General features: G+C 68.5%; 114 protein-coding genes, 1 tRNA gene and 4 pseudogenes (2 of these 119 cut by a window edge). 66 read left to right on the top strand and 53 right to left on the bottom strand.

Features of this window, described 5'->3' with window-relative positions; translation table 11 throughout:
* From AC0685_RS23125 to AC0685_RS23115, 3 genes are all read right to left on the bottom strand, one after another.
* Positions 1-466, bottom strand: the 5' portion of a protein-coding gene (locus AC0685_RS23125; protein WP_478227431.1) for an Asp23/Gls24 family envelope stress response protein. The gene continues 101 nt to the left of window position 1, outside the view; the window shows 466 of its 567 coding nt (coding positions 1-466); the start codon lies at positions 464-466; its stop codon lies off the left edge, out of view.
* A complete protein-coding gene (locus AC0685_RS23120) occupies positions 457-1,038 on the bottom strand; it encodes an RNA polymerase sigma factor (RefSeq protein ID WP_340684068.1) in 582 nt (193 codons plus the stop codon). Before AC0685_RS23120 ends, AC0685_RS23125 begins: the two co-directional genes overlap by 10 nt.
* A gap of 127 nt (positions 1,039-1,165) precedes the next feature.
* Positions 1,166-1,939, bottom strand: coding sequence for an ABC transporter permease (locus AC0685_RS23115; protein ID WP_478227430.1), 774 nt, complete (start codon positions 1,937-1,939; stop codon positions 1,166-1,168).
* Between the two features lie 76 nt (positions 1,940-2,015).
* On the opposite strand from AC0685_RS23115, the gene AC0685_RS23110 reads away from it, so the two are divergent.
* A complete protein-coding gene (locus AC0685_RS23110) occupies positions 2,016-2,489 on the top strand; it encodes a MarR family winged helix-turn-helix transcriptional regulator (protein WP_478227429.1) in 474 nt (157 codons plus the stop codon).
* A 1-nt stretch (position 2,490) separates the two neighbouring features.
* Here the strand turns inward: AC0685_RS23110 and AC0685_RS23105 are convergent.
* A pseudogene (locus AC0685_RS23105) lies at positions 2,491-3,579 on the bottom strand (Rossmann-fold NAD(P)-binding domain-containing protein).
* 58 nt (positions 3,580-3,637) lie between these two features.
* Entirely contained in the window at positions 3,638-4,783 is a 1,146-nt protein-coding gene (locus AC0685_RS23100; protein WP_478227428.1) for a CaiB/BaiF CoA transferase family protein, read from the bottom strand.
* 148 nt (positions 4,784-4,931) lie between these two features.
* Here AC0685_RS23100 and AC0685_RS23095 point away from each other — a divergent pair, with 148 nt between their 5' ends.
* Complete coding sequence (locus tag AC0685_RS23095; RefSeq protein ID WP_478227427.1) at positions 4,932-5,780, top strand: NAD(P)H-binding protein; 849 nt, start codon at positions 4,932-4,934, stop codon at positions 5,778-5,780.
* Positions 5,781-6,493: 713 nt separating this feature from the next.
* On the opposite strand, the gene AC0685_RS23090 is transcribed toward AC0685_RS23095, so the two are convergent.
* Together AC0685_RS23090 and AC0685_RS23085 are read right to left on the bottom strand one after the other, a co-directional pair.
* A complete protein-coding gene (locus AC0685_RS23090; protein ID WP_478227426.1) occupies positions 6,494-7,429 on the bottom strand; it encodes a hypothetical protein in 936 nt (311 codons plus the stop codon).
* Positions 7,430-7,486: 57 nt separating this feature from the next.
* Positions 7,487-7,930: a DUF5994 family protein gene (locus AC0685_RS23085; protein ID WP_478227425.1), complete on the bottom strand. Its 444-nt coding sequence runs from the start codon at positions 7,928-7,930 to the stop codon at positions 7,487-7,489.
* 144 nt (positions 7,931-8,074) lie between these two features.
* Between AC0685_RS23085 and AC0685_RS23080 the strand changes: the two genes are divergently transcribed.
* From AC0685_RS23080 to AC0685_RS23045, 8 genes and pseudogenes are all read left to right on the top strand, one after another.
* A complete protein-coding gene (locus AC0685_RS23080; RefSeq protein WP_478227424.1) occupies positions 8,075-9,223 on the top strand; it encodes a N(5)-(carboxyethyl)ornithine synthase in 1,149 nt (382 codons plus the stop codon).
* A gap of 68 nt (positions 9,224-9,291) precedes the next feature.
* A complete protein-coding gene (locus AC0685_RS23075) occupies positions 9,292-9,561 on the top strand; it encodes a hypothetical protein (protein ID WP_478227423.1) in 270 nt (89 codons plus the stop codon).
* Between the two features lie 9 nt (positions 9,562-9,570).
* Positions 9,571-10,962: a sensor histidine kinase gene (locus AC0685_RS23070; protein ID WP_478227422.1), complete on the top strand. Its 1,392-nt coding sequence runs from the start codon at positions 9,571-9,573 to the stop codon at positions 10,960-10,962.
* A pseudogene (locus AC0685_RS23065) lies at positions 10,959-11,614 on the top strand (response regulator transcription factor). The gene AC0685_RS23070 and the pseudogene AC0685_RS23065 overlap by 4 nt, the downstream one beginning before the upstream one ends.
* A 57-nt stretch (positions 11,615-11,671) precedes the next feature.
* The gene (locus AC0685_RS23060; protein WP_478227421.1) at positions 11,672-12,256 is read left to right on the top strand and encodes a DUF4956 domain-containing protein; all 585 of its coding nucleotides are present in this window, start codon (positions 11,672-11,674) and stop codon (positions 12,254-12,256) included.
* Positions 12,253-12,690, top strand: a complete 438-nt coding sequence (locus tag AC0685_RS23055) for a VTC domain-containing protein (protein ID WP_478227420.1) — start codon at positions 12,253-12,255, stop codon at positions 12,688-12,690. The genes AC0685_RS23060 and AC0685_RS23055 overlap by 4 nt, the downstream gene beginning before the upstream one ends.
* The gene (locus tag AC0685_RS23050; RefSeq protein WP_478227483.1) at positions 12,687-12,983 is read left to right on the top strand and encodes a VTC domain-containing protein; all 297 of its coding nucleotides are present in this window, start codon (positions 12,687-12,689) and stop codon (positions 12,981-12,983) included. The genes AC0685_RS23055 and AC0685_RS23050 overlap by 4 nt, the downstream gene beginning before the upstream one ends.
* Before the next feature lie 10 nt (positions 12,984-12,993).
* Positions 12,994-13,377, top strand: coding sequence for a hypothetical protein (locus tag AC0685_RS23045; protein WP_478227419.1), 384 nt, complete (start codon positions 12,994-12,996; stop codon positions 13,375-13,377).
* A 25-nt stretch (positions 13,378-13,402) separates the two neighbouring features.
* Here the strand turns inward: AC0685_RS23045 and AC0685_RS23040 are convergent, their stop codons facing one another.
* Entirely contained in the window at positions 13,403-13,555 is a 153-nt protein-coding gene (locus AC0685_RS23040) for a hypothetical protein (protein ID WP_478227418.1), read from the bottom strand.
* 222 nt (positions 13,556-13,777) lie between these two features.
* Between AC0685_RS23040 and AC0685_RS23035 the strand changes: the two genes are divergently transcribed.
* Positions 13,778-13,854, top strand: a tRNA-Ile gene (locus AC0685_RS23035).
* Between the two features lie 2,323 nt (positions 13,855-16,177).
* Here AC0685_RS23035 and AC0685_RS23030 read toward each other — a convergent pair.
* Complete coding sequence (locus AC0685_RS23030) at positions 16,178-16,447, bottom strand: hypothetical protein (RefSeq protein ID WP_478227417.1); 270 nt, start codon at positions 16,445-16,447, stop codon at positions 16,178-16,180.
* 701 nt (positions 16,448-17,148) lie between these two features.
* Between AC0685_RS23030 and AC0685_RS23025 the strand changes: the two genes are divergently transcribed.
* The 4 genes from AC0685_RS23025 (at position 17,149) to AC0685_RS23010 (ending at position 18,913) form a co-directional block, all read left to right on the top strand.
* A complete protein-coding gene (locus tag AC0685_RS23025; RefSeq protein WP_478227416.1) occupies positions 17,149-17,349 on the top strand; it encodes a hypothetical protein in 201 nt (66 codons plus the stop codon).
* A 94-nt stretch (positions 17,350-17,443) separates the two neighbouring features.
* Entirely contained in the window at positions 17,444-17,869 is a 426-nt protein-coding gene (locus tag AC0685_RS23020; RefSeq protein WP_478227415.1) for a hypothetical protein, read from the top strand.
* Positions 17,870-18,026: 157 nt separating this feature from the next.
* Entirely contained in the window at positions 18,027-18,299 is a 273-nt protein-coding gene (locus AC0685_RS23015) for a hypothetical protein (RefSeq protein WP_478227414.1), read from the top strand.
* A gap of 74 nt (positions 18,300-18,373) precedes the next feature.
* Positions 18,374-18,913, top strand: coding sequence for a GNAT family protein (locus AC0685_RS23010; protein ID WP_478227413.1), 540 nt, complete (start codon positions 18,374-18,376; stop codon positions 18,911-18,913).
* 45 nt (positions 18,914-18,958) lie between these two features.
* On the opposite strand, the gene AC0685_RS23005 is transcribed toward AC0685_RS23010, so the two are convergent.
* Positions 18,959-19,369: an ArsR/SmtB family transcription factor gene (locus AC0685_RS23005; protein WP_478227412.1), complete on the bottom strand. Its 411-nt coding sequence runs from the start codon at positions 19,367-19,369 to the stop codon at positions 18,959-18,961.
* A 128-nt stretch (positions 19,370-19,497) separates the two neighbouring features.
* Here AC0685_RS23005 and AC0685_RS23000 point away from each other — a divergent pair, with 128 nt between their 5' ends.
* Genes AC0685_RS23000 through AC0685_RS22985 form a run of 4 tightly spaced genes read left to right on the top strand, consistent with a single transcriptional unit; the run spans position 19,498 to position 22,754 of the window.
* Complete coding sequence (locus tag AC0685_RS23000) at positions 19,498-20,139, top strand: arsenate reductase ArsC (RefSeq protein ID WP_478227411.1); 642 nt, start codon at positions 19,498-19,500, stop codon at positions 20,137-20,139.
* A gap of 24 nt (positions 20,140-20,163) precedes the next feature.
* A complete protein-coding gene (locus AC0685_RS22995; RefSeq protein ID WP_478227410.1) occupies positions 20,164-20,568 on the top strand; it encodes an arsenate-mycothiol transferase ArsC in 405 nt (134 codons plus the stop codon).
* 39 nt (positions 20,569-20,607) lie between these two features.
* The gene (gene arsB / locus AC0685_RS22990) at positions 20,608-21,699 is read left to right on the top strand and encodes an ACR3 family arsenite efflux transporter (protein ID WP_478227409.1); all 1,092 of its coding nucleotides are present in this window, start codon (positions 20,608-20,610) and stop codon (positions 21,697-21,699) included.
* A complete protein-coding gene (locus tag AC0685_RS22985; RefSeq protein WP_478227408.1) occupies positions 21,696-22,754 on the top strand; it encodes an ArsO family NAD(P)H-dependent flavin-containing monooxygenase in 1,059 nt (352 codons plus the stop codon). The genes arsB and AC0685_RS22985 overlap by 4 nt, the downstream gene beginning before the upstream one ends.
* Here AC0685_RS22985 and AC0685_RS22980 read toward each other — a convergent pair.
* Entirely contained in the window at positions 22,737-23,294 is a 558-nt protein-coding gene (locus AC0685_RS22980; protein ID WP_478227407.1) for a M28 family peptidase, read from the bottom strand. The genes AC0685_RS22985 and AC0685_RS22980 overlap by 18 nt on opposite strands.
* A gap of 243 nt (positions 23,295-23,537) precedes the next feature.
* On the opposite strand from AC0685_RS22980, the gene AC0685_RS22975 reads away from it, so the two are divergent.
* On the top strand, positions 23,538-23,927 hold the full coding sequence (locus AC0685_RS22975; protein WP_478227406.1) for a MerR family transcriptional regulator: 390 nt from the start codon (positions 23,538-23,540) through the stop codon (positions 23,925-23,927).
* A gap of 364 nt (positions 23,928-24,291) precedes the next feature.
* A complete protein-coding gene (locus tag AC0685_RS22970) occupies positions 24,292-25,827 on the top strand; it encodes a SulP family inorganic anion transporter (protein ID WP_478227482.1) in 1,536 nt (511 codons plus the stop codon).
* A gap of 44 nt (positions 25,828-25,871) precedes the next feature.
* On the opposite strand, the gene AC0685_RS22965 is transcribed toward AC0685_RS22970, so the two are convergent.
* The gene (locus AC0685_RS22965) at positions 25,872-26,528 is read right to left on the bottom strand and encodes a TetR/AcrR family transcriptional regulator (RefSeq protein ID WP_478227405.1); all 657 of its coding nucleotides are present in this window, start codon (positions 26,526-26,528) and stop codon (positions 25,872-25,874) included.
* Between the two features lie 78 nt (positions 26,529-26,606).
* Here AC0685_RS22965 and AC0685_RS22960 point away from each other — a divergent pair, with 78 nt between their 5' ends.
* Positions 26,607-28,028: an MFS transporter gene (locus AC0685_RS22960; protein ID WP_478227404.1), complete on the top strand. Its 1,422-nt coding sequence runs from the start codon at positions 26,607-26,609 to the stop codon at positions 28,026-28,028.
* Between the two features lie 84 nt (positions 28,029-28,112).
* Here the strand turns inward: AC0685_RS22960 and AC0685_RS22955 are convergent, their stop codons facing one another.
* The 4 genes from AC0685_RS22955 to AC0685_RS22940 form a co-directional block, all read right to left on the bottom strand.
* Positions 28,113-29,321: a multidrug effflux MFS transporter gene (locus tag AC0685_RS22955; protein ID WP_478227403.1), complete on the bottom strand. Its 1,209-nt coding sequence runs from the start codon at positions 29,319-29,321 to the stop codon at positions 28,113-28,115.
* On the bottom strand, positions 29,318-29,794 hold the full coding sequence (locus AC0685_RS22950; protein WP_478227402.1) for a MarR family transcriptional regulator: 477 nt from the start codon (positions 29,792-29,794) through the stop codon (positions 29,318-29,320). Before AC0685_RS22950 ends, AC0685_RS22955 begins: the two co-directional genes overlap by 4 nt.
* Positions 29,795-30,033: 239 nt before the next feature.
* Entirely contained in the window at positions 30,034-30,432 is a 399-nt protein-coding gene (locus tag AC0685_RS22945) for a hypothetical protein (protein ID WP_478227401.1), read from the bottom strand.
* A gap of 274 nt (positions 30,433-30,706) precedes the next feature.
* Positions 30,707-30,931, bottom strand: a complete 225-nt coding sequence (locus tag AC0685_RS22940; protein WP_478227481.1) for a helix-turn-helix domain-containing protein — start codon at positions 30,929-30,931, stop codon at positions 30,707-30,709.
* A 28-nt stretch (positions 30,932-30,959) separates the two neighbouring features.
* Here AC0685_RS22940 and AC0685_RS22935 point away from each other — a divergent pair, with 28 nt between their 5' ends.
* The 4 genes from AC0685_RS22935 (at position 30,960) to AC0685_RS22920 (ending at position 32,913) form a co-directional block, all read left to right on the top strand.
* Entirely contained in the window at positions 30,960-31,370 is a 411-nt protein-coding gene (locus tag AC0685_RS22935; protein ID WP_478227485.1) for a hypothetical protein, read from the top strand.
* A gap of 4 nt (positions 31,371-31,374) precedes the next feature.
* Positions 31,375-31,746: an SPW repeat domain-containing protein gene (locus tag AC0685_RS22930; protein ID WP_478227400.1), complete on the top strand. Its 372-nt coding sequence runs from the start codon at positions 31,375-31,377 to the stop codon at positions 31,744-31,746.
* A gap of 180 nt (positions 31,747-31,926) precedes the next feature.
* The gene (locus AC0685_RS22925) at positions 31,927-32,373 is read left to right on the top strand and encodes an SRPBCC family protein (protein WP_478227399.1); all 447 of its coding nucleotides are present in this window, start codon (positions 31,927-31,929) and stop codon (positions 32,371-32,373) included.
* Positions 32,374-32,529: 156 nt separating this feature from the next.
* Positions 32,530-32,913, top strand: a complete 384-nt coding sequence (locus AC0685_RS22920) for a hypothetical protein (protein ID WP_478227398.1) — start codon at positions 32,530-32,532, stop codon at positions 32,911-32,913.
* A gap of 162 nt (positions 32,914-33,075) precedes the next feature.
* Here AC0685_RS22920 and AC0685_RS22915 read toward each other — a convergent pair whose 3' ends face one another.
* The 3 genes from AC0685_RS22915 to AC0685_RS22905 form a co-directional block, all read right to left on the bottom strand.
* Positions 33,076-33,291, bottom strand: a complete 216-nt coding sequence (locus AC0685_RS22915; RefSeq protein WP_478227397.1) for a hypothetical protein — start codon at positions 33,289-33,291, stop codon at positions 33,076-33,078.
* 239 nt (positions 33,292-33,530) lie between these two features.
* On the bottom strand, positions 33,531-34,916 hold the full coding sequence (locus AC0685_RS22910; RefSeq protein ID WP_478227396.1) for a sensor histidine kinase: 1,386 nt from the start codon (positions 34,914-34,916) through the stop codon (positions 33,531-33,533).
* The gene (locus AC0685_RS22905; RefSeq protein WP_478227395.1) at positions 34,913-35,593 is read right to left on the bottom strand and encodes a response regulator; all 681 of its coding nucleotides are present in this window, start codon (positions 35,591-35,593) and stop codon (positions 34,913-34,915) included. The genes AC0685_RS22910 and AC0685_RS22905 overlap by 4 nt, the downstream gene beginning before the upstream one ends.
* A 124-nt stretch (positions 35,594-35,717) precedes the next feature.
* On the opposite strand from AC0685_RS22905, the gene AC0685_RS22900 reads away from it, so the two are divergent.
* Positions 35,718-36,197 (top strand): hypothetical protein, encoded by a 480-nt coding sequence (locus AC0685_RS22900; RefSeq protein ID WP_478227394.1) that lies wholly within the window; start codon positions 35,718-35,720, stop codon positions 36,195-36,197.
* A 184-nt stretch (positions 36,198-36,381) separates the two neighbouring features.
* Positions 36,382-36,537 (top strand): hypothetical protein, encoded by a 156-nt coding sequence (locus AC0685_RS22895; protein ID WP_478227393.1) that lies wholly within the window; start codon positions 36,382-36,384, stop codon positions 36,535-36,537.
* Between the two features lie 93 nt (positions 36,538-36,630).
* Here AC0685_RS22895 and AC0685_RS22890 read toward each other — a convergent pair whose 3' ends face one another.
* Entirely contained in the window at positions 36,631-37,923 is a 1,293-nt protein-coding gene (locus tag AC0685_RS22890) for an ArsB/NhaD family transporter (protein WP_478227392.1), read from the bottom strand.
* Between the two features lie 470 nt (positions 37,924-38,393).
* Here AC0685_RS22890 and AC0685_RS22885 point away from each other — a divergent pair, with 470 nt between their 5' ends.
* Positions 38,394-38,840, top strand: a complete 447-nt coding sequence (locus AC0685_RS22885; protein WP_478227391.1) for a CBS domain-containing protein — start codon at positions 38,394-38,396, stop codon at positions 38,838-38,840.
* Here AC0685_RS22885 and AC0685_RS22880 read toward each other — a convergent pair whose 3' ends face one another.
* Positions 38,841-39,332 carry a beta-class carbonic anhydrase gene (locus AC0685_RS22880; RefSeq protein ID WP_478227390.1) on the bottom strand — a complete coding sequence of 164 codons (492 nt, stop codon included), beginning with the start codon at positions 39,330-39,332 and terminating at the stop codon, positions 38,841-38,843.
* On the bottom strand, positions 39,329-40,825 hold the full coding sequence (locus AC0685_RS22875) for a SulP family inorganic anion transporter (protein WP_478227389.1): 1,497 nt from the start codon (positions 40,823-40,825) through the stop codon (positions 39,329-39,331). Before AC0685_RS22875 ends, AC0685_RS22880 begins: the two co-directional genes overlap by 4 nt.
* A 213-nt stretch (positions 40,826-41,038) precedes the next feature.
* Here AC0685_RS22875 and AC0685_RS22870 point away from each other — a divergent pair, with 213 nt between their 5' ends.
* The 4 genes from AC0685_RS22870 to AC0685_RS22855 are packed head-to-tail and all read left to right on the top strand — an operon-like array spanning position 41,039 to position 43,915.
* Positions 41,039-41,485 carry a CBS domain-containing protein gene (locus AC0685_RS22870; protein WP_478227388.1) on the top strand — a complete coding sequence of 149 codons (447 nt, stop codon included), beginning with the start codon at positions 41,039-41,041 and terminating at the stop codon, positions 41,483-41,485.
* Between the two features lie 57 nt (positions 41,486-41,542).
* Positions 41,543-42,154 (top strand): TetR/AcrR family transcriptional regulator, encoded by a 612-nt coding sequence (locus AC0685_RS22865; protein WP_478227387.1) that lies wholly within the window; start codon positions 41,543-41,545, stop codon positions 42,152-42,154.
* Positions 42,151-43,419 carry a glycosyltransferase gene (locus AC0685_RS22860; protein ID WP_478227386.1) on the top strand — a complete coding sequence of 423 codons (1,269 nt, stop codon included), beginning with the start codon at positions 42,151-42,153 and terminating at the stop codon, positions 43,417-43,419. The genes AC0685_RS22865 and AC0685_RS22860 overlap by 4 nt, the downstream gene beginning before the upstream one ends.
* Positions 43,420-43,432: 13 nt before the next feature.
* The gene (locus AC0685_RS22855; RefSeq protein ID WP_478227385.1) at positions 43,433-43,915 is read left to right on the top strand and encodes a DUF6653 family protein; all 483 of its coding nucleotides are present in this window, start codon (positions 43,433-43,435) and stop codon (positions 43,913-43,915) included.
* 6 nt (positions 43,916-43,921) lie between these two features.
* Here the strand turns inward: AC0685_RS22855 and AC0685_RS22850 are convergent, their stop codons facing one another.
* The 4 genes from AC0685_RS22850 to AC0685_RS22835 all read right to left on the bottom strand — a co-directional run bounded on the left by AC0685_RS22850 (position 43,922) and on the right by AC0685_RS22835 (position 49,697).
* Complete coding sequence (locus tag AC0685_RS22850) at positions 43,922-46,363, bottom strand: PEP/pyruvate-binding domain-containing protein (protein ID WP_478227384.1); 2,442 nt, start codon at positions 46,361-46,363, stop codon at positions 43,922-43,924.
* A 27-nt stretch (positions 46,364-46,390) separates the two neighbouring features.
* Positions 46,391-46,885: a helix-turn-helix domain-containing protein gene (locus AC0685_RS22845; RefSeq protein WP_478227383.1), complete on the bottom strand. Its 495-nt coding sequence runs from the start codon at positions 46,883-46,885 to the stop codon at positions 46,391-46,393.
* A 157-nt stretch (positions 46,886-47,042) separates the two neighbouring features.
* On the bottom strand, positions 47,043-49,064 hold the full coding sequence (locus AC0685_RS22840; protein ID WP_478227382.1) for an APC family permease: 2,022 nt from the start codon (positions 49,062-49,064) through the stop codon (positions 47,043-47,045).
* A gap of 12 nt (positions 49,065-49,076) precedes the next feature.
* Positions 49,077-49,697, bottom strand: a complete 621-nt coding sequence (locus tag AC0685_RS22835) for an NAD(P)-binding protein (RefSeq protein WP_478227381.1) — start codon at positions 49,695-49,697, stop codon at positions 49,077-49,079.
* Positions 49,698-49,961: 264 nt separating this feature from the next.
* Between AC0685_RS22835 and AC0685_RS22830 the strand changes: the two genes are divergently transcribed.
* From AC0685_RS22830 to AC0685_RS22815, 4 genes are read left to right on the top strand one after another with little or no spacing between them, the layout of a single operon-like run.
* Positions 49,962-50,984, top strand: a complete 1,023-nt coding sequence (locus AC0685_RS22830) for an ion channel (RefSeq protein ID WP_478227380.1) — start codon at positions 49,962-49,964, stop codon at positions 50,982-50,984.
* Between the two features lie 37 nt (positions 50,985-51,021).
* Positions 51,022-52,383 (top strand): TrkH family potassium uptake protein, encoded by a 1,362-nt coding sequence (locus AC0685_RS22825; protein WP_478227379.1) that lies wholly within the window; start codon positions 51,022-51,024, stop codon positions 52,381-52,383.
* Complete coding sequence (locus tag AC0685_RS22820; RefSeq protein ID WP_478227378.1) at positions 52,373-53,035, top strand: potassium channel family protein; 663 nt, start codon at positions 52,373-52,375, stop codon at positions 53,033-53,035. The genes AC0685_RS22825 and AC0685_RS22820 overlap by 11 nt, the downstream gene beginning before the upstream one ends.
* A gap of 21 nt (positions 53,036-53,056) precedes the next feature.
* Positions 53,057-53,914: an SAM-dependent methyltransferase gene (locus AC0685_RS22815; RefSeq protein WP_478227377.1), complete on the top strand. Its 858-nt coding sequence runs from the start codon at positions 53,057-53,059 to the stop codon at positions 53,912-53,914.
* 4 nt (positions 53,915-53,918) lie between these two features.
* Here the strand turns inward: AC0685_RS22815 and AC0685_RS22810 are convergent, their stop codons facing one another.
* Entirely contained in the window at positions 53,919-54,137 is a 219-nt protein-coding gene (locus tag AC0685_RS22810; RefSeq protein ID WP_478227376.1) for a hypothetical protein, read from the bottom strand.
* 21 nt (positions 54,138-54,158) lie between these two features.
* Positions 54,159-55,370 (bottom strand): cation:proton antiporter, encoded by a 1,212-nt coding sequence (locus AC0685_RS22805; RefSeq protein ID WP_478227375.1) that lies wholly within the window; start codon positions 55,368-55,370, stop codon positions 54,159-54,161.
* Positions 55,371-55,600: 230 nt separating this feature from the next.
* On the opposite strand from AC0685_RS22805, the gene AC0685_RS22800 reads away from it, so the two are divergent.
* On the top strand, positions 55,601-56,161 hold the full coding sequence (locus AC0685_RS22800) for a hypothetical protein (RefSeq protein WP_478227374.1): 561 nt from the start codon (positions 55,601-55,603) through the stop codon (positions 56,159-56,161).
* Between the two features lie 282 nt (positions 56,162-56,443).
* Here the strand turns inward: AC0685_RS22800 and AC0685_RS22795 are convergent, their stop codons facing one another.
* The 5 genes from AC0685_RS22795 to AC0685_RS22775 all read right to left on the bottom strand — a co-directional run bounded on the left by AC0685_RS22795 (position 56,444) and on the right by AC0685_RS22775 (position 60,031).
* Positions 56,444-57,139, bottom strand: coding sequence for a winged helix-turn-helix transcriptional regulator (locus AC0685_RS22795; protein WP_478227373.1), 696 nt, complete (start codon positions 57,137-57,139; stop codon positions 56,444-56,446).
* Positions 57,139-57,354: a hypothetical protein gene (locus tag AC0685_RS22790; protein ID WP_478227372.1), complete on the bottom strand. Its 216-nt coding sequence runs from the start codon at positions 57,352-57,354 to the stop codon at positions 57,139-57,141. The genes AC0685_RS22795 and AC0685_RS22790 overlap by 1 nt, the downstream gene beginning before the upstream one ends.
* Positions 57,355-57,659: 305 nt before the next feature.
* Entirely contained in the window at positions 57,660-57,806 is a 147-nt protein-coding gene (locus tag AC0685_RS22785) for a hypothetical protein (protein WP_478227371.1), read from the bottom strand.
* 65 nt (positions 57,807-57,871) lie between these two features.
* Complete coding sequence (locus AC0685_RS22780; protein WP_478227370.1) at positions 57,872-59,491, bottom strand: TROVE domain-containing protein; 1,620 nt, start codon at positions 59,489-59,491, stop codon at positions 57,872-57,874.
* A gap of 381 nt (positions 59,492-59,872) precedes the next feature.
* The gene (locus AC0685_RS22775) at positions 59,873-60,031 is read right to left on the bottom strand and encodes a DUF3892 domain-containing protein (RefSeq protein WP_478227369.1); all 159 of its coding nucleotides are present in this window, start codon (positions 60,029-60,031) and stop codon (positions 59,873-59,875) included.
* A 428-nt stretch (positions 60,032-60,459) separates the two neighbouring features.
* On the opposite strand from AC0685_RS22775, the gene AC0685_RS22770 reads away from it, so the two are divergent.
* A complete protein-coding gene (locus AC0685_RS22770) occupies positions 60,460-60,882 on the top strand; it encodes a hypothetical protein (RefSeq protein ID WP_478227368.1) in 423 nt (140 codons plus the stop codon).
* Positions 60,883-60,890: 8 nt separating this feature from the next.
* On the opposite strand, the gene AC0685_RS22765 is transcribed toward AC0685_RS22770, so the two are convergent.
* A complete protein-coding gene (locus AC0685_RS22765) occupies positions 60,891-61,283 on the bottom strand; it encodes a MerR family transcriptional regulator (RefSeq protein WP_340684016.1) in 393 nt (130 codons plus the stop codon).
* Positions 61,284-61,341: 58 nt separating this feature from the next.
* On the opposite strand from AC0685_RS22765, the gene AC0685_RS22760 reads away from it, so the two are divergent.
* Positions 61,342-62,715 (top strand): MFS transporter, encoded by a 1,374-nt coding sequence (locus tag AC0685_RS22760; protein ID WP_478227367.1) that lies wholly within the window; start codon positions 61,342-61,344, stop codon positions 62,713-62,715.
* 23 nt (positions 62,716-62,738) lie between these two features.
* Here AC0685_RS22760 and shbA read toward each other — a convergent pair whose 3' ends face one another.
* A complete protein-coding gene (shbA, locus tag AC0685_RS22755; protein ID WP_478227480.1) occupies positions 62,739-63,914 on the bottom strand; it encodes an RNA polymerase sigma factor ShbA in 1,176 nt (391 codons plus the stop codon).
* A gap of 189 nt (positions 63,915-64,103) precedes the next feature.
* Here shbA and AC0685_RS22750 point away from each other — a divergent pair, with 189 nt between their 5' ends.
* Positions 64,104-64,355, top strand: coding sequence for a WhiB family transcriptional regulator (locus tag AC0685_RS22750; protein ID WP_478227366.1), 252 nt, complete (start codon positions 64,104-64,106; stop codon positions 64,353-64,355).
* A 98-nt stretch (positions 64,356-64,453) separates the two neighbouring features.
* On the opposite strand, the gene AC0685_RS22745 is transcribed toward AC0685_RS22750, so the two are convergent.
* Together AC0685_RS22745 and AC0685_RS22740 are read right to left on the bottom strand one after the other, a co-directional pair.
* A complete protein-coding gene (locus AC0685_RS22745; RefSeq protein ID WP_478227479.1) occupies positions 64,454-65,968 on the bottom strand; it encodes an MDR family MFS transporter in 1,515 nt (504 codons plus the stop codon).
* An 87-nt stretch (positions 65,969-66,055) separates the two neighbouring features.
* Complete coding sequence (locus AC0685_RS22740; RefSeq protein WP_478227365.1) at positions 66,056-66,682, bottom strand: TetR/AcrR family transcriptional regulator; 627 nt, start codon at positions 66,680-66,682, stop codon at positions 66,056-66,058.
* Positions 66,683-66,782: 100 nt separating this feature from the next.
* Between AC0685_RS22740 and AC0685_RS22735 the strand changes: the two genes are divergently transcribed.
* Both AC0685_RS22735 and AC0685_RS22730 read left to right on the top strand, forming a co-directional pair.
* Positions 66,783-67,526, top strand: a complete 744-nt coding sequence (locus AC0685_RS22735) for an SDR family NAD(P)-dependent oxidoreductase (RefSeq protein ID WP_478227478.1) — start codon at positions 66,783-66,785, stop codon at positions 67,524-67,526.
* Between the two features lie 174 nt (positions 67,527-67,700).
* Entirely contained in the window at positions 67,701-68,891 is a 1,191-nt protein-coding gene (locus AC0685_RS22730; RefSeq protein WP_478227364.1) for an LCP family protein, read from the top strand.
* 358 nt (positions 68,892-69,249) lie between these two features.
* Here the strand turns inward: AC0685_RS22730 and AC0685_RS22725 are convergent.
* Positions 69,250-70,406 (bottom strand): annotated as a pseudogene (locus tag AC0685_RS22725) (HNH endonuclease signature motif containing protein).
* Between the two features lie 357 nt (positions 70,407-70,763).
* Here AC0685_RS22725 and AC0685_RS22720 point away from each other — a divergent pair.
* Positions 70,764-72,158, top strand: a pseudogene (locus AC0685_RS22720) (neutral zinc metallopeptidase); the annotation flags it as partial.
* A 73-nt stretch (positions 72,159-72,231) separates the two neighbouring features.
* On the opposite strand, the gene AC0685_RS22715 reads toward AC0685_RS22720, so the two are convergent.
* From AC0685_RS22715 to AC0685_RS22670, 10 genes are all read right to left on the bottom strand, one after another.
* A complete protein-coding gene (locus AC0685_RS22715; protein WP_478227363.1) occupies positions 72,232-73,401 on the bottom strand; it encodes an acyl-CoA dehydrogenase family protein in 1,170 nt (389 codons plus the stop codon).
* Position 73,402: 1 nt separating this feature from the next.
* Positions 73,403-74,332 carry a 3-hydroxyacyl-CoA dehydrogenase NAD-binding domain-containing protein gene (locus AC0685_RS22710; protein ID WP_478227362.1) on the bottom strand — a complete coding sequence of 310 codons (930 nt, stop codon included), beginning with the start codon at positions 74,330-74,332 and terminating at the stop codon, positions 73,403-73,405.
* Positions 74,329-75,075, bottom strand: coding sequence for an acetoacetate decarboxylase (locus tag AC0685_RS22705; protein WP_478227361.1), 747 nt, complete (start codon positions 75,073-75,075; stop codon positions 74,329-74,331). Before AC0685_RS22705 ends, AC0685_RS22710 begins: the two co-directional genes overlap by 4 nt.
* 1 nt (position 75,076) lies before the next feature.
* Positions 75,077-75,841, bottom strand: a complete 765-nt coding sequence (locus tag AC0685_RS22700) for a crotonase/enoyl-CoA hydratase family protein (RefSeq protein ID WP_478227360.1) — start codon at positions 75,839-75,841, stop codon at positions 75,077-75,079.
* Between the two features lie 10 nt (positions 75,842-75,851).
* Positions 75,852-77,009, bottom strand: coding sequence for a CaiB/BaiF CoA transferase family protein (locus AC0685_RS22695; RefSeq protein WP_478227359.1), 1,158 nt, complete (start codon positions 77,007-77,009; stop codon positions 75,852-75,854).
* Positions 77,010-77,201: 192 nt separating this feature from the next.
* Positions 77,202-78,110: a LysR family transcriptional regulator gene (locus AC0685_RS22690; RefSeq protein WP_478227358.1), complete on the bottom strand. Its 909-nt coding sequence runs from the start codon at positions 78,108-78,110 to the stop codon at positions 77,202-77,204.
* Between the two features lie 4 nt (positions 78,111-78,114).
* Positions 78,115-79,464, bottom strand: coding sequence for a HAMP domain-containing sensor histidine kinase (locus AC0685_RS22685; RefSeq protein ID WP_478227357.1), 1,350 nt, complete (start codon positions 79,462-79,464; stop codon positions 78,115-78,117).
* Entirely contained in the window at positions 79,461-80,150 is a 690-nt protein-coding gene (locus AC0685_RS22680) for a response regulator (RefSeq protein ID WP_478227356.1), read from the bottom strand. The genes AC0685_RS22685 and AC0685_RS22680 overlap by 4 nt, the downstream gene beginning before the upstream one ends.
* A 12-nt stretch (positions 80,151-80,162) precedes the next feature.
* Complete coding sequence (locus tag AC0685_RS22675; RefSeq protein ID WP_340684001.1) at positions 80,163-80,327, bottom strand: hypothetical protein; 165 nt, start codon at positions 80,325-80,327, stop codon at positions 80,163-80,165.
* On the bottom strand, positions 80,324-80,692 hold the full coding sequence (locus tag AC0685_RS22670) for a hypothetical protein (protein ID WP_478227355.1): 369 nt from the start codon (positions 80,690-80,692) through the stop codon (positions 80,324-80,326). Before AC0685_RS22670 ends, AC0685_RS22675 begins: the two co-directional genes overlap by 4 nt.
* A 73-nt stretch (positions 80,693-80,765) precedes the next feature.
* Here AC0685_RS22670 and AC0685_RS22665 point away from each other — a divergent pair, with 73 nt between their 5' ends.
* Genes AC0685_RS22665 through AC0685_RS22650 form a run of 4 tightly spaced genes read left to right on the top strand, consistent with a single transcriptional unit; the run spans position 80,766 to position 84,058 of the window.
* On the top strand, positions 80,766-82,559 hold the full coding sequence (locus AC0685_RS22665; RefSeq protein WP_478227354.1) for a CocE/NonD family hydrolase: 1,794 nt from the start codon (positions 80,766-80,768) through the stop codon (positions 82,557-82,559).
* A 30-nt stretch (positions 82,560-82,589) separates the two neighbouring features.
* Positions 82,590-83,027: an SRPBCC family protein gene (locus tag AC0685_RS22660; protein ID WP_478227353.1), complete on the top strand. Its 438-nt coding sequence runs from the start codon at positions 82,590-82,592 to the stop codon at positions 83,025-83,027.
* Between the two features lie 51 nt (positions 83,028-83,078).
* Positions 83,079-83,660 (top strand): TetR/AcrR family transcriptional regulator, encoded by a 582-nt coding sequence (locus AC0685_RS22655; protein WP_478227477.1) that lies wholly within the window; start codon positions 83,079-83,081, stop codon positions 83,658-83,660.
* A gap of 35 nt (positions 83,661-83,695) precedes the next feature.
* Positions 83,696-84,058: a winged helix-turn-helix transcriptional regulator gene (locus AC0685_RS22650; protein WP_340683997.1), complete on the top strand. Its 363-nt coding sequence runs from the start codon at positions 83,696-83,698 to the stop codon at positions 84,056-84,058.
* On the opposite strand, the gene AC0685_RS22645 is transcribed toward AC0685_RS22650, so the two are convergent.
* The gene (locus tag AC0685_RS22645; RefSeq protein ID WP_478227352.1) at positions 84,043-84,639 is read right to left on the bottom strand and encodes a TetR/AcrR family transcriptional regulator; all 597 of its coding nucleotides are present in this window, start codon (positions 84,637-84,639) and stop codon (positions 84,043-84,045) included. The two genes, AC0685_RS22650 and AC0685_RS22645, sit on opposite strands and share 16 nt — an antisense overlap.
* 76 nt (positions 84,640-84,715) lie before the next feature.
* On the opposite strand from AC0685_RS22645, the gene AC0685_RS22640 reads away from it, so the two are divergent.
* The 5 genes from AC0685_RS22640 (at position 84,716) to AC0685_RS22620 (ending at position 89,595) form a co-directional block, all read left to right on the top strand.
* Positions 84,716-85,258 (top strand): PH domain-containing protein, encoded by a 543-nt coding sequence (locus AC0685_RS22640; protein ID WP_478227351.1) that lies wholly within the window; start codon positions 84,716-84,718, stop codon positions 85,256-85,258.
* Positions 85,255-86,760 carry a PH domain-containing protein gene (locus tag AC0685_RS22635; RefSeq protein WP_478227350.1) on the top strand — a complete coding sequence of 502 codons (1,506 nt, stop codon included), beginning with the start codon at positions 85,255-85,257 and terminating at the stop codon, positions 86,758-86,760. Before AC0685_RS22640 ends, AC0685_RS22635 begins: the two co-directional genes overlap by 4 nt.
* 334 nt (positions 86,761-87,094) lie before the next feature.
* Positions 87,095-87,856, top strand: a complete 762-nt coding sequence (locus AC0685_RS22630; protein WP_478227349.1) for an isocitrate lyase/PEP mutase family protein — start codon at positions 87,095-87,097, stop codon at positions 87,854-87,856.
* Between the two features lie 10 nt (positions 87,857-87,866).
* On the top strand, positions 87,867-88,886 hold the full coding sequence (locus tag AC0685_RS22625) for an aminotransferase class V-fold PLP-dependent enzyme (protein ID WP_478227348.1): 1,020 nt from the start codon (positions 87,867-87,869) through the stop codon (positions 88,884-88,886).
* A gap of 88 nt (positions 88,887-88,974) precedes the next feature.
* Complete coding sequence (locus AC0685_RS22620) at positions 88,975-89,595, top strand: hypothetical protein (protein WP_478227347.1); 621 nt, start codon at positions 88,975-88,977, stop codon at positions 89,593-89,595.
* 100 nt (positions 89,596-89,695) lie between these two features.
* Here the strand turns inward: AC0685_RS22620 and AC0685_RS22615 are convergent, their stop codons facing one another.
* Complete coding sequence (locus AC0685_RS22615) at positions 89,696-90,622, bottom strand: ferritin-like domain-containing protein (protein ID WP_478227346.1); 927 nt, start codon at positions 90,620-90,622, stop codon at positions 89,696-89,698.
* Between the two features lie 135 nt (positions 90,623-90,757).
* On the opposite strand from AC0685_RS22615, the gene rimP reads away from it, so the two are divergent.
* The 7 genes from rimP to AC0685_RS22580 all read left to right on the top strand — a co-directional run bounded on the left by rimP (position 90,758) and on the right by AC0685_RS22580 (position 97,717).
* Complete coding sequence (gene rimP / locus AC0685_RS22610; protein WP_478227345.1) at positions 90,758-91,297, top strand: ribosome maturation factor RimP; 540 nt, start codon at positions 90,758-90,760, stop codon at positions 91,295-91,297.
* Positions 91,294-92,334 carry a transcription termination factor NusA gene (gene nusA / locus AC0685_RS22605; protein WP_034312226.1) on the top strand — a complete coding sequence of 347 codons (1,041 nt, stop codon included), beginning with the start codon at positions 91,294-91,296 and terminating at the stop codon, positions 92,332-92,334. The genes rimP and nusA overlap by 4 nt, the downstream gene beginning before the upstream one ends.
* A gap of 23 nt (positions 92,335-92,357) precedes the next feature.
* Positions 92,358-92,660 carry a YlxR family protein gene (locus tag AC0685_RS22600; protein ID WP_478227344.1) on the top strand — a complete coding sequence of 101 codons (303 nt, stop codon included), beginning with the start codon at positions 92,358-92,360 and terminating at the stop codon, positions 92,658-92,660.
* A 145-nt stretch (positions 92,661-92,805) separates the two neighbouring features.
* Positions 92,806-95,823 carry a translation initiation factor IF-2 gene (gene infB, locus AC0685_RS22595; protein WP_478227343.1) on the top strand — a complete coding sequence of 1,006 codons (3,018 nt, stop codon included), beginning with the start codon at positions 92,806-92,808 and terminating at the stop codon, positions 95,821-95,823.
* A 73-nt stretch (positions 95,824-95,896) separates the two neighbouring features.
* A complete protein-coding gene (locus tag AC0685_RS22590) occupies positions 95,897-96,190 on the top strand; it encodes a DUF503 domain-containing protein (RefSeq protein WP_034312220.1) in 294 nt (97 codons plus the stop codon).
* A gap of 203 nt (positions 96,191-96,393) precedes the next feature.
* Entirely contained in the window at positions 96,394-96,870 is a 477-nt protein-coding gene (gene rbfA / locus AC0685_RS22585; protein WP_007029396.1) for a 30S ribosome-binding factor RbfA, read from the top strand.
* Positions 96,871-96,886: 16 nt separating this feature from the next.
* A complete protein-coding gene (locus AC0685_RS22580) occupies positions 96,887-97,717 on the top strand; it encodes an alpha/beta hydrolase (protein WP_478227342.1) in 831 nt (276 codons plus the stop codon).
* Between the two features lie 73 nt (positions 97,718-97,790).
* On the opposite strand, the gene AC0685_RS22575 is transcribed toward AC0685_RS22580, so the two are convergent.
* A complete protein-coding gene (locus AC0685_RS22575) occupies positions 97,791-98,834 on the bottom strand; it encodes a TRM11 family SAM-dependent methyltransferase (RefSeq protein WP_478227341.1) in 1,044 nt (347 codons plus the stop codon).
* A 40-nt stretch (positions 98,835-98,874) separates the two neighbouring features.
* Between AC0685_RS22575 and AC0685_RS22570 the strand changes: the two genes are divergently transcribed.
* Together AC0685_RS22570 and AC0685_RS22565 are read left to right on the top strand one after the other, a co-directional pair.
* The gene (locus AC0685_RS22570; RefSeq protein ID WP_478227476.1) at positions 98,875-99,873 is read left to right on the top strand and encodes a DHH family phosphoesterase; all 999 of its coding nucleotides are present in this window, start codon (positions 98,875-98,877) and stop codon (positions 99,871-99,873) included.
* Between the two features lie 46 nt (positions 99,874-99,919).
* Complete coding sequence (locus tag AC0685_RS22565) at positions 99,920-101,089, top strand: preprotein translocase subunit SecY (protein WP_478227340.1); 1,170 nt, start codon at positions 99,920-99,922, stop codon at positions 101,087-101,089.
* A gap of 42 nt (positions 101,090-101,131) precedes the next feature.
* On the opposite strand, the gene AC0685_RS22560 is transcribed toward AC0685_RS22565, so the two are convergent.
* Complete coding sequence (locus tag AC0685_RS22560) at positions 101,132-102,433, bottom strand: FG-GAP repeat domain-containing protein (protein WP_478227339.1); 1,302 nt, start codon at positions 102,431-102,433, stop codon at positions 101,132-101,134.
* A gap of 127 nt (positions 102,434-102,560) precedes the next feature.
* Between AC0685_RS22560 and AC0685_RS22555 the strand changes: the two genes are divergently transcribed.
* A complete protein-coding gene (locus tag AC0685_RS22555; protein WP_478227338.1) occupies positions 102,561-105,581 on the top strand; it encodes an AfsR/SARP family transcriptional regulator in 3,021 nt (1,006 codons plus the stop codon).
* 25 nt (positions 105,582-105,606) lie between these two features.
* Positions 105,607-106,263 (top strand): M15 family metallopeptidase, encoded by a 657-nt coding sequence (locus tag AC0685_RS22550; RefSeq protein ID WP_478227337.1) that lies wholly within the window; start codon positions 105,607-105,609, stop codon positions 106,261-106,263.
* A 10-nt stretch (positions 106,264-106,273) separates the two neighbouring features.
* Here the strand turns inward: AC0685_RS22550 and AC0685_RS22545 are convergent, their stop codons facing one another.
* Positions 106,274-108,883, bottom strand: coding sequence for an ATP-binding protein (locus AC0685_RS22545; RefSeq protein WP_478227336.1), 2,610 nt, complete (start codon positions 108,881-108,883; stop codon positions 106,274-106,276).
* Between the two features lie 105 nt (positions 108,884-108,988).
* On the opposite strand from AC0685_RS22545, the gene AC0685_RS22540 reads away from it, so the two are divergent.
* Together AC0685_RS22540 and AC0685_RS22535 are read left to right on the top strand one after the other, a co-directional pair.
* Entirely contained in the window at positions 108,989-110,062 is a 1,074-nt protein-coding gene (locus AC0685_RS22540) for an alkene reductase (RefSeq protein WP_478227335.1), read from the top strand.
* Positions 110,059-110,897, top strand: the 5' portion of a protein-coding gene (locus AC0685_RS22535) for an MFS transporter (RefSeq protein ID WP_478227334.1). It continues 331 nt past the right edge of the window; only the first 839 of its 1,170 coding nucleotides appear in the window; its start codon is at positions 110,059-110,061; its stop codon lies off the right edge, out of view. The genes AC0685_RS22540 and AC0685_RS22535 overlap by 4 nt, the downstream gene beginning before the upstream one ends.

Here is a 110,897-nt window from a genome sequence, read left to right as displayed (position 1 = left end):
GCGAGTCACCGTCGAAATCATGCGCGATCGCCAGGCTCAGCTCCACGTCCACGGCCAGCGCGTCGGTGTCTTCGCCCGACCGGTGGACCCGGCAACGCCGCGCGCGGACACCGTCCACGGAGTCCGCGGCGAACCGCAGCACCGCCGCGACCGCCTGATCGCTCACCTGCACGTCGCCCGGTTCCGGGCTGGCCAGCGGCACCAGGTCCCGGCGCCGCACCTCGGTGCGGATCGCGGACATGATCCGGCTGGTGAGATCCGGCGAGGGCTCGGCGTCGTCTTCGGCCAGTTCCCTGGTCAGCCCGCGCAGCACCCGGAGGCTCTCGCGGGTCGCCCGGCAGTGCGGGCAGTCGAGTTCGTGCGTGTCCGCCCGGCCGGCGTCGACCTCGTCGAGCCGGTCCCAGATCTGTTCCACATCACGGCCGCACGGCAGCAGGTAGTCCCGGGTCGCGTGGTTCATCGCCATGGCGCCATCACCTCCGCCAACTGTGCTCGTGCTCGCGCGATGCGTCCGCGCACCGCGGTGGTGGTCGCCCCGATCGCCTTCGCGATCTCCTCGTAGGAGCGCCCGTGGACCTCGCGCAACAGCCAGCAGGCCCGTTGCTCGGCGGTCAGCTGGTCCAACGCCCCGGTCAGCGCCGTCATCTGCGCGCTCGTCTCGGCCGCGCGATCCGGCCGCCCCGCCGAACCGGCGGACTCCTGCTGGTCCAGTTCGACGTCGGCCACCGGCTTCCTGGCGCGGATCACGTTCAGGCACCGGTTGGTCGTCATCCGGTAGAGCCAGCCGACGAACGCCGCGTCCTCCTGCAGCTGATCGAGCCGCCGCCAGGCGACGAGGAACACCTCCTGGACGACGTCCTCGGCGTCGCCTTTGTTCCCCAGCATCCGCAGCGCCAGCCGGTACATCGGCCCCTGGAACCGCAGGACGAGCTGCTCGTACGCGCGGATCTCGCCGTCGCGGGCGCGCGCCACCAGCGTCGCGTCGTCCAGCACGGTTTCGCCGGCCGCGAGCGGTTCGGTTCTCTCCGAAGTCGTCATCGAGCGCACCTGTGCAGCGCCGTCATGCCGAAGCTCCCTTCACATCACCATGTAAGACACTGCTTCCCCGGAAACGTCACGCGGGAAACCCAGCCGACCACGGCGCCGCGGATGGCGCACGCCGAAGTCAGGTGATCGCCCGGCGGCGGAACGCCCAGAGACCCGCGGGGGTGAGCACGATCAGCGCCAAGGCCAGCGCGAGCGCGCACGGCCACGCGGGCAGGTGAGCGATCTGCGGCGTCAGCGCGCCACGCAGGCCTTCGCTGACGTAGGTCATCGGGTTCAGCGCGCACAACGCCCGGAACCAGGGGACCGCGGCGAGTTCGGGGAAGGGGAACTGGGCGGAACCGGTGAACAGCAGCGGCGGCATCACGAGCGAGAAGGTGATCCCGATCCGGGCGGGGGAGACGAGTGAGCCGATCGTCACCCCGGCCGCGCCGCCCGCCAGCGCGCCGAGCACGGTGTACCCCAGCGCAGCCGGGAGCCCGGCCGCCCGCCAGGACAGCTCGCCGAGCACAAGCGCGCCGACCGGGACCATGAGAACGGCCGTGACCAGTCCTCGCGACGCCGCCGCGAAGATCCGCTCGACGACGATCCAGGCGAGCGACACGGGCGCCCGCAGCCTGTTCTCGATGGTGCGGGTGGCGAATTCCATGGCGAGCGGGAAGGACGCGTTCTGGGCGGCGGCGAAGAAGGCGTTCAGCGCGACGAGGCCGGGCAGGAGCAACCGCGCGTAGCCGGGCGGGGTGTAGCCGAGCGCGCCGAGGACCTTCCCGAACACCAGCAGCATCAGCAGGGGTTGCATGAGCACCTGCGCCAGCACCCCGCCGAGCTGCTTCCGGGTGATGAGCAGATCGTGTTCCAGCAGTCCCCAGAACACTCGCCACGGACTCGGAGGCATATAGAAAGCGTACGCTTGCTTATCCCCGTATCGGACCTGGGTTTCCTGCAAAAAAGGCAAGTGCTAGCGTTGTATTGTGAGTGCAGCCACGCAGACCGCCGAATCGGTGCGCTGGGCCGTTTCGCGGTTGTCGTCCCGTCTCCGGGCCGAGCAACCCGGCGAAGACCGGAGCCTGAGCAGGCTGGCCGCGTCGGTGCTGGCGAACCTGCGGCACAGCGGGCCGCTGACCGTCAGCGCGCTCGCCGCGATCGAGGGATTGCAGCCGCAGTCGCTGACCAGGGTGCTGAACGCGCTCGAGGCTGAAGGCCGCGTGGCCCGGCGCCCCGACGAGCGCGACCGGCGGGCTCAGCGGATCGTGATCACCGAGGCCGGCCGAGAGGCCCTGCGAGAGCATGTGCGGGACGGCAACCGCTGGCTGGCCCAGGCGCTCGGCGAAGCGCTGACCCCAGCCGAACGGGAGATCGTGCGGGTGGCGGCGGGACTGCTGCTCCAGGTCGCCGAGCACGGAGCCGGGGACGAGCGCGGCCATGGTGCCGCGCCGCCGCTCTGAATCAGCTCTGACGGGCGAGCGCGGGGTACTCGTCGAGGGTGATGTCGGTGGCCAGCTTGTCGGTCACCCACAGCATCGAGCGCAGCAGAAGCCGCCGCCGGAACATCTGGTTGCGCAGCTTGATCCGCAGGTTCGTCGGCGGCGCGAGGAACGGGCCGGCGTTCGCGGTGCGGGCCACCTTGGCGTAGCCGCGGAACTTCTCGTCGTAGCGGCGGAAGGCGAGCTCGTGGTCGCCGTCCGCCGCGGCGAGCTCGCCGGCGATGACGTACGCGGCCACGATCGCGAGCCCGGTGCCGAAGCCACCCAGTGTGTTGCCGTAGGCCGCGTCACCGAGGAGTGCGACGCGTCCGGTGGAGTAGCCGTCCATCGCGACCCGGGCGATCGAGTCCAGGTAGACGTCGTCCGAGCGCTTCACCATCTCCAGCAGTTCGGGCAGCCGCCAGCCGCCGCCTGCGAACGCGGTGGCCAGGATCTCCTTCTGCTGTCCGATGTCGTACCGGTCGTAGCGGAGCTCGGGGGAGGCGAACACGAAGAACGCGCTGGCCTTGGGCCCGCCGGTGGCCGCCATGCGGCCGGGCTCGTTGTACATCACCGCCGGGCCGCCGTCGGTCTCGCCGGTCTCGACCAGGGCGTAGTAGTGGCCGAGGTGTTCCACGTAGTCGGCTTCCGGGCCGAACGCCAGCCGCCGCACGGTGGAGTGGATGCCGTCGGCGCCGAAGCGGTCGAATCGCCGAAGACGTACTCGCAGTCCCGCTCGGACCGTGCGTGGAGGATCCGGGCCAGGTCGCCGCGGCCGATCTCGACGTCGCCGCCGGTGAACTCGCCGGGCAGGACGGCGAGCGGCCGTCCCTCGGCGTCGACGATGGTCTGGTCGAGCCCACCGGTCTGGTGCTCGCGGATCGTCGAGGATGCCCATCCGCTCCAGCACGAAGCGGTGGGTGGCGCCCTTGAAGTCGACCGCCTGGCCGCCGCCGCGGAGTTCCGGCGACCGCTCGACGACGGTGACCGCGTAACCCTGGCGGGAGAGCCAGAAGGCGAGGGCTGGACCGGCGATGCTGGCGCCGGAGATGAGAACTGTCCTGTTCGTCATGGCCGGAGCTTCGCGGGCGGTGTTGACGAAGTTCTGACAGTCCGCTGACGGCTCGCCGTCAGATCCAGCCGGGCAACGGAAGGGTGAGTTGCCCGGGGTCGTCCGGCGGTGCGGTCTCGTAGCGCGGCGGCGTCGCCGACAACCCGATCGGGTTGCGGGTCAGCCGCACCGACGTGCCGTCGGGCCGGGGGAGATCGACCGTCGGGCTCAGGCCGAGCCGTTCGGCCAGCGCGAACGCGCCCGCGATGTCGTTGACCTCCCCGGCGGGCACCCCGGCCGCGCTCAACTCCGCCGCCCACTCGGCCGCCGGACGCTTGCCGAGATGCGTTTCGAGCAGCGCGCGGAGTTCGGCCCGGTGCTCGACCCGCGCCGGATTGGTCGCGAACCGGGTGTCGCCCGCGAGCTCCGGCAGGCCGATGACCTCGCACAACGCCGCGAACTGCCGGTCGTTGCCGACGGCGAGCGCGAGTTCGTGATCGGCGCAGGGGACGAGTTCGTAGGGCGCGATGCTGGGATGCCGGTTGCCCATCCGCGCCGGGACCGTCCCGCCGGAGGTGTAGGCGCTGCCCTGGTTGACCAGCGCCGCGAGCAGGCTGGACAGCAGGTTGATCTCGACCCGCTGCCCCTGCCCGGTCCGGTCGCGATGGCGCAGGGCGGCGAGGATGCCGACACTCGCGAACAGCCCGGCCAGGACGTCGACGAGTGCGACGCCGACCTTCTGCGGCTCGCCCGCCGGGTCGCCGGTGATGCTCATCAGCCCGCCGACGGCCTGGATGAGCAGATCGTAACCGGGCAGCGCGGCGCCGCCGCCGGAGCCGAAACCCGTGATGGAGCAAAGGACGAGGCCGGGATTCGCCGCCAGCAGGACCTCCGGGCCGAGCCCGAGCCGATCCATCACGCCGGGCCGGAAGTTCTCGACCACGACGTCGGCATCCAGCGCGAGCGCGCGGGCCTGGGCGAGATCGCCGGGGTCGCCGAGGTCCAGCGCCACGCTCGTCTTGTTCCGGTTCACCGACTGGAAGTACGTCGCCTGACCGGCGGCGTCGTAGGGCGGTCCCCAGCTGCGGGTGTCGTCGCCGGTGCCCGGCCGCTCGACCTTGATCACCGTCGCGCCGAGGTCGGCCAGCAGCATGGTGGCGAACGGGCCGGCGAGCACCCGCGAGAAGTCGAGGACGAGCAGCGGGCCGAGAGCGGTTTCGGGCATGTGCCCGACCCTAAGCGGCCGTTCGCGTCTTCGAAGTTGTGATCGCGCTCACGAAAGGGCGGTTCTCCCATTACTTTCCTCTAGGTACCTACTATCACCGGGAAGGTAGCTTCGGTCGCGTCAACGAAACGCGAACCGAGGAGTGACCATGATCGTGGTGACCGGAGCGACCGGGAACGTAGGACGGCTGCTGGTGGAAAACCTTGTCGCCGCAGGAGAAGAAGTGACGGCGGTGTCGCGCCGGATCTCGCCGTCGGACGTGCCGGAGGGTGTGCGGACCGTGCGGGCCGATCTCGCCCGTACCGAAGGACTGAAGGAGATATTCGCCGGAGCGGACCGGGTTTTCCTTCTGACGTCGGGAGAATTCCTGGCGGCGGGCGGTGACGTCGCCGAGGTCGTCGCTGCCGCCGGTGAAGCCGAGATCGTGCTCCTGTCCTCCCAAGGGGTCGCGACCGGGCGGCACGCGCCCGCGTTCGAGGAGGCGGTCAAGACGGCGAGTCCGAAGTGGACGGTGCTGCAGCCGGGAGGCTTCGCGTCGAACGCCTTCCAGTGGGCGCCGGCGATCCGGGCCGATCGCGTCGTCGCCGCGCCGTTCGGCGACGTCGCGCTGCCCGTCATCGACCCGGCGGACATCGCCGACGTCGCGGCGGCCGTGCTGCGGGAACCCGGACACCACGGCCGGACCTACGTGCTCACCGGACCCGAACCGATCTCGCCCCGGCGGCAGGCGGCGGATCTCGGCGACGCGCTCGGCGAACCGCTGCGATTCGCCGAACTGGGCGAAGACGAGGCCCGCACCGCGATGTCGGAGTTCATGCCGCCGGTGGTCGTGGAGGCCACGCTTTCGATCCTCGGCAGGCCGACGGAGGAGGAGCAGCGGGTCAGCCCCGACGTCGAGAAGGTGCTCGGACGACCGGGGCGCACCTTCGCCGACTGGGCGGCGCGGAACGCGGCGGCGTTCAAGCGACTACTGAGGGGTAAGGCAAAAGCGACATGATCTAGTCAGCGGCGAGAGTAGGCTCGCCAAGAGGCCCGGGGCGCTCCTGACCGTCCATAAGGTACACCAAACCAGGCGCCGGTATCCATTTTGGATACTTTGAGTGACTTTGCGCGGGGTCGTGAGTGGCAATGAGCGTTCTATTGAGGGGTAAGTCAAATGTGGCGTGATCGGGCCTCTGCGGTGGAGCACCCCTTCGCTGGGGCAACAGCAGAGAGGCGGCCTTCGCGGCATGGTTCCGGACTGGCCGGCAGGAGTCAGCTGCGCTCTGAGTGTCCACAAGGGATGCTTTCCGGCGACGAAATGTCTACTTTGAGGCCATATGACCCGTTTGGTGGTCGTGAGTGGCGTTTCGGGTTGGAACCCGAAACGCCACTCACGACCCCCTGTCCGACCGGAACTGAAGGCTCCTTTCATCGCATCAGACAAGGCGAAGGGAGCCTTCAGCCCACCACCAGTCCTTCTTGCGAACACGACACGTTTGACTTTCTCCTTGATAACCCTCATTGCCACTCAAGACCCCCGCGCCAAACCGTGCATACGAGCACCAATCTGGCATTTTGCCGCACAAAAGTGTCCCTTGTGGACACTCAAGGCACGGCTCCCGTGGTCGATCCGGAACCCCGGCACGAAGACCTTCCGTCTCCCCTTGAATCAGCGAAGAGTGTCTTCATCACAGAGTCTGCACAACGCTACCTTTGCCTTACTCCTCACTACTTGAGTACCAGCGACCGCGTCATCTGCTTGAAGGCGGGAAGCTGGTCGCCGTCCTTGGCCGGGTCGAAATCGCCGCCGACGAGGATGTACCCGGTTTCGGTGAACGTCATGACGGCGTAGGTGGTCTTGCCCTTGCTGTCGTGGCCGACGATCTCGAAACCGGGCATCCCCGCGATCGTCACCTCGGTCACCGTGTCGGCGGACGGCGCCGACGGCATCTTCCCGAACCTGTCGACCGCGTAGCCACGCTTGTCCTCGGGCAGTCGCGGATCGCCCATCGACGGTGAGGCGATGAGTTTGGGGCCGCCTTGCGCGCCACGGGTGAAGCTGAGGCTCGCGGTGGATTCCTTCCGCTGGTAGCCCGCCGCGGGGGTCAGGTCGAAGCCGATGCTTCCCGGCGCGGTTTCGGTGCTCCAGCGGGCGCCGGTGATGGCCTTCTTGAAGTCGTCGACGGTCAGCGGATCTCCCGGTTCGAGGGTGCCGGTGATGATCACCAGCACGTCCCCGGCGGCGAGGAGCGCGTTGACCTTGGCGAAGGTGCCCATCGAGGCCCGCTGGACACCGCTGGTCAGGTAGGCCGGGAACCCGGCGATCGTGGTCTCGACCGGTTTCTCCAGATCGAGCCCCTTCTGCCGGGCCTGTTCGCTGGTGAAGCCGGCCGCTATCTCGGTCATCGCTTCGCGGGCCGGTTTGCCGCTCGTGGGCTGCTCCACGACCACGATGGAGGTCCCGGAGTTCGACCGGCCGAGGCCGGGCAGACTCGGCTCCACGTGCATGCCCTCCGGAACCGGTAGCGAAATCCGGGTGCGCGGGATGGCCTGCTCGGTCCCGGTGGGAGCCGCCGTGGTCGCCGGACTCGACGCCGCGGTGCTCGGCACAGAGACATGGCCGGTTTTCTGCGTGCTTCCGCATCCGGCGACGAACAAGATCAAGACAGCACAGGACACGGAACGAAGACGCACTGATTCCCCCTTGGATTCACGGGGACTTTACGCCATGGGGCCGGTGAGCAGCGTCTCGATTTCGTCGACGCTGTCCCGGTGCGCCGCGGTCATCAGCAGGCGGTGCGCGAGGTCCGGCTCGGTCTCCGGCGGGACGACCAGCAGGGTCAGCCGCCGCCTGCCCGCGGTGCCGATCACCGTCACGGTGCTGGGGTGTTGCGAGCGGAACCCTTCGAGCCGGACCTTTCCGCTCTCGACGACGAGCCGCCGGGGAGTGGACGGCCAGGCCGTGAGGTTGTAGGTCACCCGCTCGACGTGTTCCAGCTGGGCGGCCAGTACCACCAGCAGGAACGGCAGTTCCGCGGCGAGGTCACGGGAGGCGGGCCACCACGCGCCGTCGACGTGACCGGTCGCGGACGCTTTGGGCTTCAGGCGCAGGCGGGCGACATGTTTCGGAGGGGCAACGGTGTTCCTGTGCGAGACCGTCGTCATGGCGGTGCTCCGTCCCGGGCCGAGCGGCCGGATGGGGCCGAGGACGACGCGGACTCGAACGCCTGCGCACGAGATGCTCTCGGATACCCTGAGTCTACGCCACGCCCCTGCGTTTAGACTGAAGGTCTATTTAAGGGGCCCCAAGTGGACCAACTCACTCTCGGCGTAATTTGTCACTCGCGAAAAGAAAACGAGTGGCGGCTTCCGATCCATCCGCGACATCTCGAGCGGATCGACCCTGGTCTCCGAAAGTCGATTTTTCTCGAAAACGGCTACGGTGAACGCTTCGGCATTCCGGACGAGGACCTCGCGCCCCTGGTCGGGGGGACGCGTTCCCGTGAACGACTGATCGCGGACTGCGACGTCATCCTCCTGGCCAAACCCCTCGCCGACGATCTGGCCGATCTACGGCCGGGGCAGATCCTGTGGGGCTGGCCGCACTGCGTCCAGGACGACAAGCTCACGCAGCTGGCCATCGACCGGAAGCTGACCCTCATCGCCTTCGAAGCGATGAACCATTGGCGCCGTGACGGTTCTTTCGGCCTGCACGTCTTCCACAAGAACAACGAATTGGCGGGCTATTGCTCGGTGCTGCACGCGCTTCAGCTGATCGGCTCGACGGGCGACTACGGCCGTCGTCTCCGAGCGGTCGTGATCGGCTTCGGCGCGACGGCGCGCGGTTCGGTGACGGCGTTGAACGCGCACGGGATCCACGACGTGCACGTCCTCACCCATCGCGGCGTCACCGCGGTCGGGTCGCCGATCCACTCGGCGAACATCGTGCATCTCGACCACGATCTGAAGGGCCCGGCGGACCTCCGCCGCAGTCACGCGATCACGGAGGACGGCCGCGTGCCGCTGGCGGAGTTCCTCGCCGGGCACGACGTCGTCGTCAACTGTGTACTGCAGGACCCTAAGGCGCCGTTGACGTTCCTCGTGGAGGAAGACCTCGCCGCATTCCGGCACGGGAGCCTCATCGTCGACGTTTCCTGTGACGAGGCTATGGGTTTCGGCTGGGCCAAGCCGACGACGTTCACGGAGCCGACCTTCCAGGTCCGCGGCGTCACCTACTACGCCGTCGACCACAGCCCGTCCTACCTCTGGGACTCGGCGACCTGGGAGATCAGCGGTGCCCTGCTGCCGCATCTGGAGCGGGTGCTGGCGGGGCGCTCCGCGTGGGCCGCCGACCCGACGCTCGACCGGGCGATCGAGATCAGGGAAGGCACGATCCGGAATCCCGACATCCTGGCCTTCCAGCACCGCTCGCCGGAGTATCCGCACGCGCACCGGTGAGCCCGCCGATGAGAAAGTTCTCATCGAGCCCTCATCGGTGACTCACCCGCGCCGGGCAGCCTGGTGGTATGCGAGTCCGAATGATCGTCCTGGCCGGGGTCGCCGCCGTCGTGGTGGCGGCCACCGGCACGTTCGCCGTCATCGCGGCCACCGCGGCCTCGCCACCCGACCTCGGCCCGGCGGTCGTCGCCCCGGCAGGGCAGGCCGTCACCGGGCCGGGTGAAGCGGGTGCCCCGCCCGCTGTCGTCCCGCCCCGGCTGGCCGGACACGACGACGACCTCGATGATGGCGATGACCATGCCGGTGACGACCATTTCGACTTCGACCTCGACGACTGAGCCGGGCCGATGAGCGCCCGCGCCCGGATCCTCGCGTGGGTCCTGCTGGTCGTGCTGCTCGCGCTCGCCGGATCGCTGCTGGCCACCCGCACCGTCCTGCACAACCAGCTCGACCAGCGCCTCGACAACGAGATCGCGCACGAGACCGGCAAGCTCAGGGCCTTCCTGGCGTCGCCCGATGCCCGTCCGGCAGGGCAGCCCGCCACCGTCGAGGCGGTCCTCGGCCGTCACCTGGAACGGAACCTGCCCGAGAAGTACGAGACGTTCTTCTCGATCAGCGACGGCGCCGCGTCGAGGCGGAGCGCGATCGAGCCGCCGGTCCGGCTCGACACCGACCCGAAGTTCGTCGCGGAACTGTCCCGGGCGACGAGCCCGGCGTACGGCACGGTCACCACCGCGGTCGGATCCGCGCGGTACGGCGTCGTCCCGGTGACCATCGAGGGCACGCCGGGCCGCGGCGCGCTGGTGATCGTCGAGTTCGTCGACCACGCCGCCGGCGAGATCAACGACGTCGTCGGCGTGATGGCCGCGATGTCCGGGGCCGCGCTCGTGCTGGCCGGGCTGATCGGCTGGCTGGTCACCGGCCGCATCCTCGCACCGGTGCGGGAGGTCCGGCTGGCCGCCGAGCAGATCGGCGAGACCGATCTGTCGCGCCGGATCGAGGTCCGCGGCTCGGACGACGTCGCCGCGCTCGGGCGCACCTTCAACACGATGCTGGACCGGCTCGAAAGCGCCTTCGCCGGGCAGCGCGAGTTCATCGACGACGCCGGGCACGAACTGCGCACGCCGATCACCATCGTCCGCGGCCATATCGAACTGATGGGTGAAGATCCCGAGGAGAACGCCGCCACGCGGCATCTGGTCCTCGACGAACTCGGGCGTATGCAACGGATCGTGGACGACCTGCTCGTCCTCGCGAAGTCCGGCGGCCCCGACTTCCTCACGCCCGGTGAGACCGACCTCGCCGATCTCACGGTGGAGACCCTCGCCAAATCCCGTCCGCTGGCCGACCGCGTCTGGCGGCTCGACGCGGTCGCCGAGGTGAAGGTCCGCGCGGACGGCCAGCGGCTCGCGCAGGCGTTGCTGCAACTGGTCTCCAACGCCGTCCGGCACACCTCTCCCGGCCAGGAGATCGCCCTCGGTTCGGAGGTGACCGCGACGACGGCGCGCCTTTGGGTCCGCGACACCGGCGAGGGGGTCCCGCCGGATTCGAGAAGCCGGATCTTCGAACGGTTCAAACGCGGCAGCAACTCGAACGGCGACGACGGCGCCGGGCTCGGCCTGGCGATCGTCGCCGCGATCGCCGAAGCGCACGGTGGCCGTGTCCTGCTCGACACCGTGCCCGGCGAAGGCGCACGGTTCACCATGGAGATCCCCGTCGCGGAAGGTGCGGACCGGTGACCAGTGTGCTCGTGGTGGAGGATTCCGCCCGGATCGGCGCGTTCGTGGAGAAGGGCCTGCGGGCGCAGGGTTTCGCGACCCGCTGGGTCAAGACCGGCTCCGAGGGGCTGACCGAGGCGCTGACCGGCACGCACGGCCTCGTCGTCCTCGACCTCGGGCTCCCGGACCTCGATGGTTCGGATCTGCTGCGGGCCCTGCGGGCGGCGGGCCGGACGGTGCCGGTGATCATCCTGACCGCGCGGGACAGCGTCGTCGACCGCGTGGCCGGGCTGTCCGGCGGCGCCGACGACTATCTGGCCAAACCGTTCGCCTTCGAAGAACTGCTGGCCCGGATCCGCCTGCGGCTACGGGGAAATCCCGAAGCCGAGCCGGCGGTGCTGCGCGCCGGGGAGCTCTCGCTCGACCTGCGCACGCGGTGGCGGGGGAGGAGAAGGACCTCACCGCCCGCGAGTTCGCGCTGCTGGAGACGTTGCTGCGGAATCGTGGCCAGGTACTGTCCCGGGAACAGTTGCTCGGCGGGGTCTGGGGTTTCGACTTCGACCCCGGATCGAACGTGGTGGACGTCTACATCCGTTACCTGCGCGGGAAGATCGGCGCCGAGCGGATCGAAACCGTGCGAGGCATGGGATATCGGCTCGGTGAGTCCGGATGAGACGGTTCTCATCCGGCTCTCACAGCGGTCTCTTCTTCCTCCGCCACAGTGGTTTTCATGACCACGACACTGCTTCATCTCGCTGTCGACCTCGTCGTCGCCGTCATCCTCGCGTACGGCATCTACGCCCGTCGCCACCACCGCGGTGATCTTGCCTGCGCTTATCTCGCGCTGAACGTCGGCGTCTGCGTTTCGGTCGCCGTGCTGCTCTCCGTGTCGACCGCGAGCGCGCTCGGACTCGGCCTGTTCGGCGTGCTGTCGATCATCCGGCTGCGGTCCGATTCGATCAGTCAGCAGGAGGTCGCGTACTACTTCGTCGCGCTGGTGCTGGGGCTGGTGAACGGATTGCCGTCCGCGGACTGGCGGATCGTCGCGGTCTTCAACGTCCTGCTGCTCGCCGTCATGTACGTCGCGGACCACCCGTCGCGCACGCGCGGCCCGCAGCGGCGCACGGTCGTGCTCGACGCCGTGTACCCCGACGAACAGACGATGCTGATGGAACTGCGGGCGCGGCTCGCCGGAACGGTCGTGCGGCACAGTGTGTCCGAAGTGGACTATGTTCGTGAGGTGACCGTCGTCGGCGTCCGGTTCCGCCCGGACGCCTCCGTCGTCGTCCACGGCGCCCCGGCGGGGCAGCGGTGAGCGGACGCGCAACGGCCACCGTCGCGGTGGTGGCGAAAGGGCTTCCGTCGCTGTCGCTGGCCGAAGTCGTCGCCACGAGCGGGCTGATGAGCCGGACGGACCGCAAGTACGTCCTGCCGCTCAACGACTTCCTGGCCGTCACCGAAGTTCTTTCGCTGCGCTGCCTCGAGATCGACGGGCAACGCGTGTTCGGCTACTCGTCGACGTATTTCGACACCCCGGACCTCGCGATCTACCGGGCGCACCGGCAGGACCGGCGGCGCCGGTTCAAGATCCGCACCCGGACCTACACCGACTCGGCCGACACCTACTGCGAGCTCAAGGTCAGCGGGAAGCGCGACGAGACGGTCAAGGTCCGCCGTCCGCACCCGGCCGAGGCGGCGCACGGCCTGACCGCGCCCGCGCTTACGGCCGCCCGGCGCCCCGGCCGCTGACTCCCGCGCTGATCACCGACTACCGGCGGACCACCCTCGTCGCCGATGCGCGGATCATCTGCGACACGTCGCTGGTCTGGCGTTCGGGTTCGCGGAGCCTCGCCGCCGGGGGTGATCTGGTGCTGCTGGAGGTGAAGTCGGCGGCCGAGCGCAACAGCGTCACCGACGCGCTGGCGAAACTGCGGATCCGGGAGCAGTCGGTGAGCAAGTACTGCGCGGGCCTGGTGGTGCTGGGGCTGGCCACCGGCGGGAACCGGTGGCGACCTGCGCTGCGGCGGCTCGGCGTGGCGTAACGATCGCGGCATGGCCGCCGACCCAAGCTGTCGGGCCGTCCGGCCCCCAGTGAGGGAAGACGAACATGAGGACCAGGGAAAGGCCGCGCTCGCCGTGGCGGGGCTGGCCGTCGCCGCGGCCGGAGGCACCGTGTTCGCCGGGACTTCCGGCGCCGTCGGCCCGTCGCCGTCACCGAGCGTGCAGGCCGCGGAGACGTCGTGCGTGACCGACGGAGCCGGGATGTGCACCGTGCGGCACGCGCTGGGCGCGGTCCCGGCGGTGGTGGTCGTCTCGGCGAACACGCCGGGACAGTTCAACGCGTACATGCTGAACACGGTGCAGGGTTCGTACACGGCGACCACGTTCCAGGTGCGGGCGATGTTCACCCAGACCACGCCGAAGGCCGGCGGCTGACCGTCCAAAGAGGACCGGTAATCGACTACCTCGGCGGCGGCTGGTCGTCCAGCTCATCGGAGAGGATCGCGTCGACGCGGAGACCGGCTCGCCGCAGTATCCGGATGCTCGCCCTCAGTAACACCACTACGCCGAGGACGGCCACGACACCGAGCCCGATGGCGACCGGATTCGCCACGAGCGCCTCCCTGCCCGATGGGCCCGGGCGGCGTGCCGCCCGGCGCTGGTCCCTGAAACCTAGACGAGCCGGCTTCGCCCGGCGCCGGAAACCAGCTGATCGGCCTAGGCGATCGTGGCAGGTGAGCGCTGTGATAACTTGGAGCGAACTGGGACTTCTGTGCGTTCGCAAACCCGCTGTTCGGGCTGGGACGGCTCCCGCGGAGGTGTCAGGGCACCGTTGGGGCCGGTAGCTCAGTTGGTTAGAGCAGGGGACTCATAATCCCTTGGCCGTCGGTTCGAGCCCGACCCGGCCCACCACGTCAACATCGTTGCCGACCTGCAGGGATGTTGGTCCTTCGGCGGCAATTCTCCTAGGCGTTAATCGCGGTTGGGCTCCGTTTCGTCTCCGTTTGCTCCGGTGTGCCGTTCCTCGCCCCTGTCGACCGTGGTGACATGATCACGCCAACGGGCGGATGGCGCCGGGGTGGTGGTGCTCGGGTGATGGCCGAAGGTTGCTCATCGGCGGTCGCGGGGAGTACGTAGCGCCGCGAGGGTCAGCATCTCGACGATCGTGAGCGCCGCGGCGCGGTGTGCCGGTTCTCGGGTGGCGGATGGCGACCAGGTTTGCACGGCTACTACCGGCTCTTCCCGAGCTGTATCCGTGGCGACTCGGTGATGCAGCGTGGATCACGCCTTGCCGCCGTCGGCCTTGCTTGCCGATGAACCGGCGCCAGGTTGCGCTCTCGGGCTCCCTTGTGGCTTGGCCCTCGTGGTGTGGCGGCGTAGCGTTCTGGGGGCGGTGTGCCGGTGACCCAGATTCTGCCAGGAGCGGGCTTTTCCGGAGGGATCGCCTGCGTTGCAAATCGTTTCAGCACCATTCAGGTTGGAATACCGGCTGGTAGAGGTTGCGAGTGGTACCGCCGCTCCCGGAGTATCGGCGACGCACCAGCAATCAACAGCATGGCTCGCGGCCTGCTGTGCAGTGCTTGAGGAGGGCGGGAAACCGTGGCGAGCATCTTCGGGAATCACCTCGGATGGGTTCCACAGCCGGCGCCTGCGGTTGCCATGAAATCCGCAGGTGGTACGGGGGGCTTCCTCTTCGTGGGAATGATGGCTCCTGCGGCGCCGATCGGTCAGCTCCTCGCTTGGGTTTCGGTTCTGTCGACGCATGTCCATTTCGGACCGTCCACAGAGGTCGTTCCGAGCCGCACGCTCCGGAAGGCTTTTGAAGATGAAGTCGCGTTGCGCGAAGCCGATGGCACTCGGGCATTGATGAGCATGGGCATGGACTTCGTGCTCTCGTCTGCCTTGTCGCTTGCGGCGGTCGTGCTGGAGCAGGATTTGGGCCCGAATCGCCTGCCCTGGGCGGACCGCTGCTCGCCGCGCCCTGCTCCAGGGCAACCGTCCGCACGGATCGTCAGGGATTCCGCTCTCCGCGGCGCCGGCCTGGGCTCTCGGCCGACGCGGCCACTGCGGCGGCAGGATGCCGGCCTCTCGTGCGGATGCTGGGCAGGGCACTCTCACTACTTCTGCCCCGAGCCAACCGGTGGTGGGATGGCATCGGCGATTGCCAGGCTGGTGGATCCCTCGTATCGAGAGCGGAATCCGCTGACCAAGCCAGCGTGGCTTGACGCCCTCTCTTTCATTTTCGGAGACCGGTACGCACTCGGGATCGTAGGGACAGGCCGAACGGGCAGGCGAAGCTTGGTTGCTGCCGCGGAGAACCAGGATCTCGGCATACACCATGGCCGTACCCCGTTCGGCGACTCCGCGCAACGGTCGTACGCTTCGCCGCTGCCGCTGCCGCTGCCGCTGCCGCCGCTGCCGCCGCTGCACATGTTCGTCAGCCTCTCCGGTCGCGGCAAGAGTCACACGCAGCAGTGGCTTCAGCTGATCCTACGGCTGGAGCGCGACGCAGAACATGCCGATCAGCTCGCCACACTGGTCCATTGCAACCGCCGAGCCGCCCGCATACGCCGCCACGACGAGCACCTGATGGTCATCCCCGGCGCCGAGCCGGGCAGACGGTCCGGCCGGTCGGTGTCCGGGATCGAGAAGTACGAACGGATCGCCGTGCGGAACCCACCGTGCCGTTCACTGGCTGGACAACGACGAGCCAGGCCTTCGGGCCACGATGGGACGCTCGGGGTGACAGGTTCGCATACGGATTTGGTTGCGCGCGATTCCCAGCCTCAGTTTGGAGGCGGAACCAGCGGAATCGTTGTCATCGACGATGGGGTGATCACCGTCGGTCCGCTGGACCTCTTCCGGACCGCGCTGGTGGAGCGGCCGTCGCCCGTGGGTCAGGAATTACGCGCAAGCCTGCTGCTCTCCAATCTCTCAAACAGCGTTGTCACGGTCGCGGGAATCGGAGCCAGACCAGCGGCTGAACTCGACGGAGCACATCGGCTCTGGGGTGGACAACGCCGCCACGGATCGTTGGCCTCGCAGCCCCGCAACGTGGTGGTTGTGCCACCGTTGGCGACGTGCCCCCCAGTCATCGAGGAATGCGAGGACACCGGACTCGAGTTCACTCCTTCGGTTGGCGAGTCAGCCAGCCGCGTCGAAGCGCACGAGCCTGTCTGCTCACGATCCGTTCACTGCGACGGCATCAGCCGTCGCTCCCGGTCGACGACGGGACTCAGTAGGCGTGCGAGCCGACCCGGTCACCTGGGGAACCGGCCGAACCGGGGAGCGGCACGCGGCGATTGGGTCCGGCCGCATGCCGCGCGTGCTGGGACGGCTGGCATGGTGCGGAGGTCCACACCGATGCCGGGAGCCTGCGGCGCGCGACCCGCATCGCCTCTCGCTGCGATGTCGACGTCGGCATCCGCAGGTGACTGGCGGCGGCCGCGGACAGCGCTGGGGCCGGCTGCAGCACCTGCGATGACATGCCCGGTCGAGGGTTCATAACGGAAGTATCGTTGCGAAGTCTGTTGCGGCTGCCACCTTCCGGACGTACCGTGGGAATAGGTAACCCCGACCTCCGCAGGAGTCTCTGACCTGCGCTGATAGAACTCCATAGTCTCCCGTTCAAATCCAATCCGTGGTGCGGTTGAGTTTGCTCGGGGATCAGGAAAGCCTCCGCGTCTCGTCAGCGCAGGGGGCTTTCCCCTTTCAGGGGCAATCGTTTTCCCGCGCGAACCTCGTAACGAGGTGACGGCCATGGCTCTGAATATAGAACGTTCGCAACCGTCGTCACGGTCATGACATTTTGATGCGGTCTTACTATGCGAGCCGCCACGTTATTGGATCAGGATTGATCCAAATTTAGGCTATCTATTTTTCGGCCTGACTCGAATTTGGAGGGCTACTTTCCGGTTGCTAACGTGATGAGAGCCTGAGCATCTGCTCCGGATTTCGCTCGATTATCACTGAAAGTGACATGTGGTTGTCGATGAATAACCGGCCGCCCTTTTCATGGCGTCTCAGAACGTTCCAATTTCCGCTCATCCTGATATCCGGCTAAGAGTTGGGTTGGCTCCGATTGCCGGGCTCGGAGCGATTCATGTATTACTTGGGGTGGCGAGTCGGTTGCTTTGACGGGTGGCCGATGGTCTCGCCGAAAAATCCGCACCACGGACTGGTTTGAATGGGAGGAGGTGATCTTCCATGAACATTCGCATCATCGGTGTCGTCCTGGTACTCGCGACGATGCTGCTCTTCCTCGCGGAAGCGATGGCCTTCGGGCACGACCTGGGTACCGCTGTCGGCTTTGCGGGCGCGGTAGCCCTGGTGGCTGCAGAAGTTGTTCGCCGAGGGCTCGGCGGCGGAGACGGTGACGGGTTCGTCCCGGCCATCTGCCGGCCGTAAGTCCGAGCGAATGCCGTGAGGTGAGAGCGTCCAGACGGACGTGCTCACCTCACGGCGCGGCTACCCATTTTTCAGTCGTACCAGGGAGATCATCATGTCAGACCGCAAGTTCACGCCGGACGTCGGCGAGGTCGTGCAGTTCCTCCGCGACCTCGGCACGATCAAGGTGTACGCCGGCGATCCATCGCTGGCGACGATCAGGAAGCGCGGCAAGGACCTCGCGATGAACGGCCGGAAGGTCACTGAGGTCTCGAACGCGACGCTGAGCCGGATGTTCACAGGGACGGCGTTGCCCAGATGGGAGTCCGTCGAGTTCTTCCTGCGTGCGTGTGGGATCGACGAACGAGAGGTCGAGACGATCTGGCTGCCGCGGTGGGCCCTGCTGAAGGCCGGCCCGGAAGCAGCGGTCCGGCCCGGCGCGGCACCGTCGCGATCGTGCGGGCACGCGTGCGAGACGTGCGAGACGGAGACGTCCAGGAGCACGGCGACCCGCCCGCAGCTGACCGTCGTGACCGCCTAACCGGACGCACTACCAGCAGGGGGCCCCGCCGACGACCCGTCGGCGGGGCCCCCTGCTGGTAGTGCAGCACCGAATCATGAGCCTCCGATGCCCTCGTCCGGTCGAGCGTCCGCATGAAACGGATCTGGGAAGTCCTTGTCACCTCTACCTGCTTTCGATGGCGCGACCGTCTAAGATCTCGCCCTCGACGTCCTTGGGGGTCGGCGCCGGCGGCATCACCTTCCTCGATCTCGAAGACGAAACCGGCATGCTCAACATCGTCGTGACCCAGCGCCTCTTTCACCGGAGTAGGACGGTGTTGCTGGCGAGCAACGCGTTGCTGATCCGCGGAATCGCTCAGGTGACCGAGGGAACCTGCACCGTCGTCGCGGATCAGGTGCGGCCGTTGGATCTGCAGGGTCTGGTGTCGAAGTCGCGTGATTTCCGGTGACCGGGGCGAACCGGGAGTGGCGGACGCTGGAGGTGCCGATCCGGCCAGGGGCGGGCGCCCCGAAGCGGTGACCGTTGGGTCACGACCTGGCGGTCGGCGGGGTACGGCAGGGTTGGTCGCAGGACTATCGGGCGCCGGAGTGGTTGTGCGAGGCCTGCCACGCTCTTGCGGGTGATGGCGGCGTCTGGGCGGTGGTCGACACCGCTGTCGAGCGGCAGGTCATGGAAACCGGTGTGGACGAGTACGGGTTGAGGTTGGTCGTCGTGCCCCCACCTGTTGCGGCGGGCACCGGAGTCATCCAGCTTCGTTTAGGGCACACGGTTTTCGGTGAAGTTCGCCTGTCGTTATGCCCGGTCGATAGGCGGGCGATCTTCGTGCACGTCGAGGTCGAGGAGAAACACCGTCGTCGCGGCGCGGGACGTGTGCTGGTGAACGCCGCCCTGGACCGAGGAGCCCGGTATGACTGGACGATGCTCCCGATCGGGCGGGATCCGGTCGCCGTCGGTTTCTGGGCCCGGGTCGGAGCGGCCGGGCCAGCGAGTCCGCATCCGTGCACGCATCAGATCGAAGCGAAAGTGGTCCCCGCCGAGGCGCGCTGGACGAAGTGGTGGTGACCGGCTTCTGGAGTCATCACTGCAGGATCGCCGCCATGCGAGCGTTCAGCACCTCGTGTCACGTTCCGCGTCGGTGAGGCGGGCGGGCCGGTCGGCGAGCGGGCCGCCTGAGCGGAGCAGGGTTTCCAGGGTTCCCAGCGGTTCAGGGACGACGGTGTACCAGCTCCAGGTTCCGCGGCGTTCCCGTTCGAGGATGCCGGCGGAGACCAGCACACGCAGGTGATGACTGAGTGAGGGCTGGGGCATGTCGAACTCTTCGGCCAGGTCGCAGAAGCACGCTTCGCCGCCCGGCGAGTACCGCACGAGCGAGAGCAGGCGGATCCGGACGGGGTCCGACAACGCTTTGAACAGCTTCGCGGCGGCTTCTGCGTCGCCGGGGTCGACGACAGCGGCGGGTTCGGCCATGAGCAGGGTCACCGCGATCGGTTTGCGGGTACGGCCGGTCTCGCTCGCCACGGGCCCTCCTTCACTCCTGACGTCCCTCGAAGCTCACCATACCCGCTGAATTGACAAAGCTCGATCCAAGCTCTTCAATTGCATCGGCAGACTTCGATCCAGCTAGCCGTGTCTCCGAGGGAGATGTCATGACCTATGCCACCGAGGGCCTGCCTGGCCGTGAGGTGCTGGACCAGCTCGACCGGATCACCGACGAACTCACCGACAAGTTCCATGGCACGTTCGGCCGTGCGACGGTTGAGCGGTTTGTGGAGGAGACCTTCGGGCTGCTGGATCGCTCGGCGACGGTCAAGGTTCATCTTCCGACGCTGACCGCCCGTTTCGCCCGTCAGCGTCTGGTCGACCTCGCCAAGGTTGATGGGCTCACCTTGGTGACCGCGCCGCAGGTGCTGTTCGTGTGCGTGCACAACGTCGGTCGTTCCCAGCTGGCGGCGGCGCTGCTCAACCACCATGCCTTCGGGCATGTGATGGTCCGTTCCGCTGGATCGCAGCCCGCCGGCGTGATTCCGCCGGTCATCACCGAGGCGCTGGCGGAGCTGGACATCCAGCTCGCGGGCGCCTATCCGAAGCCGTTGACCGACGAGGTGGTCCGCGCGGCCGACGTCGTGGTCACGATGGGCTGTGGGGACGCGTGCCCGGTCTATCCGGGCAAGCGGTATCTCGACTGGGACGTGCCCGACCCGATGGGCCAGCCCTTGACCGTGGTCCGCGGGATCCGGGACGACATCGGCCGCCGCGTCCGGCACCTGCTCGACGAACTCACCGACTGACCTCTCCAGAGAAAGGAAACGGGCATGACCCGCACGCCTGAAGTGCTGTTCGTCTGTGTCCACAACGCGGGCCGGTCGCAGATGGCCGCCGCGCTGTTGCAGCACTACTCGCTCGGCCGCATCGCCGTCCGGTCCGCCGGGTCGGAGCCCGCCGAGAAGGTGAACCCGGCCGCCGCCGCGGCGCTCACGGAGTGGGGATTGGACATCACGGCCGAGGTGCCGACCAAGCTGTCCACAGAGGACGTCGAAGCGTCCGACGTGGTGATCACCATGGGATGCGGCGACACCTGCCCGGTGTTCCCCGGAAAGCGCTACCTCGACTGGCCACTGGAAGACCCCGCAGGGCAGGGCGTGGAGGCTGTGCGCCCGATCCGGGATGAGATCGACCGCCGCGTCCGTGGCCTGGTCGCCGAAATCCTCGACGCCTGACCCTCACTTTCCGACTTCCGCACTTCTGGAGACCAGCCCGTGACTCAAACCGCCGACAAGGCCGGTACCCCGGCCGACACCGACGTCCTGCACAAACTGTCCTTTCTGGACCGGTTCCTTCCCGTCTGGATCATCGTCGCGATGGGCGCCGGGCTGCTGCTGGGCAGCGTGATCCCCGGCCTGCAAGGCGTGCTGGACGCGGTGAAGATCGGGCAGGTCTCCTTGCCGATCGCGCTCGGGCTGCTGCTGATGATGTACCCAGTGCTGGCGAAGGTCCGCTACGACAAGCTCGACACCGTGACCAAGGACAAACGCACCATGGTGCTTTCCTTGCTGCTCAACTGGATTCTCGGTCCCGCGCTGATGTTCGCGCTCGCCTGGCTGATGCTGCCCGATCTGCCCGAGTACCGGACCGGGCTGATCATCGTCGGTCTTGCCCGGTGCATCGCCATGGTGATCATCTGGAACGACCTCGCCTGCGGTGACCGCGAGGCCGCGGCGGTGCTGGTCGCGCTGAACTCGGTCTTCCAGGTGATCATGTTCGGCGTGCTCGGCTGGTTCTACCTCGACCTGCTGCCCGGCTGGCTGGGCTTGGACACGACGACGCTGGACTTCTCGCCGTGGGAGATCGCGCTCAGCGTCATCATCTTCCTCGGCATCCCGCTCGCCGCCGGATACCTCTCCCGCCGCATCGGAGAACGCGGCAAGGGACGCGACTGGTACGAGGGGAAGTTCCTGCCCAAGATCGGCCCGATCGCGCTGTACGGCCTGCTGTTCACCATCGTGATCCTGTTCGCCCTGCAAGGCGACAACATCACCTCCCGGCCGCTCGACGTCGCCCGGATCGCGCTGCCGCTGCTGGTCTACTTCGCGATCATGTGGATCGGCGGCTACCTGCTGGGCAAGGCGTCCGGACTGTCGTACGAGCGCACCACGACACTCGCGTTCACCGCCGCGGGCAACAACTTCGAACTCGCGATCGCCGTCGCCATCGGCGTCTTCGGCGTCACCTCCGGGCAGGCACTCGCCGGTGTCGTCGGCCCGCTGATCGAAGTCCCGGTCCTGGTCGCCTTGGTCTACGTGAGTCTCTGGCTGCGCAAGCGCTGGACGACGAAAGCGCCCGCGGAGTGACCGGAGCCGCGCGGGTAGCGGTCATCGGCGGTGGCCAGGCCGGTCTCGCCGCAGGCTACTACCTGCGCCGCGCCGGTCTGGACTTCGTCATCCTCGACGCCCAGCCCGAGCCGGGCGGCGCCTGGACCCGCGGCTGGAACTCACTGCGGCTGTTCTCACCGGCGAGGCACAGCTCGCTGCCGGGCTGGCCGATGCCGCCCCACCCAGGGCCCGGATACCCGACCGCCCAACATGTTGTCGAGTACCTTGCCGCGTACGAGAAACGCTACGAACTCCCGATCTACCGCGGGGAGACGGCGACCGCCGTGTCCCGCGACGGCGACCGGTTCCAGGTGAGCACCGATACCGGGGCCTGGAGCGCCGAGGCGGTCATCAGCGCAACCGGAACCTGGTGGCGCCCGTTCCTTCCGCTCATGCCGGGCGGGTTCACCGGCCGTCAGCTGCACACGGTCGATTACCGGGGGCCGGAGGAGTTCGCGGGTCAGGACGTCGTGGTGGTCGGCGGCGGCAACTCCGGCGCGCAGATCGCCGCCGACCTCGCCCGTACGGCGAACCTGACCTGGGTCACCCGCCGCCCACCGCGCTACCTGCCCGACCACATCGACGGCAAGGCCCTCTTCGACGTCGCCACTCGGCGCCGCCAGGCCTTGGAGACCGGGCAGCCCGACACCGCCGGAGTCGCCGGACTGGGCGACATCGTCGCCGTCCCGCCCGTCCGCGAAGCCCGCGACACCGGGCTCCTACGGCCGAGCGCGATGTTCGCACGCCTGGACACTGACGGTCCTGTGTGGACGGACGGAACCCGGCAACACGCGGACGCGATCATCTGGTGCACCGGCTTCCGCCCCGCCCTGGGGCATCTCTCCCCGTTGCGGCTGCGCACCACGCGGGGCCGGATCCACACCGCCGATACTCGCGCGGTCGCCGAGCCCGGCCTGCACCTGCTCGGCTACGGAGACTGGACCGGACCGGCCTCGGCCACGCTCATCGGCGTCGGCATGACCGCCCGCGCCGCCATTGCCGACATCACGGCCTACCTAGGCGCCGCTCGCTAGCCTCCGCACGGTCGAGATCACGAGGCGGGTCGCCGCGACGAGCGTGTCGGTCTCCACACGGTCCGCGGTCTCGGCCGGGGTCTGATACCCGGGCATCCCCATGCCGATGCCGATGGCGGCGAGCCCGGCGGCGGCGTAGCGGCGGTTGTCCGAGGCCATTGCCCCCGCACGCAGCGGCACCCCGGTTTCCCTGCCCGCGTGGTCGAGCGCCGCGAGCAGGTCGTGCGCGGGCCCGCCCGCCTCGACCGCGGCGGCCTCGCCGAGCTGGGCGGCGCCGTCGACATTGATCACCACGGTGCCGGCGCGGACATCAGGCGCGTGATGCGCCGAACCCTGGGCACCGGCTTCCTCGGCGTCCAGGAACGTCACCGCCAATCCGGCGGCGGCGGGCAGCAGCGGCGCCAGCACACGGGCCGCTTCCAGGACGACGGCGACACCGGAGGCGTTGTCCGCGGCCGCGGGAAGCCGCTGCCCAGGATCGTCGCCCACGCCGTCGAAATGCGCGGTCAACAGCACGCTGATGCCCCCGGCCGCGGGCATGCGGAGAAGATGTTCACCCGCCGGTCACCACAACGGCGCCCTCCGGTCCGTCCGACGATTGAGCGAGGGACGCGCCTTCCTGGAAGAACCGCCGCAGGGTTGTGATCGACCTATCGCCAAGGTCATCTGCGGCGGAGCCCGGCGAGAAGGCGACAGTACTGTTACGTGAGAGTGTGGTCGGCGGCGCCGCCGACGGCGGATCGAGCATCCGGCGCGGTGGGCGGCAGGTGAAAGGAAACCGGTGTGGGTGAGCAGATGCAGATCGGCGAGGTGGCCGAGCGCACCGGGCTGTCGTTGCGGACGATCCGCTATTACGAGGAAGTCGGCCTGGTGGTCCCCAGTGCCCGCAGTCAGGGCGGTTTCCGGCTCTACACCGACCCGGACGTGGACCGGCTGGAACTGATCAAGCGGATGAAGCCGCTGGGATTCCAGCTGGAGGAGATGCGCGACTTGCTGGCCATTCTCGACCCGATCCCGGGGAGTCCCGAGATCGAGGACCCGGCGGCTCGTCTCGCGGAATTCGGTGAGACCGCCGAGAAGGCCTGCGTGGAGCTGCGCGCGAAGCTGGTCATCGCCGAGGAGTTCGCCGCCCTGCTGCGCTCGCACAACGCCACCGAAGAAACGTCGCGGTAGCCCCCGCGTCGGCGATCACCGGGTGCGCTCGGCGAAACACCTGCCAGGAGCGACGTTGTGGGTTGAACGTGATCCCGCCCTCATTCCGGCCTGGGGCCTTCGCGGGCGGATGATCTCTTCTCTAACGTAAGGTGAGAGTTGTCGACGGTGGTGGCGTCATGCTCACCAGTCCGCTGGGTCACCGACGCCCCGACTCCCGTCCTTTCGAGCCGAGGAGCTGTTCCTTGCCGGCAGAGCAGGTTGCCGTGATCGTTCCGGGTTAGCCCGCAGATACCAGGCGACGCCTGTACCGCTGACGGTGCGCGCCTCTCTCCCGCAGGATCTTTCAGCACGCCGTGATGGCGTGAGAGTGTTCCGCGCCCCGATGTGGCGCCCGAGAAAGTCAGGTTGTCTTTCTGTGTCGAGTCTTGTGTCCCAGGTGTCGACGCGCCTGCGCGGTTCGCGGCCGTCGTGGCTGTCGCCCAAGGTCGCCCGCACCGAGATCCTCGCCGGGCTGGTGGTCGCGCTCGCGTTGATCCCGGAGGCGATCTCCTTCTCCATCATCGCGGGCGTGGACCCGAGTGTCGGGTTGTTCGCCTCGTTCACCATGGCGGTCGTGATCTCGATCGTGGGCGGACGGTCGGCGATGATCTCGGCCGCGACCGGCGCCATTGCGCTCGTCGTCGCCCCCTTGGCGCGGGAACACGGACTCAACTATCTGATCGCCACGGTGATCCTGGGTGGTTTGTTCCAGGTCGTGCTCGGTTCGCTGGGCGTGGCGCGGTTGATGCGGTTCGTGCCGCGCAGTGTGATGGTCGGGTTCGTCAACGCGCTGGCGATCCTGATTTTCCTGGCGCAGGTGCCTGAGCTGATCGACGTGCCGTGGCCGGTGTACCCGCTGTTCGCGGGCGGGCTCGTGCTGATGGTGCTGTTTCCGAAGCTGACCAAGGTGATTCCCGCACCGCTGGTGTCCATTGTGGCCTTGACCGCGCTGACGATCGCCGCGGGCATCGCGGTCCCGACCGTGGGCGACAAGGGTGTCCTGCCCTCCTCGCTGCCGTCACTCGGTGTTCCGGATGTGCCGTTCACCTTCGCCACGCTCGGCATGCTCGCGCCGTACGCGCTCGCGTTCGCGCTGGTGGGGCTGATGGAGTCACTGATGACCGCGAAGCTCGTCGACGACATCACCGACACCCACTCCAACAAGACCCGTGAGGCGATCGGCCAGGGTGTCGCCAACATCGTCACCGGCTTCTTCGGCGGCATGGGCGGCTGCGCGATGATCGGGCAGACCATGATCAACGTGAAGACCGCCGGCGCCAGGACTCGCCTGTCCACGTTCTTGGCCGGGACCTTCCTCATGGTGTTGTGCATCGTCTTCGGCCCGCTGGTATCGCAGATCCCGATGGCCGCGCTAGTCGCGGTGATGGTGCTCGTCGCGTTCGGCACCTTCGACTGGCACAGTGTCGCTCCGGGCACGCTCAAGCGGATGCCGTGGGGCGAGATCATCGTCATGGTCGTCACCGTGGCCGTCGTGGTGGCCACCGACAACCTCGCGATCGGCGTGGTCGTCGGTTCGATCACCGCGATGGTGATCTTCGCGCGCAGGGTGGCGCACTTGGTCGAGGTGACCGCCGTGGTCGATCCGGACGGCACCCAGGTCGTGTACGCCGTCACCGGCGAGTTGTTCTTTGCCTCCAGCAACGACTTGGTCTACCGGTTCGACTACGCGAACGATCCGGACAAGGTCGTCGTCGATCTCACCGACGCGCACATCTGGGACGCCTCCACCGTCGCGGCCCTCGACGCGATCACCACCAAGTACGAGTCACGGGGCAAGACCGTCGAGATCGTCGGGCTGAACAAGCACAGCGCACGGATGCACGGGAAGCTCTCCGGCGAACTCTCCGGCAGCCACTGACACAGGCCGGACAGTGAGGGGCGGAGCCGTCACGGCTCCGCCCCTCACTCGTTCGATGCGGCGGTCGAGTGTGACAGGGTCGCCACGCTTTCCCCGTTGTGCGCCGAAAACAGTGCGTGCACGTGATAGCGCAACACCGCGGTCGCGCCGTCCACATCCTGTTGTCCGATCAGGACACTGGTGCCCAGGCCATGGCTGAGCGTCACCAGGCGAGCCGCCTCCAGCGATACGTCCACGCCCGGCGCCAGCTGCCCGTCGGCCTGTGCGCGACGCAGCGCATTAGCGAGCTGCCGGTGGATGTCGTCCACACTGGACGCGAACGGTTCGGCGCTCAGCTGGGAATCGGTCATCGCCAGCACCGCGTACGAGGCGCCGACCAGATGGAAGACCCGGCTTTCCTCGTCCGACGGCAGTGCCTCGGCGAGGAACGCCTCGACGAAGTCCCGCGGGGGCACCGGATCCGGTAATCCGGCGAGACGCGCTGCCCACCGCTGACGGCTCCGTCGTTCGAGATGCCTCAACGCACCCAGCAGCAGCTGCTCTTTGGTGTCGAAGTAGTACTGAACGAGCCTCAGTGACACTCCTGATTCGGCGGCCACTGCGCGCATCGTGACCGCGTGCAGCCCTTCTCGCGCGGCGACCCGGACCAGCGCCTCGGCGATCTGAGCACGCCGTTCCTCATGGTCGACGGTCCTCGGCATCAGGCGGCCTCCTTCACGCAGGAGCTATGATACAAGCGTATATGATACGCATGTATCACAATGCGGCCGGGAGGCGTGGTGGGTTTTCGTGACCTCGAAGCCAGTGGCCCGGCGGCGAGGACCGCTGGGCCGCGGGTGGTGCTGGCGCTGGCGTGTGCGGCGCAGTTCATGGTCGTGCTCGACATCTCGGTGGTGAACGTTGCCCTGCCGTCGATCCAGCGATCGCTCGGTTTCGACGACGCGGATCAGCAGTGGGTGGTCAACGCCTACGCGCTGACGTTCGCCGGGCTACTGCTGCTCGGCGGGCGGCTGGCGGACCTCTACGGTCGCAGGCGGGTTTTCCTCGCCGGGCTCGCGTTGTTCTCCGGTGCGAGTCTGGCGGGTGGTCTGGCGGATACCGCGGGGTTGCTGATCGCCGCTCGTGCGGTGCAGGGCGTGGGTGCGGCCGTCCTGGCACCGGCCACGCTGACGGTGCTCACCGCCACTTTCCCCGAAGGCTCTGGTCGTACTCGTGCACTGGCGATGTGGACCGCGGTGGGAGTTGCCGGCGGTACCGCGGGAAACCTCATCGGTGGGGTGCTCACCGAGTACCTCTCCTGGCGATCGATCCTGCTGATCAACGTCCCGATCGGTGCCGGAGCCATCATGCTCGCCCTGCGGTATCTCTCCGGTGGCGGCCGTCCGGCGACGCGCCCACGGCTCGACCTGGCGGGCGCGGTCCTGGCGACACTGGGGCTGACCGCGCTGACCTACGGCATCACGCAGTCCCATGACGCGGGCTGGGACGCGGCGGTGACGGTGGTGAGCTTGCTGGCAGGGGTCGCGGCGTTGGCGGGATTCGTCGTGGTCGAGGCGCGCTTCGCCGCGGTCCCGGTCATTCCGTTGCGCCTGTTCCGGGGACGGGCGATCAGTCTCGGGAACGTGGTGATGCTGCTGGCCGGGGCTTGTCTCAACCCGATGTGGTTCTTCCTGACCCTGTCGATGCAGAACGTCCTGCACTACAGCCCGCTGCTGACCGGCCTCGGGTTCCTGCCGCACACCGTGGTCACCATCCTGGTCGCCGCCCGTGTCACCCCGTGGCTGATGCGGCGCGTCGACAGCCGGACCCTGATCGCGATCGGCGCTGTCCTCGCCGCCGCCGGATTCGTGTGGCAGAGCCTGCTGACACCGGACAGTGGCTACCTGGCCGGGATCCTCGGCCCGGCGGTCGTGTTCTCGATCGGCGGCGGCTTGCTCAACACGCCGATCACCACCATCGTGACCTCCGGGGTCGACACGTCGGACGCCGGTGCCGCCTCAGGGCTGATGAACACCACCAAACAGGTCGGCGGTGCGCTCGGCCTGGCCGTCCTGGTCACCGTCGCGGGCAGCCACACCGCCGGCACCGAAGCGCTTTCCGCCGCCTACAGCCGCGCGTTCGTGGTGATCGCGGCACTCATGGTCATTGTGGCCGCGCTCGCCTACGCCCTGCCGTCACAACGAGACGGCGCTATCCGGTAGCCGACCGGCTGTGATGGAGGTGGCAGCGCCGGCCACCGAGCGGGCGGCCGCTGTGAACAAGGAGCCGGTACCCCCCCCGGATCCTTAGCAGCCGGTGGTCTTCTCGGCGGTCCGTGTACAGACGGCGATGACCGCGATCGTCAAGCATACGGTCATGGTGGCGGCCATCGGCAGAACGCTCGACTCGCCGAACGCTCCAACGATCGGGGAGGCGGCGGCGCCGATAAGGAATTGGCTGCTGCCCAGCAGCCCCGACGTCGCCCCGGGCGCGTCCCGGCCGAGGTTTTGTGCCGCGGTGATCACGGCGGGGAAGAACACGCCGAACGCCGTGATCGCGACGAACAGGCACGCCCACGTCACCACGACACCGGCCAGACCTCCAGCGGCTGTCAGCACCAGGATCACCGTCGCCGTGCCCGCTACCGCCGAACCGCCGACGAGTGGCACACGCAGACCGGCACGGTCGGCGATCCGCCCGGACGCCACCGATCCCAGCAGATTGCCGAGCGCGTTCACCCCATAGACGACGCTGGTGAGGGGCGCCGACATGCCGAAGATCCCGGTGAACACGAACGACGTCCCGGCGATGTAGGCGAACACGGCCGCGTTGCCGAACGCCAGGCCCAGGACCAAGCGCGTCAACGCGGCCCGGCGAACCAGACCCGCGATCCGGCCCAGCGTCACCGCCAGCCCGCCACGGCTGCGACGCTGCAGGGGCAGGGATTCCGGAACCCAGGCAGCGACACCCGCGACCAGCAACGCGCCGAGCGCTGCCAGGACAACGAAAACCTCCCGCCAGGAGCCGAGCGTCAGGATCGCCCCGCCCAGCAGCGGCGCCAGGATCGGCGCGGCGGAACTGATCGCCCCTAGCGTCGCGAAACCTCGCGCCGACCCGCGGTCATCATGGGTGTCGGTGACCACCGCGCGGGCCACGACCAGCCCAGCCGCACCCGTGACACCCTGAAGCACCCGCCCGGCGATGAGGATCTCCATACTCGGGGCGAGCGCGCACGCCACCGAACACAGCGTGAACCCGGTGCCGCCGCCGAGGAGAACCCGGCGTCGCCCGAGGCGATCTGACAGCGGCCCGAACAGCAGTTGGCCGAGCACCACGCCGGCAAGAAACCCGGCGAGCGACGCCTGGGCCTGGCTCGGCGACGCGCCGAGGGAAGCGGCGAGCGCGGGCAAACCGGGGATGTACATGTCGGTGGCCAGCGGCGCCGCCGCGGACAAACCCCCAAGTACCCCCAGCAGCCGCAGCCGCCCCCGCTCGCGGACCGCGCTCCCGCTCACAACGGCGGCGCCGCGCCGAGAGCGGGCTCGCCGTCCGGATCGCCCTGAAAGCTGGCCGCGCGCAGCAACAGGTCCGCGGCGATCCCGACCACAGCGAGCTCGGCGTCGGACAACGTGCCGGCCAAGGCCTGGGCCAACCAGGCGTTTCCGGCCCGGACATGGTCCTCGAGCGCGGCGAGCCCGGCCTCGGTGATCAGGGCACGCTGAGCCCGGCGATCGTCCTCGTCCGGTATTCGCCTGATCCGCTCCTCACCGGCCAGCTGGTTCAGAACCCGGGTCAGCGACTGCGGCTGCACACCCTCGATCCGCGCCAGCGTGGTGACGGTGAGCGGGCCACTGTGTCGCAGATTCGCCAGCACCGAGGCGGCCAACCGGGTCAGAGGCCGCTCGGCGCCACTCTGCGCGCGCAACCGGCCCGCCACTCGCGACATCGCCCATCTGGTCCGCTGCGCAACATCATCCGCTTCGGTCACAATACCAAGCTAACACTTGCTAAAAAGCAGCGCAAACGTAGCAGTTCTCTGTTTAAAGCGAAGCTTTTAGGTGCCAAATGACGGTGTCGCGCTGGCGTCGAGGGGCGAGATCGGGAGGGCCGAGGTGAGACAAAGATCGTCTCCCCGTTCCCTGATCAGCCGAAGGAGCAGGCAGTAACCGCGCGGGGGTGTGCTCAGGGGGCTTGCGGCCAGGTGAGGTTCGCCGTGGCCGGTGTTGCCTAGCTCGGTCTGACAATAGGCATGCCGATGCTCACGGGGGCGGCGCGGTTCGCGGTGTGGCGGTCGAGGGCGGCTAGCTTCGCGTGCGCGGCCTTGAGGCTGACAGTGAGGCCGTCGATCTCTCCTCGACATCCGTTGTGTCGCAAGGTTTCGATCGCCGCCCATGCCCAGAAGCGTTCGTCCTCCCGGTGGGTCGGGTTGATCTTCTCGCCGGTGCCGAGATCGCGGACGTTCTGTGCCCACTCTCGCTGCGGGCTGGTGGGTTCGAAGCGCTGGTAGAGCCGCCCAGAAACTGTGAACTCCGTGCCCGGCGGGTGCTGCTGTGCGGTGGACAGCAGTTCCGCGGTGTCGGTCATGGCGCGGTGGGCGGTGTCGACCAGGATCTGCAAATGAGGCATCCGGTCACGGCTACGTTGGTGCATGCGGGTCCGGGCCGCGCGCTGCGCCTTGGCGAATCCGCGGCAGTCGCTCTTGCGGACCGGGCTCGGGACTGCCCATCGCGCCCAGCTCGCATCCTCCAGGGCCCATGTCCCGTGTCGCGCATGCTGTGGGATACGCGACGCCGAGTGCTTTCCTAGCGGCATTCCGTCGCACAGTGGGAACTTCGCCCAAGCGCTACCTCAACGGCGGTTGAGCCGTCAGATGAGCGTTTGGACGGAGGTTTGTCGAGGGTCAGCATGTGGACGGGGACACTGCGCTAGGACCGACCTTGCCGCTCTGGGCACGAACGCCAGCGGAGCGCTTCACGCCCGTGCGTTCGGCGCGGATGCCGGGTTGATCCGGTGGCTCTGGCGGGGCGAGTAGGCCCAACGACTCCCAATGCCGCAGCACGTGAGTGGCCGGCCCGAACCGTTGTGCGACCTCTCCGATGCTCAAGTCCGCAGTGCTTGACTTCATATCGCCATCAAGTCGCAGCATGGCGGCCATGTCCAACGACACGACCACACAGCCCGAGACCACCCGGCCTGACGACGCGACCGGCTCGTTGATCCGGATGCTGGACGTCGTCGACAACCTGCCTGGCGCCGCCGAGTTGCGCTCCGACACGTACGACCTCCTCGCTCTGGCTCCTGGGCAGGCAATCGTTGACGTCGGGTTCGGTGCAGGTCGCGTGGTCGCCGAGCTCGGCGACCGATCTGCGGGTCAAGCCCGACGCGGCTGGGTGTCCTCTGAGTGGCACGTCTCGGTCCCGGGCACTTGCCCCGCACCGACGGGGCTCCTGGGGCGACCTGTGAATCGCAAGGTTATCGTCAGGTGGACTCACCGGCGGCTCCGGCAGACTGAGCTTTGGGCGGCGTTCGCCGGGCAAAGCGTCCGCGACATACTGGAGCGCTGACGAGATGAAATCTTGGACGCGCGACGTCCGGGCCATCGCCGAGAATCGCAGTGTAGTACTGGCCGTCGCCGACGCCCTCGTGTTCTTGATCGGCCTATGGCTGCTGTTGTCCCCGTTCACGTCGGACGATCCGGTCGGTGAGGTCGACCCGCTGACCGGTTTGGTGGCTGGTGCAGCTCTCGTCGCGGTCGGTGCGGCTGCTCTCGCCGAGCCGGGCACGAGGCGGGTTTGGTGGCCGATCCAGCCGGTCAGTGCGGGCTGGCTGCTCCTGGCCCCGTTTCTGCTCGGCCGTGACACTCTTCCCGGTTTCGACGCCGGAATAGCCGCGGTCTCACTGCTTGCTTTATGGGCAGTCAGAGAGAAACGAATGCTATAGGGAATATCGCAGGTTCCTCGCACCGCCATTCTCCGGCCAGTTACGTCGGTTGGGCACGCCCAATTCGCTCTAGGTCCATAGTGGACAGCTGGATTCGATGTGGCCCAAGTGAGTTACAGGTGGGCCTGGCGTGTGGCACGATCCGGGTCGTCACATTCGCCTTTCTTGGAGGGTTCTGCAGTGCGGTCGTACGATGTCTTGGCCGAATCGGCGGCGCCACCGGCGGTCGTGTGGGCATTGTTGCTGGACCCGAGGATGTGGTCCGCCTGGTCACGCGCCGGTGAACTGGACGTCAGCAGTTCGAGCGGCCTCTCCCCGGACGGGCGTGACGGAGTCGGTGCCATCCGTGTCTTCCGCTCGGGTAAGGCGGTCATCCGGGAGCGGATCACGAGCCTCACGCCTGGTCGGCGGTTCGCATACGAGGGGCTGGAGGGTCCGCATATGGCCGACCACCAGGCGACGATCGACCTCCACGAGGTGCCTGGCGGTGGAACACGGATCCGTTGGCAGGGAACGTATTCAGCTCGTGGCATGGGGCGCTGGTCGTCAGAGAGGCAGGTCCAGCGCACGATGTCGAAGATCGCCACAGGGCTTGCCGAGTATGCCTCTGGTGAAATCGTAAGGTGATTGTCAGGTTCAGGTGCGTAGTTCTGCGGCAAGCTGGTCGCCGTCCGGCGAATGCCGGAGGGCGTATGCGACAGCTCGGAAAGCGCGGCGATGATCGATCGGCGAAGCCCAGGTATGGACCGTGAGGTGGCCAGACGGTGAACTCTGGTCGCGATCTTGGCCGCACCGGAGTGTGAAGCGGCTGCCGTGGATGTGCTGACGGGTCTGGAGCAACGTGCCTGGTGCGCGCTCGCGGCCGAACCCGTTGCCGCACGGTCGTACTACGAGAGGGTTCTCGATGACCGCATCGTGCTGTTGCTGATCGACCAGCGGCCCATCCAGGAGCGTGAGGCGGCTTTGGTCGCCTTGTGCGGGGTGCGGTGGAAGGCGTGCAACCTCGATGGTTTGAGCGCGACAAGGCTTAGTCTCGCCGTCGGCACGGTCAACTACCGCATCGCTGCCATCAAAGATGGGGTGCCTTACTCAGCGCGGGTGAGCAGTGTTTACGTTCGCCGGGACGATGGCTGGAAACTGACCTTTCACCAGCATATGAGTCGGTAGGTCGCTGTCGCCATTTTCGTCGTCGTGACCAGCCTGCCGTTGATGGTGCCGGCTGGATCGGCGAGAAGCGAATCGATGCCGGTGGAACTGCTCGTGGCATGAATGTCGTATGTGTGGGCGTACACAGTCCTGATCGGACACGATGCCGGTCGGCCGGCGCTCTCATCGGCCGCCAAGTGTGCGGAGCACACGGAACCGAGCCAGCCGATGCAGCGTTTCTCCCATGGCATCGGGTGCGACCTGGCCTTCGAGATCGGCGTGGGCCGAGCACACGATCTGGCTGACGGCCGATTCGGTCATCGAGGACGCGAATTCGCGGGCAAGCCATTGGCGGACTTCGTCGGCGATGTCGTCGGGATGGTGATCGCGGACGGGCATGTCCCTCTCCTCCTTTCGACGACTTCCTCATTGTGTTGGAGATGCAGGAGTCTGCACCTGACGACTGCCTGACGATCGCGTCGGACTCAGGGGCGGTGAGGGTGGAGCTGTCCGGCTGGAGACCGTGGGGGTGGTGCTTGGTGCGAGGGTGGTGATGGGTTCGGGTTCGTCCTGGTCGGTCACACCGCAGCCGCCGAAGCAGAGGGTGGCGGTGATAGCGAGGATCATCGGACGGAGTTTCACGCGGTCGCCTCCGGTAGTTCGACGATGAAGCGTGCGCCGCCGCCGGGCCGGTCTTCGACCCAGACGGTGCCGCCGTGCCGGTGGACGTGGTCGGCGACGATGGCCAACCCGAGTCCGCTGCCGGTGTCGCGGTCGCGGCGGCCGGAATGCAGGCCGCGGGCGAAGCGTTCGAAGATGCGCTCCCGGAGGGCTGGTGGGACGCCGCTGCCGGCGTCGTCCACTTCTATCCTCGCGTGGTCGTCCCGCCGCCGAAGGGTCACGGCGACAGTGCCTCCGCCGTAACGGTCGGCGTTGTCGAGCAGGTTGGTGACGACCCGGTCGATGCGGCGGCGGTCGGCGAAGACGAGCGGGATGTCGGGAGCGGCGTCGACAGGGACATCGGACTTGCCTCTGCTGTCGAGGACGTTGTGCACCAGTGCGTCGAGATCCACCAGTTCAGCCGGGCCTTCGTCGTCCTGGTCCGCGCGGGAGATTTCGAGCAGGTCGACGACCATGCCTTGGAAGCGGTGCAGTTCCGAGCTGAGCAGACCGAGGGCTTTGCGGGCGGTCGGATCCATCGTGTCCTGGCGACGGGTCAGGACCTCGGTGACGTTGACCATCGTGGTGAGAGGCGAGCGGAGTTCGTGGCTGACATCCGCGGCGAAGCGCTTGTCACGGCGGACCCGTTGCTCGAGTTGTTCGGTCGTGGTGTTGAAACTGGTGGCGAGGGGGGCGAGATCGGGGTCGTTCTGGTGGGGGAGCCGGGTCGTCAGATCTCCACGTGCCACACGGGCTGCGGCTCCGCGGAGTGCGGAGAGTGGGCGCAGGGCACGTTTGGTGGTCCAAGCGCCGAGCAGGATTCCGAACAGCGCGGCCACGACGGTGCCCGTGATCAGCAGGATGCTGAGATAGCGGAAGGTTCGATCCAGCTCGAGCAGCGGGTACAGCTCGACGTAGATGCTGTCGCCGTTGCCGACCGGGGTCGCGATGGCGAGCACGGGTATGCCGTCGGCGGCGAAGCGTTGCCGGGCTGCGACACCGTCTCTCGCGCTTTTCAGCAGGGCGGCAGGGATGGCCGTGGGCTCGATCTGCCGTCCGCTGGTAAGCCAGCCGTCGGGGCGGGACAGCAGAATCGAGGAGTCCGGACCGCTGGCGAGCCCGGTCAAAAGCTCGTTGAGATTGTCGGAATGTTCAGCCAGTGCCTTGTTGACCAGGTCGACGTTGACTTCCGACTGCCGCAAGGTGCTCTGTTCACGCTGGTCGAGCATGTAACCGGTGGTCAGGTTCCAGGTCGCGGCACCGAGCACGCTCATCACCAGCGCCAGGCCGAGACCGAACGCGCCGGCCACGCGCCAGCGCAGGGAAAGCCGCCGCAGCGCCGACCGGAACCCGACCCGGCTCATGATCCCGGAGCGATTTGATAACCACGCCCGCGTACGGTCAGCACCAGGCTCGGATCATCGGGATCGGGTTCGACCTTGCGGCGCAACCGTCTGATGTGGACATCCAGTAGCCTCGTGTCGCCGAAGTAGTCGTGTCCCCACACGCGCTGCAGCAATTGCTCTCTGGTGACTACCTTTCCCACGGCAGTGGCCAGTTCGGCGAGGAGGCGGAACTCGGTGCGGGTCAGATGCACCTGGTTCCCGTCCCGGTGCACGCTTTCCTCATCGGGCCGGATTTCCAGGCCGCCCACGGTGATCCGGGTCGGGGGAGGGGGTGCGGTGCGGCGGAGCAGCGCGCGGATCCGGGCCGCGAGTTCACCGGCCACCAGCGGTTTGGTGACGTAGTCGTCCGCGCCGGCTTCGAGGCCCGCGATCACGTCCTGGGTGTCCGCGCGGGCGGTGATCACGATGATCGGCAGGGTGCCTTGATCGCGCACCGACCGGCACACGGTGAGGCCGTCGATGCCTGGCAGCATGAGGTCGAGCAGAATGACGTCGAATCGGCTGTCCGCGAGTAGTTCGAGCCCGTCTTCGCCGGTTTCAGCGCACTCGACGTCGAAGCCTTCGTCGGCCAGCGCGAGGCTCAAGGCCTCGCTGATCATCACGTCGTCCTCGACCAGAAGAACACGGGTGGACACAGTCGGTATCTCCTTCCACCGGCCAGGCTAACAGCCTCCGATCGTAAGGCACTCGTCAGTTTCAGGGGGTCCGGTTCATGCCAGGGTGGAATCACGCTCACCGAAACACGGGAGGACCAAGCCCATGACCGCCGACGTTTTCACAACGCGCGCCGAAGTCACCCCCAGAACGGAAACTCATCCGAGGGTGCGACGGCTGCGCGATGACGCGGATCGGGCGTGGGCCATCGCGGACGGCCATCGAACCTTGGCCGCGGAAATCGAGGCAGGAGGTGAGCCAGACGCGTTCCGCCGCGCGAAGGCGCAGCACTTGCTCGGCGAAGTGGCCGCACACCACGGATTCGCCTATCACGAACTCGCCAACGCCGCCGAAGCCCGCACCGGAGCGAAAATCCATCCGCGCGAGTCTCCACAATGGAGGATCTTGATCGATCGCTCCTTCGCGGCTGTCCGTCGCGCCGAGGCACATCACGAACGCGCGGCGGCGTTTTCGGCTCGAACCGCAGGAGACGAAGCGGCTGCCCGAAGGCACGAGATCGCGGCACGTGAGGCGGACAGCCGTGCGGTGGATTCGCTCGGAGAAACCGGCGACCTTCTGTCGTGACAACGGTTTGGCATAGAAGCACCGGTTGCCGCGACGACAGAAGGTATGAACGCGTGAGCGCCGGGTGATCCGGTGAACCGGTCGATCGTGGCACTCCGTCAGAACCTGGTTGTCATATTCGGCGCCGGAAATGCTCCGTCAATGTCGAAGTCAAGCGGGTGCAGGACCGCTAGTTCGATACGAGGTGGAAGTCGAAGGCCTGGGCGATGCTGCGCTCGTCGACGTCCGTGAATCGCCGGGACACCCCGAACGGCGGCATCGCTACCAGGTCGCCAGGATCTGCGAGGTCGACCCATCGGGCGCCGCCGGGTGGTCGGGCTCCGCGGTCGTTCGCCAGTGAGGACCTCCGCCGCCGGCCTCCTTCGGCGCTCAGGATGACGCGCGCTTGCTCGACTGGCTGGCCCGTAGGTTGGAGCGACTCGAGTGAGCGGATTCAGGCGAAGACGAAGTACCGCAGCCACAGATAGGGCGCCGCGACGAGCACGGTGATCAGTGTGACGAGAGCGCCCTTCTTGGTGAATTCCCAGAAGGAGATGGGACTCCCGGCGCGGGCGGCGATCCCGAGGACGACGACGTTCGCGCTCGCGCCGATCGCGGTGGCGTTGCCGCCGAAGTCGGCGCCGAGGGCCAGCGACCACCAGAGGGCTTCGGAATGGGTGGGATCGGCGATGCTGTTGGTGAGGTCGAGGACCAGCGGGCTCATCGTCGCTACGTAGGGGATGTTGTCGACGACGCCTGACAGAAGCGCGGAGACGCCGAGGACGAGCATGACGGCCAGGAGCGCGTTGCCGCCGGTCGCGTCGGCGGCGAGTTTCGCCAGGTCGCCGATGACGCCGGTTTTCACCAAGGCGCCGATCATGATGAACAGGCCGGCGAAGAACAGCAGTGTTTCCCATTCGACGCCGGCGAGGTAGTCCTTCGGCTTGGCTTGGGACAGGAGCACGAGGGCTCCGGCGCCGAGCAGGGCGACGACCGACGGTTCGATGTGGAAGATCGAGTGGCCGATGAACGCGGTGAAAACGGCCAGGAGCACGACGCCGCATTTGACGAGGAGCTTCTTGTCGTGAATGGCTTCGCGTTCGTTGAGGGCCATGACATCGGCGACCCGTTCCGGGTCGACGGTGAAGGAACCGCGGAAGAGCCTCGGCAGGACCAGGCAGAAGACGACCAGTTCGATGGCCACGATCGGTGCCATGTTGACGAGGAAGTCGTTGAACGTCAGGCCGGCTCGGCTGCCGATGATGATGTTCGGCGGGTCGCCGATCAGGGTCGCGGCGCCGCCGATGTTCGAGGCCATGACTTCGGCGATCAGGAAGGGCACCGGCTTGATGTCGAGCCGATCGCAGACCAGGAGGGTCACCGGGGCCATCAGGAGCACCGTGGTGACGTTGTCCAGGAACGCCGACGCGACCGCGGTGATGAGCACCAGCAGAAGCATGATCCGCAGTGGCGAGCCCTTGGCGCGTTTGGCGGCCCAGATCGCGGTGAACTCGAAGACGCCGGTCTTCCGGAGGACTCCGACGATGATCATCATGCCGAGCAGCAGGAAGATGACGTCCCAGTCCACACCTGTGTCGTGGGAGTAGAACGCGTCCTCGGAGTCGAGCACGCCGAGGCCGAGCACGATGCCCGCGCCGACGAGTGCGGTGACCATCTTCGGGATCTTCTCGGTGGCGATGAACAAGTACGCCACCACGAACACGATGATCGCGACGGCGGCGCTCATGCCACGTCCTCGTGAACGGAATCAACGGCGAATACCGGCCGAAGACACTGCCAGATCACTTGTACTCTCACCGATTCCTGTCCGTGCCGACCGCCCCGACCCGGTCAGGGACGGGGTATGCCGACCAGACTTCCCGGCGCTCCACGCGTCAAGATGCCGTAAACGAGAAGCAGAGGCAACCCGGACAATCGCGACTCCGTCCAGTGGATTCGGTGATGGTGCCGTCCTGTACTCTGGATTGTGCCGGTGATCACAGTGATGTGAGATGGAGAGCTTATGTCCGGACTGCTCGGTCCACTCGCGTTGATCGCCGTGTTCGTCGTCCTGATGGCCGCGCTCCGCCTCATGCACCTGCGGCAGAGACGCGGAGAATCGCCGAATCACACCGGAGTCTCGTCGGGCCGTAAAGAATCGAACAGTAACGACGGATGACCCGGGCACACCTGCCCGGACGGTCGTAGTCTTGCGCTATGCAAGCCAGCGAGATGGCCGAGGAATTCCCGGTCGTGGACATGGATTCCGACGCGCTCGACGCGGCGCGGCTTCTCGCGGAGCACCGCCTGCCCGGCATCGTCGTGACCGACCGGAGTGGCTGCCCTCAGTCGGTCCTGCCCGCTTCAGAGGTGGTCCGTTTCCTGGTGCCGACCTATGTGCAGGACGACCCGTCACTCGCCGGTGTCCTCAACGAGTCGATGGCCGATCGTGTCGCCGACAAATTGGGCGGCCGCAAGGTGCGGTCGTTGCTTCCGGAGGAGCCCGCCGAGCTGCCGCGGGTGAACTCCGACGACACTATCATCGAGGTCGCCGCGATCATGGCGAGGCTGCACTGTCCACTGGTCGCGGTGATGCAGGACAAGACGCTGCTCGGCGTGATCTCCGCGTCCCGCCTCCTGGAGCTGGCGCTCGCCCCACAATGATCAGCTGATCTCGGTTAGTGCTCCGGTCTTCACGTCGTAGACGAAGCCACGAACATTGTCGGTGTGCAGGAGAAAATCTGACCGCTTCACGCGTTGCATCGAGCGGCGGACGCTGTCGGAGACTTCGCGGAACGCCTCGACCGCCCAAGTCGGTCGCAGTCCGGTGTCGGCTTCCAATTCGTCTTTGAAGTCGTCTTCGGTCACCAGCGACAACCCGCAGTCGGTGTGCTGCACGATCAGGACCTCGCGGGTGCCCAGCTTCCGCTGGCTCAGCGCGAGCGAGCGGATCACGTCGTCGGTGACTACTCCGCCGGCGTTGCGCAGCACATGCGATTCGCCCTGGATGAGACCGAAGATCTCGAACACCCGCACGCGTGCGTCCATGCAGGTCAGGATGGTCACCTGCAGGGAAGGCCGGGGCGAACGCCGATCGCCTGGCACCGCGTCGCCGAGTTCGTCATTGCGTTTGAGCAGTACGTCGATCGCGGTCATGACTTCCCATCGTTCGGCCGGTTCGCGGCACTGGGCGCGTTCCTGATGACGGCGGTGAGTTTGCCGCGCTGTTCGTCGTTCGCGAGCGCGGTCAATTTGTGCTCGACGTGCGGCGGCAGGTCTTTGAAGTCGAGTTCCACGTCGGATCTGTGGGAGTGGTCGATGAAGGTCAGCAGTCCCTTGGCTCCGGACATGTCCATGTAGCTCACGTGCTGCAGGCTGAGCGACAGTTTCGGCTCGTCGTCGCGCAGTCTGGTCAAGACGCGGTCTATGGAGAGGAACGACAGAGGGCCCTCGATGTGGTAGGTACCGGTCTCGTCGTAGATGACCGAAGCCCTGCTTCGGCGCGATTGCACGAAGTGCACGATGAGCGCCACGGCCACGCCGACCGCGACCGCCACGGTCAGATCGACGAGGACGGTGATGATCATCGTCGCGAACATCACGACGACATCGCCCCTGGGTGCGACATGGGTTTTGCGGAGGCTTTCCCAGTCGAACATGCCGATCGCGGTCAGGATCAAGATCCCCGACAGCACGGCGAGGGGGATGTACTGGACGACCGCGCCGAGACCGGCCACCAGTGCCAGCAGGATGACGCTGTGGGTCGCGGCCGACACCGCGGTGCTGCCGCCGCTTCTGACGTTGACCACGGACCGGACGGTCGCCCCCGCGCTGGCCAAGCCGCCGAACAGCCCGCTGGCCATGTTGCCGAGACCCTGGCCGACCAGTTCGCGATTGCTGCGGTGCCGACGGCCCGTGATGTTGTCCATCACGACCGAGGTCAGCAAGGAGTCGATCGAGCCCAGCAGCGCGATGCTCAGGGCGGGCAACACGAGGGTGAGGATCAGCGAACCGCTGAACTCCGGGATGGTGAGGGAGGGAATCGATTCGGGGATCTGGCCGATGTACTCGACCGTGCCGTTGAGGGAAACCGGCCCGATCCGAAGGTTCTGCAGCACGGGCCCCGCGAACGACAAAACGGCGGTGATGATCACGAGCGCGATCAGGCTCGCCGGGATGGACTTGACCACCCGTGCGGCTACGAGCATGAGCACGATCGTGGCTGCCACCACCAGGAAGCTCTTCTGCACCTGGTCGAGCTCGCCCAGGATGATGATCAGCGCGATCCCGCCCATGAACCCGGACACCACCGGGTGCGGGATGAAGCGGATGAGAGAACCGAGCCGGCAGACGCCGAACAGGATCTGAAGCGCGCCGGCCATGATGAACGCGAGAAACGCGCCTTCGAGTCCGTGCGCCGCGATGACACCGGTGGCGACCACGGTGATCGGGCCGGTCGGACCGGTCACCTGCGCCGGTGTTCCTCCGAAGACCGCGGCGAAGAATCCGGCGAAGATCGCGCCGTATAGGCCGACGAGGGCTCCTTCGGAGGTGCCGGTCGCGGTGATGCCGAAGGCGATCGCCAGTGGCAGCGCCACGATGGCCACGGTCAGCCCGGCAAGGAGTTCTCTGGCGAAACGCTGGAGCATCGGTCCCCGCTCGTCGGCATGCGTTTGACCCGGCCCTCGGTGGGCCAAGCCGCCGACCAGACTTCCCGGCACTCCTGGGCGTAAAGATGCCCTAAAAGAGTGTAAAGGTCCAGTAAAGAAGGCTTGCGGTCGAGATCCTCACGCCGACGGCCTAACCGACGCTCGATCGTCCGCGGCATGGTTGAAATGACCGATTTGCCGTACTCTGCGGAGATGCACGCCGCCGTCATGGCCGAGAAGTTCCCGGTAGTGCGCCTCGATTCGCTCGCGCTGCAGGCGGCTCGGCTTCTTGCCGAGAACCGGCTACCCGGGCTCGTCGTCACCGCGGCCGATGGGCGGCCCTACACGGTCTTGCCCGCCTCGGACGTGGTGAAATTCCTGGTGCCCGCCTACGTCCAGGAGGCACCCACGCTGGCCGCGGTGCTCTCCGAATCGATGGCCGACCGGGCCGCGGACAAGCTGGGCGGCAAGACGGTCCGCGACGTCCTTTCCACTCGGCCTTCTGAACTGGCTGTTGTCGAGCATGACGACAACATCGTGGAAGTCGCCGCGACGATGGCTCGGCTGCGCTGCCCGCTGGCCGCGGTCTTGCGTGACGGCACGATGATCGGTGTGATCACGGCGTCCCGGCTGCTGGAACTCGTGCTCTCGTCGGACTGACTGCTCGTCAAGCGGCCTCGCCTTGACTGAACTGAACAAGTGTTCAATACTCTGAACATGAGTTCAGTCTCTGATCTGACGGCGCGGGCCCGTATCCGCGATGCCGCGCTGGCCAGGTTCGGCGCCGACGGCATCGCCGGAACTTCGGTGCGCGCGGTCGCGGCGGACGCCGGGGTGTCTCCGGGCTTGGTGCTGCACCACTTCGGTTCAAAGGACGGGCTGCGGCAGGCCTGTGACGAGCATGTGCTCGACTCGATCCGGGGCGGAGGCGAGGCAGGCGACGATGCGCTGGCGGAAGTGCTGCAGGCGGCCACGCCGGTGCGGCGTTATCTGGCCCGGGCGTTTCTGGACGGGTCGAGCGGGGCGTCCGCCCTGTTCACCGAGATCGTGGACCGCACCGAAGGGTGGCTCGCCGACGGCGAGCGGGACGGCTGGGTGCACCCGTCGGACGACTCCCGGGCGCGCGCGGTCGTCTATGTGTCCTGGCTGCTGGCACCGCTCGTGCTCGGTGACCACGTCGGTCGGTTGCTCGGCGGGGACGCCGCGGAGACCGCGACCGCGGTCCGGGGTGCCAGGGCTGGGCTGGAGATCTTGACCAATGGCCTGTTCGCCGATGACCGCTGGCTGACCGCCTACACCGCCATCAACGACCAGGAGCGGTCGAAGTGAGGGCGCTGCTGGTCACCCACGGCACCCGTGGTGACGTCCAGCCGATGCTGGCTCTCGCTGTCGCCCTCCGCGATCGCGGGCACGAGGCGGTGCTGGCCGCGCCGGACTCGTTCGCCGATGCCGCGGGGGAGTACGACATCGAGTTCGCCCCGCTCGGTGAGGGCGCGAACCGGCTGATGGACGACCCGGTGGTGAAGGAGGCCATCGAGGGCGGTTACCGGGGCATCCGGGGCAAGATCACCGCCCTACGGACGGCCCAGCGGGTCAAACCGATGATGGCGGAGGTCCTGCACCACGTCGGTGTGGCCGCGAAGGCCTCTCGCGCGGATGTCGTCGTGCACACGACGGGGGTGCCCGCCCACCACGCGGCCGAGATGCTCGGCGTTCCCGCGGTGGTCGTCGCGCTGCAACCCGGCTGGATCCCCACCGGCGAATTCCCGTGCCCGATGATTCCCTTGCCCCGCCTGCCGAGGGCGGTGAACCGCGCCACGTATTTCGCGGTGGCCGCGATCTTGCGCGCTTTCACCGGGATCACCTCCACCTGGCGCACGACCGAACTCGGGCTGCCGCGCCGCAGGGGGAGCCACGACATCTTGCACGACGCGGAAGGCCGTGACCGACTGGTCCTGCAGGCATTCAGCCGTGAGGTCACCCTCGCGGCCTCGGACTGGCCGGATTCTGTGCACACCACCGGTTTCTGGTATCTCGCCGCCGCGTCAGCGTGGGAACCGCCTGCGGCGTTGCGGGACTTCCTCCACGCGGGCCCCGCTCCGGTCTACATCGGATTCGGCAGCATGGCCGGCAGGGACTCACGCCGCACCCGCGCGGTGGTCGAGGAAGCCGTCCGGCAGGCCGGGGTGCGTGCGGTGCTCGCCACCGGCTGGGGCGGCATGGCCGCGGACGCCGGAACCGGCGACCTGTACGTGCTCGACCACGCGCCGCACGACTGGCTGTTCCCGCGCATGAGCGCGGTCGTACATCACGGAGGCGGCGGCACGACCGGAGCCGCACTGGCCGCGGGCATACCGCAAGTGGTGTGCCCGTTCGTCGCCGACCAGCCGTACTGGGCGAACCGCATGCACGCCGTCGGCGTCGCACCGGCCCCGATACGCCAGCAGCAACTCACGACCGACCGGCTCACCGCAGCGCTGCGGCAAGCCACCGGTGACGCCGGTATGCGCGAACGGGCCGAACGACTCGGCCGGGAAATCAGCGCGGAGAACGGCGTGGCCGCCGCTGTCGACCTCCTCGAAAACCTGGCCTGACAAGGAAAACACCATGGAACTCACCGACGCGGTGACGAAGACCTTCCGCATGGACGACGAAGCCTGGCGCCGCCACGCGAACCCTTGGAGCGTATGGACCCGCTTCGCCGCGATCCCACTGATGCTGCTCGCGATCTGGAGCCGGACCTGGATCGGCTGGTGGTGTCTCGTGCCGATCGCGGCGGTCGTCGTGTGGCTGTTCCTCAACCCCTCGGCGTTCCCGCCGGTCGAACCACGCAGCTGGGCCGCGCGCGGCATCTACGGCGAACGAGTCTGGGCACACGACAAATCCTTGGTCCCGCCGGACCATCAGCGCGTGCTGCGTGTCCTGGTCGTACTGGGTCTCGCCGGTTTCGGGCTCATCACGTGGGGCCTGGTCGCGCTCGAGTTCTGGCCGACCTTGTTCGGCGCGACGGTGGTCGTCATGGCCCAGTTGTGGCGGATCGACCGGTTCGGCTGGCTCTGGGAACGGGCCGAGGAGCAGGCGGCCATGTGAAAGGCGTCAGTCGTCGTCGGCTATCCGTACCGTTCCCGCGGTTCCGTCGATGGAGATCAGCTGGCCGGTGGTGATCTCGCGGGTGGCGTCGCGGACGCAGATGACGGCAGGAATGCCGTATTCCCGGGCGACCGTGGGGCCGTGCGCGACCGGTGAGCCGGTTTCGGTGACCAGGCCGGCCGTGGTCAGGAACAGCGGGGTCCATCCGGGGTCGGTGGACGGTGCCACGAGAATCTCGCCCGGCTCGATGTACGCGCCGACCGGGTCGCGGATCACGCGCGCTCTCCCGGTCGCCTGGCCTGCCGCGCCTGCCATCCCGACCAGTACGCCGTCTTCGGCGGGCCCGGGTGGGGCAAGGGCTTCCACGTCGGTCCCGTCGGAGAGCAAGGCGCCGGGAACAGTGTGCCGTCGTAGTTCTCGCCGGTGGTCCGCGCTGCGCGCGGCGATCAGGTGAGGGTGGTCGGTCGCGTCGTGGACGGCCGCGCGTGCTTCGGCGAGGGAAAGGAACATGATGTCGTCGCCGCGTTCCAGCAGGCCACGCGACACCAGGTCGTCGCCGACGAGGAGGAGTTGCCGGCGAGCCGCTTGGATCGCGGGCAGCCACGCGAACTTCCCGATCTCCCGCAGGCCGGTGAGCTTGCGCGAGCGGCGCATGAGGAACGTCGCGACCCTGCCGCGGACCGGACGCCGGTGCCGCGCTCGCTGGGACAGCGTCTCGATCATCGCCTCGGCCTTCCGCGCGGCTTGGCGGAATCGCCGGTCGGGTGCCTGCTCGGGGTCGTCGACACGGAGGTAGTTGGCGATCGTGGCGAACAGGGGCGCCGGGTCCTCGTCCCAGCGGGGCATGCCGACGTCGATCTCGGCCGCGGCGCGCATGCCGTACTTGTCCAGGAATCCGGCCATCCCGATGTCGGGCAGTCGCCCGGCGCGGTACTTCGCGGCCAGTTCGCCGGGTGGGGTGGAGAGGAACAGCTCGTGGTGCTGTCGCGCGTTCACCGCGAGGCCCCACAGGGCGAGATCCATCTCGGTGGTCACGTTATGGGGCATTCCGCCAAGGACGATGTCCAGCTCCTCGTCCGTGGCGATGCCCTTGAGCAGGCCGGAGGGCGCTATCCCGAGGACGATCCCGGCCATCAAAGGCCCCGTGAGCCCCAGCATGCCGTGGCTCATGATCGCTCGATGCGAGTCCTCGATGACCCATCTCAGCCGCTCAGCAGTGGTCGCCGAGTCCGGGGGCGGTACGGTCAAGCGCCGGATTTCCTCCACCGCCCGGTAAGCGCGGGCGCGCGCCGCGTCCGGGCGGGCCAAGCCCGCCGCGAACCCCGTGATCACGCTCGGCGCCACTTTCGCCGTGGCCCTGAGTATGTTGCTCGTCCGGAACGGAAAGCCGCGCCGCGGGGCGAAGCGTGGATCGGTCAGCATGCGCTCGACGGCGCCCTGCACTCGTGGCCCGTACACCTGCAGGGACGTCGGCAGCCGCTTGCGCATGGCCTGGCTGCGGACGAAGTCGGTCAGGTCGAAGTAGAGCCGCCCGCCGATCGGCACCAGCCGGGGTAGCGGATCCCGTGGGTCGCTTCGGACGCCGTTTGCTTGGAACCACATCGCCGATCCGGTCTTGAGCAAGGAGATCCCCATCGGCGTGCACGGGCGGAGCATCCCCTGGATGTGGCCGAACTCGAGGTACAGCCGGGTATCGCCGGTGTCCGGTGGCAGCGGGAACAGGGTGGTGATCGGCCGGGACTGCACCAGCCACAGCACGCCGTCGGAATCGATCGCCCATTCGATGTCCTGCGGCGAGCCGAAATGCCGTTGCAGCCGCAGACCGGCGTCCCGGAGCAGTTCGAGCTGCCGGGTGTCGAGGCATCCCTCGTCCTGGTGCGGCATGGTCCGCGCACGGTGGCCGAAGACGTAGTGAGCGGGAACGACGGTGCCCTCGACTATCGCGGTCCCCAGCCCGGGGGCGGCGTCGACGACCATCTCGGTGCGGCAACCGGTGATCGGGTTGGCGGTGAACAGGACACCGGCCACCACGGGGTCGATCATCCGCTGGATCACCACCGCCATCGCGACGTCGTCGATACCGACGGTGGCCCGATAGGCCACCGCCCGATCCGAATGCAGGGACTCCCAGCACTTGCGAACGGCGTCGACGAGTGCGGCGGCCCCGTCGACGTCGAGGAAGGTGTCCTGCTGTCCTGCGAAGCTGGCGTCCGGCAAGTCCTCGGCGGTGGCGCTGGAACGCACCACGACCCGGCCGCCGCCGAGCCGCTCGTAGGCGTCGAGCAACTCCTGCTTCGGGAGATCTCGCGACGTATAGGCCTCGACGGTCAAGCAGAAGCCATCCGGTACACGCTCGCCAGCCTTGATCATCTCACCGAGCCCGGCGGCCTTCCCTCCCACCAGATCGATCATCGAGGCATCGATCTCGGACAGCCGAAGCAGTTTCATCTCTCGTCCCCCTCGCCGCGTGGGTGGTCAGGTGGTCCGGTGGCCTGCCCGATACGTCACCGCGGCGACGAGCACCAGCCACGCGATGCCGAACACGATCGCGTGCCCGGCATGGCCGAGCGCCATGTTTCCGAGGCAGGCGAGGAGAAGCACGATGGAGATCGGTGCCCACATGGTCTTCGTCCTTTTCCTGGTGGTCGGAGTACCGAGATAGTGCTCGTAGAGCGTGGTCCAGACCTCGACCCGATTCAGCTGCCGAGTGAATTCGCGGCCGGTAGGGGTGAGCTCATAGCGGGTCGAGGGCGGGGGGAGGCTGTCCCAGCTGCCACAGTGATCGCGGCGGCGGACCACCCCGGCCGCGGCGAGGACGCGCAGTGCCGAGTGGATCGTCCGGCGAGTCGCCCTCAGCCGCCGGTGCAGGTCCGCGAGCGGGCGGGGCGCCTCGGCGAGGACGTCGAGGATCTCGACCGCGCAGGGTTGGCTGACCAGCCAGGCCAGCTCTGCTGTGGGGTGGTCGGGCACCGGCCGTGTGCCCCCTTTCCCGCTGTTGGGATAGTCGGCATTAGACGATAGGCGTGCTGGCGCGACGGGCACGGTCGATGTGCTGCCGCACCGCCGTATTTTGATGCTTTCTCTACGGCGTTGGACCGGTCAGACGAATCCCGGTGTGCCAATAGGCTCACGGTTTGTGCCGGTCTCCGCCGTTGGTGTCCTTCGTGCAGAGGCCGCGGCGGATCGAGCCGGGAGCGAGTTCGGACCTATGCCGGACCTTGGTGGAGGAGTCGAGTTGCCAGGGCACGCTGGTGACCATGACGCCGGGCTGGAACAGGAGTCGTCCTTTCAGCCGTAGTGCGCTCTGGTTGTGCAGCAGATTCTCCCACCAGTGCCCGACGACGTATTCGGGGATGAACACGGTGACCACGTCGCGCGGATTGGTGGTGCGTATGCGTTTGACGTAGTCGAGGATCGGTTTGGTGATTTCCCGGTAGGGGGATTCGATGACCTTGAGCGGGATGGAGAAGGGCTGTTTGGCCCACCGGTCGAGGAGTTCGTTGGTTTCCTGGTTGTCGACGTTGACGGTGATCGCCTCGAGGACGTCGGGCCGGACCGCTTTGGCGTAGGCCAGTGCCCGACGGGTGGGCCGGTGCAGTTTCGAGACCAGGACGATCGCGTGGTTGCGTGAAGGCAGGACGATCGGCTCGTCCTCGTCGCTGTCGTGGAGTTCGTCGCCGACGCGCTGGTAGTGGCGGCGGATCGCGGTCATCAGCAGGTAGATGGCGGCCATGGCGGCGAGGGAGATCCACGCGCCCTGGGTGAACTTGGTGACGAGGATGACGACGAGGACCAGGGCGGTCATGGAGAAGCCGAAGGCGTTGATCGACTGGGAGCGGCGCATCCGGCGGCGCGCGACCGGGTCGGTTTCGGTGCGCAGCCGCCGGTTCCAGTGCCGGATCATCCCGCTCTGGCTGATCACGAACGACATGAACACGCCGACGATGTAGAGCTGGATGAGCCGGGTGACCTCGGCGTCGAAGGCGACGACGAGCAGGATGGCGGCTGCAGCGAGGAAGATGATGCCGTTGGAGAACACCAGCCGGTCGCCGCGGGTGTAGAGCTGACGGGGCAGGAAGCGGTCCTGAGCGAGGATCGAGCCGAGCACCGGGAAACCGTTGAACGCGGTATTGGCCGCCAGCACCAGGATCAGTCCGGTGAAGAAGATGACATACCAGCTCGCCGGCGGGAAACCGGCGAACACCGCGTTGCCGAGCTGGGCGATCAGCGTCTTCTGTTCGTAGCCCTCCGGAGCGCCGATCAGCTGATGCGCGGGGTCTTCCGCAACCTGCGCGCCGGTGAGCCGGGCGAGCATGATCAAGCCGAGGAACATGGTGATCGCGAGCACGCCCATCATCAGCAGCGTGGTCGCGGCGTTGCGCCCCTTGGGTTTACGGAAGGCTGGGACGCCGTTGCTGATCGCTTCGACCCCGGTCAAGGCCGCGCTGCCGGAGGAGAACGCGCGCAGGATCAGGAAAGCGAAGCCGAGACCGGCGAGATGCCCGCCTTCTTCGACCAGAGTGAAATCGGCGCTCTCCGCCCGGATCTCGTCACCCACCACGAAGACCCGCACCACCGCCCAGACGATCATGGCGAGGATGCCGAACACGAAGGCGTAGGTCGGGATGGCGAACGCGGTGCCCGATTCCCGCACACCCCGGAGGTTCATGGCGGTCAGCACCACGATGGCGCCGACGGCGAACTCGACCTTGTGTTCCCCCACGAAGGGCACGGCCGAGCCGATGTTGGCCGCCGCGGAGGCGATCGACACCGCCACGGTCAGCACGTAGTCGACGAGCAGGGCACTGCCGACGACCAAGCCCCAGCGCGGGCCGTGGTTGACGGTCGCGACTTCGTAGTCCCCGCCACCGGAGGTGTAGACGCGGACGTTCTGCCGATAGGAGGCGACGACCGAGATCATCACCACGGCGACCAGCACCGCGATCCAGGGGCTGAACACGAACGCCGACGCCCCCGCGACCGAAAGCATCAACAGGATCTCTTCGGGTGCGTAAGCCACGCTCGACATCGGGTCCGAGGCGAACACCGGCAACGCGATCCGCTTGGGCAACAGCGTGTGGGACAGGCGATCGCTACGGAAAGACCTGCCGACGAGGAGACGCTTGGCGATGGAGGCGAACTTGGGCATGGACGGCGCGGCCTAGCTTTCTGTGAGGGTGTGGGTCCGCAGGAGCACGATCTGATCTCCAGGCGCCACGCGTAGTCCGGCTGCGTGGGCGCCCCAGTGACGGCGGCCGTCGCGGATCAGTCCGACCGCGGTGGGGTCGCTGTCCCGAAGCTCGCGCCCCACCTCGGATGCCCGGGCCGGTCGTTGAGCGATCGCCCACGGTGTACGCGCCGGACGGCGACGTTCGAGCAAAGCTCCAGCCAAGGCGCCGCCGGCGGCCTCGGCGGTGACCACCGCGTGGTCGGCGCCAACGCGGCGGGCAATGGGCACGTGTGCGTCTGCGCGCACAGCGGTCACGATCATCGCGCACGGGCACAGCTCGCGTGCCAGCATCGTCGACATCACCGCGGTTTGATCCGGTACCAAGGCGATGACGATCCGATCGACCTCTACGGAGGCCGCCCGCGCGAGCGCGAGGCGATCGGTCCCGTCGCCTTGGAACGCACTGGCGCCCAGTTCGGTGGCCGACCGGACGGCGTCCGCGTCGGCATCGAGCACGACGAGGTCAGCGACGTCAGCGCCACAGGCGAGCAAGTGACAAGCAGCGCTGGAGCCGGTGACACCAAACCCGACCACCAGTGTCTGACCGTGCATTCGGGACCTCCGCGAGGCCCCTAGTGAGACACGCCTGAATTGTCCGCATGCGTCGATGGTTCCTGACGTGGTTTTGATAGCCCTAGGTCGAGCGCGCGATGGTCGTCAAAATATCGCAAAAATAGCTCTGGTGCGGTTGCAGAGTCCGACGGATTCTGCGGGTGGCCCCGAGGTGAGCGGTTTCGTGTTGTTACGTCCGGATCGTCCGGACAAGAGCTACGGTGGCCCACGACATGGGCGGGTTCGTGCTGGTGGGAGAGTTGCGTGCCGATCATCCTCATGCGGCTTCTGCGGAAGTTCGTACGCTTGCGGACCGGGTTGCCGCCGCTGGTCGTGATCGTGTTCGTCTTCGTGACGAGCTGGCCGCTGATGCTGCTTGCCGAGCCATCGGACAACCCGATCACGGAACCGGAGAACTACTGGTGGTGGTTCGTCGTCACCGCCGCGACGGTGGGATACGGCGACTTCTATCCGGAGTCGTCGTGGGGGCACGTGATCGGTGTGTATGTCATCGTGGGCGGGATCGTCACACTGACGACCGTGTTCGCTCAGCTGGCGGAGATCATCGAGAAGACGAAAGGGCGCCGGATGCAGGGGGCGGTCACGCTGGACATCGAAGACCACGTCGTCGTGCTCGGGTACTCGCCAGGACGGACCCAGCGCATCGTCGATGAACTGGTCGCGGGTGGGGACCGTCCGATCGTGCTCGCCGCGTGGGACGAGGTCGACACCCACCCGATGGCGGACCGCGGTATCGGCTTCGTCCGTGGTGATCTCGCCGAGGACGACGTCCTGCGGCGTGCCTGTGTGCACCGGGCGAACAGCGTACTGATCGACGCGCGGGACGACAACGAGGCCTTGGCCGTCGCGGTCACCGTCGATCATGTCGCGGCAGGCGCGCATATCGTGGTCGCCCTTCGCGACCTCGCCAAGGAGGCGCATTTCCGTTACGTGAACGACGGAATCCGGTGCGTCCAATGGCACAGCCCGCATATGGTGACCGAAGAGATCCAGGCACCGGGTATCACCGAGGTCTACGCCGAGCTGATGACCCACGGCGGCGGCAACACCTACACGCTACGGCTGACCGAGCCCTCGACCTTCGGCGATTGCCAGGCGGCGTTCGGCTGGAGACACAGTGCGACCGTGCTCGCCGTCCGGACCGCCGACCAGCTGCTGATCAGCCCACCGTGGCAGACCGCTCTCCCCGCTGGGACGGTGCTCTACTACGTCGGGCACCAACCGATCATGCCTGGCCAGCTCACCGCCGCGATGGCGGCTTCGTGACTATCCGGAAACCGATCGAGCTTCGCGGTGGGCCGTGGTGAACTCGTTCCTCGGTGCTTCGCCGTGGTGGCGGCGGCTGATGCCCAGCTGGCGGCACCCGGCTCGGGCGGTCGTGTTCGGCTTCGGGATGGCGACCCTGGCAGGCACGCTCCTGCTCAGCCTGCCGGTCGCGACCGAGTCCGGTGAGTCCGCGAGCGTGGTGAGCGCGTTGTTCACCGCCGTGTCGGCGATCTGCGTGACCGGCCTCGTCGTGGTGGACACCCCCACCTACTGGTCGACGTTCGGCGAGCTCGTCGTACTCGGCCTCATCCAGGTCGGCGGGTTCGGCATCATGACCCTGGCCTCGCTGCTGACGTTGCTGGTGTCGAGACGGATCGGGCTGCGGATGCAGCTCACCGCCCAGGCCGAGACGAAAACACTCGGGCTCGGTGACGTCCGCACGGTCATCCGCGGTGTCATCGTCGTCAGCCTCGGCATCGAGGCGATCATCGCCACCGCGCTGACCATCCGGTTCGCCGCCGGATACGGCGAACCGTTCGGGCGCGCGGTGTATCTCGGGGTCTTCCACGCGGTGTCGGCGTTCAACAACGCGGGTTTCGCGTTGTACACCGACAGCTTGATCGGGTTCGCGACCGACCCCTGGATCTGTGTGCCGATCATGGTCGCGGTGATCGCCGGCGGGCTCGGCTTTCCGGTGCTGTTCGAGGTGATCCGGCGACGTCACCGGCGGCGCTGGTCACTGCACACGAAGATCACCGTGCCCGTCTACTTCGGACTGTTGCTGATCGGGACCGTGGCGGTACTGCTGTTCGAATGGGGGAACACCCTCGGCAAGCTCGACGTCCACCACAAACTCCTGGTCGGCTTCTTCCACGGTGTCATGCCGCGCACAGCCGGGTTCAACAGCCTCGACGTCGGCCAGCTGCAGCCGTCCACCCTGTTCGTCAGCGACATCCTCATGTTCATCGGAGGAGGCAGCGCGGGCACCGCGGGCGGCATCAAGGTCACCACGTTCGCGTTGCTCGGATACGTGATCTACGCGGAGATCCGCGGCGAACCGACCGTGCACGTCATGGGCCGCAGGCTCACCGACCAGGTCCAGCGCCAGGCCCTGACCATCGCCCTGCTCGGTGTGGGTGCCGTCGTGGCGGGCACCCTGGTGCTGCTGTCGGTCACCTCGTTCGCCTTGGACGATGTCCTGTTCGAGGTGACGTCCGCGTTCGGCACGGTCGGCCTGTCGACCGGTATCACCGCGCAGCTTCCCGTCTCCGGCCAGATCGTGCTGATGGTGCTGATGTTCCTCGGCAGACTCGGCCCGATCACGCTGGCGTCCGCACTGGCACTGCGCGAACGCGCGCGGCGCTACGAATACCCCGAGGAGCGACCCATTGTCGGATAAGCAGGTTTCCCGTGTCGTCGTGATCGGTCTCGGCCGGTTCGGCAGCTCGCTCGCGTCGGAGCTCGTCGCTCGCGGGTCGGAGGTGCTCGGGATCGACTCGGACCCGAAGATCGTCCAGCGGCACGCCGACGACCTCACCCACGCCGTCGTCGCCGACACCACCGACCCGGACGTGATGCGGCAGCTCGGCGTGCATCAGTTCTTCCGTGCTGTCGTCGGTATCGGCACCGATCTGGAAGCCAGCATTCTCACCACCGCGCTGCTGGTCGACTTCGAGATCCCGAACATCTGGGCCAAGGCGATCAGCCGTCAGCACGGCCGAATTCTCGAACGGATCGGCGCGCACCACGTCGTGCTCCCCGAACACGAGATGGGTGAACGCGTGGCTCATCTCGTGACCGGGCGGATGCTGGACTACATCGAATTCGAAGACGACTACGCGATGGTCAAGACCCGTGCGCCGGAAGAGGCGGTCGGGCGGCAGCTGGGTGACAGCCGGCTGCGGGCCAAGTACGGCGTCACCGTGGTCGGGGTCAAACGACCTGGTGAGGGCTTCACCTACGCCACCGCGGACACCGTGGTGAACCGGGGCGACGTGCTGATCGTCGCCGGACGGACCACCGAGGTCGAACGAGTAGCGGATTTGACCTGATCAGGAGACGGGGGAATGGCGATGACGGGCACAGTGGCCGGGACCGCGGTCGGGCCGATGGTGATCGCGGCGGTGGAACAGCACCATCCCGCCCCGCGGCGCCTGGTTCAGGACGAGATGGCGATCCAGGTTCTTCCCGCGGCGGTGCGATTCCTGGCCGGGTTGGCCAGGTGGCGGGTGATCCGGGATCTGCTGGTCGCGGCGTCGGAGAAGAAGGCGCCCGGGATCTGGGGTGGCATCGCCTGCCGCAAGCGCTATCTGGACGATAAGTTCGCCGAGGACCTGCGCGCGGATGTCGACGCCGTGGTCGTACTGGGTGCCGGTCTGGACACGCGCGCGTGTCGTCTGGCCGTGCCCGCGGGGGTCCGGGTGTTCGAAGTGGACCTCCCTGGCAACGTCGAGGCCAAGCGTGAACGGATCCGGGTGCTGGACGCGGTGACACTGGTCCCGATCGACTTCGAGAACGACGACCTGGAGACCGTCCTCAGTGGACACGGATACCGGCCGGACGGTGTCACGCTGTTCGTCTGGGAAGGAGTGACCCAGTATCTGACTGAGGCCGGTGTCCGCAAGACGCTCGATGTCCTGGCCAAGGCCGGTTCCGGAAGTCGGCTGCTGTTCACCTACGTGCGTAAGGACTTTCTCGACGGAACCGCGATGTACGGCGCCGATGCCCTGCACCGGCAGTTCGTCGGGAAAGACCGGATCTGGCGGTTCGGGTTGAACCCGGACGACGTCGACCGGCTTCTCGCCGAGTACGGCTGGCGTGAACTCGAGCAAGTGGGCTCCGGCGAACTCACCGCCCGGTACGTCCGGCCGTCCGGGCGGGCCACGCCGGTCTCAGACCTGGAACGAACCGTGCACGCCGAAAAACATTGACGAGTCACCTGTCCTGGTCAGTGCCAGAACGGGCACGCTTCCAAGTCAAGGCCGGCCAGAGCAGGCTGAAGCCAGTGATAGTCACGCCCAGCGAATCGGTCCAGTGACCGGTGAACGCGCTGTCGATCCAGACCAGGACCCAGCCGAGCACGGCGGGCAGCCGCAGGTACCAGTAACGCCTGGGGATGACGCCGAGCAGGACCATGAACAGCAACGCGAACACGAGGGCGGGTGATGCCTCCCATCAGGAATTCTCTTTCTGCGGAAGCTTTTCCGGTTGTCCGGTGGGCAGGTTGTCCGGTGGTTCGATGCGCAGTGCTTTGGCGACGGGGACGTCGGTGGAGGAGTGCAGCACGATCGACAGTGCGATGGTGATCGCGACAAGGTCGAAGACATGCTCTCCCGCCGGGATCCCGGCTTGTAGTGCGAGGAGTCCGTAGACGACGGAGGCGAAGCCCTTGGGGCCGAACCAGGCCGCGGCCGAGCGTTCCCGGGCGGGCAACGTAGTGCGGATCAGCGAGAGCATCATCGCGGCGGGCCGGATCAACACGATCGCGATAACCGCGACCGCCCAGTCGCCGACGCTGAGGTGGGACAACCGTTCCGGCGTGATGAGCGCGCCGAACACCAGGAGAGCGGCGAATTTCGTCGTCTCGGACAGCAGATCGCCGAAATGCTCGAAGTGCTCAGCCGATACCCGGTCCATTGTGGCCAGTGTGGCGCCGGCCGCGAACGCGGCGAGGTAAGGATTGGCGTGGGTGAGGTGGCAGGTCGCGTACAGGATCACCGCGACCGCCAACGGCCCCAAGGCCTGTAGTCGTGGTTCCGCGGTGAGGACTTTCAGCCGCCAGGCGAGCGCGATGGCCGCGGGAATGGCGACGCCGAGCGCGAGACCGGCGACGAGTTCGATGGCGATGCCGCCGAAGTCGGTGTCCCGGTTCGCGGCGGTCGCGAGAAAGATCAGCACGAAGGGGAGCGCGAGGCCGTCGTTAAGGCCGGATTCGACGTTGAGCAGCCTGCGCAGCCGCAGCGGCACATCCGTCCGTCCGACGATCGCGGAGGCGAACACCGGGTCGGTCGGCGACAGGATCGCGCCGATCAGGAACGACGTCGTCCAGTCCAGACCGGTGAGGAAATGCGTCGGCACCGCGATGCCCACCATGGTCAAGGGCATCGCCAAGCCCAGCGCGCGGCCGGAGAGCCGCCAGCCTTCCTTCAGGGAGGGCAGGCCGGCGCGCTGGCCGTCGGTGAACAGCACGGTGAACAACGCCAGATCGGCCAGGCCGGTCACGAAGGCGCCATTGGAGGGGATCTCGACGAGGCCGAATCCGCCTTGCCCGATCAGTGCGCCCGCCACCAGGAACAGCAGTGCGGTCGACAGCACGGTGCGTGCCGCGAGTCCGGAGAGCGACACGCTGATCAACAGCACCAGACCGAACGCCAAGGCAAGTGTCACGGAAACCCCGTCCACGTCGAACGACCCACCCCTCGTGGATGGGTCGTGCCGACCAGACTTCCCGGCGCTCCGCGCGTAAAGATGCCGTATGGGCGCTGCGGACGCAAACCGCGTGCAGGGCGTGGCCCTCGGTTCTCCGCATCGATCGTAAGACTTTCGTCAGGTCGGCTCTGGCATCTCCGTGACAGGCTCGGTGTGCGCCGCACAGGGTCCATGAATGAGGAGATGCGATGCCCCAAACCGTCAGGCTGCGGAGCAGGGCGCTCACCGAGCTGCTTTACGGGACCGCCGGACGTTCGGCGGTGACCCTGAGTGGACCGCAGACCACCGGGTGTGCTGCCGACGACGGGGTGGCGCGCGCGAAGCGGCTGCGGTGTGACGCGGCGCGCCTGCGTAAGGTCGCGGGGAAGTACCTCGAGCGAGCTGCCGAACTGGTGGCAGACGGCGAACAGATATTGGCTCAACAGCAACGGGATCTCGCCGAGATCTCGGCCTGCCACTACATGGCCTACGACGAGCTCGCGATCGCGGCGGAGTACCGAGGCAGGGCAGGACGGTTCGCGCGCGGGTCGATCGCGCACGAGGTCGAGGTGCAGCGTGCTTACGCGGCCATCAGGCGCGCCGAGGGACAGCGGGAGCGCGGAGAAGCCGTCCGGCGCCGAGGTGACGCGTTCGCGGAGATACGTCATCGAAAGCTCGCTGAAGAGTCCGAGGAGAAGGCGAGAGTCGCAGAGCTTCGAGCGTCCGAGTTACTGGAGGCCCAGGCCGGAGTGACAAGGGGAGTGCCATGAGTTCGAGTCACGGCCGACGTCCTGTTTTCGGCAGGCTGGATCCCTTCTGCCTGCTCGCCGCCGTTCCCGCCGTGCTGGTCGGAGTCCTGATGGCCACTCAGGGGTTGTGGCTGCTCGGGCTCGCCTGCGCGGTCTTCGCCGGGTGCATCCTGCTGTTCGATTCCTGGGCAAACCGCCCGGCCTCGGTATCGACGCGTCCAAGGGTCTCAGCGCGGTCTCGGAGTCATCAGCGAACGTCGTGGGCATCGACGGCCGCTCCGCGGCGGCAAGTACCGAACAGGCCTATGAGGACAGCGTCGGCGCGCCCACCTCGCTAGGATTCCCGCTGCTGGAGAAGCGGCTCGTGCCGAGCCAAGCGATGGCCTCGCGCACCGATCCACGAGGTCCGGTGATCACGATGGCCTTCTCCCGCAGCGCTCCCAGCCAGTCTGTGTGACCGAGCCAGACCCGGGCCAGCGCACCCAGAGTGCAGTCGATCCGCATCGCTTGCGGCAGCCTCGGATCATGGACCGTCGGCGCGGCGACGGACTGCGAGAGAACAAGCCACCACCAACGCGGTCCTGGCGACTCGGCGAACCGGAAATGGATCGTCACCGCGTTCGGGGGCAAACCGGACCGGTCGATCCCACGCGCGATGTCACGCAGGAGCAAGGCCGGATTGAGGTCACCGTGCCGAGGTGGCGGCAACCAGCGCGCACCCCAGTTGCCGAGGGGCTCGACGACCGCCGACAGTTCGCGGCCGGCCTCGGTCAGCACTGCGCTACTTGGCCGCCCCGACGGATGAAGGGTGACGATACCCGCTGCTTCGAGGTTCCGGAGTCGTTTGGTCAGCAACCCAGTTGACATGCCCGGCACGCCTCTCGCGATATCCACGAAAGTAGTGCTGTCGTGCAGAAGTTCACGGAGGATCAGCAGCGTCCATGGTTCGCCGACCACCTCGGCCGCCAGCGCGATCGGGCAGTGCTGCTCGTAACGCATCACAGAACCTGGACAAGACGGGTGATCCGGTGCCGTGCCATCCGGTGCAGCATTTCGCCGAGCGCTTCGGGGACGATCTGTTCCCGAAGGTCGCGGTGGGTGGCGCGGACGATGGCGCCGACCGCGACCGGAGACAACTTCGTCGAGAACTCGCTGGCCAACCAGACGGACACGTCTTCGACGACGTCGTTCGCGCTCGGGCTCTCTACACTCATCGCTCTCCTCGCGTGCTCTCGGCCTCGGTTCATTCTTCCGGCTAGGCACGGTGGGGAACCTGACGACTACCTGACAATTGCGGGCACGCTCTCACGAAGGTCGGCGTGATCCTCCTGGTGCGGGCGGGGTAGCGGAAGTACCTTTTCCCAGGCGCGCCGGGAAGCCTGGTCGGCAGTGGACGCTCAGGCGTATTCACGGCTCAGATCACGCTCACCCGGCTCGGCCACCGGACTGGCCGCGGCGCTGATCATTGTCTCCTCGAGCGAAGTGGCTGGGACCTGACTCGTGTTGATCAAGCTTGTCGTTACGCGCGGGGGAGGCGTTCGCAGGCTGTCCAGGTGGCGATGAACGCGTCCAGCCAGCCGAACAAGGCCGCCACCCCGGACCGGACCGCGACCGAGCAGGTGACGAGCGACAGCAGCCACGCCCGGTAGGCCGCGAGCCGCCACATCAGGCAAGGCGGCCACCGAGAGCGACCGTCCGATGAGGACGGTCCGCCCCGGCGGCCGCGGTGGGTCAGAACGGCCAGTCGGCGCTCCGCCCCGCTTCGAGGAGCGGAATCATCCGGAAGGCCTGGTCGGTCAGGCCGCCGAAGGTGTGCCGGTTCCCGTAGCCGGACGTCGAGTGGCCGTGCTGGTAGCCCGCGAGGTTCCACGTGTACAGCGTCGTGTCCTTCGGCACCGCCTGGTCGACGTTGCCCGCCGAGTGCTGCTCGTCGGTCAGGATCACGAGCCGGTCGTGCTCCGGCCGCAGGTGGCGCTGGATCGCACCGACGGTGTTGGTGCCGGCGCCGATGAAGTAGCCGTCGTTCTTCCACCGGTCGAGCGCGCGCAGCAGCGACTCGCCGCCGCGCACGTCGAAGGCCTTCGAACCGGTGCCGCCGTAGTAGCCGTTCGAGAACGACACGACATCCGCCGTCTCGCAGCGGGCCCCGAGCGCGATCCCGAAGATCGCGGCCGCGTCCCAGCGCATCAGCGTGCCGTCCTTGCTGAAACCGGCGTTCATCGACCCCGAGGTGTCGACGAGGATCAGGGTCCGTCCGGCGAGGCGAGGCACGTTCGACAGCGACTCGGAGATCGCCTTTTCCAGCGCGTATGACCAGCGAAGCGACGGCGCCGCCCGATACGCGGAGAGGAACCTCATCGGGAACTGCCGTGACTTCGCCACCTGCTCCGGATCGGCCAGGCGCGCCGCGACCTGCTCGGCGACCTCGTCGGACACTCCTGCCTGGTCGAAGTTCCGGAGGTTCCGCAGGAGCGCCATGTAGCCCATGGACGGGATCATGGCTTCCCAGGCCTGCGCGCCCATGGGCCCCTGGAGCCAGCCGGCCAGGGACTCCCACGTCATGCCCGCCTGCCGGAGAACCGACCGCGCGGTGTCGAGTTCGGGGCCGAGGAACAGATCCCGGCGCTTCTCCTCGTCCCACGCCATGACCTCCGCGCGGAAGCCGAGCACCGCCAATTCGGCGGGGATTTCCCGGCCGGGGTTGAACCGGACGTCGACGATGTGCTTGAACAGGGCGTCCTGCACCGCGTCCTTCGGGTCCGGGTGGGCCAGGCCGAGGACGTCGGCGAACCGGAAGGCGCGCGCGTCGGAATCCCACTTGAGGAACGACTTTTCGTGGAAGAGCCGGACGGCCGCGTCGGCGACGCCACGCTTGACCGGCTTCGGGATCTTCCTGCCGTACAAGGAGGTCCAGTACGCGAGCAGCTCGCCGGGCTCGTCGGCGCGCTGGAGCACGGAGTCGACGACGGCGCGGTTCGCGGTGGTGGCGACGTACGACTGATCGTCCGTCGCGGTGGTAAGCCGGGCCCGGACGTATTCGGCGGCGCCGACGATCGCGGCGGTACGCATGTTCGCTTCCGTGCGGAGCCAGCGCAGGAAACGCGCTGTCCATTCCGGGTCGGCGAGCGACGCCTTCCGGACGAGGTCGGCGTAACGCGTGTCGCGTCCGTCGCCCGTCTCGTAGAAGGTGTTCTCGCCGACCATGTTGGTGACCGCGAGCAGGAACAGCTCGGACTTGGTGTCCCGCCGGTAGCCGTCGCCGCCTTCGTGGGTGACGCCGCCGGGGCTTCGCTCACCGGCGATCGGTGAGCCGGTCGCCGGGCGGGTGCCGGCGGTGTTGAACTTCGACACCTCAACCCTCGTTTCGTTCGAGGGGAGCTTCGACTCCGGATGCGGCCCGAGAAAAAGTCGGTGACGGTGCTTGTCCAATGCTCTGCCGACTGAGCTACCGGCAGCATGGCTGCCGGGCGGGACTCGAACCCGCGACCCTTGGAATACGATGAAGTAGCCGTCTCCTGCGCACCGGGCACATCTGAAGTTGTGGGCTCCCGAGAAATAGTCGGTGACGGTGACGTAGTGACCTGGGCCGCTGGTCGACGCCGGCCGGAGCCCGCGGCGGGATTCGAACCCGCGTCTCTCCTGTGGAAGAGGAAGTAACCGTTGCCTGCGCACCGGGAGTGCTCGCCCAAGCTAACAGAGCGTTCTTGCCCACGTCACCGGAATTACCGGGTCTCAGAAGCGGGGGAGCTCCTGCAGGTTGTTCTTCCAGATCCCGTCCGCGCGCGTGCGGAGGAACTCCGGGCCGAAGGTCGGCTTGATGATCTCCACGGTCACCCGGTGGATTCCCTCGTCCACATAGGCTTTCCCGTCATCGTCTTCGATCCACGCCACGATCGCCGAAACGAAGCTCTAGCCGGTCTCGCCGTTGCCGGGGTTGATCCAGCGCAGTTTCGTGATGTTTTCGCGGAACTTCCCACCTTCGAGCCGCGCTGCGATGATCTTGATGGCCATGGTGCTACTTCTTCGGCTGGCTGCCCTCGATGCGAACAGGGGTAATGCGGTACTCGTTGCCTGTCCGCGCCTTGTTACGCCGTGCCTCGAACGTTACGAGTTCGAGCGTTCTGAGTCAGATGACGCAGACCGCGCTCGTTCCGCCATGTCAAAGTCCTCGCGCCGGCGGGAACACCGGCCGGCGGAGAGGGGAACGGACATGCGCGCTGCCCACAGGACATTCGCCCGGATCGCGGGAATCGCCTTGGCCGCGACGGCACTGGCCGGGTTGCACCCCCGATCCGGCGCCGTCCGCCGCGGTGACCTGGATGAACGGATTCTGCGGCGCGGTCAAGGAGTTCATCGAAGGCAACAACAAGATGACGTCGGCGGGCGGCGAAACCGTCGAGGCCGTCAAGAAGAGCACGAGTGACCAGCTAGGGCACTACGCGGCGATTTTGGCCAAGACGGTCGACGGTCTCCGCGCACTGCCCGCGGCGCCGGTTCCCGCCGGAGACACGGCGAAGCAGGACTTCCTCGCGAAGTACACCTCGGCCCGCAACAAGACCGTGAAAACGAAGGCGGATCTGGACGCGGCGGGCGAGAACGACACGGCGGCGCAGGACCGTGCCGTCGAGGGGCTCATCGCCGCGCAAAAGGACGCCTACGGCGCGCTCGACCCGGTCGCGGCCATCCTGGAGGCTCCCGAGTTGAAGACGGCCGCGGCGACCGCGGAACGTTGCCGCCCGTGAACAACGCCCTAGCTGAGGCCACGTAACCGGGCGGCCTCGTGCTCGACGGAGGGCGGCGCGGTGGAGATCACCTGGTCGAGGGTGCTGCGGGCAGTGGTCAGTTCGGCGATCGCGGCACTGAGCCTGGCGCGTTCCCGCTGGAGGTCCAGCAACAGTTCGGGGCAGTCGGCGATGAGCTGTCCGCCCGCGGAACCCATACAGGGCAGCAGATCGGCGATCGTGGTGGTGGACAGTCCCGCGGCGAGCAGGTTGCGGATGTGCTCGACGGTGGTGACATCGTCTTCGGCGTACACGCGATAGCCGCTGGGGAGACGCTCCGGCCGCAGCAGCCCTTGTTCCTCGTAGTAACGCAGCAAGCGCTGGCTGACACCGGTCCTGCGTTCCAGCTCGCTGATGCGCACGGCCCCTCCGCGACTCGCCCTTGACTCTCACATCTATGTGAGACTTTAGCGTCACGGCATGTCCGACCGACACCTCGAAATCTCCGCCGGGCCGCGGGAATGGCTCGGCCTCGCCGTGCTCGTCCTGCCGACCGCATTGCTGTCCATGGACGCCACGGTGCTCTACCTGGCGCTTCCCAGTCTCTCCGCCGAGCTGGCCCCGAGCCCGGGCCAGCTGCTGTGGATCTCCGACGCCTACGGCTTCCTGGTCGCCGGTTTCCTCGTCACCATGGGCACGCTGGGGGACCGCGTCGGCAGACGACGGCTCCTGCTGATCGGCGCGGCGGCCTTCCTGGTCGTTTCGGTATTGGCGGCCTACGCGCCGTCGGCCGAACTGCTCATCGTCGCCCGCGGGCTGCTCGGCATCGCCGGCGCCACGCTCATGCCGTCCACCCTCGCGCTGATCGGGAACATGTTCCGTGATCCGCGTCAGCGCGGTGTCGCGATCGGGCTGTGGTCCGCCGGCCTGTCCGGCGGAGTGGCGCTCGGTCCGGTGGCGGGTGGGCTGCTGCTCGAGTGGTTCTGGTGGGGTTCGGTGTTCCTGCTGGCCGTCCCGGTGATGCTCCTGCTGCTGCTCGCCGGCCCGTTCCTGCTGCCGGAGCACCGCGATCCCGAACCCGGCGAACTGGACGTGGCGAGCGTGGCCCTGTCCCTGGTGACCGTGCTGCCGATCGTCTACGGCATCAAGCATCTCGCGGAAGGAGGATCGGTTGTGCCTGGCGGGATCGCCCTGCTGCTCGGCGGTGGCACCGGAATCGTGTTCCTGCGGCGGCAGCGGCGGCTGAGCGTGCCTTTGATCGACCTCCGGCTGTTCGCGGCGCGGCCGTTCCGGAACGCGCTGCTCATCCTCCTCGCCGCGCTCGCCTGCGTCGCCGGGATCTATCTGTTCGCCGCGCTTTATCTTCAGCAGGAAGCCGATTTGTCTCCGATCGTGGCCGGGATGTGGCTGGTGCCTTCCGCGGTCGCGATGGTCCTCACGTCGGTCGCGGCTCCGGCGCTGGCTCGCCGGATCCCGGTCCACCGCCTGTTCGCGTCGTCCTTGGTGGTGTCGGCGCTCGGCTTCGCCGTGCTGGCCTGGACCCCGGCCGAAGAGGGGATCGCGCCACTCGTCGCCGGTCTCATGCTCATCTACCTCGGTCTGGGGCCGGTGATGGCGCTGAGCACGGAGATCGTGGTCGGCGCGGCACCGCCGGCCCGGGCAGGTGCGGCATCGGCGTTGTCGGAGACCAGCGTCGAGTTCGGGCTGGCGCTCGGGGTCGCGGTACTCGGCAGCATCGGCACCTTCGTCCAGCGTGGGCACGGTTTCACGACCGGGCTCGCCGTGGTCGCGGTGATCGGTGTGGCGGTACTGTGTGGACTCGCCGTACTCGCCGGCAGGCGACCGGCGGCCTGACCAGCGCCGCGCTCAGTTGCCAATCAGGCATCCGTGAGGATCTTCCGCAATCGCGTCAAGGCCCGGTGCTGCGCCACCCGCACGGCCCCCGCGGTTGAGCCGACCACGCCGGCGGTCTCCTCCGCGGACAGGCCGACGACGATCCGCAACACGACGATCTCCCGCTGTTTGTCCGGCAGGATCCGCAGCAGTTCGCCCATCCGGTCGCTCAATTCGTTGTGCAGCGCGTGCTGTTCCGGGCCGGCGGATTCCGAGACCCCGTCAGGGACTTCGGCGACGGGTTCGGTGCGGTTGCGGGCGGCGGCGCGGCGGGCGTCGGCGACCTTGTGGTGGGCGATGCCGTAGACGAACGCGAGGAACGGCCGCCCTCGTTCGCGGTAGGTCGGCAGTGCGCGGAGGATCGCCACGCAGACCTCCTGTGCGACGTCGTCGGCCGAGGCGTAAGTCCGTTCCTGTCTGCCGATCCGTGCCCGGCAGTACCGGATCACGAGCGGGCGGATGGTGGTCAGCAGCTGGTTCAGGGCCCGCTGGTCACCTCGTCCGGCGGCCGCGACGGGTTCGTCGAGGGTGTACCAGCGCGACGGCGTCACCTGTTCGGGTTCCGACTCCGCCGGGGCGCCCGGCGCCACCAGCGCGAGTTCCCCGATCATCGCGCGGTTCTTGATCCGGGACAGGGTGTCGTCGACGTCGAGGCCCAGCCTCAGCGCGTCGATGAAGGCGCTGTTGGCGCCGTCCAGGCGGTCGACGAAGCCGGGGTCGTGCTCCGCCAGACGGTCACGCGCGTGGCGAAGGGTCGCGCTGACCGCCTCGTCCGAGATGCCGAGCACGCCGGCGATCTCTCGCGACGAATAGCCGTCCAGCGCCCATGCCATGCCGAGTTGCTGACGTTTCGGCAGCTCCCCCAGCATCGTCAGGACGGACGACGCCTCGTCGGCGAGGATGGTGAGTTTGTCCTCCCGGCCGGCGTCGTCGAAGGCCCAGTCGGCCCGGGCCGCTGTCTGTTCCTTCGCCCGCCGATGCCCGACCCGGCGGACCCAGGCCTTCGGCTGGATGATGCCCGGCCAGCCCTCGTAGGCGTTGAGCATCGCCTCCGCCGCCGCGTCCCGCGCGGGGGCCAACGCGAAGCCCGCCTTGCACAGAAAGCCGGTGAGCAGCGGAAATTCGGCGTGGAAGAACTCGTCGAACCCTTCGTGGCCCATCACCCGCACTCACCGCTCTCCGCCGCCTGACGCGAATGCCCTCACAGATCAGGTGCAGTGAGCGGGCCGCTGAGTGTAACGATTCGGTCAAGGTGATGTTTGCGTGGTGCGCCCGGCCGGATACCCGGCGTCGAGGGAGAAGTCGTTTGACGAGGAAGGGAAAATCGGGAAAAAGGAGGTGATAGGAAAATGGAAATGAGGATGGCGGGTGACCTGAGTGAGGCCGCTTGCCGCGGTGAGGATCCCGAACTGTTCTTCCCGGTCACCGAAACCGGTCCCGGCGCACGGCAGGCGGCCAGGGCGAAGGCCGTCTGCGCACGGTGCCCGGTCATCTCGGCCTGCCTGGCCTGCGCCGTGGAAAACGGGCTGGCCCATGGAATTTTCGGCGGGCTGACCGGCAGTGAGCGGCGCCAGGTGATTCGCGTCGGCTCTGCCGCCTGAAAGCGTTTGATCGCGTTATCGAATTTCCGTCGTGTTCTTCGTGCGCGCGAAAAAAGAGGGGCCCGGTTCCGTGAACCGGGCCCCTCTGTCAATGGTGGTCAGGCGGCAGCGGTCTCCTCGGCCAGCCGCTCGTTGCCCGACTGTGTCTTGAGCGGCTTGTGCTTGAGGAAGGCGACGGCGACGACGACCAGCAGCGCGATCGGCGCGCTGATCAGGAACAGTTCGCTGGTCGCCTCCCCGTAGGCCTCGCGGACGACGTTCGCGACCGGTTCGGGCAGCGTGGCGATGTTCGGCACCGCGCCGCCGTCGCCACCGCCGGGCAGCGGCCCGAGCTTCTCGCTCATCAGCGCGAGGACCCGGTTCGCGAGCACGGCGCCCAGCGCGCTCACCCCGATGGAGCCGCCGAGGCTGCGGAAGAACGACAGCGTGGAGGTCGCCGTGCCGAGGTCGTGCGCGTCGACGTCGTTCTGGGAAACCAGGACCAGGTTCTGCATCAGCATGCCGACGCCCACGCCCAGCAGCACCATGTACGCGCCGAGGACGACGAGGTTCGTCTTCGCGTCGATGGTGCCCAGCAAGCCCAGGCCCGCGGTCATCAGCGCCGCGCCGAGCAGCAGGTGGCTCTTCCACTTGCCGGTCCGGCTGATCAGCTGGCCGGAGACCGTGGAGGACACGAGGATGCCGAAGATCATCGGCAGGCTCAGCAGTCCGGCCACCGTCGGCGACTTGCCGAGCGAGAGCTGGAAGTACTGCGACAGGAACACCGTGCCGCCGAACATCGCGACACCGACGAGGAAGCTCGCCAGGGTGGTCAGGGCCACCGTGTGATTGCGGAAGAGGCCCAGCGGCAGGATCGGCTCCGCCACCTTCGACTCGACGTAGACGGCGAGGGCGAGGATGACCACGCCGGCGGTCACCAGGCCGACCGTCCACCAGGAGCCCCACGCGAACTGGTGCCCGGCCAGCGACGACCAGACCAGCAGCGTCGAGACACCGGCCATGATCAGGAACGCGCCGAGGTAGTCGACCTTCACGTCACGTTTGATCGTGGGCAGGTTCAGGGTGCGCTGCAGCAGCAGGATCGCCGCGATCGCGAACGGGACGCCGAGGAAGAAGCACCAGCGCCAGCCCAGCCACGAGGTGTCCACCATGACGCCACCGATCAGCGGGCCCGCGATGGTCCCGACGGCGAACACGGCACCGAAGATGCCCGAGTACTTCCCGAGTTCCCGCGGGGAGACGATGGCGGCCATGATCACCTGCGCGAGCGCGGTGAGCCCGCCCGCGCCGATGCCCTGCGCGACCCGGCTGCCGATCAGGAGCTCGATGTTGCCCGCGAACCCGGCGACCAGCGAACCGATCACGAACAGGCCGAGTGAGAGCTGGATCAGCAGTTTCTTGTTGTACAGGTCGGAAAGCTTGCCCCAGAGCGGAACCGTCGCGGTCATCGCGAGCAGCTCGGTGGTGACCACCCAGGTGTAGGAGGCCTGCGAGCCGCCGAGTTCGGAGACGATCCGCGGCAACGCGTTCGCGACCACCGTCGAGGCGAGGATGGCGACGAACATGCCCATCATCAGCCCCGACATCGCTTCGAGGACCTGTTTGCGGTCCATCGAGCCCGCCGGGGCCTCCGGTTCCCGTGGTTCGGTCATGGATACGGACATGGTCGTCCCCCTTCGTGTTCTGTGGTGCCGTGCGCGTCAGCGCGCGCGGCCGCCGGGCTCCGGGAGCCCGGCGAGAAGCGTTTCGACGGCGTCGTCCAGCAGGTCGAGCGCGGACACCCGGCCGTCGTGCTGGTACCAGAGCATGAGCACCGCGTTCACCGCGCCGCCGATCGTGGACAGCAGCAGCGCCGGGTACAGATCGGCCTTGGGATCGGCGCCGGTACGGCGCGCGATCGCCTCGATCAGCGGCGCGATGGTGTCGTGGTTCATGGCCACCGCGCGCGAATGCAGGGTGGCGTTCTCCTGAATGGCCTTCATGCGGCCGAGCCACTCTTCGCGGTTCTCGTCGACCTGGGCGAAGTCTTCCTTCAACGCGTCGGCAAAGGCGCGTGGAGTGCTGACTTCCTTCGGTGTGGCAAGGAATTTGTCGATGGTGCGCTGGGTCCGCTCGGCGGTGTCGGCGTGCGCGATGACGACAGCGTCCTCTTTGGACGCGAAGTAGTTGAAGAAGGTGCGCGGTGAAACCCCCGCCGCCGCGCTGATGTCCTCGACCGTCACCTGGTCCAGGCCGCGTTCGGCGACGAGCCGGACGGCGGTGGTCGCCAGCGCGCGGTGGGTTTCCAGCCGCTTGCGCTCGCGGAGACCTTTGACGGGTTCGGGCATGAGCACCACGATACGCCCGAAGATGCAGATACTGCAAAATTGCAGTCTGTGAAGCGTGCCACTGGCGGACGGCGGCGGGCCGCCTGGCAGACTGCGGCGGGTGAGCGGAACGGTGCTGGTACTGGGCGGACGCAGCGAGATCGGCCTCGCGGTCGCGGAACGGCTCGCCAAGGGCGGGGCGCGCCGGATCGTGCTGGCCGCGCGTCGGAGCGCGGACCTCAGCGCGGAGTCCCGGCGACTGCTTGCCGCGGGGGCGGAAACCGTCGAAGCCGTCGAGTTCGACGCCGACGACCTCGCCGGGCACGGCCCGTTCCTCGAGAAGGTCGTCTCGGAATACGGGCCCCTCGACGTCGTCGTCACCGCTTTCGGGATCCTCGGCGACCAGGCGCGCGCCGAAGCGGACGCCGCTCACGCCGTCGCGATCGTGCACACGGACTATGTGGCTCATGTGAGTGTGCTGACGCATGTGGCCAAGGTGCTTCGTGAGCAAGGAAACGGAAGCCTGGTGGTCTTCTCGTCGGTCGCCGGGGTGCGGGTCCGGCAGGCGAACTACGTCTACGGTTCGGCGAAAGCGGGTCTCGACGGTTTCGCGAGCGGCCTGGCCGACGCCCTGCACGGCACCGGCGTGCACCTTCTTCTCGTCCGGCCGGGGTTCGTGATCGGGCGGATGACCGAGGGAATGTCGCCCGCCCCGTTCTCCAGCACCCCGGACCAGGTCGCCGACGCGACGGTCGCCGCGCTCCGGAAGCGCCGGGGAACCGTGTGGGTGCCGGGACTTCTGAGGCTGGTGTTCTCGGTGATGCGCGTGGTGCCACGCGCGATCTGGCGCCGGATGCCCCGGTAGGGGAGCGCTGCGCGGTCGGTCCGGTACTCGGTGTCGCGGCCGGTTGTCTGCTTGATCACTCCGGCTGGTCCGAACGGGCTTTAAGACCCGGTTATGACACGTTTCTCAGGTAATTCCCAGCTAACGCGGTGATCCTCGATCACGGGGGATCATTCACGGAAGCGGGGAGAAGTCGTGCTGCTCACGTCGCGAGGACGGCGGATCGGCGGCCGCGTCGCACTGGGCCTGGTGTCGACGGCCGTACTGGGTGTCACGGGTTTCGCGTGGACCCAGTTGAGCCGTTTGGACCAAGCGATCGTCACGGCCGACGTCATCGCGCCGTCCGCCCAGGTGCCCGAAGGGCCGGCGGGTGAACCGCTGAAGGTGGCGCAGAACATCCTGCTCGTCGGAATCGACTCCCGCACCGACACGAACGGGAACCCGTTGCCGCAGAACGTCCTCGACGCGCTGCACGCCGGGGACAGCGACGACGGCGGTGACACCACCGACACCATGATCGTGGTCCACATCCCGGCGGGCGGAGCGGGCGCGACGGCCATCTCGATCCCGCGCGATTCCTATGTGGACATCGCGGGCGGGCTCGGCAAGCACAAGATCAATTCGGCGTACAGTCGCGGCAAGAACGCCGCGATGAACTCTCTGCGCGCGCAGGGGCTCTCCGGTGCGCAGCTCGAGGTCAAGGCCAACGAGGCGGGCGCCAAACTCACGATCCGGACGATCGAGCAGTTCACCGGGCTGTCGATCAACCACTACGCGGCGGTCAACCTCGCCGGGTTCTCCGCGCTGAGCGAAGCCGTCGGCGGGGTCGAGGTCTGCCTCAACGAAGCGGTGCAGGACAAGTTCTCCGGGGCGTCGTTCCCGGCGGGCAAACAGCTGCTTTCCGGGCCGCAGGCGCTCGCTTTCGTGCGGCAGCGGCACGGGCTGCCCAGCGACCTCGACCGCATCGCGCGGCAGCAGGCGTTCCTTTCGAGCATGGCCAAGACCGTCCTGGACGCCGGGACGTTCACCGATCCCACCAAGCTGAGCGATCTGGTCGGCGCGGTGCAGGGTTCGGTCGTGCTCGACCGCGGCTGGGACGTGCTCAGCTTCGCGCAGCAGTTGCGGGGGATGAGTTCCGGGGCGCTGAAGTTCCAGACGATCCCGGTCCAGAGTCTCTCCCTGCCGACGCCGTCGGACGGCGACGCGGTGAAGGTGGATCCGGCCGAGGTGCAGGCGTTCGTGAAGGCCGCGCTGAACTCGACGAGCGTCGCCGCGGTGGGGGAGCCGACCGGCGGGATCGGGATCAAACCGGTCGCGGCCACCTCTTCCGTTGCAGCGCCGCCTTCGTCTTCCACACCGGCCGCGATGGCGGGCTGCGTGAACTGAGCGGTCAGCTTTCGGCCAGTTTCGTCCGGCCGTCGACGATCGCGGGGCCCAACTTGACCTGGGTGTCAGGCACGATCTCGCCGCCGGTTGCTCGTGAGACGCGAGGGCCCGGGATACCGGAGCGCACGGGTGCCGGTCATCGCTTCGATCGGTTCCGCTGGGCCGCGGGCGGGATGTAGCGCCGCGAATTGCTCGCAGATCGTGCTGTAGACCAAGAGTGATCCGATGCCGCCCTCGGCCACCAGGTGCGCCCGGCCGTCGACGGTGATGGTCTGGGTGCTCAGCTCGCCGCCGGAGGGCTTGTCTGAACTTTGGACATGCCGAGGGGCCCGTCGCCGGTGGGCGGGCTCCTCGGGGTTCAGCGGTGATGCAGGGTGTTACGCCGAGGTTTTCGGAGCGGATCTCGGTATTGGGGCGGGATGAACTCCGGTAACCCATCAGTGGCCATCCGGACTTCCCAGTCACCGTGGTGAATCAGCCGGTGATGGAACCCGCACAGCAGCACGAGATTTCGGAGGTCGGTGGGGCCACCGTTTGCCCAGTGCACGATGTGGTGGGCGTGGCAGTTCTTCGGTTTCCGATGACATCCGGGGAAGGCGCAGCCCCGGTCGCGGATGTTCAACGCACGTCGTTGGCCTGGCGTGACGAAGCGTCGTAGCCGTCCCACATCGAGGGGTTCTCCGGCAGCGCTCATCACCACGGGCAACATCAGGCAATCGCAGGCTGCCAGCCGGGCTTCGCGGGCGGTCATCGTGCCGGCGAAGTCCAGGCACGCGGTCCCGAGGCCGGTTTTGAGTTCGTCGAGTCCGATGGTGACATTGACGAGGGTGCGGTAGCCGCTGGTGCCGGGCTGGTCGGGGCAGGCGATGGCCAGGTCGAGGATGTCGGCCCAGGCGTCTCCCAGGCGTTCGCATTTCATCCGCGGATCCGCTTGGCCGAACTCGTCCACCGGCCGTGGCTGGGCATACGCCTCCAACGCGGCCGCGGTGCGGGCACCGGTCTCGTCGTCCAGGATACCGGTGAGTTTCCAGAACCCGTCCTTGCGGCGCTCCAGGGTGGCTTCCCGGCGCGGCTCCTTGGGTTCGGGATCCTTCGGCTCGTTGCCGTCCGGGTCCAGCAAGCCGAGCAGGTTCGCTTCAGCGTCCGCCAACTGGCGGGGACCGGCGTCGCGGGCGAGGGTGGCGAGAATCTTCTCCGCATTCTCCCGGTCTTCGGCGGAGGTGTGGGCGGGGAGTTTCTTCAGGATCTCCAGGATCTGATCGATCCGCTCGCCCCCGACCAAGCCTTCGGCGGCGACAGCGGCAGTAGCCGGTGCCACGGCAGGAACCTCGGTGCCGTCCAACGCACGCGTGGGATTCAGCGCGATGGCCCGGTTCACCACCGAACGGGCTTCACCGACCGACAACCCGGCAATATCGGCGAACCAGTTGGCCGTACGGCCATACCCGTACAAATCCTTGACGCCCCGAGACTCGATCTCCGCCAGGACCGCTGCACGCCATGCGCAAGCTCCAGTTTGCCGGCACGCTACAACTCCTGTGGCAACTCGGGAAGGAAAGCCTCGGACACCCCTCAACACTACCGCAAAACAATCGAACAAGCGTTCGCAATTTTAAGCAACAAGCGAAACGCGCGAACAACACTGAAGAGTGATTCGGCCGCGAAACCGCGACTACCCTAAAGCAATTAGTCGCCTAATTGCGCGGGACGACGCACACGTTCCGCCGGGAGCGAGCAGGCCGGGAGCAAGTAGCCGGCTAATTGCGAAGACGGGGCACGAGGCGGCCACCACGGAAACCGGCCCCAAGATTCTTTTGAACCGCGCCGCGCCGCCGTCCGTGTCACTGGCGTCGGGGAAGTCGCCGAAACGGGGATGGTGTGATGAAGCGTCGGCCGGGCTGGACGATTCTGGTGGCTCTCTCCCTCTGCCTCGCCGGTTGTGCCGCGACCGTGGGCGGGGTGGCGCAACCGGTGGATCCCACCCGGGTCGCCGGGCTCGAGATCACCGACGGCCCCAGTGGTCTCAAACCCGGCGTGCTCGACGCCGGTCTCCCGGTCGACGGTGGTGACGGCGGGGAGATCGACAGGCTCGCGGCCAACGCCGTGGCCGACGTCCAGCGGTACTGGCGCGAGTATCTGCCCGCGACCTTCGATCGCGCGTTCCGGCCGCTGGCCACTCTCGTCTCCTACGATTCGGCGGGTCGCGGGCGTGAGATCTGCGGGGCCTCGACGGCCGGGCTGGTGAACGCCTTCTACTGCTCGGGGCAAGACGTCGTCGCGTGGGATCGCGGGGAGTTGCTGCCGACACTCAACGACTCCATCGGCCCGGCGGCGGTCATGGCCGTACTCGCCCACGAGATCGGCCACGCCGTCCAGTTCCGGCTGGGTCTGCCCGCCGCGAGCCCGTCGATCGTCAAGGAGCAGCAGGCCGACTGCTACACCGGGGCGTACTTTCGCTGGGTCGCCGAGGGCAGGTCGCCGATGTTCCAGGTTTCCACCGGCCGCGGGCTCAATGAGGTGCTCACAGCACTGTTCCAGATCCGTGACTCCGCCGGGGTGGCTTTCGACGACGACGGCGCGCACGGCAACGCGTTCGATCGGGTTTCCGCGTTCCAGTTCGGCTTCACCGACGGGCCCGCCCGGTGCGCCGAGATCGACGAGCGGGAAATCGAAGGCCGGAGCACACAAGGCGGATTCGGTTCGGCCGGGGAGAACGTCCGCCTCGACGATCGTCAGGCACTCGCCGACCTCACCACCAGTCTGCGGCAGGCTTTCCGGCTCGCGGCCACCCCGCCGACGCTCACCACCGGAGCGGCCTGCGGTGTGACGGCGGAGGACGCGCTCGCGTCGTACTGCTCGGAGTCCAACCAGATCAACCTCGACCTCGACGGGCTCGTCCGCATCGGCACCCCGCCGCGCCGGGGGCGGCAGGGCGGCATCGGTGACTTCGCCGCGTTCGCGGAGGTCGCGTCGCGCTACACGCTTGCGGTCCAGCAGGAGGGCGGGTTCCGGCTCGACGGTCCGGTGGCCGCGCAACGCACGGCCTGCCTCACCGGCTTCTGGGCGTCGACCATCGTGGACGGCGGGGCGCTCACGTTGTCACCGGGCGACCTCGACGAGGCCATCGCCGAGATGCTGACGCGGAACAGCCTGATCGCCGCGGACGTCCGGGGCCGGACACTCCCGGCAGGCTTCGCCAGGGTCGCCGCCTTCCGTGACGGCTTCTCCTCCGGCAGCCAAAGGACTTGCGGCGACAAGTACCGCTAGACGCAAGTCCGTGAAGGCCTCCTTCCCTACCCTCAAGGTAGTGAAGGAGGCCTTCACGGACTTGGCCCTCAGGTCATACGAAAGCGCTCTGGCCGGTGATCGCCTTTCCGACGATCAGCGTGTTCATCTCCCGCGTGCCTTCGAACGAGTAGATCGCCTCGGCGTCGGTGAAGAACCGCATGATGTCGTTGTCCAGCACGATCCCGTTGCCGCCGAAGATCTCGCGGCCCCAGGCGACGACTTCCCGCATCCGCGAGGTCACAAAGGCCTTCGCGAGTGACGAGTGTTCGTCCTTGAAGATCCCGGCGTCCTGCAGCCTCGCCAGTTGCACCAGCATGCCCCACGACGCGGTGATGTTGCCGAGGCTCTTCACCAGCAGGTCCTGCACCAGCTGGAACCGCGCGATCGGACGGCCGAACTGCTGGCGTTCCTTGGCGTAGTCCAGCGCCAGTTCGTAGGCGCCGATCATCACGCCCAGCGCCTGCCAGGCCACGCCGCCGCGGGTCGCGCGCAGGATCTCGGCGACGTCGCGGAACGAGTCGATGCCCTGCAGCCGGTTGGCCTCCGGCACCCGGACGTCGGTCAGCGTGATCTCGGCGTTTTCGACGATCCGGAACGCGAACTTGTTCTCGATCTTGACCGGCACGAACCCGGGCGAGTCCTTCTCGACCACGAAACCCTTGACGTGGTTGTCCTCCTCGTCGCGGGCCCACACGATGACGAGGTCCGCGAAGGTCGCGTTGCCGATCCACTTCTTGGCGCCGTTGAGGATCCAGGTGTCGCCCTCGCGGCGCGCCGTCGTCCGCATGCCGCCCGCGACGTCGGAACCGCCGAGCGGCTCGGTCATCGCGAAGGCGCCGATCTTGTCCATCGCGGCCATCGACGGGAGCCAGCGGTCGCACTGTTCCTGGTCACCGCCCGAATGGATGCTGTACATCGCCAGTCCGTTGTGGACACCGAAGAAGGTGGCCACCGACGGGTCCGTGCGGGTCATCTCCATCGCCATCATGCCGCTGAGCAGGTGGCTGGTGGCCGGAAGGTGCTCGCCATAGCCCTCATAGGGCAGTCCGGCGACGCCGAGTTCACGGAACTTGCCGACGAGTTCGTGCGGAAACTCGCCCTTGGCCCAGTGATCGTTCACGAGCGGCTTGACCTCGGTGCGCATGAAGTCACGCGTCTTGAGCAGCAGCTTGCGCTCCTCCTCGGGCAGCAGGTCCTCGTAGGCGTAGAAGTCGGCGGTCATGTCAGTTCTCCTCCTTGTCGGCACTGTCCAAAGCGGACAGCACCGCGAGCTGCTTGCGGTCGCGCGCCTCGGCGAGTTCCGAGTACGTGGAGGAGCCGTAAGCGGATTCCACGGCTTCGATGAGCCGTTCCTGTTCTTCAGGGGTCTGCGAGGGCGTGCCGAGGCCCGCCCACATCTTCTTCATCGACTTGCCGATGTGCTCGGCCATGTGCCGGTACCCGCCGGGGCCGCCGCCCAGATGCGAGCCGAGGAACGGCCCGACCGTGGACCAGCGGATGCCGAGCGAGTTCGTCATCACCGCGTCCAGTTCGGACGGTGACACGACGTCCTGTTCCACCAGGTAGATCGCTTCGCGGCTCAGCGCGTTCTGCAGCCGGTTGCCGACGAAGCCGGGGATCTCCTTGCGTTCCACCACCGGCGTACGGCCGACGAACCGGTAGAACCCCACGGCCCGCCCGACCGACTCCGCGCTCGTGCGCTCGCCGGGGACGACCTCGACCAGCGGGATCAGGTGCGGCGGGTTGAACGGGTGTCCGATGAGGACTCGCGACGCGTCGTCCAGCTCAGCCGCGAACGCCGTCGAGGGGATCGCGGACGACGAGCTGAGCAACAGCGCGTGCGACGGCGCTTCGCGGACCAGGGTCGCGAACAGTTCCTTCTTGAACTCGACGTTCTCGGGCCCGTTCTCCTGCACGACATCCGCGTTCCGGACCGCTTCGGAGACGTCCGCTGCGAGGTGGACGCGAGGGGAGAGATCCGCCACGGTCCGGCCGAGATGCGGGGCGAACGCCTCCAGCGCGCCGGCGACGGCGTCGGCGAGATCCGGTCGCGGGTCCGAGACCCGGACCTCCATGCCGTGCGCGGCGAACAACGCCGTCCACGAAAGGCCGATGGTGCCCGCGCCGATCACCGCGGCGTTCCGAAAAGTCATGACCGTGCTCCCTTCAAGTAGTCGAAGACCGGCTTGACCGGGGCGAGTGTCAGGTCGGTGAGGATGTGGCTCGCCGAAACGACCTCCAGCACCGGGAGATCGGCGAGCGGGGCCAGCACGTGCTGGAACAGCTGCAGCCGCGCCGGCCCGGTCCACGCTTCCTTGACCGCCACGTCGGTGATCTCGGTGCGGACCAGCTCGAAGACCCGGGGCGATCCGTCGTAGTCCGGGATGGTCTTGAGCATGAACGTCGGCACGGTGATCTGCGTTTCGGCCTCGCGGACGTCCAGCCGGTGGTGCTTGTAACCCATGGTCGCGGTCGCGACGCGCTGGCTGCCGTAGTCGAGCGTCCCGACTAGCGCGCCGTTCTCGGCGAACAGCCTCGGCGAGCCGATGGTCTTCGGGTAGGCGCTGATCTCGCGGCCGGACGCGGTGGCCGGGAAGTTGTCGAGGTACATCGCGTGCAGGTACTCGCCACGCTCGCCCTCGAAGCTCACCGGGATCGCCTGCCCGGACTCGGTGTAGGGCCCGTAACCGCTGACGTCGCCCATCTTCATCACCTCGAACCGCACCAGCGGCTCGTCGATCTCCAGCGGCTCCGGCACGACGGCGCGCAGGGCGTCGGCGTCGGTGCGGTAGACGATGTTCAGGTACTCACGGTTCGTGAACCGGGGTACCACCGGCGCGTACGCCGGGTTCGTGAGCGGCGTGGTCACGTGCCGGAGGACTTCTTGCTGCTTCATCTCACTCACCTGTCCACTGTGGAGCGCGGCGCTCGGCGAAGGCCCGCATGCCCTCGCGGACGTCGGCCGACTTCATCAGCGCCGGGAGGTCCGCACGCTGGGTGGCAAACGCTTGCGCGTCGGGAACTCCGTCGGCGGCGCGGACGATCTTCTTGACCAGGGCCAGCGCCAGGGGAGCGTTGGCGGCGATCTGTTCCGCGAGTTGCAGAGCGACGGCGGCGGCCTCGCCGCTCGGGACGACCCGGTTCACCAAACCGAGGCTTCCGGCGCGTGCGGCGCCGATCGGCTCGCCGGTGAGCAGGAACTCCATCGCCAGGTGGTGCGGGATCCGCTTCGGCAGCCGGATCACGCCGCCACCGGCGGCGATCAGCCCGCGTTTCACCTCGGGCAGCCCGAACTTCGCGTCTTCGGCGGCGACGATCAGGTCGCAGCCCAGCGCCAGTTCGAAGCCGCCGCCCATGGCCCACCCTTCGACGGCCGCGATCAGGGGCTTCGACAGTTCGGCCTCGGTCAGCCCGCCGAACCCGCGGCCGGGGACCTCGGGCGATTCACCTTTCAGCGCCGCCTTGAGGTCCATCCCGGCGCTGAACGAACCGTCCGCGCCGGTCAGGACTCCGGCCCGCAGCGCGGGATCGGACTCCAGCAGGTCGAGTGCCTCGGCCAGACCGGCGGCGACGGCTGCGTTCACCGCGTTGCGGGCCGAGGGCCGGTCGATCGTGATCAGCAGCGTGCCGCCGACCCGTTCCGTACGTACTTCGGTGCTCATGGTTTCTTCCTCAGCGAGTGGTGGCGAGTTCGCGCAGGACTTCTTCGGTGTCCTGCCCCGGCAGGGGAGCCAGCCGCCGGACGGAGCCGGGGGTCGCGGAGAACTTCACCGGGATGCCGATGGTGCGGATCGAGCCCTCGCTCGGGTGCTCGACGACGTCGAGCAGGTGGCCGTCGCGGACGTATTCGTCGTCCTGCGCCTTGTCGAGTTCGAGGACGGGGGCCATCGGGATGCTGTGCTTCGCGCAGACCTCGGTCCACTCCTCGGTGGTCAGCGCCGGGGCGCATTCGGCGATCATCGCGGCCAGCGCCTCGTGGTCGGCGCCGTCGATCGCGTCGCCGTTGACCCGTGGGTCCTCGGCCAGTTCCGGCCGTCCGGCGGCGTGGAAGAAGTCACGGAAGTTCCGCGGGTTGTACGGGATCACGCAGGCCATGCCGTCCTTGGTGTGCACCGCCTGGTGGCCCGGATTCAGCGACGGGCCGAAGCCGGTCGGGCCCTCCGCGGGCTCGAAGACGTGCCCGGCGAGGTGCTCGACCAGGTTGAACGCGATCAGCGTGTCGGTCATCGGGATCTCGACCCGCTGGCCCTCGCCGGTCCGGTCACGGTGCACCAGCGCGGCGAGCACGGTGTAGGCGATGGTCAGGGAGGAGACCTTGTCGCCGATGATCGTCGGCAGGTAGACCGGCTTGCCCAGTGCGCGGTTCGCGACGTCGACCAGCCCGGACGACGCCTGCACGGTCTCGTCGTAGGCGGCGTGCCCCGCGCGGTCGGAATCGCCGCGGAACCCTTGCGCGTGGGCGTAGATCAGGCCGTGATTGCGCGCGGCGAGGTCTGCGTAATTCATGCCGAGCCTGCTCAGCGCGCCGGGACGCATATTGGTGATCAGCACGTCTGCGGTGTCGATCAGGTTGAGCGCCTGCTCTCGCTCCTCTTCGTCCTTGAGGTTGAGGGCGACGCTGCGCTTGTTGCGGTTCACGTTCAGGTTGAGCGGCGTCATCCCCGGTGTCGTGCGGAACCTGCCCACCCGCACGGTGTCGGCGGGGGACTCGATCTTGATCACGTCGGCGCCGAGGTCGCCGAGGATCTGCGCGGCGTACGGCCCCATGACCACCGTCGAGAGGTCGATCACGCGAACGCCGTCCAGTGGGCCGGTGGCGGTCTGAGTCATTTTGCTTCCCTTCGCCGTTGTTCGCTCTACAACCGAAGTTAGGCGCGAATAGCGGTAAAGGGAATGATCAAGAAACGAAGAATGGTATGACCGCGGTGGTCATACCATTCTTTGCGGCTCGTGAGTGGTAAGGACGGTTAGAACCGTCCTTACCACTCACGAGCCCCGAGTCGGACCTGGACCTTTGCCGCCTCAGGTCGAAAGCTGTTCGGCGAAGATCTCGCGGACGGCTTCGACCAGTCCGGCGAGGTCGCCCTCCTCGGCGCGGTCGCGCCGCCAGACCAGTGCGGTCTCCAGCTGGGGCCGGAAATCCGAGAAGGGGAGGATGGTGGCGCCGTCGACAAGGAACAGATGCATCGGGCTGGCCGGATCCAGCATCGTGATCGAGAACGACGAACCGTTCGCGACCAGCTCGGAAATGCCCGAATATTCGGTTCCGCCGACTTTGAGCCTTTTCCTGATGCCCGCCTTCGACAGGGTGTGGTCCATATCGTCCGAATAGGCCGGAATGCTTTCCGATGCGGACGGGATATAGGACAGATCGCTCAATTCGGCGATGGTGACGGTCTCCCGTCCGGCGAACCGGTCCGCCGGGACGACGGCGCCGAGCCACTCCACCTGCACCGGGACGATCTCCAGCGCGGGATCGACGACCGGCATCCGGACCAGCGACAACGCCAGCTTGCCCTCGTGCACCGCGGCGACCAGATCGGGTGTCGTGCCCGGCCAGCGCTTGAGTTCGAAGCGGTCGCGGCAGCGTTCTTCGAGGCGTTTGACCCGTTCCCGCAGAGCCGGGTGCACGCCGGCGGGGATGCCGATGAACACGGTGCTGCGCCGGGGTTTCACCGCTTCCTTCAACCGCCAAGGGATGGCGTTGACCTGTTCGAGGACGTCCCGCGCGATCGGCAGCAGCGCGGAGCCCGCCGCGGTGAGTGTGACGTGATGCGTGCTGCGGTCGAACAGCCGGTGACCCAGTTCGTGTTCGAGATCCTTGATGCGCTGGCTCAGCGGGGAGGCGGCCATATGCAGTCTTCGGGCCGCCTGGGAGAAGTTCAGTTCCTCGGCAACGGCCACGAAATACCGCAGGTGCAACATCTCCACGTGCTCACCCTAACCGCAGAGCCACGGTGAACGCGGCGCCGCCTTCGGGCGCCGGGCCCGCCGTCAGCGTCCCGCCCATGCGGGTGATCAGCCCGTGCGCCAGCGCGAGCCCGATACCCGAACCGACCGGGCGGCGGTCGCGGTAGCGCTGGTTCAGCACCCCACGCTCGAACGCGACCGGGTAGTCCTCCGGCGCCAGACCGGGCCCGCCGTCCCGCACTGCCAGCCGGGCCTGCCCGCCGGCCGCCACCAGGGAGAACATGATCGGCGCGCCCGCCGGGGTCACGCGCAGGGCGTTCTCGGCCAGCCCGTCGACGACCTGGCGGAGCCGCCGCGGATCGGCGACGACCGGGACCTCGCCGGGCGGCCGCTCGACCAGCAGCGTGACGTCCTGCCGCGCGCACCGCAGCCGCCAGACGTCCGCGCATTCGTCGAGCAGCGCCGCGAGATCGAGGCGCGCCGGGTCGAGGCGGAACTCGTCCGCGCCGAGCCGTGCCAGTTCCAGCAGGTCGCTGACCAGTCGTTCCAGCCGTTCCGCCTCGCGATGGATGGTCCTCCCGGCGCGCCGCGCGTCCTCGCCTTCTGCCACGCCGTCACCGATCGCCTCCGCGAACCCGGTGACGGCGGTCAGCGGTGTCCGCAGTTCGTGCGACACCGAAAGCAGGAACTCGCGCTGCCGAGCCTCGCTGTACTGCAGGGCGTCGGCCAGTTCGTTGACCGATTTCGCCACGTCCGCGACTTCGGACGGCCCTTCCACCGGAACACGCAGGTCACGGCGCCCGGCCCTCATCCCGTTCGCCACCGACGCGGCCCGGCGCAGCGGCCGCGACAGCATCCGGCTCAGCAGCAGCCCGGCGATCGCGGCGACCGCCAGCCCGGCGCCGAGTGCGAGCACGGTGTTGCGCACCAACGTCCTGCCGCGCGCTTCACCGATCTCCGTCGACTGGACCAGGGCGAACGCGGCACCTCTCGCGCCAACCGCGCGGACTTCGACGAGGTACTGCCTGCCTTCGACCACCACTGTGCCCGAGCGGGTGAACCCCGTTTTGGTGGCGGCGATGGCCGCGACCGTCCCGTCGCCGTCGATCGTCCCGTTCGGACGGCGGACGACGACGTCGATCCCTTGTCCCCGAACGACTTCCGCGGCCCTCCCGACGCGGAGCCGGTTGCCGATCCCGGTCTCGTCGAGCTGGCTCGCGACCACGTCGGCCTGTGCCGAAAGCGACTGCCGGAGCACGTCGCTGCCCGTGGTGCGGATGAGCCGGGCCGCGACCAGCCCGGCGACCACCACCGCGACCGCGGCGACCGCGAGGCACACCACGGTGATCCGCAACGCGAGCGAGGTCCGGTTCATCCGGTGTCCGCCGCGTAACCGATCCCGCGGACCGTCCTGATCGGACTGTGCTCGCCCAGTTTCCCGCGCAGCTGGGCGATGTGGACGTCGACGGTCCGCGTGCCCGCCGACGCCGCGTAGCCCCAGACGGAACTGAGCAACTGCTCGCGGCTGAACACCTGACCGGGCCGTCGCACCAGATGGGTGAGCAGATCGAACTCGGTCGACGTCAGCGTGATCTCGGTATCGGCGGCCCAGGCACGACGCTGGGTGACGTCGACGCGCACGCCGCCCGCCGTGTAGGTCTCGGCGCGCGAAGGCGCTCCGGCGGCGCGGCGCAGGACGGTCCGGACCCTTGCCGAGAGCTCACGCGGGCTGAACGGTTTCGTCAGGTAGTCGTCGGCGCCGATCTCCAGGCCCAGCAAGCGGTCCAGCTCGTCGTCGCGCGCGGTCACGAACAGCACCGGCGTCCAGTCGCCGTCCGCGCGCAGCGTCCGGCAGATCTCGATACCGTCCATTCCGGACAGTCCGATGTCGAGCACGATCGCGACCGGGCGCAGCCGCCGGATCGTGGCCAGTGCCGCGCCGCCGTCCGCCTCCACGTGCACGCCGAACCCGTCCCGCCGCAAGTACAGCGAAGCGAGTTCGGCGATCGCGGGGTCGTCCTCGACGACCAGCACCAGCCCGCGTCCCGGTTGTGTCGTCACCGGCCGATCCTGTCACGGGGCGGGGTCGCCCGCCATGTCCTGCTCGATCGAGTCGAGCGTGTGCTGGACGTCGCTCAGCTCACCCGGCGCCGGGCTCGAAGCGGGTTCGTCGTCGGTGCACGCGACCGCGCCGAAGAGCGCGAGCGCGGTCAAACCGGCGGCCAGGAGACGTTTCACTTGCCCGCCTTGCAGTGCGCGCCCGCGAACGCGTCGAGCTTCTGCTTCGCCGCGGTGAGCTCGGGCAGCCTGCCGTTGCGCTTGTCGGCGCGCTTCTGAAGCTTGTCGGCGGCGTCGTTGTGCCCCTTCTTACGCTGGCCCTCGGCCCTGGCCTTGAGATTCGCCACCGAACCGCGGATCTCGGGGCCACCGTTGATGCGTTCGGTGAGTTTGGTGGTGCGCTGGGTGAGTTTCGGCAGCCATTCGGCGCACAACTGCTGGGACTCTTCGGGGCTCAGGGTGATCGGTGCCTGGGCCGAGGCCGCGGGAGCGAGAGCGACGAGGCCGGCCGCGGTCAGGCAGACGGCGATGGTGTGTTTCAGCATGCGAAGAGCGTCGCGCGGCCGGATACGAGGAATGTGGGGGAAATGTTCGGGTTTCGTAAGCGATACTCGGACGATGGGGCTCAAGACCTTGACCGCCACCGTCGTGGCGACACTGCTGCTCACCGCCGCACCCGCCGTCGCGTCACCCGCGTTCGTCCTGCGTGACGGCGTCAGCGAGCCGGTGTTCTCCTACGAGAAGGCCATCCGGGAGACCGCCTGGGTCGAGACCGGCCAGGACCTCGACCGCGACGGGCGGACCGACCGGGTCGCCGCCGACATCATCCGCCCGGCGGAACCGGCCGCGCGCGGTCAGCGCGTTCCGGTGATCATGGACGTGAGCCCGTACTACGAGAAGGTCGGGCGCGGCAACGAGCGTCAGCCGAAGACGTACCTCCCCGACGGCACGCCGTCGCAGTTCCCGCTCTTCTACGACAACTACTTCGTCCCTCGCGGATACGCGGTCGTGCTGGTCGACGTCGGGGGCACCAATCGCTCGTCCGGGTGCTTCGACGACGTCGCGTCCGGCAACGGCGTCGTGAACTGGCTCAACGGGCGCGCTCAGGCTTTCCGCACGCCGTTCGGCCCCGAGCGCGTGCGGGCGGAGTGGGCGAACGGGGCGGTCGGCGCGATCGGGAAGTCGCAGGACGGGGCGACCGCGATCGGGATGGCCGCGTCCGGGATCGAAGGCCTGAAGACCATCGTGCCGATCGCCGGGGTCAGCTCGTACTACGAGGTCCACAACTCGCACGGCGCCTATTTCGGCTGGGCGGGCGGCCCCGGTTTCTACAACGAGCGTGCCGGGAAGCTGTGCCGTCCGTTCGAAGAGGACAACGCGCGCCGCGCGGGGACGGACGGGAACTTCAACGACTACTGGCGCGAGCTCGACTACGTGGCGAAGACCGGCAAGGTGCGTGCGAGCGTTTTCGCGTCGATGGGCTTCCACGACCTCAACGTGAACCCCATCCAGTTCGGACCCTGGTGGGAGGCGCTGAACGCGCACGGCGTGCCGCGCAAGGCGTGGCTGCACCAGGCGGCGCACGTCGACCCGTTCGACCTCGACCGGTCGCGGTTCGTGCGGACGCTGCACCGCTGGTTCGACCGCTGGCTGCTCGGCGTCCGCAACGGTGTCGAGACCGAGCCCGCGATCCGGATCGAGCACACCCCGGACCGCTGGACCGACGAACGCCGCTGGCCCCCGGACTCGCGGTCACGCACCCTGTGGCCCACGGTGTCGGGTGGGCTGGGGAACCGGCCTTCGTCAGGTTCCGCCGCGGTGACCGACGATCCGGCGCGCGGAGCGTCGCAGTGGGTGGAGAACCCGTCGGAGCCGAGTCCGGATCGGGTCGTTTTCGCAGGTGAGCCCGTGCGGGCGGATACCCGCGTCGCCGGGACGGCCACCGTCACGGTCACCGCCCGCTCGGACAAACCCGCCGCACGGATCGGCGCGGTGCTGGTCGACTACGGCCCCGCGACCGCGCGGAACACGAAATTCCCCGCGCTCGGTACGAAGAACCTGACCACCCGCTCCTGCTGGGGCGCGGGCACCGCCGCGGACACCGGCTGCTTCCTCGACACCGTCGCGGATCTGACCACTGTGGACAAACGGATCGTGGCGACCGGCTGGGCGGACCTCGGCCACCACCGCTCACTGTGGCGGGGCGAACCGCTCGTGCCCGGCAAGGCGTACACGATGACCTTCCGGCTGAGCAGCCTCGACCACGTCGTCCCGGCGGGGCACCGGCTGGCCCTCGTCCTGGGCGGGACCGACGGGGACATGTTCGACCCGGCGCTGCCCACGCTCGGTGCCCGGGTGACCTTCGAGCTGGGCGCGACTTCGCTCTCGGTGCCGGTCGCCGGGCGCATTTAGTCCTCTGAATGCGAGAGAGAAGGAGCACGGATGGCGAAGATCCAGCGCATTTCCGTCCACGGTCACACGAGCGCGAGCCCCGAAGCCGTCTACGCCCTCCTCGAAGACCGCGAGCGTTGGCCCGACTGGTCACCCATGGGCGCGTTCCGCCTGCTCCAGAAGGGGGACGAGAACGGCCTCGGTGCCGTCGGCGTCTTCAGCACCAACGGCGTCCACAGCTGCGAAGAGGTCATCGCGCTCGAACCCGGCAAGCGTTTCGGCTACGCCCTGAAGAAGGGGCTCCCGCTGCGCGACTACCGCGCCTACGTGGACCTCACTCCCGAGCGGAAGGGCACCGCGATCCACTGGCATTCCACGTTCACCGCCAAGATCCCGGGCACCGGCTGGTTCTATCGCCGGTTCCTCGGCCACTTCATCGGGCGTATGGTCGAGAGCCTCGTGGCGCGCGCCTCGCGTGGCGCACCATAAAGTAGGCGCATGGCAGCCCCACGACGCACCCAGGAGGAACGCAGCGCCGCGATGCGCGTCAGGCTGCTCGACGCCACGATCGACTGTCTCGTCGAATACGGCTACGCGGGCACCACGACCACCCGCGTCGCGGATCGCGCCGGGGTGACCCGCGGCGCGCAGGTGCACCATTTCCCGACCAAGACCGACCTCGTCACCTCCGCGATCCGGCATCTCGCGGCCAAGCGCACCGAGGTCGCGATGGCGGAGATCGACCGGCTCAAGGCCTCGGCGGATCCGGTCGGGGACGCGTTGCAACTGCTGTGGGAGATGCACCAGGGGCCGGTCTTCTCGGCGACAGTTGAGCTGTGGGTGGCGTCGCGGACCGACGCGGAACTGCGCGCCCAGATGGCGGTGGTCGAGCCGATCGCGACGAGCAGCCTGGTCGAGTTCGGCAAGGCGCTGCTGCCGGACCATTCGGCGCATCCGGAGTTCCTGCACGCGGTGTACACGGCGATGGACGTCGTCCGCGGCATCCTCATCGCCAGCTGGGCGACCCGCGACCGGACCGAGCTGGAGGCGCGCTGGGAGCGTGGCCGCCGTCATCTGATCCTGCTGTTCGAGGCGCTGATGCGGCCCACTCCCTCTCGCTAGGCGTGTTACTCTCCTCAGGAGAGTGAGGAGGTCACGTGCTCGGAAACCCGTACGACCCCGACTGCCCCACCCGCGCGCTGCTCGACCGCATCGGCGATCAGTGGACCGTGCTGATCGTCGGCGTGCTCGGCGACGGTCCGCTCCGGTTCACCGAGATCGGCAAACGCGTGCGCGGCATCTCGCAGAAGGTCCTCACTCAGACGCTGCGCAGCCTCGTCCGCGACGGCATCCTGACGCGCACCGCGTACCCGGAGATTCCTCCGCACGTCGAGTACGAGCTGACCGCGCTCGGCCGCAACCTCGCCGAACCGCTCGAGATGCTCGACCAGTGGGCTCGTGTCCACATGGGCGAAGTGCTCGACGCGCGCAAGAACCACGACGGTCAGCTCTCGGCCTGACCGAACAGCCGGTCGAGGTAGTAGTCCACAGTGGACAGCGCCTCCTCGGGCGTGCGGTGGTTCATCACGATGTTGGTGCCCTGCGAATCGGCGAGTGCCCAGAGGATCGCGGATTCGTGCATCGGGTCGGCCGACTTGTCGACATCGCCCGCCTCCTGGCCCTGGCGGATCAGGACGGCGAACAGTTCGAACAGCTGCGGGACGCCGTCGGTGAACGCGGCCGCGAACGACGGATCGGAGATCGCGCGGATGAAGAACGCGACGCCCATCAGCCAGTCGCCGCGCCCGCGCTCGTCGAGCGGCAGGATCTCCGTCATGATCGCGCGGATGATGGCCTTCGGTGCCGACGGCAGTTCGCCGGCTTCCAGCTGGGCCTTGATGCGCTCTTCGTAGACCTGTGAGCGGCGTTCGACGGCGAACAGCAGCATCTCGTCCTTGGTCTTGAAGTAATGCTGCACCAAACCCATCGACATGCCCGCTTCGGCGGCGACGTGCCGGAGGCTGACTCCTTCGAGGCCTCGCGTGGCCGTCAGCCGCGTCAGCGCCTCGGCGATCTCCGCTCGTCGCGTGGCGTGATCCACCTGCTTCGGCACCTTCACCGCCCGTTCCGCTGTTTGCCATGCGATCGCATTGCCACTACTGTCCGACGCTATTACGATGCGATCGCATTGTAAACGCTCGTCGGGGGTGATTTCGGTGGAAGCCGAACGGGGGAAGGTGCGGTTGAGGCCGCCGCGGAACGCGCTGGATCAGCGGGTCGTGGGCTGGTGGAGGCTGCAGGGAACGCTTTTCTGGGGTGCGCCGGTGCTGGTACTGGTGGTGCTCGGGCTGCTCATCACGCCCGCGCGCTTCTGGCTGCTGACACCGGCGGCGGTATTCGCGGTGCTGGGCCTGGTCTGGGTGATCGCGATGCCGCTGTGGTGGTTCAAGGTGCATCGCTGGGAGGTCACGGAGACGGCGGTGTACGCCCGCTCCGGGTTCTTCTGGCAGGAGTGGCGCGTCGCGCCGATGTCGCGGATCCAGACCGTGGACACCCTGCGCGGTCCGCTGCAGCAGCTGTTCAAGCTCGCGACCGTCACGGTCACCACGGCGTCGGCGCGGGGCGCGGTCAAGATCCGCGGGCTCGACCACGAACTGGCCGCGAGCCTGGCGGAGCAGCTCACCGAAACGACGCAGGCGACGCCGGGGGACGCGACATGACCTCGGGCGAGTTCGAGGGCTGGAACACACTCGACAAACGGACGCTCGCCGTCACCGCGCTGATGATGACCGGCGCGGCCGTCGGTGCCGCGATCCCGACCACGGCCGCGATCGTGAGCGGCGGAGGAAGGTTCTGGGTCGCGCTCGTCTGGGTCGTCGCCGGCGGGGTGGTCCTCATCGGCGGCGGCGTACTGGTGGAGCTCTTCTACTGGAAGGGCGTGCGCTACCGGGTCACGCCGGACCGGCTGGAGACGGCGTTCACCCTGGTCTTCAGGTCGCGGAAATCCCTGCAGCGGGAACGGATCCGCAACGTCGACCTGACGGCGAACCCGCTGCATCGGCTGTTCGGCGTCGCGGTGGTGACCATCGGCACCGGGTCGCACGAGTCGGGCGGGCAGGGCCGGATCAAGCTCAACCCCGTCTCACGCGCCGAGGCCGAACGGCTGCGCGCCGACCTGCTGCGCCGCGCGGAAATCGCGGAGGCCGACGAGAACGCGCCGCTCGCCGAGCTGGACCGGAGCTGGATCCGCTACGCACCGATGTCGTTCCTGACCCCGACCCTGGGACTGGCCGCGGGCGGCGGCCTGATGCAGGTCTCCGAATGGGTGGGACTGCAGAAAGGCCTGATCGACTGGGTGATCGGCCTGTTCCGCGGTATCCCGCTGGTGGTGGCGATCCTGATCCTGCTGGCGATCGCGATGGTCGTCGGCCTGATCGGCGCGCTGGGCCTGTGGATCGAGATGTGGTGGAACTTCCGGCTCGACCGCGAACCCGGCGGCACCCTGCGGGTGCGCCGAGGCCTGTTCACCACGCGCTCGATCTCGATCGAGGAACGCCGGATGCGCGGCATCGACCTCGTCGAGCCGCTCGGGAACCGGATCTCCGGCGCGGCGCGCGTCGACGCGATCGCCACCGGCATGCGGCAAAGCGACGACAAGGACAAGACCGACTACCAAACGCTTTTGCCCGCCGCGCCCGTCGTGACGGCCAACCGGGTCGCCGCGTCGGTCCTGCGCGAACCGGTCTCGCCGACCGAAGCCGTCCGGCTCACCGGACACCCCCGCGCCGCGCGGGGACGGCTGCTGCGCTGGTGGGTCGGTTCGGTGGTGGTCCTGCTGGCGATCTTCGCGCTCCTCGGCTTCCTGCTGACCGACGTCCTCCTGGTGATCGGCGCCGCGCTCGGCGTCGTGCTGCTGCCGGCGTCGGTGCTGCTGGCGCTGGACGCCTATCGCAACCTCGGGCACGGGATCACCGGGCGGTACCTCGTCGGACGGCACGGGACCGTGCGGCGGAGCACGTTCGCCCTGGAACGCGAAGGCGTGATCGGCTGGACGGTGAAACAATCGATCTTCCAGCGGCGCAAGGGATTGCTGACCGTCGTGGCGACCACGGCCGCCGGTGCCGGGGCGTACTCCGTGTACGACGCGGGGGAGGAGCAGGGCCTGCTTTTCGCGGAGGAGTCCGTGCCGGAGCTGTTGACGCCCTTCCTGGAACGGGCCTGACGCTTCAAGGCGGGCGACCGTGTCGCGAAAGCCACTTTCGCAACTTCGCCGGGGGCGGTTGGCCTGGCGTGTTCTTGACTGTCCACAAGGGACATCGCGTTAGGACAAGGTGACCGATTGGGGTGCCTTGGGTGGGTTTTGCGTGGGGGTCGTGAGTGACGATTCGGGTTAGAACACGAATCGCCACTCACGACCCCCGCACAAAACCGCGCATATGGCACTAACTGGACATCTGGCCGCCACGGCCGGCGGTCGTGTTGCGAAAACCACGTCGCCGGGAGCGCCGCCCATCGCTTCGGTCGTCACCGAAGCGTCCACTGGCTACCGTCGTGACATGACCTCATTCGCCGCCCTGCACGTCCCCGGTTCCCCGCTGCTCCTGCCGAACGTCTGGGAGTTCGGCACGGCCGCCTTCCTTGCCGTGCATGGCTTCCCGGCGCTCGGCACGACCAGTCTCGGGGTCTCGGCCGCCGAGGGCGAGCCGGACGGCGCCCCGTCCTCGAAGGAAGCCACCGTCCGGCTGGCGCGGCGGCTCACCGGGCTGGACACGCTCATCAGTGTCGATCTCGCCGACGGGTTCAGCGAAGACCCGGGCGAGGTCGGCGCGCTGGCGGCTGAGCTCGCCGAAGCCGGTGTCGCGGGCATCAACCTCGAAGACGCGCTGGGCGATCCCGTGCGGCACGCCGCCAAGATCGCGGCGGTGAAGGAACGCGCTCCCGGTCTCTTCGTTAACGCGCGGACGGACACGCATTGGCTGGGGGAGCCCGACATCGGCACCGCGATCGACCGTTCTCTGTCCTATGTGGACGCGGGCGCCGACGGGGTCTTCGTGCCGGGGCTCGCCGAACCCGCGGACGTCATGCGGCTGGTGAAGGCCGTCCGGGTGCCGGTGAACCTGCTGTTCCTGCCCGGCAAGGTCACCGTCGCGCGAGCGGCCGAACTCGGCGTCGCCCGGGTCAGTCTCGGTTCGCTGCCGTACCGGATGGCGCTGGCCGCCACGCTGCGCACGGTGGAGGCCGTTCGCGACGGCGGTGAACTCCCGTTGGCCCCGCCGTCGTACGCCGACGTCGCCGCCGTGCTCCCGGAATCTCATTAATCTCGGGAGCATGCAGACCTTCGGAGCCGAATTCGCCGTCCCGCCCGGTTATCTGAACACGCCCAGTATCGGCATCCCGCCGTCGCACGTGGCCGACGCCGTGGCGGAAGCGGTCGAGCGGTGGCGCCGCGGCGAAGCCCGTCCGGCGGACTTCGACGAGCCCGTCGCGCGGACCAGGGCGGGGTTCGGCGCGCTGATCGGGGTCCCGGCGGAGCGGGTCGCGATCGGGGCGTCCGTCTCGCAGCTGATCGCGAACGTGGCCGCCGGTCTGCCCGACGGCGCCAGCGTGCTGGCCGCCGCGAACGACTTCACGAGCGTCACCTTCCCGTTCGCGGCCCAGGCGCACCGAGGGGTGAAGGTCACCGAAGTCCCGTTGGCCGAGCTGTCCGCACGCGTCGAGGGGCACGACCTCGTCGCGGTCAGCGTCGTCCAGTCGGCCGATGGTGCCCAAGTCGACCTCGGCGCGCTCAGGGCCGCGGCCGAGGCGGCGGGTGCCGCGGTCCTGCTCGACGCCACGCAGGCCGCCGGGTGGCAGCCACTGGACCTCGGCTGGGCCGACTGGGTGGTCGCCGCCGGATACAAATGGCTGCTCGCGCCGCGCGGGGCGGCGTGGCTGGCCGCGCATCCGCGGGTGCTGGAGCGGGCGGTGCCGGTCGCCGCGAACTGGTACGCGGGGGAGGACCGCTGGCAGACCGTCTACGGCCTCCCGTTGCGCCTCGCCGAGGGCACCCGCTCGCTCGACCTGTCCCCGGCCTGGCTCGCGTTCGCCGGCGCCGCGGTGTCGTTGGACTACCTCGCGTCCCTGGACCTCGCCGCCGTCCGCGCGCACTGCGTGGGGCTCGCCGACTCACTCCTCGAAGCGCTCGGCTCACCCGGTCAGGGGAGCGCGATCGTCTCGCTCGACGCCGACGCCCGCCGGGTGCAGGAAGCGGGCATCGTGGCCGGTACCCGGGCCGGAAGGCAGCGATTCGGCTTCCATCTCTACAACACGGCTGACGACGTCGAACGGGTGATAAGCACGTTCAGGTGAACCGCCGGAGCGGCGTGAACTACCGTATGTTCCCGTGGTTGGTGCGCAATTTACCCCGGGACCGACGGAAACGGCCCGGCTTCAGCCGGTGCGACCGGCAGGGCCGGGCGGGCCGCCGCCCGCGCCGAATCCGCCGAGGGACACCAAGGGCCTGGCGCTCAAGGGCGCCGGACTGGTCGCCATCGCGGTCGTGTCCGCCCTGCTCTGGTGGCTGATCCGGCACGAGCCGGAACCCACCCCGGTCGCGGACCCGCCGTCGAAGAGCGGCCAGTTCCAGTACACGCTGGTCGAGGGGCCGCAGGTGACCACCGACTGCGCGAGCAAGGCCTACGGCGACACCAAGAAGTTCTTCACCGAGACGCCGTGCACGCGCCTTTCACGGGCGCTGTACACGACCGAGACCGGTGGGAAGAAGGCACTGGTGTCGGTCGTCCTGGTCACCATGCCCGGCGAGGTCACCGCGACCCAGCTCAAGGCGCTCACCGACAAGGACGGCACGGGCAACGTGTCCGACCTGGTGCGCGACGGGACCTTCAAGGCGCAGGGCGCTCCGAAGATCTCCGGGCAGGACGCGGCCTACGACTCCCACGTCAGCGGGCCGGAAGTGGCCATCGTGCTGGCCGGTTTCTACAACAAGCAGACCGACAAGCAGCTGCTGGAGCGGATCGCGACCGACGCCCTGCGGCTTTCGGGTGACCTGCGCCGCTGACCGGACCCTCAAGCGCTATGAAAGGTCCCTTCCTTGCAAAATTTGCAAGGAAGGGACCTTTCATAGCACGCGCGACGGGACCGAAGCCGCGCGAAAGACCTCAGACCGACTGGCCCGGCATGGCGATCGCCACCGGCTTCGCGCCGAACTCGGCCCGCCACGCCGTCCCCCGCCGCGCCGACCCGATCAGCGCGTTCAGCGCCGTCGTCCGCAAAGCCGCGTCGTCCGTCCGGTCGATCACGCCGAGCCAGGCCGAGGTCGCGTCCGCCTCGGCCGTCGCCACCAGTTCCATCGCCGAGTTCGCCTCGGTCACCGGCCTCGGCGGCACGTACGCGGCCTCCGGACCGGTGGGCGTCTGACCCGCCGCGGAAAGCATCCGTTCGCAGACGTCCCTCCGTTTGACGTGCTCGGCCGTGCCCCTGGCCACCGCGCCGGTGAAGGCGGCGGGCAGATACGCGCTGACCAACCCGTACACCCAGATCGCCGCGTGTTCGGCCGCCAGCGCCTGCTGGACGGCCTCCGCGCTCTCCCCGCCGAGCCGGACCCCGGCGGGCACTTCGACCGCGCCGGCGTCGTCGCCGCGGCCGAGCTTCTCCGAACTCTGCTGCAGCGCCGCGCAGCCCGCCGCGATCGAGGCGACCATCCCGGCGCGGTAGCGGGGCAGCGAAGGCACGAGGCCCTCGGCCTGCTTGCGGGCCTGGGCGAGCCGTTCCTTGAGCCCGTCCACCGACGACGGCGGGGTCTCCGCGGGACCGGACTGCTCCGGCTTCGGCCGGTTGAGCCGGTCGACCTCGGTCTTGAGCGCGGCCGCGTGCGCGGCCCGCGCGGTGGCGACCGCTTCGCCTTCGGCGCCCAGCGCCTTCGCGCCGGCCGCGTCGGTCTCCGCCGCGCGCAGCAGGGGACCCAGCGGGTCGGGGCTTTCGTCGAAGCCGGGGGAGCAGGCGGACGCCAGCGGCGCGGCCAGCGCGGCCAGCGCTCCCATCCGCAGGAAAGTGCGACGGCTCGGCTCTGTCGATCTTCCGGTCACGCCGCCCCATCCTGCCAGTAGCCCGCGCGGGGCCGCCGCTCGCGCGTCACGCTGGGGTGACCGGATAAGCTGGACCACTACCGAACCCGGATCCACGCCGCCGGGTCGCCCACAGCCGAACAGGAGCGCTCCACCGTGCCCAACGACCTCGCCAGCAGGCTGGAGCCCATCGTGGCCGAAGCCGTCAAGGCCGCGGGTTTCGACCTCGATTCCTTCGAGGTCCAGCAGGCAGGCCGCCGCCAGCTGGTCAAGGTCGTCGTCGACGGGGACGACGGCGTCGGGCTGGACGAGGTGGCGAGCGTCAGCCGCGCCGTCTCCGCCGCGCTCGACGAGAACGAGCACGTGATCGCCAGCGCGTACACGCTCGAAGTCACCTCGCCGGGTCTCGACCGGCCCTTGGCCTTGCAGCGGCACTGGCGGCGCGCGAAGTTCCGCCTCGTCAAGGTCACGCCGGCCGAAGGCGCGGCGTTCATCGGCCGCGTCGGGCACGCGGGGGAGAAATCCGCGCGAGTGCTCGTGGACGGCGAGATCCGGGACGTCCCCTACGCCTCGGTGACCAAGGCGGTCATCGAGATCGAGTTCAAGCAACCACCTGCCGAGGACCTGAAACTGTTGGAAAACGATGCGTCGGCCCTGAACGCCGCCACCACGGAGCCGAAGGAGGAGCCGAAGTGAACGTCGACATCGCCGCGCTGCGCGCGATCGAACGGGACAAGGACATCCCCTTCGAGACGGTGATCGAAGCGATCGAAACCGCGCTCCTCACCGCGTACAAGCACACCGAGGGCCACCAGCCGCACGCCAGGATCGACATCGATCGCAAGAGCGGGCTGGTCCGTGTCCTCGCGCACACCCTCACCCCGGACGGCCAGACCGACGAGGAGTGGGACGACACCCCCGAGGGCTTCGGCCGGATCGCGGCGACCACCGCGCGGCAGGTCATCCTGCAGCGGCTGCGCGACGCCGAGCACGAGAAGACCTTCGGCGAGTTCTCCGCCAAGGAGAACGAGATCGTCGCCGGCGTGGTGCAGCGTGACGCCCGCGCCAACGCCCGCGGCATGGTCGTCATCCAGGTCGGCGACATCGAAGGCGTGCTGCCCGCGATCGAGCAGGTGCCCGGCGAGACCTACGAGCACGGCGACCGGATCAAGGCCTACGTCGTGACCGTCTCGCGCGGCAACCGGGGCCCGCAGATCACGCTGTCCCGTTCGCATCCGAAGCTGGTGCACAAGCTGTTCGCCCTCGAGGTCCCCGAAATCGCCGACGGCACGGTCGAGATCGCCGCCGTCGCGCGGGAGCCGGGACACCGGACCAAGATCGCGGTCCGCTCGACGGTGCCCGGCGTCAACGCCAAGGGCGCCTGCATCGGCCCGGTCGGCGCGCGCGTGCGCAACGTGATGAGCGAGCTGGCGGGCGAGAAGATCGACATCATCGACTTCTCCGAAGACCCGGCGAAGTTCGTCGGGAATGCGCTGTCGCCCGCGAAGGTTGTCTCCGTACAGGTCGTCGACGAGCGGGCCAAGACCGCTCGGGTCGTCGTCCCGGACTACCAGCTTTCGCTCGCGATCGGCAAGGAAGGGCAGAACGCCCGCCTCGCCGCCCGGCTCACCGGCTGGCGTATCGACATCCGCAGTGACGCCGCCCCTGAGCAGGGTGACGAAGCACACGCCGGGCAGGCGCGGCCCGCCGCGGCAACCGGTTCGGCTGAGTGAAGGTCGAAGCGCTAGACTTACGAGTGGTTCAGAGCCCGCGGCCGGGAACCGACCTCCAGCATGACCGGGAAACTCCGGTTCGCACCTGTGTGGGTTGCCGTAAGCGGGCCTTGATCGGCGAGTTGCTGCGAGTGGTCGCGGCGGACGGTCGGCTGATCGTCGACGAACGTCGGCGGTTGCCGGGCCGGGGTGCCTGGTTGCACCCCGAGCCGGACTGTCTGGCCAAGGCCGAGCGGCGCAGAGCGTTCCCCCGGGCACTTCGTGTTCCAGGGTCGCTCGACGCCCAGGGTGTCCACGAACGCCTGGAGCGGCTCGCCGAGGAATGAGGGGCGCCGGGACATCCCCGGTGCCGGATGGAATCAGGAAGCAGGTCGACCCGTCATGAGTCAGCCGTGAAGCTGAATCAATGAACGCGCGACAATAGGACGAGGTCTGCGGGTCTGCCGCCGGCCTCCCCAGATGAGGAGAGCTGTGCCAGGCAAGGCCCGAGTACATGAGCTCGCGAAAGAGCTCGGCATCACCAGCAAGGAAGTTCTCGCCAAGTTGAAGGAACAGGGCGAGTTCGTGAAGTCCGCGTCGTCCACCGTCGAGGCGCCGGTCGCCCGTCGTCTCCGTGACGCGTATCCGTCCAAGGACGGCAAGAAGAAGCCGGTTCCGACCCCCGGCCCGCGTCCTTCACCCGCGCCGCCCGCGAAGCCCGCTGCCCCGGCTCCGGCCGCGAAGCCCGCTCAGCCCGCGCCCGCGGCGAAGTCCGAGGCCCCGGCCGCCCCCGCGGCGTCCGCTCCGGCGGCGTCTGAAACGTCGGCCCCGGCCCAGCAGCCGTCCCGGCCCGCTCCGGGCGCCCGCCCGGGTCCGCGCCCCGGCCCCCGGCCGCCGGCGCCCAAGGAAGAGGTCGCTCCGGCGGCGAAGGCCGCTCCGGCCGAGCCGAAGAAGGAGACCCCTCCGGCACCCGCCACCCCGCCCGCGTCCCAGACGCCGTCGCAGGGTTCGGTCGTGCCGCCGAAGCCGCAGGGCCCCAAGCCCGGCGGTCCGAAGCCCGGCCCGCGCACCCCGCGTGTCGGCAACAACCCGTTCGGCGTGGGTTCCGGTTCCCCGGCCCCGCGCCCGTCCGCCCCGCGTCCCGGCGGCGGCAACCAGCAGGGCGGCGACAACCGTCCGCCGCGTCCCGGTGGCGGGCAGGGCGGCGACCGTCCGGCCCCGCGTCCCGGTGGCGGCGCTCCCGGCGGTAACCGGCCCAGCCCGGGCAACATGCCCCCGCGCCCGAACCCCGGCATGATGCCGGGCCGCCCGGCCCGTCCGGCCGGTGGTCCCGGTGGCGGCCGCGGTGGTCCCGGTGGCGGAGCCCGTGGTGGCCCCGGCGGCGGCGCTCGTGGCGGTCCCGGTGGCGGCGGCGGAGGTTTCCGCGGCGGTCCCGGTGGCGGCGGCGGTGGCGGTTTCCGTCCCGGCGGCGGTGGCGGCGGTTTCCGTCCCGGTGGCGGTGGCCCCGGTGGCGGTGGCGGTGCCCCGGCCGGTGGCGGCGGTTTCCGTGGCGGCGGCGGTCGTGGCGGCCCCGGTGGCCGTGGCGGTACCGCGGGTGCCTTCGGGCGTCCCGGTGGCCCCTCGCGCAAGGGTCGTAAGTCGAAGCGGCAGAAGCGCCAGGAGTACATGGACAACATGCAGGCGCCCAGCGTCGGTGGTGTCCGTCTGCCCAAGGGGCAGGGCGAGACGATCCGCCTGCCGCGTGGTGCCTCGCTGACCGACTTCGCCGAGAAGATCGACGCCAACCCGGCTTCGCTGGTGCAGGTGCTCTTCCACCTCGGTGAGATGGTCACCGCGACGCAGTCGGTGTCCGACGACATCCTGGAACTGCTCGGCGGCGAAATGAACTACAACGTTCAGGTCGTCAGTCCCGAGGAAGAGGACCGGGAGCTGCTCGAGACCTTCGACATCACCTACGGCGAAGACGCGGGTGAGGAAGAGGATCTGCAGGTCCGTCCGCCGGTCGTGACCATCATGGGTCACGTCGACCACGGTAAGACCCGACTGCTCGACACGATCCGCAAGACGAAGGTGCGCGAAGGTGAAGCCGGTGGCATCACCCAGCACATCGGCGCCTACCAGATCGAGACCGAGCTCGAAGGCAACCCGCGTCTGATCACCTTCATCGACACCCCGGGTCACGAGGCGTTCACCGCCATGCGTGCCCGCGGTGCCAACTCGACCGACATCGCGGTGATCGTGGTGGCGGCCGACGACGGTGTGATGCCGCAGACGGTCGAGGCGATCAACCACGCGCAGGCCGCCAAGGCGCCGATCGTGGTCGCGATCAACAAGATCGACAAGGAAGGCGCGAACCCGGACAAGATCCGGCAGCAGCTGACCGAGTACGGCCTGGTCGCCGAGGAGTACGGCGGCGACACGATGTTCGTCGAGATCTCCGCTCGGCAGAACATCAACATCGATGGCCTGCTCGAGGCGATCCTGCTGACCGCCGACGCCGCGCTGGACCTCCGGGCCAACCCGGACATGGAGGCCCAGGGTGTCGCGATCGAGGCCCACCTCGACCGCGGCCGCGGTCCGGTGGCCACGGTGCTGGTCCAGCGAGGCACGCTGCGCGTCGGTGACTCGGTCGTGGCGGGTGACGCCTACGGCCGCGTCCGCCGGATGGTCGACGAGCACAACGTCGACGTCACGGAGGCGTACCCGTCGCGTCCCGTCCAGGTCATCGGGTTCACCTCGGTGCCGGGTGCGGGCGACACCTTCCTGGTGGTCGACGAGGACCGCGTCGCCCGGCAGATCGCCGAGCGCCGCTCCGCCCGGACGCGCAACGCCCTCAACGCGTCGCGCCGCAAGCGGGTCAGCCTCGAGGACCTCGACTCCGCCTTGAAGGAGACGAACAGCCTCAACCTGATCATCAAGGGTGACAACTCCGGTACCGTCGAGGCCCTCGAAGCTTCGCTGGTGCAGCTCGAGGTCGGCGACGACGTCGAACTCAACGTCGTGCACCGCGGTGTCGGTGGCGTCACCGAGTCCGACATCGACCTGGCGACCGCGTCCGACGCGATCGTCCTGGGCTTCAACGTCCGTGCGCAGGGCAAGGCGACTGAGCGGGCCACCCGCGAAGGCGTCGACGTCCGGTACTACACGGTCATCTACCAGGCGATCGAGGAGATCGAGCAGGCTCTGAAGGGCATGCTCAAGCCGGAGTACGAAGAGGTCGAGCTCGGCAAGGCGGAGATCCGCGACGTCTTCAAGTCGTCGAAGATCGGCACCATCGCCGGTTGTCTCGTCGTCTCGGGCGAGATCCGCCGCAACGCGCGGGCCCGCCTGCTCCGCGACGCGACCGTCATCGCCGAGAACCTGCCGATCAGCTCGCTGCGGCGGTTCAAGGACGACGTGGTCGAGGTCCGCGACGGGTACGAGTGTGGTCTGACTCTGGGGTCGTACAGCGACCTCAAGGTCGGCGACATCATCGAGACCTACGAGCAGCGCGAAAAGCCGCGTGCGTAAGTGACAAAGCGGCGCTCCTCCGCATCTGGGCGGGGGAGCGCCGCTTCACCTTCGAAACAACCCAGAACCCCACATGTTCGTAGGAGCTCTTGAGCTCGACATCCTGCTGGGCGACGTCCACTCGCTCAAGCAGAAGCGATCCGTGATCAAGCCGGTGCTGGCCGAGGTGCGCAGGCGTTTCGACGTCTCCGTCGCCGAAGCGGGCCATCAAGACCTGCACCGGCGCGCGCTGATCGGTGTGGCCGTGGTCGCGGCGAGTGGCGAGCAGGTTCGTGACGTGCTCGACTCGTGTGAGCGCCTCGTGGCCGGAAGGCCGGAGTTCGACCTGCTCTCCGCCCACCGCCGGCTGCTCGGCCCGGATGACTGAACCTGTCGGCGGAGTTGAGATGTAATCGGAGAGATGACCGTGCGCGCGAACCCGCCCGGCCGAAGGCCCCGCTATCGCGGTGGCAGGACGCCATGGTCGCGTGTCGTGACGTGGATGACCAGGCAGCGTCCTGCCGACGTCGATCGCGGTCGCGGGTTCACCGACAGACACTGAATGAAGATCTTTCGAGGAGACGAAATCCCATGGCCGACCCCGCTCGGGCTCGTAAGCTCGCCAAGCGGATCTCACAGATCGTCGCGCACGCGATCGAGCACGACATCAAGGATCCGCGGCTCAACCACGTGACGATCACCGACACGAAGATCACGGCGGATCTGCACGACGCCACGGTCTACTACACGGTGCTCGGCGAGAACCTGGAGTCAACGCCCGACCACGCCGGCGCCGCGGCGGCGCTCGAATCCGCCCGCGGTGTCCTGCGCACGAAGGTCGGTCAGGGCACGGGTGTCCGCTACACTCCGACGCTGGCCTTCGTGGCCGACAGCATTCCTGAGGACGCCAAGCGCATCGAAGACCTCCTCGCGAAGGCCAGGGAAGCCGACGCGGAGGTCGCCCGGCGGGCGACTGGGGCGCAGCACGCCGGTGAAGCCGACCCGTACAAGCCGCCGCGGGAAGAGGCCGAAGACGATGAGTTCGCCGACGAGGAGACCCGTCGCTGATCGGGTGGACCACGCCGTGAGCCGGCGTGGCCTGCTGCTGGGAGCCGCGGCTCTCGGCGGCTCGGCGCTGGTTTCCGCTTGCGGCGCCGAGAAACCGCCCCTGGTGGGGCCGCCCCCGGTGGCCCCACCGAGCACTCCGACGCCGCTCACCGAAGCGGTCACGGTGCAGAAGATGCGGTCCGCGGCGCGGAACCGCGACGTCAACCTCGTCATCATCGCGCCGGACGGGGTGTCACGGGTCGGGATGCCGGTCTGCGTCGCCCTGCACGGGCGCGGCGCCGACGCGCGGACGTTCCTGAACCTCGGCGTGCAGGACGCGCTGAACCAGGCCGTCGCGGCCGGACGGCCCGGGTTCGCGGTGGCCGCCGTCGACGGGGACAACTACTGGGTGGACGTCGGCAAGGCCGACGACCCGCAGCGGATGCTGTCCGACGAACTGCCCGGCTGGCTCGCCCAGCGCCAGCTGCGGCCGCCGTCGGCGATGTTCGGGATCTCGATGGGCGGATTCGGCGCCCTGCGCTACGCCCGCGACCACAAGGACCTGAAAGCCGTCGCCGTCGCCAGCGCGGCGTTGTTCGTGAGCTGGCCCGATGCCAAATCCCGCAAGGTCTTCGCGGATCGCGCGCAATGGGAATCGCACGAGCCGTTGCTGCACACCGCCGATCTTTCCGCCGAATCGACCGGGGTGTGGTGCGGGAACTCGGATCCCTTCGCCCGCGCCGACCGCAAGCTCATCCAGGCACTGGACCCCGTCGTCGCGAAGATGACGCCGGGTGGGCACAACGACGACTACTGGCGCGAGATCATGCCGGACGTGCTGAAGTTCGTGGGGGAACGCATCGCCTGACGCCGCGTTTCGTCCTCTGAATGCGGTAGTGCGCGATGCCAACTACCGCATTCAGAGGACGAAACGCGGGGGGTCAGGCCGGTTTGGCCGCGACGATCAGGTCCCGCACGATCGCCTGGTCCACCCGGTGCGCGAACTCCGCGAACGGGCCGCCCTCGCGGACTTCCAGCCCGGCCTTGTCCAGGATCGCGGCGAGTTCCTCGCGGGGCGCGACGTTGGTGTTCCAGGAGATGCCGAGCGCGCCGCCAGGCCGCAGCACCCTCGTCCACACCGGGACCGCGGCCGCGAGCAGGTCTCGCGGGCTGCGCGCGAGCGACGCGTCCTGGGTGCGGTGGCTGCCGTGCTGCACGCCGTACGGGGCGTCGGTGACGATGAGGTCCACCGAGTTCGGCCGCAGCAGTTCGTCGGTGGTGAGCGTGTCGCAGTTGAGGTAGCTCAGTTTGCGGACGTCACCCGCCTTGTACTGCTCCTTGGTGATCCCGAAACCGATGTCGAGCCGCCTGCCGAGCCGGGCCTTGTTGCGACGGACCTGACCGGATTCGGCGCTGTGCTTGATCCGCTTCTGCTTCAGCCAGGTCTTGACGAACAGTTCGTAAGAGTCGAAATCCTTGCCGTCGACGTCGAGGCCGGTCGCGTCGAAGCCGTACATCATCGCCTGGTTCAGCGTGGTGCCGCGGCCGCAGAGCGGATCGAGCAGATGCAGCGGCTTGTCCAGCATCGCCGCCGGGTTCGCCGTCGACATGAGGGTGACGTTGACGAGCAGTTTGGTGAACAGCTCGTTCGTCTTGCCCGGGTACTTCTGGATGGTCAGCAGATCCGAGTCGAAGTTCGCGAGCGGGCTGATCGTCACCGGCTTCAGGACGCCGTCGCCGAGTTCGAACAGCGCGTACAGCGCGGAAAGGTTCGAAAGGAGCGCGAGATCGCGTTCGCTCAGCGGGGCGGGCGTGGTGAAGGTGAGGTAGCCGACGCCGCCGAGTTCCGTCTCGCCGATCTCGGAGACTTCGGCCTCCAAGGCGGACAGACCGAACACCGCCAGCTCCGCGCGCAGCAGGGCCGGAGTGGAGTCGGTGTAGACCCGGTTGGCGGACGGGTAGACCAGGATCGCGTACTCGGACATCCGGTAGAGCGTAGCTTGACTGATTGTGACAGCCACTCCAGTGCCGAACCTGAAGGAAGCCGCCGCCCTGCTGGCGCGCGCGAACGACGTGACCCTGCTCGGCCATGTCCGCCCGGACGCCGACGCGCTCGGCAGCGCGCTGGCGCTGGGCCGGGCACTCCAGCTGCGTGGCGGCGTCAAGGTCCGCGTCTCGGTCGGCGAGCCCGAGGAGATGCCCGAAACCCTGCGGAGCCTGGACGTCGGCGGGCTCTTCGTCCCCGCGAGCGAGCTGCCGGAGAGTGAACAGCTGCTGGTCGCGCTCGACACACCAACCCCGGGCAGGCTCGGGAAGCTCGCGTCGCGGGTGGACGCCGTCCGCGCGGCGGGCGGCGATGTCCTGGTGATCGACCACCACGCGTCCAACGTCTTCTACGGCACGCACCACGTCGTCGACGACACCGCCGAGGCCACCGCCGTCCTCGTTTTCGCGTTGCTGGCCGAGCTCGGCACCGAGATCGACGAGCCGATCGCTCGCTGCCTGTACGCGGGGCTCGTCACGGACACGAGCGGGTTCCGCCGGGCACGGCCGTCGACCCATCTGATGGCCGCGAAGCTGCTCGAAGCCGGTGTCGATCCGGACAAGGTGGTCCGCGAGATCGTCGACGATCACCCGTTCGCGTGGTTGCCGATGCTTTCGGACGTCCTCGCGGGTGCCCGGCTCGAGCCGGAAGAGGCACGCGGCTTCGGCCTCGCGCACGCCGTGGTGACCCTCGACGCCGCGCGATCCGTGCGCGCCGAGGAGGTCGAAGCGGTCATCGACGTCGTCCGGTCCACTCGCGAGGCCGGGGTCGCCGTGGTGCTCAAGGAAACCGAACCGATCGGACCGCGGCAGCGATGGACGGTCTCGCTTCGGTCGGCGGGCGGCGTCGACGTCTCGGCGGCCGCGGGGGAGCTGGGTGGCGGCGGACATCGCCAGGCCGCCGGGTGCACCGCGGAGGGGACTGCGGACGAGGTGCTCGGCAAGCTGCGGGAGGCCTTGTCGAGGGCGCCGCTGCTGTGACGGTGTCATCGTAATTTCATCGGTCGTTCCTAACGTGGTCCCCACGATGAACGAGCGAGCCTCCCTCCGCCGCCGGATCCTGGTCACGCTGGGCGTGATCGTGTTGTTCCGGCTGGGCCAGAGCCTGCCCACCCCTCATGTGACCGTCCGCGCGCCGGAAGCCGATCACCCGCTGAGCTGGATCCTCGACCTCCTCACCGGCGGCGGCCTGGCCACCCTGCCGGTGTTCGCGTTCGGCGTCCTGCACTGCCTGGCCGCCCCGCGACTCCTGTCAGGACTGATCGTCCTGATCCCGCGGCTGGCCGCGCTCCGGGCCGAAGGTGAAGCCGGCGCACGGGTGCTGAAGCGGTACCAGCGGCGGCTCACCGTCGCGCTCGGCCTGCTGGGCGCCGTCGGGGTGCTCGCGTTCCGCGGCCAGAACGTCCTCGATCGACCAGGGGCCATCGTCGTCGTGTGCCTGACCGCGGGAACCGCCCTGGTCCTGCGGCTGACCGAGGTGATCACCGACCGGGGATTCGGCGACGGCGTCCGGATCCTGCTGCTCGCGCAGGTTTTGGCGGTGCTGCCCGCGGAGTTCCTGCGTCTGTACGCAAGGGCGGGCTGGGCCGCGATCGCGGTGATGACCGTGGTGACGCTGTCGATCACGGTGCTCACGATCGTCATCGCGCAGGGACAGCGCCGCGTCCCGGTGCAGTACGCCAAGCGGATGATCGGCAGACGCGCCTTCGGCGGGACCTCGACGTACATTCCCCTTCGCTTCCCCCAAGCGAACAGTCCGGCCGTCGTCGCCGCGGTCCTGCTGTCGGTGCCGGTGTATTACTTCGGCCTGGGAGATCCCGGGTGGATCGCGGTCTACTTCGTCCTCGTCTGCCTCTTCGCCTTCGCGAGGGCGGCTGTGGCGCAGGACATGGACAAGGTGGCGGGCGAACTGGTGCGGGTGGGCGGTTTCGTCCCCGGGATCCGGCCGGGGAACTGGACCGCCGAGTACCTCGATCACGTGAACCGCCGGATCCTCGCCTTCGGAGCGCTCTGCTCGGGAGTGGTCGCGCTGATCCCGGCCGCCGGTCTGGCCCTGCTGGACGCGAGCCCGGCGCTGCTCGTCGCCGGGGTGACCCTGCAGGTGGTCCTCGTCTTCCTCGTCAGTGTTTCGCTCGATACCACGCGGCAGATCGAGTCGCTGCGCCGGCAACGACGCCACGAACCGTTCCTCCGCTGAGCGAACGGTCCGCGCCCGGGTGGGGCGCGGACCGTGGCCGCCTCAGAAGTGCGGGAGCCAGCCGCCGCCGAGGGCGTCGGCGGCGCCGAACTTGTTGGCGCCCTTGCCGTTCCAGAGGTAGAGGGTGCCGGTGGTCTGGTGGATGGCGCCGATGTCGCTGTGGCCGTCCTTGTTGACGTCTCCGAGCGACATCAACGTGGCGTGGTAGTCACCCCAGCCGCCTCCGACGGCATCGGCGGCGCCGAATTTGTTGCCGCCTTTGCCGTTCCAGATGTAAAGCGTGTTGCCGTCGCGGATGGCGGCGAGGTCGGTCTTGCCGTCGTTGTTGAAGTCTCCGGCGACGGGCGCGGTGAAGGGTTCCCAGCCGCCGCCGACGGTGTCGGCGGGGGTGAACCTGCCGTTGCCTTTGCCGTTCCAGATGTAGAGGGTGCCGTCCTTGACCGCGGAGAGGTCGCTGATGCCGTCGTTGTTGAAGTCTCCGGCGACGGGTGCGGAGAAGGGCGCCCAGCCGCTGCCGACGGCGTCGGCGGCGCCGAATTTGTTGCCGCCTTTGCCGTTCCAGACGTAGAGGGTGCCGTTCTTGACGGCGGCGAGGTCGGTTTTGCCGTCCTTGTTGAAGTCACCGGCGGCGGGGCGGGTGAAGCCGTCCCAGCCGCCTCCGATGGGGTCGGCGGTGCCGAAGTTGTTGTTGCCCTTGCCGTTCCAGATGGTCAGGGTGCCGGTGCCGGTGGCGTAGATGTCGCCGGCGCCGTTGCCGTCGAAGTCACCACCGTCGAGGGACTTTTCGATGACCTTGTCGTAGCGGATGCCGCGGTAGGTGGTCATCTCCGACCAGCTGTTGATGTTGTGGTTGGTCTTCTGGCCGTAGGTGTTCTCCGAGTAGACCCAGGCGCCGGCGCTGTGGTCACCGGTGTCGACCCACTTCTCGAACAGCTCGATGTGACCGTTCTTGAGCAGCGCGTCACCGGGCAGCAGGTCGTGCAGGCTCGGCACCCAGGACTTGTGCGAATAGGACTCGAAGTCGTCGGTGTTGAGATCCCAGCCGTCGGACTTCTTGGGCAGGTGCCAGGCCATCGCGACCAGGCCGGAGCAGTCCGGCCGGTACTTGCCGCCGGTGCCGTCCGAGATCGCGTCCGACTGGTTCTGGCTGTACCAGGTGTCGCCCCGGTCGTACCAGTACTTGGCCCTGGCGATGATCTCCGCGCGGGTGATCGATCCCCCCACCGTGGAAGCCGCGCTGGCCTCGTTCCGCGTGCCGAACGTGAGCAAGCCTGCGACCAGTGTCACGAGGGCCGTGATCGCGGCGGCGAACCGGACCGCCGTTGGAGAACCGGAGCTGTTCATGACGACCTTTCCTGAGCATGATGTTCGTGGACGACACAGAGGCTCCGGGAGGCCGCTGTAGCCACGCTTCAGCGCGGGCTACAGCGAGGCGGCGCGCTGTGAGGGATCCGCTCTGGGGGAGGGACGGATGAGGTTTTCTCTGCTCGGGCCGATGGAGGTGACCGGCCCGTCGGGGCCGATCGCGCTCCCGGGGACGAAGCCGCGCACACTGCTCGCCGCGCTGCTGCTGGGATACGGCCGGACGGTGCCCGCCGAACGGCTGATCGGCGTGGTGTGGGGAGAAGAGCCACCCACGACCGCCCGCGCGGTGGTGCAGACGTATGTCGCGACGTTGCGCCGGGCATTCGACGCGGCCGGGTTGCCGCAGGTCATCGTGTCCGACCGGAACGGTTACCGCGCCGACGTCGCCGAGGACGCCCTCGACGTACGGATGTTCGAACAGCTGGTGGAACGGGGACGGCAGGCCGCGCAGAGCGGCGATCACACCGAAGGCGCGGACCTCTTCCGCACCGGCCTCGCCCTGTGGCGTGGGCCCGCGCTCGGCGGGATCGGGGAGTCGTTCCTGCGCGCCGAGGCGACCCGGCTCGACGAGTTGCGGTTGACCGTCACCGAGGAGCGGGTCGACGCGGATCTCGCGGCGGGACAGGGGCCGCGGCTGCTCGCGGAGCTCACCGAGCTGGTCGCCCTGCACCCCACCCGGGAACGGCTGCGCGGCGGCCTCATGGTCGCGTTGTACCGGTCCGGGCGGCAGGCCGAAGCGCTGGAGGTGTACGAACGCGGCCGGAAGGCGCTGAGCGACGAACTGGGCCTCGATCCCGGGCCGGAGCTGCGGCGGGTGCACGAGTCGATCTTGCGCTGCGACGCGGCCCTGCTCCCGGCGGTCACCTCCCGTACACCGCGGCAGTTGCCGTCGCCGCCACCCGATTTCACCGGCCGCGCGCCGGAACTCGCGGCACTGCGCACGACCTTGGTGCGGCCCGGCACGATGCCGGTCGCCGTCGTCGCCGGTGCGGGCGGCGTGGGCAAGTCCACTTTGGCGCACCGGGCCGCGCACGAGATCGCCGAGCGGTTCCCCGACGGCCAGGTCCATCTGGAACTCCACGGTTCCACCGGCACGCCGTCGACCGCCGAGGAGGTGCTCGGCCGCGTCCTGCGTGATTTCGACCCCGCGACGACGCCGCCCGGCTCACTCGAAGAGCGGGTCGCCCGGTACCGGACGCTGCTCGCGGGCACCAGGACCCTCGTCGTGCTCGACGACGCCGCGAACGAGGCGCAGGTCCGGCCATTGCTGCCCGGGAGCCCGGGGTGCGCGGTGATCGTGACCTCGCGCAACCGGCTGCCGGCGCTGGCGGGCGCGACCTTCCTCGAACTCGGCGTGCTGCCCGCCGACGCCGCGCTCGATCTGTTCACCCGCATCGTCGGAGCGGATCGCGCGAGCACCGAACCCGCGTCGGCCGCCGAGATCACCGAGCTGTGCGGGCAGTTGCCGCTCGCGATCCGCGTCGCCGGCGCGCGGCTGGTCTCACGTCGGCAGTGGACGCTGTCCCGGCTGGCGAGCCGGTTGGCGCACGAACAGCGGCGTCTCGACGAACTGGTGGTCGGCGATCAGGAGGTGCGGGCCAGCATCAACCTGAGCTACACGCTGTTGCCCAAGGCGGTGCGGACCGCGCTGCGAAGACTGGGGCTGCTCGGTCTGGCGCATTTCCCCGCCTGGGTCGCCGCGGCGGCGATGGAGGCCGAGCTCGACGACGCGGAGCAGGTGCTCGAAGACCTCGTCGACGTCTCCCTGCTCGAAGTCGACGGCGTGGATTCCTTGGGGCTCATGCGGTACCGGCTGCACGACCTCGTCCGCCTGTTCGCACTGGAACGCGCCGTCGAGGAGGAAACGGCCGCGGACCGGGCCGCCACCGTCGAGCGGGTGCTCGGCGCCTGGATCTGGCTGGTCGAGCGGATCAACGAGACCCTGCCGCCGGTCGTGCCGTCGATCCAGGGCACGTCCCGGCTGGGCCGTCCCGTCGACGAGGAGATCGCGCGACGCGTCGAGGCCCGGCCGTACGAGTGGTTCCGCGCCGAAGAGGAGGCGATGACCACCGCCGTCGAGCTGGCGGCTTCACTGGACCTGGTGGACATCGCGGTCGAACTCGCGTCGGCCTTGTGCGGCACCGCTTTCGGCGGGCACAACCGGGTCCTCGACGACTCGCTCGGGTCCTGGCGGCGCACCCACGACGCGGCGCTCACCGCGGCCCGCCGCACCGAAAACGCGCTCGGCGAGGCGACCCTGCTGGCGGGGCTGGGACAGCTGTACTACGAGCACGACGACTTCCCCCGCTCCCGCGCGCATCTGAGCCAGGCGTTGTCGATGTTCCGCGCCGCCGGTGACGTCCGGGGCGAGGCGGCCACCCTCGCCGCGCTCGGCGCCGCGTGCCGCGAGCAGGGCTATCTGCCCGAGGCGGTGCACTTCCTGGATCGCGCCGGGCGGATGTGGTCCGGTTTGGACGATCCGGGGGCGATGGGCCACGTCCACCGGCTGGCGGGCACGGTCCGGCTGGAAATGGGGGACTACGCGGGGACGCTGACCGCGCTGACCGAGGCACGAGCGTCGTTCGCTGCGGCGGGCTCGCGGCGCGGCGAGGGACTGACACTGCGCAGCCTGTCGCTGTACCACCGGGCCCGCGGCGAGTGGGCCGAAGCCGAACAGTTCGCGCGTGAGGCGCTCGCGGTCTTCGAGGGATCCGAAGACCGCATGCTCGTCGCCTATTCCGAACGCGCCCTGGCCAAGGCCTTGCTGCGGCGCGGGGACTCGGTCGCCGCGCGGCGGCTGGCGGACCACGCGCTGGAGGTCTGCCGCGAGCTCGGCGACGCCTTCGGTCATGCGTGCACCCTCCGCGTCATCGGGGAGGTGCATCTCGCCGAAGGCCGGTTGTACCAAGCGAAAGACTGCCTGGAGGACTCGCTCCAGCGGTGGACCGAGCTGCGCGCCGAACTGTTCCGGGCACGGACGTTGCGCACCCTCGCCGAGGTGCACGACGCGCTCGGCGACGCGCCGGCGGGGGAGCGGATGACGGCGGAAGCCCTGGAGACCTTCCGGACCTACGGCGCCCGCGAGTACGAGGAACTCTCCGCTGTAACGGGGTTACAGCGTTCCTGAAGGACGCCGGTGGACAGTGGTGCGCATGTCTTCGTTCGTGTCCTTGTCGGATCCTCGTATCGCAGCCATGTCCGTCCGGGAATGCGGCGAACCGTTGGTGGACCTGCGGGAAACCGGCGCGATCCGGACAGACCCCAGGCTCGCCGACGAACGGGGCGCCTACGCGCACGTGCGGCTCAGCGTCGCGGACCGGCTCGTCGCGGCGCAATGCCAGCTCCCGCGCGGGCTGCGTCTGCTCGTCGTCGAGGGGTTCCGGCCGCGAGAGGTGCAGGAGCGCTACTTCGCGGACAGCAAGGCCCGGATCGCGCGCGCCAACCCCGGCCGGCCGTCCGAGCAGGTGGCCGCCGAAGCCGCCACCTATGTGTCACCGCCCGAAGTCGCGCCGCATGTCGCCGGGGGAGCGGTGGATCTCACGCTGTGCACCGTCGACGGCGTCGAGCTGCCGATGGGGACCGACGTGAACGCGACGCCGCCGGAGTACGGGACGGAATGCTTCACCGGATCCGCGCTGATCGGCCCCGAGGCGCGCGCCAACCGGGAAACGCTCATCGACGCGATGACCGCGACCGGATTCGTGAACTACCCGAGCGAATGGTGGCACTGGTCCTACGGCGACCGGTACTGGGCGTACGTCACCGGCGTGAAGCACGCCCGCTTCGGCCCGGCCGCTTTCCCGGTGTGAGCCTCGCCGCTCAACCCAGGCCGAGGTCCAGCCGGGCCAGCTCCCGCCGGGACCGTACGCCGAGTTTCGGGTACGCCCGGTACAGGTGATGCTCGACAGTACGCGGGCTGAGGAACAGCTGTGCGGCGATCTCCCGGCTCGTGCTGCCGTCCGCGGCCAGCCGGACCACCTGGAGTTCCTGCGACGTAAGACGATCCAGCGGGTTCTCCGCGGCGGGTTCGGCCATCGGGCCGGAGTCGCCGGTGGCCCCGAGTTCGATCCTGGCCCGGTCGGCCCACGGTTTCGCGTGCAGCCGGGAGAAGACATCCAGTGCCGAGCGCAGTGGAACGCGGGCGTCGCTACGGCGTTTGGCTCGGCGCAGCCATTCGCCGTAGCGCAGTTCGGTGCGCGCCCGTTCGAAAGGCCGTTCGTCGAACGAGTGCGATTCCAGCGCTCGCAGGTAATGCGGCTCGTCGTCGTCCAGCATGGCGCGGCAGCGTGCCGCCACCGCCTTGGCCCACGCCTGATCGCCCGCCTCCGCCCACGCCTCGAACCGGCGAAAGGCGGGCTCCGCCCTGCTCGGATCGCCAAGGCGTACCGCCGCCTCCAACTGGTCGGGGGCCGCCGCGATCGCCACCGTCGTATATCCGAGCGGACCGCGCTGCAAGGTCTCCAATCGGTCCAAAGTGGACTCGTAGCGGCCGAGCCCGAGGTCGAGCAACGCGAGTGCCACCAGGCTCGCCGCGCCACCCGCGTCCGGCGGCACCTCCGCCAGCTCCCGGCAGCGCCGTTCGTCCCCTTCGATCGCCGCCACCCGCGCCACCACGGCGTTCAGCCGGGGCAGCCGCCGGTGCGATCCGGTGTCCCGGGAGATCCGTACCGCTTCGGCGACCGACGCGGCCGCGTCCCGGTGCAGTCCAGCCGAAACCTGCGCCCCCGCCAGGTCTTGCAACACCTGAGGGAGCAGACCGATCAGTCCTTCGCGACGGCAGCGAGCCACTTCGGAGAGCGCGAGTTCCCTCGTCACAGTGTCATCGCCGAGGATCATCGCGCAGTAGGTCCTGCCGGGATCGGTGCCCGGCGCGTGCGCGACGTACTCGGCCAGCAGCGGCAACCCGGCCGCGAAGTCGTCGTCCACCAGCACGGCCATGCCCTTGACCACCGGGTCGCCGCCGTCCAGCGCGTCGTTCGCGGCGCGCACGGTCTCCCGGTCGCCGGAGGACCACGCGTACCGGGCGCCGGTGCGCGCCATCGCCACCGCATCGGACGACTCGGCGGACCGTGCGTGCTCGACGAGAAGGCGGGCGGCCGCGCGGCCGTCTCCCAGTTCGAACTCCGTGGCCGCCTCCACCTGCGCCAGCAAGGCGCGTGCCTTGGTGTCCTCGGTCAGCGGTGCCGCCTGCCGGACCAGCTCGGCGGCCTGCTTCCCGTGCCCGGCGGCGAGTGCCAGGGACGCGGCCTCTCCCAGTCGCGCCGCTCGCATCCCGGCCTCGGCGGTGAGTCGCGCGGCCTGCCGGTACAACCCGGCGGCCGCGGTGAACGCCGTGCGCGCCCGCGCGCGTTCGGCCGAGCGCACGATCTCCGCGGCGACCCGCTCGTCGGGGGCGGTGGTGGCGGCGGCGAGATGCCGGACCCGGCAGTCGGCGTCCGAAGTGGACTCGGCGAGCGCCTGGTGCACCGCGATCCGGCGGGCGAGGACGGCACCCTGGTAGGCGGCCGTGCCGATCAGCGGATGCCGGAAGGTGACCGTACCCCCGGTGACCTCCAGTAGCCGCGCGGTCTCGGCCTGTTCCAGGTCGGCGAGGCCGACTCCCAGCGTTTCGGCTGCCCCGAGCAGCGTCGGAAGGTGCCCGCGTCCCTCGGCCGCGGCGATGAGCATCATCAGCCGGGTCCGCGACGGCAACGCGCTGATCTGCGCGCGGAAGCCCGCCAGCACGCGGTCGGCCACCGGCAGCGGTCCGGCTGCCGCGTCGGGTTCCCGTTGCGAGGCCGCGAATTCGAGCAGTGCCAGCGGATTGCCCGCCGATTCCGCGAGCACCCTCGCCGGTGACGGCGGTGCCAGCCCTCGTTCGGCCAGGAGCCGCGCGGCGTCGTCCGGGTCGAGCCGGGCCGGGCGCAGTTCCGGCAGATCCGCCGCGGCGAAACCGGTCTCCCTCGCCCCGAACACCATCGCGACGCGATCCGCGGCCAGCCGCCGGGCGGCGAACAACAAGGCGTCCGCTGTCGCGCGATCCAGCCACTGCGCGTCGTCGACAAGGCACAGCACCGGACCGTCGTCGGCGACGTCGGCGAGCAGGGTGAGTACGGCGAGCCCGGTCAAGAACCGGTCCTGGCCGCTGGTGCGGCCCGAGTCCAGCACCGCATGCAACGCTTCGGCCTGAGGGCCGGGCAGTGCGGAGATCCGGTCCTGTACCGGCCACAGCAACTGGACCAGGCCGCCGAACGCCAGATCGGCTTCGGCTTCGATTCCCTTGACCCACAGCACGCGCAGCCCGGAGGCGGCTTCGGCCGCCCAGCCCAGTAACGCGGATTTCCCGATACCCGCCTCGCCGCGCAGTACCAGCGCGCCGCTGCGGCCGGCGCGAGCCGCGGAAAGCAGCGTTTCGATCGCCGCCTGCTCGCCGGCCCTGCCGTACAACACACCGGCCTCCGTAACCGTGAGTGAGGTACGGACGCCGAATCCCAGTACCCCGGTACCGAAACCTTACCGATTCGGGAACAGCCCGCCCGGATCAAGCTTCCGGGTATGAACGAGTTGCTGGCCCCGGTCTCCGCGGGCACCCTGTCCCTCCCGAACCGCCTGGCGATGGCGCCGATGACCCGCAGCCGCGCGAAGGGCGGCCACGTCACCGGGCTGACCGCCGAGTACTACGCGCAGCGCGCCGCCGCCGGGCTGATCATCACCGAAGGCACACAACCCTGCGTCATCGGCCAGGGCTACATCGACACGCCCGGCCTGCACACCCCGGAGCATGCCGCCGCGTGGCGCGCGGTCACCGAGGCCGTGCACGAGCGCGGGGGCCGGATCTTCGTCCAGCTGATGCACTCCGGCCGGATCGGGCACCCCTCGCTCTACCCGGACGGCAGCCTGCCACTGGCCCCGACGGCGATCCCGTCGGGCGAAAAGCTGTACACCCCGGACGGCCTGCTCGACCACCCGCGACCGCGGGAAATGACGTTGGCGGACATCGCGCGTTCCGTGGACGAGTTCACCGCCGCCGCGCGGCTCGCGATGGAGGCCGGATTCGACGGCGTCGAACTGCACGGAGCCAGCGGCTACCTGATCCACCAATTCCTCGCCGACAACACCAACCGGCGCACCGACGCCTATGGCGGCCCGATCGAGAACCGCATCCGGTTCGCGGTGGAGGTGGCGCGGGCGGTCGCCGACGCGATCGGCCCGGAGCGCACCGGCATCCGGCTGTCACCCGGCTCCACTCTCAACGGCACCCGGGAGAGCGACACCGAAGACCTCTACCCCGCCCTCGTCCGCGCGCTCGGTCCGGCAGGGCTGGCTTACGTGCACGTCTCGGAGTTCGGCACGCGGGACATCACCAAGCTCATCCGCGCCGAATGGCCGGGCACCCTCATCCTCAACCCGCACCCGGCAGGCCCGGAACCGGCGACCGTGGCGGACGGCGTGGACGCGTTGCGAGAAGGGGTCGCCGACGTGATCAGCCTCGGCCGGCTGTGGCTCGCCAATCCGGACCTGCCCGCCCGGATCGCCGCCGGCGGTCCGTTCGCCGACGCCGATCCCGCGACCTTCTACGGCGGCGACCACCGCGGATACACCGACTACCCGACCATGGCCGCGCGATGAGCGTGCCGGTACGCGCCGGGATTCCGGGGCCGTGGCTGGCTTTGCTGGCCGGTCCGTTGTCGTTCGGCATCGCCGGGCCGTCGTTGATCCTGCCCGACGCGGCCGCGGCGCTGGGCACCGGAATTCCGGTGGTGACGTGGATCGTGACGGCGTTCGGCTGGGGGATCGCCGTCGGCACGCCGCTGCTCGGCGGGCTGCAGAACCATCGCGGGGTCCGGACGGCGGTGCTCACCTGCGCCGCGCTGGTGCTGGCGGGTGCCGTCGCGGTGGCGACCGTTCCGTGGTTGCCGGTGCTGGTCGCCGGCAGTGCCTCACAGGGGCTCGGCACCGCCGGATTCACCACGATGGCCATGACCCTGGCCGGGTCGGCGCGAGCGATGGGCCTGGTCACCTCTTCGCTGGCGGTCGTCGGCTCGACGTCGCCGTTGATCGGTGATCTGATCGGCGGCGCGTTCGGCTGGCAACTCGCGCTGGCGCTTCCCGCGCTCGGCCTCCTCGCCGTGCCCGCGGTACTGCGAACGGCGCCCGCGACGCCGGTCGCGCCGTCACGCTTCGACCCGATCGGCGCGATCCTGGTGACCGCGCTGGTCACCGCGTTGGTGTTCGTACCGCACGTGTGGCTTCCCGCGGGCGGCGCGGTCGTCGTCGTAGCGGTTCTGCTGGCCGGGCACCTGAGGGCGCGGCCGGACGGGTTCGTGCCCGCCGCGCTCCTGCGCACACCGGTGTTCCTCGTCGCGGCAGGGCTCGCGTTCGCGCTCGCGGTGGCCAACTTCGGGTTGATGTACGTGCTGCCGCCGCGGCTGACCGGGGAATCCGGCTGGACCAGCGGCGAAGT

Source organism: Amycolatopsis sp. NPDC043889 (genome assembly GCF_056435645.1).
Note: the sequence above shows the minus strand (reverse complement) of the source record. Positions and strands in the feature narration are given on the sequence as shown.

What these genes read in the sequence shown, in the direction of transcription:
- AC0685_RS23120 (WP_340684068.1), bottom strand. Translation starts at nt 1,038, where the DNA reads ATGACGACTTCGGAGAGAACCGAACCGCTCGCGGCCGGCGAAACCGTG.
- AC0685_RS23115 (WP_478227430.1), bottom strand. Translation starts at nt 1,939, where the DNA reads ATGCCTCCGAGTCCGTGGCGAGTGTTCTGGGGACTGCTGGAACACGAT.
- AC0685_RS23100 (WP_478227428.1), bottom strand. Translation starts at nt 4,783, where the DNA reads ATGCCCGAAACCGCTCTCGGCCCGCTGCTCGTCCTCGACTTCTCGCGG.
- AC0685_RS23095 (WP_478227427.1), top strand. Translation starts at nt 4,932, where the DNA reads ATGATCGTGGTGACCGGAGCGACCGGGAACGTAGGACGGCTGCTGGTG.
- AC0685_RS23085 (WP_478227425.1), bottom strand. Translation starts at nt 7,930, where the DNA reads ATGACGACGGTCTCGCACAGGAACACCGTTGCCCCTCCGAAACATGTC.
- AC0685_RS23075 (WP_478227423.1), top strand. Translation starts at nt 9,292, where the DNA reads ATGCGAGTCCGAATGATCGTCCTGGCCGGGGTCGCCGCCGTCGTGGTG.
- AC0685_RS23070 (WP_478227422.1), top strand. Translation starts at nt 9,571, where the DNA reads ATGAGCGCCCGCGCCCGGATCCTCGCGTGGGTCCTGCTGGTCGTGCTG.
- AC0685_RS23060 (WP_478227421.1), top strand. Translation starts at nt 11,672, where the DNA reads ATGACCACGACACTGCTTCATCTCGCTGTCGACCTCGTCGTCGCCGTC.
- AC0685_RS23045 (WP_478227419.1), top strand. Translation starts at nt 12,994, where the DNA reads ATGGCCGCCGACCCAAGCTGTCGGGCCGTCCGGCCCCCAGTGAGGGAA.
- AC0685_RS23030 (WP_478227417.1), bottom strand. Translation starts at nt 16,447, where the DNA reads ATGAACCCTCGACCGGGCATGTCATCGCAGGTGCTGCAGCCGGCCCCA.
- AC0685_RS23025 (WP_478227416.1), top strand. Translation starts at nt 17,149, where the DNA reads ATGAACATTCGCATCATCGGTGTCGTCCTGGTACTCGCGACGATGCTG.
- AC0685_RS23020 (WP_478227415.1), top strand. Translation starts at nt 17,444, where the DNA reads ATGTCAGACCGCAAGTTCACGCCGGACGTCGGCGAGGTCGTGCAGTTC.
- AC0685_RS23015 (WP_478227414.1), top strand. Translation starts at nt 18,027, where the DNA reads ATGGCGCGACCGTCTAAGATCTCGCCCTCGACGTCCTTGGGGGTCGGC.
- AC0685_RS23000 (WP_478227411.1), top strand. Translation starts at nt 19,498, where the DNA reads ATGACCTATGCCACCGAGGGCCTGCCTGGCCGTGAGGTGCTGGACCAG.
- AC0685_RS22995 (WP_478227410.1), top strand. Translation starts at nt 20,164, where the DNA reads ATGACCCGCACGCCTGAAGTGCTGTTCGTCTGTGTCCACAACGCGGGC.
- AC0685_RS22980 (WP_478227407.1), bottom strand. Translation starts at nt 23,294, where the DNA reads ATGCCCGCGGCCGGGGGCATCAGCGTGCTGTTGACCGCGCATTTCGAC.
- AC0685_RS22970 (WP_478227482.1), top strand. Translation starts at nt 24,292, where the DNA reads ATGTGGCGCCCGAGAAAGTCAGGTTGTCTTTCTGTGTCGAGTCTTGTG.
- AC0685_RS22965 (WP_478227405.1), bottom strand. Translation starts at nt 26,528, where the DNA reads ATGCCGAGGACCGTCGACCATGAGGAACGGCGTGCTCAGATCGCCGAG.
- AC0685_RS22945 (WP_478227401.1), bottom strand. Translation starts at nt 30,432, where the DNA reads ATGCCTCATTTGCAGATCCTGGTCGACACCGCCCACCGCGCCATGACC.
- AC0685_RS22940 (WP_478227481.1), bottom strand. Translation starts at nt 30,931, where the DNA reads ATGAAGTCAAGCACTGCGGACTTGAGCATCGGAGAGGTCGCACAACGG.
- AC0685_RS22935 (WP_478227485.1), top strand. Translation starts at nt 30,960, where the DNA reads ATGTCCAACGACACGACCACACAGCCCGAGACCACCCGGCCTGACGAC.
- AC0685_RS22930 (WP_478227400.1), top strand. Translation starts at nt 31,375, where the DNA reads ATGAAATCTTGGACGCGCGACGTCCGGGCCATCGCCGAGAATCGCAGT.
- AC0685_RS22915 (WP_478227397.1), bottom strand. Translation starts at nt 33,291, where the DNA reads ATGCCCGTCCGCGATCACCATCCCGACGACATCGCCGACGAAGTCCGC.
- AC0685_RS22910 (WP_478227396.1), bottom strand. Translation starts at nt 34,916, where the DNA reads ATGAGCCGGGTCGGGTTCCGGTCGGCGCTGCGGCGGCTTTCCCTGCGC.
- AC0685_RS22900 (WP_478227394.1), top strand. Translation starts at nt 35,718, where the DNA reads ATGACCGCCGACGTTTTCACAACGCGCGCCGAAGTCACCCCCAGAACG.
- AC0685_RS22890 (WP_478227392.1), bottom strand. Translation starts at nt 37,923, where the DNA reads ATGAGCGCCGCCGTCGCGATCATCGTGTTCGTGGTGGCGTACTTGTTC.
- AC0685_RS22885 (WP_478227391.1), top strand. Translation starts at nt 38,394, where the DNA reads ATGCAAGCCAGCGAGATGGCCGAGGAATTCCCGGTCGTGGACATGGAT.
- AC0685_RS22880 (WP_478227390.1), bottom strand. Translation starts at nt 39,332, where the DNA reads ATGACCGCGATCGACGTACTGCTCAAACGCAATGACGAACTCGGCGAC.
- AC0685_RS22875 (WP_478227389.1), bottom strand. Translation starts at nt 40,825, where the DNA reads ATGCTCCAGCGTTTCGCCAGAGAACTCCTTGCCGGGCTGACCGTGGCC.
- AC0685_RS22870 (WP_478227388.1), top strand. Translation starts at nt 41,039, where the DNA reads ATGCACGCCGCCGTCATGGCCGAGAAGTTCCCGGTAGTGCGCCTCGAT.
- AC0685_RS22865 (WP_478227387.1), top strand. Translation starts at nt 41,543, where the DNA reads ATGAGTTCAGTCTCTGATCTGACGGCGCGGGCCCGTATCCGCGATGCC.
- AC0685_RS22855 (WP_478227385.1), top strand. Translation starts at nt 43,433, where the DNA reads ATGGAACTCACCGACGCGGTGACGAAGACCTTCCGCATGGACGACGAA.
- AC0685_RS22850 (WP_478227384.1), bottom strand. Translation starts at nt 46,363, where the DNA reads ATGAAACTGCTTCGGCTGTCCGAGATCGATGCCTCGATGATCGATCTG.
- AC0685_RS22840 (WP_478227382.1), bottom strand. Translation starts at nt 49,064, where the DNA reads ATGCCCAAGTTCGCCTCCATCGCCAAGCGTCTCCTCGTCGGCAGGTCT.
- AC0685_RS22835 (WP_478227381.1), bottom strand. Translation starts at nt 49,697, where the DNA reads ATGCACGGTCAGACACTGGTGGTCGGGTTTGGTGTCACCGGCTCCAGC.
- AC0685_RS22815 (WP_478227377.1), top strand. Translation starts at nt 53,057, where the DNA reads ATGACGGGCACAGTGGCCGGGACCGCGGTCGGGCCGATGGTGATCGCG.
- AC0685_RS22800 (WP_478227374.1), top strand. Translation starts at nt 55,601, where the DNA reads ATGCCCCAAACCGTCAGGCTGCGGAGCAGGGCGCTCACCGAGCTGCTT.
- AC0685_RS22795 (WP_478227373.1), bottom strand. Translation starts at nt 57,139, where the DNA reads ATGCGTTACGAGCAGCACTGCCCGATCGCGCTGGCGGCCGAGGTGGTC.
- AC0685_RS22790 (WP_478227372.1), bottom strand. Translation starts at nt 57,354, where the DNA reads ATGAGTGTAGAGAGCCCGAGCGCGAACGACGTCGTCGAAGACGTGTCC.
- AC0685_RS22785 (WP_478227371.1), bottom strand. Translation starts at nt 57,806, where the DNA reads ATGTGGCGGCTCGCGGCCTACCGGGCGTGGCTGCTGTCGCTCGTCACC.
- AC0685_RS22770 (WP_478227368.1), top strand. Translation starts at nt 60,460, where the DNA reads ATGAACGGATTCTGCGGCGCGGTCAAGGAGTTCATCGAAGGCAACAAC.
- AC0685_RS22760 (WP_478227367.1), top strand. Translation starts at nt 61,342, where the DNA reads ATGTCCGACCGACACCTCGAAATCTCCGCCGGGCCGCGGGAATGGCTC.
- shbA (WP_478227480.1), bottom strand. Translation starts at nt 63,914, where the DNA reads ATGGGCCACGAAGGGTTCGACGAGTTCTTCCACGCCGAATTTCCGCTG.
- AC0685_RS22750 (WP_478227366.1), top strand. Translation starts at nt 64,104, where the DNA reads ATGGAAATGAGGATGGCGGGTGACCTGAGTGAGGCCGCTTGCCGCGGT.
- AC0685_RS22745 (WP_478227479.1), bottom strand. Translation starts at nt 65,968, where the DNA reads ATGGACCGCAAACAGGTCCTCGAAGCGATGTCGGGGCTGATGATGGGC.
- AC0685_RS22740 (WP_478227365.1), bottom strand. Translation starts at nt 66,682, where the DNA reads ATGCCCGAACCCGTCAAAGGTCTCCGCGAGCGCAAGCGGCTGGAAACC.
- AC0685_RS22715 (WP_478227363.1), bottom strand. Translation starts at nt 73,401, where the DNA reads ATGACCGCCGACTTCTACGCCTACGAGGACCTGCTGCCCGAGGAGGAG.
- AC0685_RS22710 (WP_478227362.1), bottom strand. Translation starts at nt 74,332, where the DNA reads ATGACTTTTCGGAACGCCGCGGTGATCGGCGCGGGCACCATCGGCCTT.
- AC0685_RS22705 (WP_478227361.1), bottom strand. Translation starts at nt 75,075, where the DNA reads ATGAAGCAGCAAGAAGTCCTCCGGCACGTGACCACGCCGCTCACGAAC.
- AC0685_RS22700 (WP_478227360.1), bottom strand. Translation starts at nt 75,841, where the DNA reads ATGAGCACCGAAGTACGTACGGAACGGGTCGGCGGCACGCTGCTGATC.
- AC0685_RS22695 (WP_478227359.1), bottom strand. Translation starts at nt 77,009, where the DNA reads ATGACTCAGACCGCCACCGGCCCACTGGACGGCGTTCGCGTGATCGAC.
- AC0685_RS22685 (WP_478227357.1), bottom strand. Translation starts at nt 79,464, where the DNA reads ATGAACCGGACCTCGCTCGCGTTGCGGATCACCGTGGTGTGCCTCGCG.
- AC0685_RS22670 (WP_478227355.1), bottom strand. Translation starts at nt 80,692, where the DNA reads ATGCTGAAACACACCATCGCCGTCTGCCTGACCGCGGCCGGCCTCGTC.
- AC0685_RS22665 (WP_478227354.1), top strand. Translation starts at nt 80,766, where the DNA reads ATGGGGCTCAAGACCTTGACCGCCACCGTCGTGGCGACACTGCTGCTC.
- AC0685_RS22660 (WP_478227353.1), top strand. Translation starts at nt 82,590, where the DNA reads ATGGCGAAGATCCAGCGCATTTCCGTCCACGGTCACACGAGCGCGAGC.
- AC0685_RS22655 (WP_478227477.1), top strand. Translation starts at nt 83,079, where the DNA reads ATGCGCGTCAGGCTGCTCGACGCCACGATCGACTGTCTCGTCGAATAC.
- AC0685_RS22640 (WP_478227351.1), top strand. Translation starts at nt 84,716, where the DNA reads ATGCGATCGCATTGTAAACGCTCGTCGGGGGTGATTTCGGTGGAAGCC.
- AC0685_RS22635 (WP_478227350.1), top strand. Translation starts at nt 85,255, where the DNA reads ATGACCTCGGGCGAGTTCGAGGGCTGGAACACACTCGACAAACGGACG.
- AC0685_RS22630 (WP_478227349.1), top strand. Translation starts at nt 87,095, where the DNA reads ATGACCTCATTCGCCGCCCTGCACGTCCCCGGTTCCCCGCTGCTCCTG.
- AC0685_RS22625 (WP_478227348.1), top strand. Translation starts at nt 87,867, where the DNA reads ATGCAGACCTTCGGAGCCGAATTCGCCGTCCCGCCCGGTTATCTGAAC.
- AC0685_RS22590 (WP_034312220.1), top strand. Translation starts at nt 95,897, where the DNA reads ATGTTCGTAGGAGCTCTTGAGCTCGACATCCTGCTGGGCGACGTCCAC.
- rbfA (WP_007029396.1), top strand. Translation starts at nt 96,394, where the DNA reads ATGGCCGACCCCGCTCGGGCTCGTAAGCTCGCCAAGCGGATCTCACAG.
- AC0685_RS22575 (WP_478227341.1), bottom strand. Translation starts at nt 98,834, where the DNA reads ATGTCCGAGTACGCGATCCTGGTCTACCCGTCCGCCAACCGGGTCTAC.
- AC0685_RS22565 (WP_478227340.1), top strand. Translation starts at nt 99,920, where the DNA reads ATGAACGAGCGAGCCTCCCTCCGCCGCCGGATCCTGGTCACGCTGGGC.
- AC0685_RS22560 (WP_478227339.1), bottom strand. Translation starts at nt 102,433, where the DNA reads ATGAACAGCTCCGGTTCTCCAACGGCGGTCCGGTTCGCCGCCGCGATC.
- AC0685_RS22555 (WP_478227338.1), top strand. Translation starts at nt 102,561, where the DNA reads ATGAGGTTTTCTCTGCTCGGGCCGATGGAGGTGACCGGCCCGTCGGGG.
- AC0685_RS22550 (WP_478227337.1), top strand. Translation starts at nt 105,607, where the DNA reads ATGTCTTCGTTCGTGTCCTTGTCGGATCCTCGTATCGCAGCCATGTCC.
- AC0685_RS22540 (WP_478227335.1), top strand. Translation starts at nt 108,989, where the DNA reads ATGAACGAGTTGCTGGCCCCGGTCTCCGCGGGCACCCTGTCCCTCCCG.